Genomic DNA, 115,343 nt, shown 5'->3' with positions numbered 1-115,343 from the left:
TCAGGGATCTTTATTTTGTAGCTGGAATACAACACGGGAATAGTTTTTTGAAAGTACCAGTTCTTCAGCGTGAAAATGAAGTCGGAAGTCACCTTATACTTAAATTCTAAAATTGAACCCTCCTTTACATTAGGTAAAGTCATCTTTTTTAAGGTGTAATTCTTATCCTGTTTCTCGGAGAATTTTCCGTCGCTATTGAGTTTGTAAGGAACTATTTTGCCGTTTTCCATATTGTAGGTACAGGCTTCCAGACTACTTAAGGTACTTTCGTAACCGTTGCTATTATAGAGCTGTATTTCCAGGTCTGCGAGATCATACGCGTTTTTATTGATCACTTTATACCGGCAATGACGCTCATACACAAAGACAAAATCCTTGGTTTTCGGACTGATTTCAAACCATCCACGTCCAATATCAAAGATGGCGATTCCAGCCGCAGCAGAATCAACTCCCGTCGGCTTAATGTCAAATTCTGTAGGATTTATCTTCCCAAATTTAGGAGTTTTGATTTCTTTGCCGCTTTCCTGGGCAAAGACGTAGACTGAAGTCATGAGCAGCAGACTGCACAGTATGGACTTGATTTTATTCATGAGCGTTAATTTAATGGTGCAATATAAACACTTTTTCTCTATAGTAAAAACCATGGGCCTGTTTTTGTTTTTAGAATAAAGTAATTATCTTGTTGTTGCGCATAGCAGATGATAACTAGGCCTTTTAGCCAGGAAATTGATTTTTCCACAATTATCTAAACTATTAAATACAGATGGATTATTTGTTGATATTTGTGCCCAATTAAAATCTTTAAGCTAAATATGTCTCCGATTAAAATAGATGTGAACGACCTGACTTACAAAATAAATCCTGATTTGTCGACGATCGACTGGACTTACGTATGTGAGTTATTTGATAAGGTGGATTGGAGAACAAGGGTAGAAGCAGACATAGAAGCCGCTTTTAGAAGAAGCAGCTGGACTTTATTCATTTATAAAGATGATCAGCTGATTGCTTTTGGAAGAACCATAGACGATGGCAGGTATTATGCCATCCTTGCAGATATCATTGTGGATCCTGATTTTCAGGGAAATGGTTTGGGTAAATACCTGGTGAATACCTTAAATGAGAAGCTAGGCGACAATTACCATTTCGTAAACCTGACTGCTGCTCCAGGTAAAGGCGATTTTTATAAAAGCCTGGGTTGGAAAAAACAGTCTACCTGTTATATCTGGCCTCAAGGACCGAAACAAAAAAGACTGCATACCGAACCAGATCCGGAAGAACCTACAGCGTAATTCCCTCATCTGTGCTGAGGCTGGCAGTTTTCAGCGCTTTGAACGAAGAAGGTCTTCTTCCGGTCATCTTGAAAAAGGTGTTACTAAAGGAGGAGATACTATCGTAACCCACTTCATAAGCGATCTCACTTATCGTCAGATCGCTTTCTAATAACTTTTCCATTGCCTTAGTGATCCTGACGAGCTTCAGGTATTGAAAAAAGGAGATGTCCAGCGAAGCGAGAAAAACACGCGATAAGGTGCGTTCAGAAAAACCGGTTGCTGCGGCAATGCGCTCCAAAGTCAAATCTTCCGATAAATGCTGATGAATGTACTGTAAAGCAGGACGCAGGCGCTCATTATCTGTAGTCGGCACCACAATTGGAAGCGGATGTTTACTGATGTCCGGTAGGATGTTTTTCAGTGTATTTAAGAAATCATATTGAGGGCTGCCTGGCGCAATATTTCCATTCCAAAGTTCAGAATATTTGAGCATTTCCAATAACAAATTGTTCACCGGATAAATGCCGATACGATCAAAAAAAGGGTCCTGATTTAAACCATCAGGCGCAAAATAGATATTTCTTACTACCGCAGAGCGATAGCGGTGTTCTAAGTGGTGCGCAACACCCGCAGGAATCCATAGGTAATGACGGCCAGGTAAAAAGTACGACTTGTCGTTCGCATATAGAAAAATTACCCCGCCCTCTACATAAGTCAATTGACCTTTCAAGTGTTGGTGGTGACGAAACCGGTCTTCAAACTTGCTGTGCCATACATAAGTACTTTTTGGCTGTTCATCTATAGCCGATAAGAGGCTTTCTTTACTGTTATGATCCATGTGGCTGGTTTGAACAAATATATGTCACTTTAGATAAAATAAAGAAAGAATTCTTAGCCGAAATTTGTAGCATTAAATAATATATATGAATTTTAGCTCGTATAAAAGAACATTCCTCGGCGGAATGACCCTTCTTTTATCCTCTCTTTTTACCCATGCACAAGGGCCTGTGGATCCAGGAAATCCACTTTCAATCCGCCAGGTTTGGCAGCTTACAGACAGCAACAGCAGGAAAATACAAATGACACAGCTCGATGTGCTGGCTTCCGAAGCAGGAATTAAAGTGGCCAAATCGGAAAGGCTGCCAGAAATAGCGGCAAATGGGGTATTGGCACATATCTTTAAAATGCCCATTTATGAAAATGGTTTGTTTCATACGCCAACCCAATTTCCGGTAGAGCCGAAGTATTATAAAATATCCGGAGATGCTTACCTGAACCTTTACAATGGGGGTAAAACCAACCGTGAAATCGCCGCTTCAAAGACAGAAACTGAGCTGGCCATCGCCAAAAAGAACCTGAATAAACAGGAAATCCATTTCCTGGCTGCGGTGTATTTCTATGATGTTTACCGCAATCAGTCGTATCAGAATTTGCTGCTGCAAGACATTAAAGACAGGGAGAAACAACTGCAGGAAATCAATGTCCTGTATAAAAATGGAACCGTTCTTAAAAGCGACGTGCTGCGTGCGGAACTGCGTTTGTCAAAACAAAAAATGATGCTGACAGAAATTGAAAACAGCATCCATATTGCAGAGCAAAAGCTGAATATATTGATTGGCAGAGCTGATAATACACCTTTAATACCTATCATTTCTGATCAGGAAACTGATCCGGTTTTAATCAAAGGACTCGCCAATTACCTTGCAGCCGGACAATCGAATTCTTTTAAGCTGCAGATTTCTGAGAAAGAACAAAAGCTTGGGGAGTTGAAATTGAAACAGGTAAAATCTAATATCCTTCCTTCTGTTGGCTTGTTCGGAGAGTATATGCTGGCCTATCCGCAGATCCAGTTTTATCCTTATGCACTTGCTCCATATCGCAATGGTATGGCCGGTATCAAACTGAAAATACCTATTTCTAACCTTTATACCAATAAACATAAGGTCAAAGTGGCGGAGATTAAACTGCATCAGCAGGAAGTAGAAGACGAAGAAGTGAAAGACAATATTCGTCAGGAAGTACAGGAAAACTATATCCGTTATACGGAGTCTTTGAAACGAATAGAAGTGGCAAATGAAAACATTAAACAAGCTGCAGAAAGTTATCGAATTGTACAGAATACTTATTTCAACCAGTTGTCTTTATTGACGGATTTACTGGATGCAGAAACCCAGCTATTGCAATCCCGTTTTGAACTGACAACGGCAAAAGTGAATGCCAGAATACAATACTATCAATTAGAAAAAGCCGTAGGTAACCTATAATATGAACACGCAAACACAAAATAAAACAGATAAAAGAATTTCAGTAGTCACGACGGTCATTGCGGCTGTAGTGATGGTCGTTTTGCTGATCTGGGGAGGTAAAACGGTCTTCAGTTATTTACGTTATGAAGAAACCAATGATGCCCAGGTAGAAGAATACATTAATCCGGTAACTGCAAGGGTAAGTGGATATATCAAATCTGTTCGTTATATCGAAAATCAGGACGTTAAAAAGGGAGATACGCTGGTTGTGATTGATGACAGTGATTATACGGTGCAGCAAGAGGAAGCGGCAGCTTCACTTTCCAATGCAAAAGCACAGGTTTCCGTGTTACAGAGCAATGTGCAGACGGCCAGTACGCTCGCAAGTGCCAGTAAGTCGAAAATTGCGGCTGCTAAAGCAAAACTATGGAAGCAGCAGGCCGATTATGATCGCTATAAAAAATTATTTGAGGCGGAATCAGCGACTCGTCAGCAGTTAGAAAGCATGCAAAGTATGCTGGAGGTGGCACAAGCAGATTACAACGCTGCTCAAGAAGACTATGCTGCGGCAATTTCTAAAACCAATGATATTAAAGTGCAATCGGAAGTACTCGTTTCTGAAATCCAACGCAGAGATGCGGTGTTAAAAAGAAACCATTTGAATACTTCTTACACCGTGATTTTAGCCCCTTATAACGGTAAAATGGGTAGAAGAACGATTCAACCCGGACAACTGGTGCAAAGCGGACAAACCATTGCCTATATCGTGGATAAAGACGCAGGAAAATGGGTAATTGCGAATTTTAAAGAAACCCAGATCGGAAAGATGTATGCCGGAGAACCGGTAACTATTGAAGTAGACGCTTTTCCAGGCCAGTCCTTTGAAGGGAAAATAGAGTCTCTTTCTGCCGCAACAGGTTCCAGGTTTTCTTTATTACCTCCCGATAATGCCACGGGTAATTTTGTGAAAATTGCACAGCGTATTCCGGTAAGAATTCGTCTGGAAGGTGCTGATGCCTCCTTAACAAAATTAAACGCTGGAATGAGCGCAACCGTTCACATTAAAAAAGACCATGAGTAAATCACTGCCCATTTTTAAATCATGGGTTCCGGAATGGCTCATCAAACTGAGCATTCTATTACTGTTGTTATCTTCGGTATTGTTATTCGCCTTATCTACTGCAGATGGGGCAGCAGCAGCCGGGTATTATGGCATGGAACCTGCAGATGTGCAATTTTCCTTATTGCTATTTTATGCTGCAGTAGCTAGCTTTGCAGGGGTAGAACGTCGTTTTTTTGAACGTATCATTACCAAAGATTACCTCTTGATTTGTATTGTTCTCGAAATCCTGATCGCTTATTGCTGTTACCATACCCGGGAAATATGGCTGGTTTTTACTTTTAGATTTTTACAGGGAATTGTCAATTGCGGCATTACGAGCATTTGTCTGACGCTATTGTTTGGAAGATTAAAATCGGAGCATTCCAGAGAAGTAGGGTATACCATATTTTATGGAATGATTCTGTGCGTATCGCCAGTGACGGCATTATTTGCCGCGCCTTTGGTGGAGAATTTTGAATACAATGTTTTGTATAAAGCGATTATCTTTTGCTTTTTACCGACTGCAGCTTTGCTGTTCTCAATTTTAAACCGCCTGCACCTGATTCGTAAAAAACCTTTATATCAATTGGATTGGGCTAGTTTTTTACTGTTTGTTGTCATGCTGATCCTGATCGCTTATGTGTTAATTTACGGCCAGCAAAAAGATTGGCTGGAAGACCAGAGCATTGTTTACAGTATATTGGCCATCCTCAGCTTAGCAGTCCTGTCTGTTGTGCGACAAAAAGCTTTAAAGCGTCCTACCGTTGATCTTTCCGTATTCAAGTATCGTAATTTTAGTATTGGAATTGTTTTTTTAGTGATCTTATACCTAATCAGAGGTGCTTTTACCTTAACCAGTACTTACTTCATCACGGTATTGGGAATGGATTCCTTACACGCAAATGAACTCATGATTTTTAATATTTTAGGGATTATTGTGGGCTCCTATATTGCGATTCGTTTCTTAATTCTGCAAAAAATGCTGCGGGTATTATGGGTTGCTGGCTTTGCACTATTAGCCGTTTTTTTTACGCTGATGTGCTTTCTGTTTGCAACAGAAGCGGATGCCAGTACTTTTATCCTCCCGCTATTTTTGCAGGGTCTGGGAGTAGGCATGGTGATGTCACCAATCGTGATGTTTATCGTATCAGCGGTCCCGGTTCAAATGGGACAATCTGCAGCATCAGTAGGGGTATTGGTGCGTTTTTCGTCATTCAGCTTGAGTCTGGCCTTAATGAATTATTTTCAGTTGTATTTTAGAGGAAGCCATAATAATGACATGAGGAGCGGATTAACTGTACTTGATTTGGGTTTTGCTGATCGATTAACCGGCTATCAAAATGCATTGTCCAGTCATGGGATGTTAAAAGATGAAGCAGCAAAAGTTGCAGTCGGACTCTTAAATAAAGCGGTCCAAAAGCAAGCATTTCTCCAGTATTGTGTAAACTATTATGAAATCATTGCTGCAATTTGTTTGTTTGCTATTGTGCTGATTGCGCTTCAACCAGTAATCAGTAGAACGATCATCAATGTGAAGGGGAAAAGACCCGCTGCTGCAGGGTTTTAATTTGCAAACGGGCTTACAAATCGGCTTTTTTGAATTTTATCAAAAGATCATTCAGTACTCATCAGAAAAATCAGTATTCATCAAAAGATAAGGCTTAATTCTCTTTTGATGAATACTGGATTAGGAATCAGGAAATATCAATTGATATTTCCTGATTTTATTTCTTCATAAATTCTCGTGCTTTCCAGCACAGGAATATCCAATGCTTTTCCATAATCCATAATCGCGCCGGCAAATAATTCCAGTTCTGTATGTTCTTTTCCGGATTGAATATCCAGTTGCAATGAAGTAGGAGTGGTGTAAGGAAAAGTAGCTGCCTTTTGAAATGTATTTTCTATAATGTCACTTGGAATATCGATTTTTTTCCTGTCGGCAATTGCTTTAATTTCCTCCATAATCAAGGTCGCTCGTTCCCGCAATCCCGGGAACTCATTGATTTCTCCAATCGACTGATTGTAACGGGCAGAAACCAATCCAAAGCTGGCTATGAAGAAGAATTTTGTCCAGATGTCAGGTAAAGCATCCTGCTTATATTCAATGTCAATACCCGCAGATTTCATTAAATCTATTAGTTCCTGTGCATCATAGTCCGCGTGTTTTGGGTCATTTCCAACCACAATTTTACCCGCATTTCCTTTATGTTCTACGGTTCCTTTTTCTTTGATATGAGCAGCCACATATACACAGGCAGGAAGTACAATTCCAGTATGGATTACCTTTCTGATCCGTTCATAAATGTCTACGCCATTCATTAAAGGTAAAATTAGCGTATCTGCCTGGATCTTGTCTTTTAACTCCAGACAAACCTTTTCCAGGTCATATTCTTTGACACAAATCAAGAACACATCTGCTGCAGGGAGCACAGCAAGGTCTGAGTAGATTTCTGCTGGATGGGCGATTTGGTTTTCATGTTCTGGCGACAATAAGGTCAAACCATTTTCTTTGACGACAGTATAAGTTTCTTCTCTGGCTACAAAAGAAATCTGCGTTTCCTGCTGATTTGAATAATATTGTGCCAGTTTAAATCCAAAGTAACCGCCAACACCTCCAAGGCCAATGACAGTAATTTTTTTTGTTGTTTCCATTTATAAGGTTGTAAATAAGACGTTGCAAATTATCACAATAAATCATTGAATGCGGTTTGTTTGTGTCAAATGATTCCTATTTTTGAAAAAACAACCTATTTATGAAATACCTTTATTCCCTAATGATTTTGGGACTTTTTACGACCATTGATTCCAATGCCCAGCAGCAAAAGAAACCTGCCCGGAAAACCACTACCATCACCAGCTCAACAACAACGACTTCAACCACCAGCGAGAAAACCGAAAGCAGTCCTTTTTCTATTGGAAGGACAGATAAAATTCAATCGAACGTATTAGGCGAAAGCAGAACACTAAATGTCTACTTACCGGACGGTTACCATCCTGATTCTGCAAAAACTTATCCGGTAATTTACTTGTTGGACGGTTCTGCAAATGAAGATTTTATACATGTTGCCGGCCTGACTCAGTTTTTAAGCATGACGGAAACTATGCCTGCTGCGATTGTAGTAGGTATTGCTAACGTAGATAGAAAAAGAGATTACACTTTTCCTACTACTATTGCTGCGGACCTCAAAGATTATCCAACCACCGGCCATTCGGAAAAGTTCATCAGTTTCATCGGAAAAGAGCTGCAGCCTTATATCGAGAAAAATTATAAAACAAATTCTAGTAAAATGTTGATTGGCCAAAGTTTAGGCGGCCTATTAGCGACAGAAATATTGTTGAAATCGCCAGCATTATTCAACCAATACATGATTGTGAGCCCAAGTTTATGGTGGGACAATGAATCGCTGCTCGCTAAAGCACCTGAGCTGTTGAAATCATTGCCAGCTACAAAGACTAAAGTTTATGTTGCAGTAGGGAAAGAAGGAGCAGTAATGGAAGGTGATGCGAAAAAGCTGGCAGAAACCTTAAAGACGACTAATTTAGAAGTTCATTTTGTGTATTTCCCAGAAGGGAACCACGCCAATGTATTACACAACGCTTTGTACAAAGGTTTTGAACTTTTTAATCCTAAAAAATAACCTAAATGAAGCCGATAATTACTTCCAGTCTTATCGTAGATTCGCTGAGTATAAATGACGCTCCATTTATACTGGACTTGCTCAATACGCAAGGCTGGAAGCAGTTTATTGGCGAGCGAAATGTGCATGACCTACAGGATGCAGCACGTTACATTCACAAAATCATAAATGATCCGGCTGTCAACTATCGGGTTGTTCGTTTAAAAGGTTCAAAAATCCCAGTCGGCGTTTTGACAATCATTAAAAGAGATGACTTAGCACACCATGATATTGGCTTTGCTTTTTTGCCAGGTTACGCTGGGAAAGGCTATGCTTATGAATCTGCATCGGCCTTACTGGAAGCACCAGAAGTTCTCGCTGCCCACCCGAGATTGCTGGCCATTAGCTTAAAAGACAATGTCCGTTCTATTCGCCTTTTGGAGAAGTTAGGGATGATATTTGAGGAAGAAATCAACAGGGATTCCGAAGAGTTACTGCGTTATGGAATAGCGCTTAAAAGATCAGCGCTTTAAGTAAGCCATGCCTTTGCCATCCGCGATCAAGCTGATGTAGACCTCACAAACGGAATTTTTTTAAACCTATTTCTGCTGCCTCCAATGTTTCTTAAATTCAGATGATTCTATAATTTGAGTGTTCAAATGTAATGATTTTAGCCTGCTGGCTTAACAATTTGTTTATACTGCATCTTTAAGTTTGTAGGGTTAACGCTGTCCTATGAAATTTAAAAGCCTGTTTTCCTGTTTGGTAATGCTCCTGTTGCTGATGAGCTGTAAAAAGGATAAATCTACGCCCATCTATCCCGAAGGGAGCAATGAACAGATCAATACCTGGATCTTAGACAGCCTTCGTAAGTATTATTACTGGTCTGATGCGCTGCCTAAAACAGCAGCACTTGAACAAGCTCCACCAGCATTTTTTAATTCCATCAGGAATTCCGCAGATCGTTTCTCCTGGCTTTACCTGCCTAGTGATGCCAGTACTTTTGCTATCAGCACACGTGCTTTATACGGCTATGATTATACCATATTTGAAGAGCCTGCAAGCAAAAAGGTCCTTTGTGTCATCAAATCTGTCTTAAAGGGATCTCCGGCAGAACGATCTGGCCTGAAAAGAGGAGATTACATCCGCAAACTTAATGGGCAGGAATTTAGTAAGGACCGCATTCAGATCCTGGAAAAAGAACTGATCAGTGGGAGAAGCTGCCGATTGACTTTAGCTAAATTTCAGGACGGAGTGTTTTCCGAAGATCGAGAACTGAACATAATTGCTGGATTAACGCCTTATGCACAGCCTGCAATTTCTCAAATTCTGGAAAGCGGCGGTCAGCATATCGGGTATATTTATCTTGATGATTTTTCGGCTGGAACATTGAATGGAATACTGCCCATATTTTCTCAATTTAAAAATATAGGCCTGACGGATTTGATCATTGATCTGCGGTATAATTCTGGTGGGGAGGTGTCAGAAGCAGCGGGACTTTGCGCCATGATTCCGGCAGGAATAACCGCAGAAAGCCCATTTATTACCTACAAAGGAAATAAAAATGGAGGCAGCAGGAATGAATCTATTGGCACTGCAGCCGCTGATGTACCCATCATCGATTTTAAAGCAGTCTTGCAGCTTAATCTAGGCTTGAGCAGGGTGTTTATATTGACAACAGCTGGAACGGCCTCAGCGGCAGAATTGGTCGTCAATAACCTGAAGCCTTACCTTCAGGTTAAAGTAGTCGGTGCACAAACGCTCGGGAAAGATGAAGCCAGTTTTTTAATTGAAGATCAGCGCAGTCCAAAAAAGGTAGCCTGGGAAATGTACCCGATCATTTATAAATTATTTAATGCCAATGGACAGGGAGGCTATCAGAACGGTATTCCCCCTGATGTAGCCGTCAATGAATTGAATCAGCTGCCACTTTTGCCCTTTGGCGATGTAAACGATCCCCTGTTAAAAGCTGCGCTGGATCAGATTGGCTTCCTAAAACCTGCAGCGCTGGCCGGCAGAGGTTCCAAAACTTCCCTACTCCAACAAGAAAATGGGAGTGGACCAGGAAATGCAATGGTTTTTTCTGATACACATCAGCAAAAAGCAGAAAACAGCATCGTTTTCACACATCGGTAAATTGATGATGATAGGTATATATATTTGACTTAAGCTTAATACTGAGTTAAAATGAGTGCTGTACTTTCGAAATAGAAAAACGCATCACTCATAATTCTCAATTATTTTGAAACAGTTAGATAAGGTCCTGCTTGAAAAATTAGTTGTTTTACTCCGCGAAGGTGACACTGCTGCCTTTAACGAGTTGTATTATCGTTATAAAGGTAAAATCCATCAATTTGCTTATCGCTTTGTAAGGTGCTCCGAAACCGCCACTGAATTAACGCAGTTGGTATTCGTACGTTTATGGAAATACAAACATACGCTGGATGCAAGCAAAGACTTTGATGCGTTCTTATTAACCATCACCAGAAATTTGGTGTACAAAGAATTCCAGCGGAAAGCAAAAGCTGATACTTATCAAAATGAGCTTTCAAAACAGGAACATACCTATGATCCCGTGGCCAGTTTTATGGACCTGCAAGATTATCGCCAGCTGGCAGAAAGTGCCATCGAGAGCTTGCCTCCCCAAAGTAAAAAAGTGTTTAAGCTGAGCAGGGAAGAAGGTGCAAGTTATGAGCGGATTTCGAATGAACTCAACATTTCAAAAAATACAGTACACAGTCACATGGCAAAATCATTGAGCCATATCCGACAGTATTTTAAGATTCATACGCCAGAAACGGTATTGGTTTGGCTGCCAGTTTTGTGCACTGCGGTTATCAACTGGTAAGTGAGGAGCTGAATTTAATGATTAAATTTTTAGGGCAGATTGCGCCAATGGAAACCATCTCAGAATACTCAAATTATAAAAGATTTAAATAGAAGGACATTCTGAAATACTGAGGTTAATTTCGGATGACCTTTTTCATATTATTTCCTATATAAAGGAGTTCTCTTCAATAAATACTCCAGCGGACTGCTGTAGGATCCATCCGTATTGCTTAGGAAAGCTTTATGCGTTTGGTTATAGATGCTGGCATTATTGTCCATATAAATATGGAGACTCACTGAAACATCATATCGCTGAACAGAATTGCTGTTTGTAGTGCCATAAGTGGAAACACCTTTTACCTTATCGTTATCATTACGTTTTACATTAGTGCTGGCAACATCGCTGCTGGAACTGGTTTGATAACCCTTGTTTTGTGTGATAGAACCATCTATTACATATTCTACCCCAAGGATATCACAAATCTCTTTCATCGTAAAATTGATCATTTTGTCTTTCGTTACCCCGGCTTTATTTAACAGGGCATTGGTGGTTCTTGGATCAAGAATGGTGTATCCCGCCGAATGCTGTGATAGAAAACCGTAGGCATCTTCCTGCGCTTTATAACCGATGGCCTCAGCGCCCGGTTGATTGTCCATGAGAAAGTTAAAGGGGAGAATCGCAATCTTATTGTGATGATCTGCTGAGGAGGCCGTCATAGTTACCTGATCCTGCTGACGGTTTTGTGCAGGACTGTTTTGTTGGCTAATGTTCTCAATCCTGCCGCTCGCATGTACAATTCGGGCAATTTCCGATTTTTTGATGACGTATTCTGCAGTTTCTCCGGCATAAACAAAAGTGACATCACTGTCGGTAATTTTAATCACCTTACCTTTCATTTCCTCACCATCAATTTTTTGAACCACATCTTGTTTCGCATTATTGCCGGTTTGAGCCATTAAATTCATAGAAAATAAGGCTAAAATTAAAAAGCTATACCATCTTTTCATCGTTATCTGATTATAGTCATAAATACAAGCAGCAAGACCATGATTGTTAAGGGTTAGTGGTTAATGTCATTGTTGCTCAGTGTCTTGTGTCAATATATGAAAAATATTTCAATACCGACTAGACATTTGACTTCCAGGCGGGATATATACTATTAGACAGGCAGAGAATTTTCTGCCTTTTAATTGTAGCAAGTGAATACTAACGAAGAAATTAAGCATTTATTTAAGTTATACCTGGAAGGAAATACCAGTCCTTCGCAGGAAGAAAGATTGTTTGCCTTCCTAAGTAAAGAGGAGCTGTTAAACGATTCTTTTGAAGAAACAACCCTAGAAATGTGGACCGAAGATGTCCCACTAAGGGATGGTTCTTTGGCAGCACAGATAGAACTTCAATCGGTTTGGAATAAAATCGGAGAAGAAGAGCAAGAAAAAAAGCGTCACATCTCCTGGTTAAAATATGCAGCTTCTCTATTCCTGGTTTGTACCGTTTCGCTGGCCTGGTATGCTATGAAAACAGGAGATCATAAAGCTGCCGGAGCAACCGCTCTTTTAACTAAATCTACCAAACATGGAGAAAGACTAAAACTCGTACTTCCGGATAGCTCTGTGGTTTATTTAAATGGAGGGAGTAAATTGAGTTTTGCCGGGCATTTTGAAAAGGGCAAATTCCGCGATATTTATCTGGAAGGAGAAGCGTTTTTTGAAGTGAAAGAAGACCCTAACAGTCCTTTTATTGTACATGCCGGGACTTTACAAACGCGGGTTTTGGGCACTTCCTTTAATGTGGATGCTTATCCAGGAAAGGAGACGTTTAGCGTCAGTGTAAAGACCGGTAAAGTCGGCGTCTCTGCATCGAATGTCAATGGATTAAAACACCTGTCTTTTCTTACCTCTGGTAAGCAATTGGTCTATCAGCTGAACGCGGACAAATTTAGCTTGAATGAGCTTCTTCCAGCAGCAGTGAATGCATGGACAGACAATCGTTTTGTATTCAGAAACGAGTCCTTAAGCAACATTATTCAGCAATTGGAAAGAAGTTATCATATCAGTTTTAAGGTGAAGAACCCATCCTTGTTAAAATGCCGTTTCAACGCTACTTTTCAGCATAACACGATTAAAGAGATCGCCGGACAGCTCCAGCTGATGAGCGCTGGTAAAATACACTACCAATTTAACGATCAAAATACAACAATTACTTTATGGGGGGAGGCTTGCGAATGAGGCAGTAAAGTAACACGCTCCTGTAAAAAATAAACCGCCCTGCTGTAACAGGACGGTTCCAAAAAAATGTTTTGTAACTCTTGAAAATTAAAAAACTTTTTGAATCCATGAAGGTAATGCTATACGCTTTAATAAAAAAATACTTTAATAAAATTACGCCCTCTTTTTTGCTGCTGACGGCAGTTCTTTTGACTGCTTTGATGCAACCTGTTTTGGGAAATACCCATACACAGCAAGTTTTAAACAATAAAATCAGCATTAAGTTGTCGGATGTGGAATTGCAAAAGGCATTCCTTGCTCTGGAAGACAAGGCAGAATGTGTGATCAATTACAACCCCGCAATTTTTAAATCTGTAAAACGCATCAGTATTGATGTGAAAGATGTATCCTTCACTCAGGTGCTGAAAAAAATGTTGGAAGGCACAGGGGTGACCTATAAAATCGCTGATGCCAAAACGATTCTATTGTACAAAATACCTGATCCTGTAAAAACAGGACAATTAACAGGTAAAATTTTGGATGAAAAAGGAGAAGCTTTACCGGGCGCCGGAGTAAAAATTATAGAACTGAACAGGTCGGTGAGCACAGCAGTTGACGGGTCCTTTACTATCTCATTGGAGCCGGGAATATATACCGTAGAAGTCAGTTATGTGAGTTACCAGGGCCGGAGAATAACAGATGTAGTGATTAAATCCGGAACTGTTACACCATTAACGATTAGTATGAAACCTAGTTCAGCAACATTGGCTGGCGTAGTAATCACGGGAGGGTATAAAAAAAGCTCCACAGATGGGCTGCTGGCACGTCAGCGTAACGCGGCAGAAATCAGCAATGGCATCAGTGCAGAGCAAATTGGCAGAACTCCCGACAGCAATCTTGGGGAGGCAATAAAGCGGATCTCCGGCATTTCTACAATAGACAATAAATATGTGGTGGTGAGAGGGATGGGGGAACGTTACAATGCGGCTACCCTCGATGGTTCTGTATTGCCAAGTACAGAGGTGGGAAGAAAAGCTTTTGCCTTTGACCTGATTCCCTCCAATCTGATTGACAATGTGGTAGTCAGCAAAACCATTACTCCGGATATGAACACCAGTTTTGCCGGTGGCCTGGTACAGATCAATACCAAAGATATTCCCGATCAGAATTTCAGCAGTTTTTCCATTGGAACCGGGGTCAACGATCAGAGTATAGGGAAAGATTTTTATTCGCCAAAACGTGGAAAGTATGATTTTCTGGGCTTTGATGATGGCCGAAGGGATTTTCCAAAAGACCTGAAGTATACGCCTGCATTGGCTTCTAACCGCCCGGATCTGCAGCGAGCAGAAGATAAATTTGCGCAGAGCAGGTTGTTTACCAATGATAACCTCACCTTATACAAAACACCAGCGGCCATGGCTCAAAATTACCAATTCACTATTGGTCGGGTCAACAATACGGATAGCTCGAGTATTTTTGGTGTGCTGGGTTCCCTAAGTTATCGGAACACACAAAATATTTCAGAAATTTCTGAATTAAGGAGAGGTACTTACCACCCGGGATTCAATAACTATGGCAATGATTATAACTTCAATACCAGTCTTGGCGGTTTATTGAATGCAGGTTTGAAATTGAAAAACCATCGAATCAGTTTGAGAAATACCTATACCCGAAAGTTTGAAAGCATCACCCGTATCATGAACAATTACCTGGACAATATCGGTTCGGAAGAAATCGGGCTGATGCCTCCAAATCAAAGGATTACGGTATTGCCAAGTTTTCTTGACCTCCTGCAAAATAAGCTGAGCTTTCAGCACCAGCTAGGCAAAGTAAAACTGGACTGGGATGTGGCCCGTACCGGAATCAAAAGGAACGAGAAAGATGTGATTCGCAGAGACCTTTACCCTCGTATGATTAATGGGGAGTATGTCTTGGTGAATGCCACCAATTCTACTCAAACCGGTGAGTTTCCAAATTCAAGAAGTCATTATCTGAATAAGGAAACAGATTTTAACTGGAACATTTCAGGGTCATTGCCATTTATATTGGGCAATACCCGCAATATTTTGAAAACCGGTTATTCAGGTATTAAAAAACACCTGAAATTAAATTGGGAAGGTGCACAGCTGAACGATATTTATCAGTCCACCCCAGATAGCTTGCTATATCTGCCCATCTCAGAAAAGATCAAACCAGAGAATTTAAATCCGAAAGGATTTGTTTGGGAAGTGCATCCCTTTTTGATAGATTTTTATGAAGGTAAAAGTCAGCAGCATGCTGGATACGCCATGTTTGACAACCGTTTTTCCGAACAGTGGAGATTGGTATGGGGGCTACGTGCAGAATATTATAAATACAAAGAATTGAAGAACCCGACCAATTCAAGTGGAGGAGTGGAGGAAATAAAAGACCTGAAAGACAAAACATGGAGGTGGCTGCCCTCTGCAAATCTAACTTATAGTCCGCTGCAAGACCTGAATCTGAGAGTCGCTTATTCCAGAACGGCCATTCGTCCGGAGTTTTTGGAGCGTGCGAAGTTTATGATGTACAATCCTGACCTGGATGCACCTGTATATAGTAAAGGTTTAACCAGTACGGTAGTGGATGCGCTGGATTTTAAAGCAGAACTGTTCCCTGCGCTGGGAGAAATACTCTCTGTAGGTGCTTTTTACCGATATTTTGATAAACCAGTGGAATTAACCAGACAGCCTTCTCAGGATGCCAGGTACGATTATGTATTGACCAATGCGGTATGGGCAAAAAATTATGGACTGGAGCTGGAATTACGCAAGCGACTGGATTTTATTGCCAGCAAGACCTGGTTAACCAACATGAGTATATATGGAAACGCCACATTTATCCATTCTGAAGTCCAGACATCCAGTCAAAGTAAATCTACTGAGCCATTCGTGCTGAGCAGAAATAAAAGACCATTATATGGGCAGGCACCTTATTTGTTCAATGCCGGTGTACAGTATGACGGAAAGCATTTCGGTACTAATGTGGTGTTCAACAGATCCGGCCGTAAAATGTATATCGTGTCTAACCGCATGCCCGATAGTGAATACCAAAGACCATATAGCCAGTTGGATGCCCAGCTCAGCTATCGTTTTCTGCAGCCGCGAATTGAAATAAAATTGAATGCAGGTAACCTGTTGAATAACGCGGTAGAATACTATAATAATAGAATGAGTTACCGTCAGGCTACTCCAGAAGATGGAATTGCGATTACCGATGTAGACCAGTTTATTCTTAAGCCAGGGTATACTGATGATTTTGAAAAGGACGATATGAAAACTTTCAGACAAAAGATTGGGCGTACGTATAGCCTGCAATTGACTTATAACTTTTAATTCACCTAAGGATTCATTTATTTAAGGAAAGGAGAACTACACATTCTTTAATTTTTACTGAAGCAAGAAGCAGGGCCCTTGAGAAGCCCTGCCGATATAAATCTGTGCTCCCCTGAAGGTGCGGACAGTAAAAGGAAGATCAACAAAGCCCCCGGTATTTAAAAGCAACTGGCCAAGGGCCAGGCGTTTTAAAGCATTAGTTCGCTTAGTTACAACTGCAATTTAATCATAAAAACATACAATAGTAACATTATCATCCAAAAACCGAATACAATAATTGTTAAATTATGAAAAATCTATTATTTACTGGTTTAGCTTTAGCAGCCCTTACCTTTGCCTCTTCTTGTAAAAAAGATCAACCATCTGCTGACACTACGTTCGGACAACGTAAAACAAAAGCAAGCTATGCTTCAGCTTCAGCATTGCCAGTTCAAACTGTTAGTGGCAACATTACTACCAATACCACTTGGGATAACTCTAAAGTTTGGGAAATTAGCGGCATATTAACTGTCAAAAACGGAGCAACATTGACGATTCAACCAGGTACTTATATTAAATCTTCGGTAAACACCGCTAATGTTCCTAATGGAATTCTAGTGGTTCAGCCAGGATCTAAAATTTCCGCGGTAGGTACAGTAGACAATCCAATTGTTTTCACTAGCCGTTATAAATTAGGTGATGCGACTCATGTTCCTGCTCCAGGCGACTTTGGAGGTATTATTCTATTGGGTAATGCACATGTGAATACAGGTACTAAATACATTGAAGGATTAACAGGAACTGATTATATCTTTGGTGGTAACAATGAATCTGATAACTCGGGTACCCTTCAGTATGTACGTATTGAGTATGCAGGTTTCAACTTAACTACAGACAATGAGGTGAATGGCCTTACTTGTGGTGGTGTTGGAAATGGAACTACATTAGACCATATCGAAGTGAACTACGGCAGAGATGACTCTTTCGAATTCTTTGGTGGATCTGTAAATGCTTCTTACTTAATTTCAAAAGCAGCAGATGATGATAACTTCGATTTCGATAATGGTTACAATGGAGAGATTTCTTATGCAGTAGCAGTAGCGGATAAAAACTCTACGCACAGTCAGAGTGGAGGAAGTTCAGATTCAAATGGTATCGAATCTGATAACAACTCACCTGTAGAAGATGCAACTTTCAGCTTGTTACCTAAAACACATCCTGTATTGTCTTTCATTACTATCATTGGTACTTCAACCAGCAACTCTGGTTATAAATTCGCAATCCGTAACCGTCGTGGTGCAGAAATTGAATTGTACAACTCCTTAATCACTGGCTATCCTTCTGGATTGGTATTTAATGACGGTACTGAAGCATTCTATACGAGTGGTGTTTCTGTATTGAGCAACAATGATTTCTATGGTTTTTCTGCAGGGATTACTCCAGCAGGAACTTATGCAGGAAATACTGCCACTTTTGGTGGTTCAGTTAATGCTTTCAGCATGGTGCAGCCATTCTTTAATGATGGTACTTTAAACTTATCTGGCAATTCAGTCAAAGGTGCATTTTCATCTGATACTACCTGGGCAAATACCTGGTCAACTTTATAAGCTGTTATAATTGATAAGCGTAGTTATCGTATAAAAACGGTAACTGCGCTTGTTTTAACTCCTCCTTGATACATGAAAAAAATTATACAATATGCCGGTTTGAGCTTAGTGATGCTGTTAGTTTTTAGTTGTAAAAAACAAGAACTGGCGGTTGCTAATCCTCCGGAAATAGTGAATGTGACCATTGAAATGTCGGCGGTAAAGGATACGCTGGAGTTCCTGAAAGACGGTAAAGTCATTGCAAAATCTCCATCTGATCAGGGAAGCTTTACGCTGGAGGCGAAAGTATATGTTTCCGGAGAGCATGAAAAAATACAGATCAGAAAGAAAGGAGCTACAGAAATTCTGGCAACAAGGTCCATCCGGTCAAATGCTTATCAACAAACAATTAAGTGTTATTATGATGGGCTTAATGCTTATGGAAACTCCGTGTTGCTGAAAATTAAAGGTTATGCCAAAACTGATGTTTTGGAATTATTAATAGATGGTACTGTAGTTGGCAGCGGGACAAATAAAGAATTTCCTGCCGGACTGAGTATTGGAGTGAATGATGGGGTAGATCGTGAAATACAAATCCGTAAACAAGGCGATCCTAAAGTACTTTATCATAAAAAATTAACCAGTACTGAAGCAGTACAAAAACTAAATTTCTATTATGAACCAGGTCAGCTGCTGGATAATATTGACATTGCTTTACCTGTAAATATGGAAAATGCGTTGTTTAGCGCTTCTTTTACCAGTACCCTGGATATTTTTTCCGGACCAGCGGATCTGGTCGTGCATAAGGGGAAAGGAAACATTACTTTATTTCCTCCAACCACTATTCGAATCCAATTACCAGCGAATGGTGCTTTTAGTCAGTCCGTTGAATTACCTCCTCCAGGTGCAGGAGAATCCTATTCCTATAAATTGGTGAAGCGGGGGACGCTCATTGATTTAGCCTATAACACAAAAGATGAATTTATGCCGATGAGACCTGAAAGTGGCTTTACCACCCTTCCATTTGTGGCAGGAGGCTGTGCGATTGTGGTGATGACAGATTCAAAGGTGGTGACCAAAACAGGCCCTTCAACGGTAAAAGGAACAAGAATCAATCTGGAGGCTACAGATATTGCTCAGTACTTCAAATAACATCCCCTATATATACTACGCTCGATTCGTCATGTTGGCTTGCTGACATGACGTTATTGTGCTTTTATAAGTTTTTCCTATTTTAGCTTTATGACGTTTGACATCAACCTGGAAAGTGATTAGGTAAGCCACCTGGAATATCACCTCCCGCAAATTCTCAAATACTAGCAATTTCTTTACTGCGGTTAGGAAATGTTAATCTCTTGTAATCTTTTGGTTAAAACCGCCCATATTTGCAGACCTGTTGCGTATTTGCAATAATAATCGTATGTTTGCCCGGCAAATAGTAACTCCTAAATTATTTGCTATGCAACTCGATCCCAATAAATTTATATCTGAAGGTTTAACATACGACGACGTATTGTTAGTTCCTGCATATTCTGAAGTTCTGCCACGTGACGTGGATACCGGAAGTTTTTTAACTAAAAAAATACGTTTAAATGTGCCTGTAGTTTCTGCAGCAATGGATACCGTAACTGAAGCTGGTTTGGCAATTGCCATCGCACAGGCAGGTGGTATCGGAATGCTCCATAAAAACATGAGCATCGAACGTCAGGCTGAAGAAGTTAGAAAAGTAAAACGTTCAGAAAGTGGAATGATCCAGGATCCGGTTACTCTAAATGCAGATGCGAAAGTAGCAGATGCATTCCAGATCATGAAAGAATTCAAGATAGGTGGAATTCCTGTGATTGATGCCGACAATAAATTGGTAGGTATCATCACCAACAGAGATCTTCGTTTCCAAAAAGATATGCAACGTAAAGTATCAGAAGTGATGACCAGAGAAAATCTGATCACTGCTCCGGAAGGTACTACGCTTTTACAAGCAGAAGAAATCTTACAAGATTATAAAATTGAAAAGTTACCTGTAATTAATGCAGAAGGACACCTTGCAGGTTTAATCACTTTCAAAGACATCCAAAAATATAAAAACTACCCTAAAGCCTGTAAAGACGAACGTGGAAGACTACGTGTTGGTGCAGCTGTAGGTGTAGCGGCAGACAATATCGACCGTGTGGCGGCATTAGTAGCTGCAGGAGTAGACGTAGTAACCGTTGATACGGCACATGGTCACTCTAAAGGAGTTATTGATATGGTGAAAGCCATTAAAGCTCGTTTCCCTGATTTACAGGTGATCGCTGGAAATATCGCTACCGCAGACGCAGCAAGAGCATTGGCTGAAGCTGGTGCTGATGCAGTTAAAGTAGGTATCGGTCCAGGTTCTATCTGTACCACAAGAATCATTGCTGGTGTTGGTGTACCTCAGTTGTACGCAGTTTTCGAATGTGCACAAGCATTAATCGGTACAGGAATTCCTGTAATCGCTGATGGTGGTATCAAACAAACTGGTGATATTGTAAAAGCAATCGCCGCAGGAGCAAGCTGTATTATGGCAGGCTCATTGTTCGCAGGAGTAGAAGAATCTCCAGGTGAAACGATCATCTATGAAGGACGTAAATTTAAATCTTACCGTGGTATGGGCTCTGTAGAGGCGATGCAGCAAGGATCTAAAGACCGTTATTTCCAGGATGAAGAAGATGTAGTGACCAAATTAGTTCCGGAAGGAATCGTTGGACGCGTTCCTTACAAAGGTACTTTAGCAGAAGTAATCTATCAGTATGTTGGTGGATTGAGAGCTGGAATGCACTACTGTGGAGCGGCAACTATTGATGATCTTCAGAAAGCGAAATTTGTACGCATCACGGCTGCAGGTATGAGAGAAAGTCATCCACATGATATTTCTATCACTAAAGAATCACCAAATTATTCTAGCAGAAGCTAGTTTATTGAGCATAACAAAAAGGGGGTATCCAAGATTCGGATACCCCCTTTTGTGTTTCAAAGTAATATAGGTTATAAGAACTCGTCGGGGCTGATTTCCCAGGTCCATGGTTTCTTAAAGCTTTGAAAAGTACGTAGATTTTTAAGTGGAAAATCCTGAGTAACCGTTTTATTCACTACCCTGCTCTGACGGCCGAGTCCGGTAGTGACCATCCGCTTCCGGTTCACAAAGTCGTACTGCTTATCTGTTAGTTCTCCCGAACTTTCATTGTAATAATAGTTACTTGCTTTTTCCAGTGTCCAGTTCTTTTCCTGGTATTTGAAGTTGTATTTTAATTTCCAACGCCATTCTCCACCCCCCTGAAAGGATAAAGAAAGCTGTCCTTGTTCAATACCCATTGGACGCAACGGGTCACCCATTTGACCACCTTCTTCCGATCGTAAAATGAAGTTGTTATTTTGAGTAGCCAGCTGATAACCGTTCCTGGTTTTAAAATAGATAGCCAGGATCCTTGGTTTTTGGATTTCTGTGATGAGGTCTGTGGTATTGTCGCCATAAGCCCTGCTTTCGCGGATTTCCTGATGATATTCTAAAATAAAAGCCAGGTCATTTACCTGATCCTGATTCAGATCTCCAGATGCAGAATCCAGTACTTTCCATTTTTCAGGAACAATATCTGCCAGAGATTTTCCTTGGTTTGATAAGGTTGGAAACTTGAAGTTCTGTGCGTAAACCGCAGTCTGACAGCTCAGAAGAAATAGAATAATTTTTAGTTTCATACGTTTAATATAACGGTTCTGTCAGCAAAAAAGTGTGTTTATTGGCTTCAACATCAGAATTTCTTGTAATATTGCAGCCTCATGGATAAAAAGATTAGCCTGTTTAACTGGAGTGGTGGAAAAGATAGCTGCCTGGCATTGCACCATATCTTAGCAGCCGATACTTTCGAAGTTCGCTGTTTATTGACTACAGTAAATGAAGCTTTTAACCGGGTGAGCATGCACGGGGTAAGAGAAGCCCTGTTAATTGCCCAGGCGGAAAGCATAGGAATTCCGCTGTACCAGGTCCGATTGTCTGAAGCACCAACCATGGAGGCCTATGAAGAAAGTATGCATAAACACCTGGATGCCCTTCGTAGTAAAGGAGTGGAATATTCGATTTTCGGAGATATTTTCTTGGAAGATCTAAGGACGTATAGGGAGCAAAAATTAGCCCAGATAGGATTAAAGGCCATATTTCCTTTATGGAAACGCGATACAAAAGAATTGATCAGCGAGTTTATCTCGCTGGGATACCGGACAATTGTGGTCTGCGCCCAAAAAGGATTAGAAGATTTCTGTGGTAGAGTGATCGATGCGCATTTTATCGCCGATTTACCTGTCGGAATTGACCCTTGTGGTGAGAATGGGGAGTTTCATACTTTTGTTTTTGATGGTCCGATTTTTAAGAGCCCAATACAATTCAGTCTTGGAGAAAAAGTTTATAAAGAGTTTCCAAAACCTAATGGCGAAGAAGGAGAGGCCTCAGGATATTGGTATATTGATTTACTGCCTTAGTAAGATGAATTTATTACGTTCTCCCTCTATTGCTGTATTCCCTGATTAGAAATGCTTTACAAAACAATTAGCTTTAAAGAATCTGCTTTTACCCTGCTTTTCAACCACAATCTCAACCTATCCTGATCAGCTATTGGAATCGGCTTGTAAAAAGAAGCCACCACCATGGTCAGCGTATCCGATTTATTGGAATCCAGTCTGTTAAATACCGTATTGCTGATGCTGTAATCTTTTAAGTCTGGATAAAGTACCCGGAGTTCCGGCTTTAAATCTGGCAGCAGTAACTGTAACGGATCATTAACAGCAGCAGTAGATTCGCTATTGCTTTTAAAAACATCTTCCAGAATGCTGGCTTTAATCTGGGAAAGATCCACTTCATTTTTTGCATTCAAGCCTTGCCTGATCACTAACTTCGTTCCTTTCAACTGATAATTAGGAAGTTTTTGGTTTAAAGAATCCAATTGCAGCGGGGAAAGTTCTGCACCAAGCAGCAGCAAGTCAATTTCACTTCCTTTTCTATTGTACTTCAGGTTTTTCGAAATCACCTGTGTATTGGTATAATTTAATTGCTGACTGATAAATTTGTTTGCATTATTTTCAAAAATACTTTTACCTACAATCTGATAAGTAAGGTAAATACTTGGAGCAATGGTAATCATCACCACGATCCAGATATAACGACTTACTTTTTGTTCATCCTCTTTGTTTTCAAAAGTTTTCTTTCTGAATTTCAGGTAACGAACGATCAGAAAGGTAGACACGCAAATAAAGACACTATTGATGAAGTACAGGTAAATCGCTCCCATAAAATAATATAAATTTCCTGTGGCAATTCCAAATCCGGCTGTACATAATGGAGGCATTAAGGCAGTTGCGATGGCAACGCCTGGGATTACATTGCTTTTTTCTTTTCTGGTCGCAGCTACAATTCCCGCCAATCCACCTAAAGTGGCAATAAAAACATCCCAAATTGAAGGTGAAGTTCTGGCCAATAACTCTGAAGAAGCCTCATGAAGGGGGGTAAATGTAAAATATAGCGTGGAAGCAATAATGCTGATGATAGTGGCCAGGCTTAAGTTTCTAAGCCCCTTTTTCACCAGATCAAAGTCGTTGGTGCCAATTCCCAGGCCAATTCCCACAATAGGACCCATCAATGGGGAGATCAGCATCGCCCCAATAATGACTGCCGTAGAGTTTACATTTAGTCCTATACACGCTACAAAAATCGCGAAAATCAAAGTCCATAAATTGGCACCTTTAAAAGCAACATTCTTCTTGATAGCGGCGATGGTTTCTGCCTGCGGAGCACTGTCTTCCTGTAAGTTGAATCGATAGCTGAAAAACTTTTTGAGTACGCTGTATAGATCATTCATGGCCTGTATTTTTAAAATCATCGCAATTATTGATCCTAAAAATTACTAGTTTATTCCTAATAGATTTGCTTTGTAAATTTTACAGGGTAAAAGAAGATAATTGGTAAAAATAATTGCCTTTTTGTAACCACTCAATAGACTAAAATATATAGCTTCGATTTGCTGGTTTACTTTTGTTTAAGCCTGATTGTCAATTTATTCTATCCATTTTCCATTAAGTTTTTAACGTAAAATTATATCAGTATGAAAAGAGTATTCTTTTTTATGATGGCTTTGTTGTGCTGTGTTTTGTCAGCAAAATCCATGTACATTTCCTCTCTGTGGAAGAAATGCCAGGAGAAGGGTGGGTGCCGGCATACGCAGTATGCCCGTTTTCCAAGATATTCCGGTCAAATTGTGCAGCTTAAAGTAAAGCTGCAACACCAGCAGGTGGTTTTTACAGCTAACGGAAATGATTAAAAATGCGGCTAAACCGTCGGCAATCACATCGATTAAATTTATTGGTACGGTCATTTTTGAAAGACTATCCTCCTGAAGAGGTAAGGGATGTTTTATATCAGCTGTACAGGAGTTGGGCTTACCAGGTTTCCATTAAAACAAACCGGAAGGAAAGGATGCGCGTGCTGAACTGCTATTCAGATTTGAAGGAACTGCTGGAAAACATGGAAAAGTTAAAAGATCCTTAATGTTGGCATAAAGGCAGTTGATGTAAAATATTTAGCAGAAATTTATAGCTGAAAGCGAAACAAATGAAAGCTTTATACCAAAGCCCGAAACGGACTTTTGTTTCATTGGAAAATAGATTTAACTTGCCCAAATGAATATAGAATTCAACAAAAATGAAGATTTGAATAAGCAGTCGGTTTACGAGTTGAAGACGAAGCTTAAAAAGATATATGAAGGTGGAGGAGCAAAGAATGCAGCAAAACAAAAAGACAAAGGCAAGCTTTTAGCACGAGAGCGAATCGCTTATCTGATGGATAAAGAAAGTGAATTTCTGGAGGTCGGTGCTTTTGCTGCAGATGGCATGTATGCTGAGCAGGGGGGATGTCCTTCGGCAGGCGTAGTGGCTGGAATTGGCTATGTTTCCGGAAGGCAATGCATGATCATCGCGAACGATGCAACGGTAAAGGCCGGTGCCTGGTTTCCTATGACCGCCAAAAAGAATTTAAGGGCACAGGAAATCGCCATGGAAAACCGACTGCCAGTGATTTATCTGGTGGATAGTGCAGGAGTATACCTGCCGATGCAGGACGAAATTTTTCCTGATAAAGAACATTTTGGCCGGATGTTCAGAAATAATGCACTGATGTCTGCAGATGGAATTGTGCAGATCTCTGCAATTATGGGCTCCTGCGTTGCTGGAGGTGCTTACCTGCCGATTATGAGTGATGAAGCAATGATTGTCGATGGCACAGGATCTGTATTTCTTGCGGGCTCTTACCTGGTGAAATCAGCTATTGGTGAGGATATCGACAATGAAACTCTGGGTGGTGCAACTACTCATTGTGAGATTTCTGGTGTAACGGATTACAAGCATCCGAATGACCAGGCTTGTCTGGACAGCATTCGCAACATTATGAGTATGCTGGGTAAACCAGAAGTTGCTGGTTTTGATCGAATTAAGCCGGAAATGCCGAAATTAAACCCGGAAGATATTTATGGAATCCTGCCGGAAAGCAGAGAGAAACCTTATGATATGCTGGAAATCATTCATCGTTTAGTAGATGGTTCTAATTTTGAAGAATATAAACAACTGTATGGCCAAAGCATCATCTGTGGATTAGGCAGGGTAGATGGCTGGGCAGTAGGAATCGTGGCCAATCAGCGTAAAGTGGTGAAGTCTAAAAAAGGAGAGATGCAGTTTGGCGGCGTGATTTATTCGGATAGTGCCGATAAAGCAGCCCGGTTCATTATGAACTGCAACCAGAAGAAAATTCCCTTGGTATTTTTACAGGATGTAACTGGATTCATGGTAGGCAGCAGGTCCGAACAAGGCGGAATCATTAAAGATGGTGCCAAAATGGTAAATGCGGTGGCCAATTCTGTAGTGCCTAAATTCACGATTGTATTGGGCAATTCTTACGGCGCAGGTAACTATGCGATGTGTGGTAAAGCCTATGATCCCCGATTGATCTATGCCTGGCCGAGTGCTAAAATAGCGGTAATGGGTGGCTCACAAGCAGCAAAAGTATTGTTACAGATCCAGGAAGCCTCTTTAAAAGCAAAAGGGGAAACCATCACTCCAGAAAAGGAAGCAGAACTTTTAAAAGAAATTACAGATCGGTACAATAGTCAGACAACACCATATTATGCCGCCTCCAGGCTTTGGGTAGATGGTGTAATCGACCCGCTGGAAACGCGGAAGGTGATTTCTATGGGTATAGAGGCCGCAAATCAATCTCCAATTAAAAAAGCTTTTAATGTAGGGATCATTCAAACCTGATTTTTTTTAACAAATCATCCGGTATCATTTTATAATCGCGGCCTCATAATGCAGCCTTCTGGCACGATGGGACTTGCTAAGCGTTGTAGAAAAACGTAATTTTGTAGTATAACAGAAAAAATAATATGTCACAAGAAATAGAACACGTTAAATGTTTGATTATAGGGTCAGGCCCGGCAGGATATACTGCAGCAATTTATGCCGCTCGTGCAGAACTGAAACCAGTAATGTATACCGGTATGGAGCCGGGTGGACAATTGACACAAACCACAGACGTTGATAATTTTCCAGGTTATCCTGCTGGAGTAATGGGCCCTGAAATGATGGAAGATTTCCGTAAGCAAGCAGAACGCTTTGGAACTGACATCCGTTTTGGTTACGTAAGTTCAGTGGATTTTTCTTCAATGCCACATAAAGTAGTAGTAGATGATATTAAAACCATTACTGCAGATACGGTAATTATCTCAACAGGCGCCACCGCAAAATGGTTAGGTTTGCCTTCTGAGCAAAAATATAATGGCTTTGGTGTTTCTGCCTGTGCAGTATGCGACGGTTTCTTCTTTAAAGGACTGGATGTAGCCATCGTTGGTGCTGGTGATACTGCCGCGGAAGAAGCTACTTACCTGGCTAAACTTTGTAAAAAAGTATATATGCTGGTAAGAAGAGACGAATTCAGAGCGTCAAAAGCAATGGTAAGCAGGGTATTAAATACACCTAATATCGAAATCATTTACCATACTGAAACTCAGGAAATCCTGGGTAATGGTAAAAATGTAACTGCGGTAAGGGTATTAAACAACCAAACTGGTGTGGAATCGGAGATTCCTGTAGATGGTTTCTTCGTGGCTATTGGTCATAAACCAAATACAGACATCTTTAAAGGTTGGTTAGATATGGATGAAACCGGCTACCTTAAAACTATTCCAGGATCAACAAAAACCAATGTAGAAGGTGTTTTTGCTGCTGGTGATGTACAGGATCATTATTACCGTCAGGCGGTAACTGCCGCTGGTTCAGGGTGTATGGCTGCTTTAGATGCAGAACGCTACCTGGCTGCGAAAGAAGATGAGGTAAAAGTTTTGTTTTAATCGACAAGTATTTAGTTTGAAAAGGCGGAATTCGTAAGAATTCCGCCTTTTTTTGTATCAAAGGTTTTTTTTATCTTGTGCAGTCAGTTTCAAACTGCGCTCGATTAACCAAATTAAAAAACACAAGAAAACAAATGAAGAAATTATTTACAATTGTTCTGTTGGCATTTATTGCAATAGAAGCTTCTGCACAGCAGGATCAGAACATGGGGATCATCCCCGCTCCCGTATCTGTAAAGAAGTCCAATGGTAACTTTAAATTGGATAAAACGGTAGTTTTAGTCTCCAATGACCCGAAAAACTCCAGAATGGCAGATCTATTCAATGCTTTTGTAGCCAACAAGGCTGGATTTGCATTAAGACCTGCTAAAGCAGCAGCAGCGAATGAAAGAGCGATCATCCTGACTTCTGTAGGCGCTGATAAATTACCTGCTGAAGGTTATAAAATCAATATTACGGATAAAAATATCACTATCGTTGGTGCAGAAGCAGGTTTGTTTTATGGACTGAAATCTATGATGCAGCTGATGCCTGAAAAAGCAAACAACCAGATACTGATCTCTGCTGCAGAAATCAATGATTATCCACGTTTCAAATATAGAGGAATGCATTTGGACGTATCTCGTCACATGTACCCTGTAGCGCTGGTTAAAAAATACATCGACGTGATGTCTGACTATAAAATGAACAATTTCCACTGGCATTTAACAGATGATCAGGGTTGGAGAATTGAGATCAAAAAATACCCAAGATTAACAGAAGTTGGTGGTAAAAGAAATGGAACTATCATCGGTCATCATCCAGGTGTAGCTACAGATAATAAAGAATATAAAGGTTATTACACGCAAAATGAAGTGAAAGACGTGATCGCTTATGCTGCGGCAAGGTATATCAATGTGGTTCCTGAAATTGAACTTCCTGGTCATGCTTCAGCAGCAATTGCCGCTTATCCTGAATTGAGCTGTTTCCCGGAAAGAGATACCTTTGTAGATGCAAAAACACCATGGTCGGGCAGCAGAAAAGGAAAACAAGTTCAACAAACATTCGGTGTATTTGATGACGTATTTGTGCCTAGCGACAATACTTTCAAATTCCTTGAAAATGTATTAGATGAAGTCATCGCTTTATTCCCTTCTAAATATATCCACATCGGTGGTGATGAATGTCCTAAAGAATACTGGAAAGAAAGTGCTTTTTGCCAGAAAATGATTAAAGACCTGAACCTGAAAGATGAGCACGGATTACAGAGCTATTTCATCCAAAGAATTGAAAAACATGTGAATGCAAAAGGCCGTCAGATCATCGGATGGGATGAGATCTTAGAAGGCGGATTAGCTCCAAATGCAACGGTAATGTCCTGGAGAGGTACTGAAGGCGGTATTGCTGCAGCACAGCAAAACCATGATGTGATCATGACACCTAATGGTGGTGGTTTATATTTCGACCATAAACAATCTACTTCTGAGGACGAACCAACAAATATTGGTGGCCTTTCTAATTATGCGAAGGTTTACAACTATGATCCAATGCCAAAAGAACTGACAGCAGATCAGCAGAAATACATCATAGGTGTTCAGGCTAACTTATGGACAGAATACATCCAGACACCTGCAAAAGTGGAATACATGATTATGCCAAGAATTTTCTCTCTTGCGGAAATTGCCTGGTCACAGCCAGAACGTAAAGACTTGAAAAACTTCTCTGAAGAACGTCTTCCTGTGCATTTGGCTAGATTAGATAAAACAGGGACTAACTATTGGGTACCTACACCATTGGGATTAAATGAAAAGGTAATCAATGGCGAAACGATCAGCATTGATCTGAAAGAACCAATGCCAGGCGCTAGTATTTACTATACGCTAGATCTTACCCGTCCTTCAACAGCAGCAAATTTGTATACTAAGGGAATGAAAGTGATCGTTCCTAAAGGAGAGAAACGTGTATTGAAAACAATCGTGATCACGCCAACAGGCAAACAAAGTGTAGTTACAGAAACCATTCTGAACAATGGTGCTGCTGATGTAAAAACGAAATAGGCTGCAAAACGAAACACATTGCAAATAAATATAAAAATGAAACCAGGTAAATATTTCCTTAAGCTGCCCCTGTTATTTGCAGGGCTGCTTTTATTGGCCGCTTGCGGAAACAGTACATCTGAAAAGATGACTGCTTCACCGACTACCGCCAACACGACTGAAGCTAAAAAACCGCAGGGTCAGTTTCCTTTTTACAAGGACATTGCCATCCGACCGGGGGTTAACTTTGAAGTAGTCAGCTGGGGGAAAGGAGTGGATAGCATTGGTGGATACCTGATTCTTTTGTCAGATACGCTAAGAAATAATTATAAATCTTTTTCTAATGAACGTAAGGGAATCATTACTGATGCCTGGAACATGGACCTTGACAATGATGGTAACCCAGAAATCTATATTGAGTTGCTGAGCAAGAAAAATGTGCTGGACCTGAATGTTTATGAGTATGCTGGTGGAGAATTCAGGAAAATCAATTTCCCTCCATTGAGTGCTTCCATGAAGAAGAATTATGCTGGTGGCGACAAATTTATCATTAAAAACGGAGACCTTTTCCGTTCTTTCCCTGTAAAGGATGAGAAAGATACCACCAATAAAGCGGGAACAGTTAAAATGCTGCAATACCGTTTAAATGGGAACAGCTTTTCAACCAATGAAATAAAAGAATAGCGAAATCATTGCTGGATTAAACAAAACGGCCGTATTCCTAAAAGGATACGGCCGTTTTGTTTTGTGTTTTTAGCAAGTCATTAAACCAGCTTTTTATCTTTTGCCACCTGTATTGCCTCGGCTTTGGTATTTACATTCAGCTTCGTATAGATGTTTTTAGTATGTGTCTTTACAGTTTCCACCTCTATGAAAAGTTCTTTGGCAATTTGTCCGCGATCTTTACCGGTAGTCATCAGTTCCAGTATTTGGGTTTCCCTTTTCGTCAATGGACTGTCCGGGTTCTTTTGAAGGGAAAGAATCACCGTTTTAGCCACATCAGGACTCATTGGGCCACCACCATTTAGCACATCCTTAATGGCCTCAATTAACTTGGCTGTAGGGGTATTTTTGGTGAAATAACCAGATGCTCCATTGGCCAGTGCATCGAGTATAGTCTTCTCTGTTTCATAAACAGTCAGCATGATGATATATACTTGCGGCAGCAGTTTCTTCAATTGGGGAAGGGCATCAATGCCGTTGGTGCCAGGAAGCTGAATATCCAGAATGATCACATCTGGCTGATCTTTGCTGATTTTATGTTTTGCCGCATCGAATGAAGGATAAGTAGCCACCACCTGATAAGGAGAAGTGTGGTTAATTAAGTAAGCATACCCTTCTCTGATGGTTTGATCATCTTCAATGATCACAACTCTTGATTTTGGCTGACTATACATTTTTAAGACGCATTAAAGTGGAAAGACTAACAGTTAATTTAATCTCTGTACCAGTTGAGTCTGAATTGATGTTTAATTTTGCATTGATTCTTTTTGCTCTCACATTCATATTGTTTATCCCATGACCATCCATGGATCCTATGGGATCAAGCCCTTGTCCATCGTCTTTTACAACGATTTTCAAAGTTTCCCCATCTACTGTTGCTGAAAACACAACCATCCCCGGTTTTGCGTGTTTCAGCGCATTGTGAATCGCCTCCTTAAAAATCATGAGCAGGTTTCTGCTCACATCTAATGATAGTTTCCCATCGTATCCTCCCAGGTCAATATGAGACCGGAACGTTACATTAGTGTTGTTAAACATTTCTTTTCCAAATTCCTGGATATGCCCTAACAGCTCGGTTAACTTGTCATTTTTAGGATTTAGCGACCACAATATGTCTTTAGTACCCCTATATAATTCATTTACATTGTCGTTGATTTTTGAGATGATACTTCTCTTTTCTGTATCATGTTCATCGATCATACTGCTCAATACTTCTGATAAGACGGAGATTCGGGTCAATTTGTTACCAAGATCGTCATGAAAATCTTCAGCCGTCTGTTTTCTGACCTTAAATTGCTCTTCCAGCTTGATGGTTAACCTTAATTTTCGCTTGCGTTCATTCAAGTTCAGAATGATGTATACCATGAGTAACATCAAAAACACAATGAGCACAAAGATAAACAATCGGAATACACCTGTTTGATAATATGGGGGGGTAATCTCAAATGAAAACGAAGCCGTATTTAATGAGGCTATACCTGCTTTTGTAATGGCTCTCACCTGAAAAGTATACCTTCCTGGAGGAATGGAAGAGAAATTCATGGAAGTATTGCTGATACTTTCACTGTACTTGTTGTCTAGTCCAACTAAGCGATATTGATACACCAAGCCATCGGGATTGGCTAAAAAGATACCGGTAAAATTGATGTTCAGGTTGTTCTGCTGGTAGGGCAGAGTTGCCATATTACTCAGTTCATTCCCTTTGAATACCGTTTGCTGTTTGTTTTGCCTTCCTTTATTCTGGGCAAATGCAGTAACCGAATTGATGTAGATGAAAGGAGGAACCGAAGGTTTTAACTCGTGGTTCCGGTTGTACACTATGGCACCTTTCGTTGTACCCACCCAGATGTCATTATCCCGCTGAAGAATGGCATTTTGATTACATTCTACTAATAAATTAGGTTCATTGTTATTGCGGATTACACTAAAATCCCTGATGTTAATTTTATTGATGCCTTTACCAGTACCTGCCCATAAAATCCCCTGCTGATCCAGTAGTAAGCTATAAATATGATCGGATGCCAAACCTTGATGGGTATTTATGGATTTGGTTTTCCCGGTTTTACGATCCCAAATTAGAATCCCATTGTCAGAAGTTCCAAAGAGTAAGGTGTTTTGCCCTAATTTTTCCATGCAGAGGATGGAGGAGCCGTTGAGCTGCGGCAGGTTTAAAGGTTTGCTCTGTCCTGGAATGTTAATCGCGTAAACGCCATCCTGGGTGCCTACAAGGATTTCTCCTTCAGGAGTTTCCAAAAGGGTACTGCCAAATTGCTTACTCACCCATTCCAATTGTTTTGTCTTTTTATTCAGCAAATAGCAGCCTGCATTGGTAGACACCCAAATCTTACCTTTGCTGTCTTCTAGAATGGCATTATAGGCAATAGAATGACGGTCTAATGCCATTTGATTGATCTTTTTACCATCATAACACCAAAGTCCGCCATAAACGGTTCCGATCCAGATGTTTTTTTGACGGTCGTTATATAGAAAATTGATGTTTTTGCTATCCTCTAGCGTGGAAGGGATAGGGATTTCTTTAATTTTTCCCGATTTATATTGAAATAAACCACCATAAGTGCCGATCCATATTTCATCGGCTGCAGGACCATTCGCCAGACTCATGACGATTTTACTATTGAGCCCCTGAGATTCATCGAAAATGACGTAATCCCTGTCTACATATCTGAAAAGACCAGTTCCATCCGTTGCCAGCCAAATGTTGTTTTCTGCATCTTTAAAGATGGCATTGACCATGTTGTTGGTAAAACCATTTTTTCCGTTAAAGTGAATCAGGCTGTTGCTGCTCAGATAATAGGCCCCTGTACTATAACCGATCCATATATTGTTCTTGGCATCTTGTTCTATGGCTGTAAATTTCCCAGATACATATTGACGCATTCGCTTGGCATCCAAACCATATAAACCATCGGCTGCCAGCAGCCAGAATTTATCCCGATGCTGATGGTCTGTGAAAAAGTCAGAGATCACCAGGTCCTTTAATAGCGCATTTTGTGGATGTGGTACCCAGCGGTCTTTTTCCAGGTAAAAGATGCCTTTTTCTAAAATTGCTACTGCAATTTTTCCTTTATCGTCAACTTTTAAAGCAGTCACATTTTCCTGAGGATCTTTGCTGACATTCAGAAATGTGATTTGCTTTTCGTCGGTTTTAAAGAGCCTGGAAGAGGAGAGACCATACACTGTTCCGTTGGCGCTGGTGGTTAGTTTGCTCACCCATTCTTTGGTTTGTGCGTAATTATTGAAGCGATTGCCATTAAATTTGGAAATGCCCCGGGAAGTACCCAGCCATATTTCATCGTTTTTTCCTAAGCTGAGTGCCAGCGCAAAGTTGTTATTCAGGCCATTAGCTTTAGTGTAGCTAGTAAATTGCTTGCCATTAAAACAGCTTAAACCACCCAGTGTACTGATCCATAAACGGCGTTTGCTATCTTGAGTCACTGCGGTTACCTGCGATTGCGTTAAGCCATCTTCAATATCATACTGGCGGAAATTATACCGCTGCGCAAAGCTGTACACACTGCCTAACAGAAGGAACAGTCCAATGGAAAAAATCGTTTTGTAATACACTATCGGTGGGAATTGATGGTTTAAACCACCGTAAATATATTTATAGTTAGAGAATTAAAAAATACCCCCATAAGGGTGATTTTTTTGCAATGGGAGAAATATACCCCCTCAAGGGGGAACAGATGATGATTTTCGAAGCTTAAATTTGTTGAATAAATTATTAAAAACGAACATGCTATTTCCTATGATGACTGATGAGTTAAATTACCAGGTCATTTTTGTAAGAGACATTTCATTAGCAACTGCTTTTTTTATGGAGCAGCTGGATCTGAAAAAGGAGGAGGATTTGTTGGTTGCGGGGATAAATTGTCCAGTGCTGAAAATGTTTAATGGCCATCGTTTAATGCTGGTGAAACATTTTGAACCTGAAACTGAACCTACAGTAATTTATACAGATGATTGCCTGCGGGATTTTTGCAAGCTCAAAAGGGAAGGTATAGAGATGTTCTCCATGCCAATGTACCGGACAAAAGGACTTTCATGTGAGTTTTTTGATCCTTCAGGAAATCATATTTTGTTATTAGAGGAAAGAGATTATACAGATGCTTAAATTAAAAGGAAATGAGGTTTCAGAAAATATTGGTCGATAAGAATGAGGTCATTATGGAATCTGTTTATGAGGCAAATTCTCCGCTTACAACAGGGAAGTATGCCATTCAGATGATCTTTAATGGGGCTGCAGCGTATACAATTGCCAATCGGGAATTGAATCTTTACTCAGGAAATTTTATCTTTTTGAACCAGGATACTGCCTACTCCAGAAAAATTGATTCTTCGGTGAAAGTCGATTCTATGTCTGTACTTTTCGATCCTGATTTTGTGATTGATTTTGAGTATTCCAGAACCGCAAAGGATGGGCTTTTATTAGATGAGCCTGAAGCCAACCAACGAATCGCTCCTGTTTTTGTTGAAGCCATTTATCCACTGCAGGGAGATATGAAATTTAACCTCCTGAACCTGAAAAAGCAGGTCGAACAAGGGAATACGGATAATTTATTACTGAATACTTATCTTGAACATTGCCTGGTTAATTATTACGCCCTCTATGATGCGGAAGTCGTAAACAGAGAAGCTTCTTTGAAATTTCTAAGCCATACGACCAAATCGGAAATTCTGAGAAGGCTGAGTATCGCAAGAGATTACATCATCAGTAACTATAATAAAAATATTTGTTTAGAAGAGATCGCCAGGATTGCCTGTCTTTCGGTCAACCATTTTCTGAGAACTTTTAAACAAGCCTATCATCAATCACCGCATCAATTTCTGACCAGCATCAGGTTGCGTCAGGCCAAATATTTTCTAAAACATACTGACTATCCAGTCAATGAAATTGTAGATATCGTAGGTTTTGAATGCCCGAGTTCTTTCATTCGGCTTTTTAGAAATTCTTTCCACATCACTCCCGGTCAATATCGCTAGTTTTTCTTGCGGTTTTTATTAAAAAGTGTTTTTAGCACATTGGTAATCAGTCTATTGGGTTATTTTTAATAAAAAAAACTGCTCATGAAAAAGATTTTATTTACGTGCTTTCTGATGCTTTTTATCGGCAGCACATTCGGCTCCAGTCGCCCGCTGAATAATGATGATCGACTGCTCAAAAAAACAGTAAATAGTAAACCCCTTACAGTTGTAAATGCATTCATTGATGCAAGCACGCACATGGATGCCAAACTGCTTAATTTAATATTGAGCGATAATGCAAAAGTGTGTGTATGCCTGGGAAAAAAAATAGGAAAGCACTCCAAACAGCAATTGGTTTCATTTTATAAAAAAATTGGTAAAACAGACCTGAACTGCGAATCGGACTATGAAATTGTATCCAGCAGTAACACGCTGACTGTAGTACGCGTAGATCTTAAATTCCCCCTGTTTGTACAACGCAATTACATTACCATTGAACGTGGAGATGAAGGTCTTTGGGAAATTACACAAGTGAATAGATTTAACGAAAATAGTTAACTTGGTGATTTTCGCTTATCAGGGATTTTGATTCCTATCTATATTTGGAGTAGGAAATCCAGATATAATTTCGGATGATTTAAATTTGGGTTAGTTAATAAAAGGAAAAGTCAACTTCGTAATGGAGCTGACTTTTTTTGTGTCTTAATTTTCCTGGGATGAAGTTGATGATGTCATTTGGCACTCCTCGGTTCATGTACAGAGGTAGCAGGTTTTTAGCTGAGCTCTGGTAGGGGAGCAGGCCCTACAAGGCCCTAGCAGCCCCCTGCTAGAGCATACTTAAAGGTCTGTCAGAAATAGTGACAAGTTCAGCCAAGCTCAACTAATGTAAATGAAACAAGCTATGCTAAATTAAAAAAAAAGGAGCCATTTGAATAGCTCCTTTTTTCCTGGCTAAATTGAAGCCAGTTAAGGCTGTTCCTGAAACTGATTTCCTAAACGTTCGAACTTCTCAATTAATAAAGAAATTCTTTCTTTGTCCTTTTTAATGACTGCTTTTCTCACGAGTGTGGAACAAAACACCATCCATAGCGTAGTGAAAAGAACGATGAGTACCTGTGCCCACAGTGGCATATAAGTCACGATTTCAATGAGGTATAGTGCCGAACCAATACTCAGGGCAGCGGTATAAATCCAGTACATCTGATGGTAAAGGCTGAATCTGCTGAGCTGATACTGTTTCAATCGGTTCAGAAACTCATTCGGGTGGGTAGTGAAATCATTTTTAGAAATTAAGAGGTGACCTTTATATAACATAAATATAGAGGCGGCAATAGCCAGAAGCACCACTGCAATTCCGGCATCTGTAGTCCAGGATTGAAAATCAAAAAATACCCATAAACTTGCCACAGCAAGAAAAGAAATGCCCATACCTGCGATGTTTAAGATCGACCGTCTGCGTATGGAATTTACTTCCTTTTTTGCCTGTGCCAGCATCTCATCTGAAGATAGTTTAACTGCTACAGTATGGGATTGCCAAAGCGATTGTATCTGATCAAATTCTTGCATGCTGATTGTATAATTCTGTAAGTTTTAATTTTATGCGGTGGATTTTTACCCTCAGGTTCCCCTCGCTGATTCCTGAGATGTCCGCAATCTCATGATATGGCAATTCATCCAATACCATAGTAATGATTAAACGGTCGTTTTCTTCCAGTTGAGAGATCGATTTATAAAGTAATGCGACCTGCTCGTTCTTTTCAGATAACTCTTCTGGACGGGTCTCAATGATGTTTTCTGTGAGTTCGTCTTTTGCCTGACGCTTTTCCGACCTCAAATAGGTAAGGCAAGTGTTTACTGCAATTCTATAAATCCAGGTGGAGATCAGCGACTTATTCCGGAACTTGTCCAGGTTCTGCCAAACCTTAAGAAAAGTCTCCTGAAGCAGGTCATTTGCAGCGTCTTGATCGCCCGTATAACCGTAACAAAGATGGAATATTTTCTTGGAATTGGTGTCGAAGATTTGCTTAAATAACAGGTCTTTCTCTTTCAATATGCGTCTTTTTATTATTTGGTTAGATAAAAATATAGCTTTTTGTTACAAGTTGAATGTATAAAATTAGTTGCTTTGGTAATATTATTTAGAGAATAAAGTAATTGTTGTAGTTTTACAAACTGTATAAATACTTTAAAAGTTAGTATGTCAAAAAATAATAAGTTAACATTTTTCATTTTTCTAGCCTTGGTATTAGGTGTTGGATTAGGATATTATTTAAATGTCTCTTCATTTAAAGATTACAATGAAAACATTGCCAAATCAGAAACTCAGCTCAAAAATGTTGAAGTAAAATTGCTCAGCGTTAAAGACACAACTGTACAGCAATATGCAGAACTGAAAACGCAAAAGGTAGTCGCTACTAAAGCAAGAGCAGAAGCGGAAAAAGTGAGAGAGAAGGCATTAGAGCCACTGACTTTACTAAGTGATATCTTTTTGAGACTGATCAAAATGATCGTTGCCCCCCTTGTTTTCTCTACCCTGGTGGTTGGCGTAGCAAAAGTGGGTGACATTAAAGCGGTAGGCCGTATTGGGGGTAAAACCATGTTATGGTTCATGAGCGCGTCTTTATTATCACTGATTCTCGGAATGATCATGGTCAATATTTTTGAACCAGGGTTGGCGATGAATTTACCTTTACCTCCTGCAAATGCGGATACCGGGATTCATAAAGTCGCACTTTCCATGAAAGATTTCATCTCGCACATTGTCCCTAAAAGTATGACAGAGGCGATGGCAACCAATGAAATCCTGCAAATTGTGGTGTTCTCCCTGTTCTTCGGGGTAGCAACAGCTGCTATAGGAGAGAAAGGTCAGATCATCATTAAATTCTTCGACGCGGTCGCACATGTGATCCTTAAAGTAACCGGTTATGTGATGAATTTTGCGCCATTCGCTGTATTTGGTGCCATGGCTGCGATTGTGGCTAAGCAAGGTTTAAGTGTATTGTCTACCTACGCTATATTCATCGGAGAATTTTATGGCAGTATGTTCCTGCTATGGGTGGTCTTGATTTTGATCGGCTGGACCATTCTTAAAGGTAGGGTATTTAACCTGATGAACAGAATGAAAGAACCAGTATTGCTTGCTTTTAGTACCGCCAGCAGTGAAGCTGCCTATCCTAAAACCATGCTTCAGCTGGAACGTTTTGGCTGTAAAGATAAAATTGTAAGTTTTGTATTGCCGTTGGGTTATTCCTTTAACCTGGATGGATCAATGCTGTATATGACTTTTGCTTCTTTGTTTATTGCACAATCTTATGGCATTCATTTGTCTTTTGAGCAGCAGATTACGATGCTATTGATTCTGATGCTGACCAGTAAAGGGATAGCGGGCGTGCCTAGAGCCTCTTTGGTCGTGATTGCAGGAACAATTGCCACCTTTAACATTCCGGAAGCAGGATTGGCTTTATTGATCGGTATCGATCCATTATTGGATATGGGTAGATCTGCAACTAACGTAGTTGGAAATAGTATCGCCACAGCCGTAGTCAGCAAATGGGAAGGTGAGCTTACTGAGCCCCTCGACTAATTTATAAACACATCAATAATTACCATATATAACATGAGTACAAACGCGAAGAAAATCTTCCTATTATTCACCATTGTCGTCCCTTTCCTGGCCTATTGTGTCATCTATTATACGCCAATGTTTCGTAATGCGCCTTTTAAATCTACTGAATTCAAATCTATTGAATACAAATGGGGCGTAGGCAATAATCTGGAGAACACTTATAATTCCGAAACAGGGGATTATCAGTATGTAGATGGGAGAGACTCAGTGATCAAAACAAATGTAAAGCTTCGTCACAATGACATGCTTTATTTACACAGTAAAGCTGCGGAGATTGGTTTTTGGAATTTTCCGGATGTAATTGCCAACCAGGGAACCAACCTGGATTCTAATAAGGCATTGCGCTATGAGATTACATTCAATTACAAGAAAAAATCTAAAAAGGTGATTTACCTGACGGATTACAATGAAATCCCTAAATTAAAAGGGCTGGCAGAGCAAATGAAAACCCTTGTGTCACAGAGTATCAATGACGCAGAAGAAAGGTATGGAAAGAAAAAGTAAATCTGTTATGGATTTAAAATAATTAATTCTATATTTGCACCTCGATAAAAAAAATAAACAGTTTAAAATAATAATTATTTAACAATGTACGCAATAGTAAATATAGCAGGACAGCAATTCAAAGTTGCAAAAGACCAGCACCTTTTTGTACACCGTTTGCAAGGAGATGAAGGCGCTAGTATTGAATTTGACAATGTATTGTTGGTTGAAGAAGATGGTAAAATTCTTGTAGGTGCTCCTACTTTGAAAGGCGCTTCGGTTTCAGCTAAGATCGTGTCTCATTTAAAAGGTGATAAAGTAATCGTTTTCAAAAAGAAACGTAGAAAAGGTTACAAAAAGAAAAATGGTCACCGCCAGTACTTCACTAAAATCCAGATCTCTGGTATCAGTTTATAATTAATTGTTAAACAAAACGAGTTACCAGATCATCAGGTAGTTCATAAAATATAAATCATGGCACACAAAAAAGGAGCCGGTAGTTCGAGAAACGGACGTGAATCGCATAGTAAACGCCTTGGTATCAAAATCTTTGGTGGACAGGTAGCAATCTCTGGAAACATCATCGTACGCCAACGCGGTACAAAACACCATCCAGATAAAGGAGTAGGTATTGGTAAAGACCATACTTTATTCGCTTTAGTTGATGGTACTGTAATCTTCAAAAAGAAACAAGACAACAAATCTTATGTTTCTATCCTGCCTTTTCCAGTAGTAATTACTGAAGAAGAAGTAGTAGCACCAGTTGCTAAAGCTGAAAAAGTAGCCGCTCCTGCAACGGAAGAAGCTGCTCCAGCTAAAAAAGCACCTGCTAAGAAAGCTGCTGCAAAAGCAGAATAGTAGAACAATATTTAAAAAGGGCCATGACGTAATGTGATGGCCCTTTTTTGTTTGTTTAATGATTATTTTAGTGGACTTTCTCCTTCAGGACTTCCAATTCCTTTGCTAACTTATCTACTGTACTGCTGAATTGCTTTAAGGCCTGCTCCAGTTCCTGAATGATCTGGTTTGCTGTCTCACAGCCTGCTGCTGAATGCTCCTCCTCTTCACCATGAATTAGCCAATGGTAGGTCTTGCCATAATACCTGGCCAGTTTATGTAGCGTATGAAAGGTAGGATACTGATTTCCAAGTTCTATTTGAGAATAATTACTTCTTGATAAATTAAGAACTTCCGCAATTAATGACTGGGAATGACCGTTTTTAGCCCTCAAGTCCTTAATCCTGTCCCCAATATCCTTCTTTGATAGAATTTCTTGCATAACTAATATATATTTCGTTGATTTGCGTTGATTACAAATGAGTTAATTGTTTGATAAATAAGGCAATTATGACTCCATAATCTGTTTATGTACCCGTTTATCCTAAACAGAATTCAATTGTGTTAATGCTAAGGCTAATAAATGAAAACCAAGAGGAAAGTATTTATAGGCTGTTTATACTCATTAAGTGCGTTAAAAGACTTAAAATATGCCAATTAGAAGGATTTGCGAAGCTGCAGACTGCTCGTTTTTTACCATAGATAAAAATTACCAGCTGGTGTCTTTTAAAATGGAAGCACAGGATTACCTGGATGGCTTTCTGCTAAAATCTCCCTCAATTGGGGACTCAGCTGTGGAAATCATTACACAGAAATACAGAAAGAATTTTCAAAGTTTGCTGATCAGGTGTTTCGGCGGACAAAGTTTCAGCATTGTACAGCGATTTGGAATTGAGCATACCAACGATCTGTTTCTTCAGATTATTTTTACCCCTTTGTTTAAAGCAGGGGCGGTAGACCAGGTATTATGTACGCTGGTCAATGATAACGATCGTTCCGGTTCTTTAAAAATGCTTGGAGAATATTCTCACCTCACCTCCCATGAATTGAGGGCACCGATCACCAATATTCTTAGCCTTTCTACCCTAACCAATTACCAGCAGTTGGAGAGCTTTGAAGTTGCTAAAATCAATCAGTTGCTGAATGACATTAACCTGCAGGCCGTAAAGCTGGATGGAATCATTAAAATGCTCAATTCCATGATGCACAAACAGGAGGATGAAGACCTTTTTGCAGAGCTGACAGAAAAGACAGATACCAACCATATTGTACTCGTAGATGATGATGTAATCACCAACAGACTGCACCAAATGCTGATCCGGAAACAGTATCATGAGAAAAAAATAGCCTTATTTAACCATCCAGAAATTGCTTTAGGATACATTAAAGAGCATAAACCTGATTTGATCCTGCTGGACCTGCACATGCCGGAAATCGATGGATGGAAATTTCTGCAGATGATGGAAGAACATCAGATCTTTGTGGATGTCATTATTGTCTCTTCTTCCATAGATCCCAGAGAGCGCTTGAGAGCCAAATCTTTTATGTGCGTTAAGGATTTTTATGTAAAACCACTGACCGCAGAAAAAGTAAAGCAGCTATTGGAAGATTAATTGTTCTCCCTATAGCTGCCTTCTTTGTCTTTGTGTTGTTTTTAAGCGCCTTAGTGCTCTCTATTCATCAATTGATTAGCTAGTAGTACCAATTCTTTTTTTCGTTCCTCAGGGACCGCTAATGCGTTTAGAGCTTGGAAGGCTTTGTCGGAATAGTTTCTCATTTCCAGACTGGCCAGACCTCTGATGTCGTACTTATTGTATAAAATGGTCATGTTGGCTATTTTATCATCGAAATCAGTGTTGCTGCTTTGCTGCTCCATTTCCAGTAAGTCTGCAGGCTCAGCCAGTTCTTTTAGTTTCAGCAGGAGCATGGTCTTCTTATTGGCAATAATGTCGCCGCCAACCTGTTTTCCAAATTTCTCCGGATCACCATAAACATCCAGAATGTCGTCCTGTAATTGGAAGGCAATTCCTATGTTTTCTCCAAACTCATAGAGCTGTGCCGCATCTTCTGCGCTTGCACCCGCAACCTGAGCACCAAGTTTCATCGCGCCGCCTAATAAAACGGCTGTTTTTAAACGAATCATATTGATGTATTCTGCGATGCCTACGACTTCACGTTCTTCAAACTCCATGTCGAGCTGCTGACCTTCACAAACACCTTGCGCAGTGGTGTTAAAGGTATCCAATGCGTTTTTTAGCACATTGCTGGCTAACATAGAAAGGTGTTTGTTGGACTCTACCATCATGACATCACCACTAAGTATGGCATTGTTAACGCCCCATTTTTCATGAACACTTTGCTGACCTCTGCGCAATGGCGCATTGTCCATAATATCGTCATGAATTAAAGTGAAATTATGAAAGGTCTCGATGGCCAATGCAGCAGGGATCGCCTGCTCAATGTCGGTGTCAAATAAATCAGCAGCCATTAAAACTAAGGCTGGTCTGATTCTTTTGCCACCAAGGCTCATGATATAGCGGATCGGCTCATAAAGTTTTGCAGGATGTGCTGGGTATTCGATCTTATAAATAGCATTTTCTATAATTTCTTGTAATTGGGTAGGAGTATACATGTTTTTTGCAAAGGAATTTACCGAAGTATCTGTTTTAATATTATTGGATTAAAGAAAAATCTATTTGTCTTTTCGAGAGGTCAACTTTTTTCACTTTTACCTGTACTTCATCGCCCAGCTGATAAGTTTTCTTTTTACGCTGTCCAACAATAGAGTAGTTTTTCTCGTCAAGTACATAGAAATCGTCCGTTAGGTCTCTCAGGCGAATCATGCCCTCACATTTATTGGCCATCAGCTCAATGTACATTCCCCATTCGGTAACGCCGGAAATGATCCCTGTGTAGGTGTTTCCAATGTTATCTTCCAGGTATTCTGCTTGTTTGTATTTGATCGAAGCACGTTCTGCATCAGCAGCACGTTTTTCCATTGCAGAAGAGTGCGAAGCTGCAATTTCATATTCTTCTTCATTTGCAGATTTCTCCCCGTTCAGATAAGCGGCAAGGAGGCGGTGCACCATCACATCAGGGTATCGTCTGATCGGAGAGGTGAAGTGGGTATAATGGTCGAATGCCAAACCGTAATGGCTGGTTTTCTTGGTGGTATAAACTGCTTTTGCCATAGAACGAATGGCCAGCTGTGTCAATACGTTCTGCTCTTTTTTACCTTCCACATCTTCCATCAGGTAATTCAGTGATTTTGCAATCTCTTTATCTGATTTCGTATTGATCTTGTAACCGAAACGCGCCGCAAAAAGTGCGAAAGTGTTTAAGGTTTCCAGATTCGGGGAATCATGTGAACGGTAAATGAAAGTATATTTCTGCTTGCCTTTTCCTTTTTTGGCGATAAATTCTGCTACTTTTCTATTGGCCAGCAGCATATAATCTTCAATCAGTTTATGGGCATCTTTACGTTCTTTTACGTATACGCCAATCGGCTTGCCATGCTCATCAAGCTTGAATTTAACCTCGGTACTTTCAAAACTGATGGCACCTTCTTTAAATTTCTTTTCTCTCAGGATATAGGCCAGTTCATTCAGTTTAAGAATTTCTTCTGCGTGATCGCCTTCCTTGGTTTCGATTACTTCCTGCGCTTCTTCATAGCTGAATCGTCTGTTGGAATGGATGACCGTACGGCCAAACCATTGGGTGATGATGTTTGCTTTTTCATCCAGTTCAAACACAGCGGCAAAACACAGCTTATCTTCATTTGGACGTAAAGAGCATACGCCATTACTGAGTCGCTCCGGAAGCATTGGAATCACACGGTCTACCAGGTAAACAGAGGTTGCTCTGCCATACGCTTCTTTATCCAGCGCTGAATTTGGCCTAACATAATGAGAAACATCGGCAATGTGTACGCCGATTTCGTAATTTCCATTCTCCAGTTGTTTAAAGGAAATGGCATCATCGAAATCTTTCGCATCGGCAGGGTCAATCGTGAAAGTCACGGTATCTCTGAAATCTCTGCGGCCTTCAATTTCTGCAGCAGAAACCTGTTCAGGAATGGCATTTGCCTCTTTTTCTACTTCCGGTGGGAAGCTCAGAGGGAAGCCATACTGCGCAAGAATTGCGTTCATTTCTGTATTGTTCTCTCCTTGTTCTCCAAGAATTGTGCTGATCTTTCCGATCGGATTTTTTGCACCTTCCGGCCAGTCTGTAATACTAACCTGTACTTTTTGCCCGTTTTTTGCCCCGTTAAGGTCGCTCAAAGGAACAAAAATATCATGCAGCATTTTCTTATCGTCCACGTTTACAAAAGCGAAACGGTCGGAAATTTTGATGACACCGATGAAGTCAGTTTTTGCGCGTTGAATGATCTCGACTACTTCGCCTTCGTTCTTGCGTCCACTTTTCTTAGCGTAAATGTAAACTTTTACCTTATCGCCATGCAGGGCATTGTGAAGTTTACGGGAAGAGACGAATACATCTTTTTCAAACTCATCGTCAGGGACGATAAACGCAGCACCATCGGCAGTCATGTCGACTTTTCCAATGATAAATGTTTTCAGGTCTTTCAATCTGAACTTGCCACGTTCAGGTTCTGCGAAAATGCCTTTTTTAGCCTGTTGCTTTAATATATCGAGGATTGTTTCCTTAGCATCGGAATCTGTAATGTTTAATTTTGCAGACACCTGTTTGTAATTCAGGGCCTCTTTATTGCTTTTCTCCAGAACATCGCTGATTAATTGTATTAAAACGAGTTCTAAGTGAGATGATTTATTTTTTGCCATAGTATAGATATGAATCATTCGAAGGTAACAATTTGAAGTGGAAAAGCTGTAAAATGCCCAGTTAAATGTCTTTAATCAGGCAGTACGACCTTGTAAAAGGGCTTAAATCTGTGATAATGGATGACTGATTTTTGTATCTTTGAATAAATAAGGTTTTATTAAAGAAAATAGGTTTTGATAACTATAGACGATAAAGAGCGGGAAACAGGGAAAGAGCTGATCATGATCCTCATTAAGGCCCTGATTTGTATGGTATTGGTTTATTTTGCGATCGAGGTTCCGCAATTGTATGCAAAATCCCCTTTTCTTGGTAAATTAAACAAAGCCTGTATTTTGTTTTTAGGGCCGAGTTTGCTGGTTTCTGTCCTTCGGCAAGTAATGATTTTTTGGTACATCAAAAAGCATCGTTTAAAAAAGACGGTGAAGGACAATTTTATCCTGGGCATCAATAGGGTGGTGTCGATCTTAAACACGGCGTTTATGGCCCTGGCATTGACCACGTTGTTCAGTGTAAATCCTTTAGATCTGGTGTTTAGTGTGTCCATTGTGGCGGCAGCTTTAGCGGTAACTTTTAAAGATTACATCACCAATATGATCAATGGATTGATCATTATGTTTTCAGACCGCTTGTCTTTAGGTGACCATATTAAATTAGGAGAGTATGAAGGGAAAATTCTGGACATTACGCTGATCAATATGATTCTTCAAAATGAAGACAGTGATATGGTGATCATTCCAAACTCAGTTGCTTTTAGTTCTGTAATTGTGAATCAATCCAAGCAGAACACAAAGAAATTGAGCATAGAGTTTGACCTGTCATTGAGACATAGTTATACACCTGATTTTCTGGAGGAATATCTGGAAAAAGCGATCGAAAATGATGCTGATAATGTAATAGAAGGCGGTTTGTCGATCAAAACGATTGCCATCAATAAAGATGTGGCCGTCTTTAAAGTGATGGTGCTTTTGAAGCATTATGATAAGGTAAAAGAACGTGCCGTAAGGAGGTTACTCAATACGGCGATTATCCAGTTGGCCAGTGGTTCAGCAGATCCGGAAATTCATTAAAAAATTGATCAGGTTTTTAATCCTAATCTTTAGGAGAAAAGCCAGGTATGGCCGCAATTAGTTTTTTAGTATACTCCGCTTTTGGATGGAAATAAATCTCTTCTGGAAAACCTACTTCTTCTATTTTGCCTTTGTTCATCACAATGATCCGATCGGAGAGATGCTTTACCACAGAAAGATCGTGCGAAATGAAGATGTACGTAAGGCCAAAATCCTGCTGTAACTGCCTTAATAGGTTCAATACCTGTGCCTGAACGGATACGTCTAGTGCAGATACGGATTCATCACAAATGATAAATTTTGGTTGTAAAGCCAATGCCCTGGCAATCACAATACGCTGCCTTTGTCCACCAGAAAATTCATGAGGATATTTATTATAAGTATCCGGATTTAAGTCTACTCTTTCCAGAAGTTCCATGACATGGGCTTTTCTTTTTGTATCATTACCGAATAGCTCATGTACCTGTAAAGGTTCCATTAAAGCATTGCCAATAGTCAGTCTTGGGTTTAAAGCCGAGTAAGGATCCTGGAAGATGATCTGTAGGTCTCTTCTTATTTTCCTTAGCTCAGGTTTAGGTAATTTACAGAGTTCTTTTTCTTCGAAAATCAACTGGCCTGAAGTGGGGTTGATCAGTCTTAAAATGCTCCTGCCCAAAGTGGTTTTTCCACAGCCGGATTCTCCAACCAGGCCAAGTGTTTCTCCAGGGAAGACCTCAAAGCTTACCTGATCTACCGCTTTTACATAATCCGTAGTTTTTCCAAATAAACCTTTCCGGATTGGAAACCAGGTACATAAGTCTTTGACTTGCAGAATTGGAGATTGTCCATATAAAAACGTTCTTCTCTCGTTGATTTCCTGGGGCTGATAGGTATTGCTTGCTAAAAGATGAGCAGCTGCAAGCGCTGGATCTCCGGATAGAAAATCAGCAACTACGGGTAGTTTCTTTAACAGCTGCATCGGGTTTGGCCTGCAAGCCAGAAGGCCTTTCGTATAGGGATGTTTTGGGGCTTCAAATATGGCTTTTTTTGGGCCTTGTTCCACGATTTGGCCTTTATACATCACCGCAATCTGATCGGCAATTTCGGCGATTACCGCTAAATCATGGGAGATGAAAATCATGGCCATATCCCTTTCTTTTTTTATCCGCATGAGCAGCTGAAGGATCGTTTTTTGGACAGTCACATCCAGGGCTGTAGTGGGCTCATCGGCGATTAGAAGTTCCGGATTACAACTCAGTGCCATGGCAATCATCACCCTTTGCTTTTGTCCGCCGGAAAGTTGATGCGGATAGCTTTCAAAGATTTGTTCCGGTCGTGGCAATTGTACTTCCTCAAATAAGGCAATAGTCTTGGCTTTAGCCAATGCTTTTGAGCTGTTTTGGTGGAGCATAATCGCTTCCTGTACCTGGTAGCCACAGGTAAATACCGGATTCAAAGAAGTCATCGGTTCCTGAAAAATCATGGCAATTTTATGGCCTCTATACTTGCGGATTTCCTCGGCAGAAAGCTCTAGTAAGTCGATTCGATCAAACTCAATATCTCCGGTAATCTTTGTATTTAACGGGTCATGAAGCCGCATAATGGAAAAAGAGGTGACAGATTTTCCTGATCCCGATTCTCCAACGATTCCCAAAACTTCTCCTTTGTCTACACGGAAACTAATGTCGCTCACCGCATTGTGCCAGGATTTTTCATCTTTATTCAGGAATTCTATGTGGAGGTTGGTGACGTTTAGCATCGGAAATCAAGCTTTGTTTTGATCTTTAAATTTTTGACTCAAGATAGGCAATTTTATGGCCTGAATTCCGTCTTATTGTGTTATTTTTGCAGCATGGAAAGAGAAATTCTGGATACCAAGCGTAAAGCTTTGAAGATTAACTTAAACCCTAAGATTTACGGAACCTTTGCAGAAATTGGCGCGGGACAAGAAGTGGCCCGTAACTTTTTTACTGCGGGTGCTGCTTCTGGAACGGTTGCGAAAACCATGTCTGCATATGATATGACTTTCAGTGATGCCATTTATGGTGTAGAAGAATCAGGACGGTATGTGAGTCAATCCAGATTGTTGAAAATGTTAAGTCATGAGTTTGGCCTGCTAAATGAAAGATTGAATGGAGAGAAGTATGACGACCGTACTTTCTTTGCTTTCGCAGATACCGTAACCACCTTAAATTACAATAAATCAAATGATCCGCATGGCTGGATTGGAATTCGTTTTCAATCGGAACCAGGAGGGGAGCCTAATGAGATATTTTTCCATGTGAGGCTGCTTGATACTGATGCTGCTTTACAGCAGAATGTATTGGGTATTATTGGCGTAAATTTAGTTTACGCAGCATTTTATTATAACAACGATCCTAAAACAATGATCGAATCTTTAGCAGATAACCTGACTGTAGGTTCTGTAGAGATCGATCTTATTTCTGTGAGCGGCCCTGCTTTTGGAAAGATCAACAATATTCTTTTGAACCTTTATCTGATTGTAAAGGAATTCTCCGATGCAGCGATTTTTGATTCATTAGGAAACCCTTGTCTGCCGAAAGACTTGCTGTATAAAAAGGACATTATGATTCTCCGTACCAAGTATGCGCAGAAATCGAATCCTAACTTTAGCATGTTAAACAAGGCGGTAGACCAGTTTGTCCGCTCAGAGGGTGTCAGTAAAGAGAATTTAAGTGTACTGATTGAGGTACTTTTATCTAATGTGCTGAGTGCAGGAGATGATGAACCGGAAAGTTTCGATCTGGAAGCCGTTGCAAAACGAGCTGAAGATATGTGTAAAACAGGTAACCTTGTGATGGTGTCTAACTTTGCCAGACACAATAAACTAGCGAAATACCTGGACCGCTGCAAGCCAAAAAGTGTAGGGATTTCTACCAATATCAACAACTTGAAATTTGTATTCAACTCCAGCAATTTTGGAGAGAACTATTCTAGTCAGCTACTGAGTTATGTGAGTGATATGTTTAGCAAAAATGTGCGTTTATTTGCCTATCCTTTCCTTGATAAAAAGACCAATACGGTGATTACCAGTGCGAATATGCCGGTCACGCCAGATGCAAAGCCATTGTTCGACTTCCTGATCCTGAACGGGTATATTGCTGATATCAGAGATTACAGCGAAGGAGATGTAAAAACTGTGTAATTGATCGTTAAATATCGATATCTAAAAGTATATAAATTGTATAATATAAAGCCCATTAATGGTTCAATCTTTAATGGGCTTTGTGCTTCAATTGGCTTTTTACTATATGTTATCCAGGTAGGGGTCTTTAATGACGATAGCCATCAGCCGATCCGGGTGGTCAATCTGTTTGAATCCAAATTGTGTATATAAGCCATGGGCATCCACTGTAGCCAGCATATATCTCCTTAATCCCTGCAGATCTGGATGAAAAAGCATTAATGACATCAGCTTTTTTGCCAGGCCTTGTCCGCGGTAAATCTCTTCTACATACACATCTGCCATATAAGCAAAGGTTGCCCGATCGGTAATCCATCTTGCAAAACCAACCTGTTTTTCTTCCGTATAAATGCCAAAACATAGAGAATGTGCAATAGACTTTTTTACCGTTTCCAGCGGGATATTTTGTGCCCAATAAGATTGGGTACTTAAAAAATGATGAATGGCAATCGGATCAATTTTCTGAGGATCATCAGAATAAACAAATCCACTATCAATAATTTCCATTGGCTCGTGTTTTTGGTATACGGGTTTGAAAAAAATGAAGAGAGAAATCAACGGTCACCGCGTTGAAAATACGGGGACCGTTGGAGCAGTAATGTTTAATTACGCATGTTAATGAACTGTAATGGCTGGCCAAAATCTTCCGATTTACAAAGTGCAATGACACCCTGTAGGTCATCAATGCTCTTACTCTGTACTCGAACCTGGTCATCCATCATAGACGCCTGAACTTTTAATCCACTGGCCTTTATTTTTGCAACGATTTTTTTAGCAGTTTCTTTATCAATACCTTCTTTGATAGAAATCTCTTTTCTGATCATATTTCCAGAAGCATAGGTTTCTTTTCCAAAGTCCAAACTGTTGGAATCCAGCCCCTGTTTAACCATTCTAGAGATGATAGCATCCTGAATAGCTTTTAAACGCATATCATCTTCAGTAACAATCGTGATCTGGTTAGTTTTCTTATCGTGATCAATTGTACTTTTAGAAGTATTGAAATCATAACGATTTAGGATTTCTTTTTTGGCATTGTTCATCGCGTTATCAAATGTTTGCGCGTCAACTTTACTTACAATATCGAAAGTGGGCATGATTATAGCTTTAGAATAAAAAAAATATTAGATTTAATTGAAATTTAACCCTTAATGGGTGATCCTTACAAATATAAACATTAAACAAGGAATATGAACTGAGCAGTGTCCTATTTATCTGATCAACCTAAAAACTTATAAATAAAAGAATATGAAAGGCAAAAAATCAAGAGTAGAAAAGAAAGTTGCTAAAAGTGCAGCGAAAAAGCAATTGGAGAAAAGTCTAAGTGAGAAGTTTTTCGAAGTGGTAAAACATTTGGGACATGATGCAGAGAAAATTGGTGATGACATTGCGAAAGCCAGTAAAGTAGTCGCGAAAAAATTGTCGACGAAATTCCTTGAAGTGAAAGAAGCTGTAAATCAAAAACTGGAAGAAGCAGCGAAAGCCAATAAGCCTTTGAAAAAGAAAGCAGAGAAAAAGGCTAAAGCTTTGAAAAAAGAGCTGAATAAGGATGTAAAGAAAGCTAAGAAAGTAGTTAAGAAAGCAGTAGCGAAAGCTAAACCTGTGGTTCAAAGCGTAAAAGTTGCGGCGATTGCTACGGAAGAAAAAGCCGCTGTTGCCTTAGCTAAGCCCTTAAAAAAAGCAGTAGTTAAAGCAAAATCTATGGCTAAAACAACAGCTGAAAAAGCGGCTGTAGTAAAGAAAGACATGACTGAGGCAGTAAATGGCGCTGTTCAAAAATCTGCTGCTGGTGTTAAAACAGCTGCAAAAGCAAAACCTGCTGCAGCGAAAGCTCCAGCTAAAACGGCTGCGAAAGCACCTGCTGCGGCGAAACCTGCTGCCAGTAAAACAACTGCCGCAAAACCTGCTGCAACAAAAACACCAGCTGCAAAAGCACCTGTAACAAAATCCAGTGTAGGCAGACCTGCTAAAAAAGCGACGGTTCCTGTAGCGGCTAAAGCTCCGGAAAAAGCACCTGAATCAGGCAATGCGCCTGCTGGATCAGCGGTGGAAAAACCAGCAGCAATGGATTCAACCCCTGCAAAAGACGCCGTAGAAAGCAAATAACGGGGAGGTTAAGTTTTAATTCTATGAGGAGGTGATAATTAACACTGACTTAACAATAGAATTTGCAGTTTTGAGCATCCCTGTTTCTTACAGGGATTTTTTTATTTATACATGACACGAAAAAAGGCACCATTCCTAAATAGAGAGATTAGCTGGTTATATTTTAACGAGCGGGTTTTGCAGGAAGCGGCAGATGAAACTGTACCCTTGATAGAAAGGATCAAATTCCTTTCTATCTTTTCTTCCAATCTGGAAGAGTTTTATAGGGTGAGGGTAGCCACTATGAGCCGTTTGGCAAATCTAAATGAAAAAGCGAAGGCTTTATTGGGTTTCAACCCTAAAAAGATCCTAAATGAAATAAAGAATATTGTGGTGAGACAGGAGCGGAAATTTGAACTGCTTTTCCAAGCCACATTGATCAATGAACTGGCACAGAACAGGATTTTTATCCTCAATGAAACACAGTTGAATGTGGCTAGAGGCGAGTTTGTAAGGAACCATTTTAGAGATAAAATCCTTTCCAACCTGGTGCCCATTATGATCGATCTGGAAAAACCCTTCCCAGAGCTAAAAGACAGGTATCTTTATTTTTTCGTGCGCCTTTCAAAGGCATCTTCTAAAACAAGTGCCAGATATGCACTCATAGAATTGCCCCCAAATCTTCCCCGATTCCTTGTCTTACCAGAAACCAATGGATTAAAGTTTATCATATTGGCTGAGGATATTATTAAATACTGTCTGGACGATATTTTTTATGTATTTAATTATGATGTAATTGACGCTTTTTCTATACAACTGACCAGAGATGCAGAATTAGATATCGATAAAAGAGTCAGTGATAAATTTATCGAAGAATTAAAGAGTAGTCTGGATAAGCGAAAAAGAGGGAAACCTATGCGACTTTTATACGATACGGAAATGCCTTTCGAGATGCTGACTGTATTGTTGAATAAGATGAAGATCGAAGCGGAGAGCTTGATTCCTGGAAATAGATACCATCGTTTTGGTGATTTTATTGCCTTCCCGAATGTGGGGGGAAAAGAGCTGGAATATCCGCCAAATGTTCCTTTGAAAGTAGCTGGATTACACCGTACAGAAAGTATTTTCAATAAGCTGGCAGATAAAGATTACCTGGTAAACTTACCTTACCAATCTTATGATTATATCATTTTGTTCTTAAGGGAAGCGGCAATTGATCCAAAGGTGACAGAGATTAACATCACCCTTTATCGCCTTGCTGAAAACTCAAAAGTGGTTAACGCCTTAATCAATGCCGCTAAAAACGGTAAAAAGGTAAACTGTCTGGTAGAGTTAAAAGCAAGATTTGATGAAAAGGCGAATATTTTCTGGAGTACGAGATTAAAAGAAGAAGGGGTAAATGTCAATTATGGATTGACGGATTATAAAGTACATTCGAAAATCTGTTTAGTGAAACGAATGGAAAAAGGGAAGGCTGTTTATTATGCCAACCTGGCCACAGGTAATTTCAATGAAAAAACCGCAGGCATCTATTGTGACCATAGTATTTTCACGGCAAAAAAGGAAATTACACAGGACCTGGTGAAGCTGTTTGATGGCTTGAATAAAAAAACGGTGGTCAGCGGATTTAAGCATCTGATCGTTTCCCCGCTGGAATCACGCACCAAATTTTATCAATTGATCGACCGGGAGATTAAGATCGCCAAATCAGGAAAACCTGCTTACATGATCCTGAAAGTAAACAGTCTTGCGGATGAAGGGATCGTAGAGAAGTTGTATGAAGCCAGCAATGCAGGGGTTAAGGTAAAGATGATCGTGAGAGGAATCTGTACCTTGGTGCCGGGGGTAGCTGGTTTTAGTGAAAATATCACAGTCATCAGTATCATCGACAAATTTTTGGAGCATGCCAGGGTTTTCATTTTCGGGAATAATGGTAAAGAAGAGATGTTTCTTTCTTCTGCAGATCTGATGAGCAGGAATTTCGAACACCGTGTAGAGGTTGGTTTTCCGGTATTGGACGAAGAGGTGAAACAGGAAATTCGTGACATCATTGAATTCCAGCTTCAGGACAATGTGAAAGCCCGGGATATCACCAAAATGAACAACAATAAATACCATAAAAATCGAATTAAAACAAAGGTAAGGGCGCAGGTTCAAACCTATAATTACTTAAAAAATAAACACCAATAAAGCCAATGCTTAGATATGCTGCTATAGATATAGGGTCGAACGCCGTGAGGTTGTTAATTGCCGACATCACTAAAACTGAGGAAGGTTTTGGCTTTAAGAAAAACACATTGATCAGGGTTCCTTTGCGTTTGGGAGACGATGCTTTTTTAGATCACCACATCTCTAAGAGAAAAACGGAAGATCTACTAAAAACCATGAGTGCATTTAAAAACCTGATGGATGTATATCAGGTGTCTAAATACCTCGCTTGCGCTACTTCGGCCATGCGTGAAGCAGAAAACGGAGCAGAAATCATCAAGCAGGTAAAAGAAGTATGTAACCTTGATCTGGAAATTATCCATGGGCAAAGAGAAGCGAACATCATTTATGCCAACCATATTGAGGAAACACTCGACAATAAAAAAAGCTATTTATATATTGATGTAGGTGGAGGAAGTACGGAACTTTCCGTATTTGTAAACCGCATTCCAGTGGCTTCGAAATCTTTTGATATTGGAACGATCAGGATTTTGGACAATCAGGATAGGGAAGAGACCTGGGAAGAGATGAAATTGTGGGTCAAAGAAAACACAAAATCATTAAAAAACCTTGCCGCTATCGGTACTGGTGGAAACATCAACAAGCTTTACCGGATGTCTGATGAGAAAGAAGGGATGCCAATGTCTTTTTTGAAATTGAAGACTCTTTACAATAACCTGAACGGTCATTCTTTAAAAGAAAGGATCCAGGTATTTGGCTTAAATCCAGATCGTGCGGATGTCATTATTCCGGCTTGTGAGATTTACATCACCTTGTTAAAATGGACGGGAATCAAGCAGATATATGTGCCAAAAGTTGGACTTGCCGATGGGATTATCAATCTTTTGATTGAAGAAAACTTAAGTCAGCAGAGCTACAAATAAAACTGGCCAATTATAAATAGGCCAATGCCAGGTATCGGCCATGGTGACTCACTGTGGCCGGATCCGTATTTCTATAACTTGGATCCATGGGATTATAGCTGCTAATACTCACTTTAATAGCGGGCAAGGGGTATTGCTCTGTTGCAACAGTATGAATGAAATGCTGACTGAGCATGCTTTGCGTGAAGAACGTAATATTTTCACATTGCACGCTGCCGGTAACCCGTTCTCCTTTGATTTCCAGAGTCTGACAAATCAGTTTTAAAGGAGCAAATGCGCGCCAGTTGTTCCTCCGGGAATGAATTTTATAGGCCGATTCTTTCATGCTCCATAACAACCAAACCATTTGCGTTTGATCTTTAGCTTTCAGAATCCAATTTTGTTCTTTTGTGGAGAATAGTTTGCCCAGATATCCCTTTCTGCGCCAGTTGCTTTCCAGCATGGCCTGTCGCAAATCAACAATATCATTTCCTATCATTTTTCTTTCAATTTGTCGCTGATGATTTCCATCGCCGCACTTACATTGATCATTCTCTCCATCGACAGGTTGTCGATTTCGATATCAAATTCTTCTTCCACGTCTAAGACCACATCTACCAGGTTGGCGGAATTAATTTTAAGGTCTTTAATGAAGTCTGTGCTTTCATTGAGGTACTCTAAAGCGTCATTGTCATGGCTGTAATTGGCAACAATGACTTTTAATTTGGAGAGTAAAACGGATCTGTCCATGTTTTCTTTGTGAAATGGTATGGCTAACATATTGATGGGTCATAGATGGTGTTTCTTACAAACAGCTCAGTGGTCAATATGTTTTTTAAAAATGATACAGGCATTGACATCTCCAAAACCGAAGCTGGCTTTCGCAAGAATACGGATGGGATGAGGGATTTGTTTCTGGGGAATTTTATTGGCCGAAATCAATGCGGTGATGGCTGGGTTCAAGTCTTCACAATTGAGGTTTGGGGCGATAAAACTCTGCTCCATCTGCAATAGGGCAGCCACACATTCAATGCTGCCTGCAGCACTCAGGCAATGCCCGACCATTGATTTTAAAGAATTGATATAAGGAAAATCTTCGCCGGACCTTTCCAGTGCTTCAGACCAGTTTTGGATCTCTAAGGTATCTTTTGAGGTCGCGGTGAGGTGTCCGTTGATCAGGTCGATTTCGCTGGCCTGGATCCCTGCGTCTTGAATCGCTTTGCGGATACAGCGCTGTACTGCCATTGCATTTGGGGCAGTCATGGTACCTGTACCTCTTTGTCCGCCGGAGTTGATATTCCCACCCAGGATTTCTGCATAAATTCTAGCGCCTCTGGCCAAGGCACTATCCAGCGATTCCACAACAAATGCACCGGCCCCGCTTCCGGGCACAAATCCGCTGGCACTGGCGCTCATCGGCCGGGAACCCTTTTCCGGAGATTCATTATGCTTAAATGTACAAACTTTCATTGCATCAAATCCGGCCCAGATATAAGGCCCGCTGTCGCTTGTGCTTCCCGCAAGCATCCTAGTCGCTTGTCCGGATTTAATGCGCTCATAAGCCATTAAAATGCTTTCTGTGCCAGTTGTACAAGCCGATGAGTTACTGCTGACCTGGTTGCCTAGTCCCAGCTTTCCACCGATATAAGCACTGATGCCGCTGGCCATTGTTTGGGAAACTACATTGCTGCCTAACCTGCGGGTTTGCAGGGCATCGATTTTGTAAATGGCCTCCCGGAATTTATCTACTCCGGAAGTGCCGCTGCCAAATATTGTCCCGCTCTCCCAATCCGGTTCTGCAGAAGTTTCAATGGTTAGTCCTGCATCTTTCCAGGCGTCCATTGCTGCGATAACGCCATATAAGATACCTGAACTGTTGAAGTTTCTCAATTCAAGTTCAGAGAAATAGCTGGCAATTAAGGCCTCAGAAAGTACAGGCGTACCTGCAATCTGACAGGAAAATTCAAGGCTGGCCAATAAGGGATGGTAACTGATGCCGGAACGGCCGTTCTGTATAGCCTCAAGAAATGGAGTTAAACCAACTCCATTTGGTGCAACTACACCCATACCCGTTATGACCACTCTGTTAGGCATTCATTTTATTGGTTACCATTCCGGAAATCGTTCCTTTACAAACTACTTCTCCTGCTGCATTGGTCATTTGAACATTACAATGTAGCTTTTTGAAGCGGAAATATACTTTTTCAGTAGTTACAGTTACTTTTTCTCCCGGGAAAACTGGTTTCATGAAATCAATGGCGGTTGAGGTCAGCATCACGTGTCCTGGAAGTCCGGAAGTGGCAGTGGCAGTCAGGAAAATTCCCAGGCAAACCAGTCCGATCTGTGCCATAGTTTCCGTTAAAATTACACCTGGAGTTACCGGGTTATCTTTGAAATGTCCTTTGTAGAAATCAAGGTCTTTATCGTAGGTGTAAGTTCCAACAGAACCATTTTCATCAATAGATAATAGTTCGTCAACAAATAAAAATGGCTTGCTATAAGGTAAGTGGGTTAGGATTTCTTCTTTGTTCATGTTTGTTTCAATTATCCGGTAAAGTTACCACTTTAATAATATTCTCTGTGCAGAAAAACCCGGTCCAAAGCTGAGCATCAGACCAAAATCTCCTTTTTTCGGCTGCTTGTCCATAAAACGTTCCAGAACATATAGGACGGTCGCACTAGACATATTCCCGTATTGCCGCAATATTTCTTTGGTATCCAGGATGTTTTTTCCGGAATTTCCGAAAAGTTCTTCTACCACCTGAATGATCTTTTTTCCCCCTGGATGGAAGATCAAATGATCAATATCTTCCAGAGATAAGTCGTGTTTTTTTAGAAATGGATGAATGATTTCCGGAAAATGAGCGGCTATGTTTTCCGGAACCTCTACGTCCAGCACCATTTTTAGGCCGGTATTACTCAAATGAAAACCCATGAGCTGCTCGGAATTGTAGAAATGATACATTTCTTCTCCAATGATTTCAGGACCGGAGTCATTTTCATCCGCTGACAATAAGACACAGGCTGCACCATCGCCAAAAATAGCGGCACTGACCATATTGGCCATAGAAAAATCATTCAGCTGCAGGGTGGCTGTTGGGGATTCTACTGCTACAACAGCTGCTCGCTTTCCAGGATTTGCTTTTAAGAAGTTCTTAGCGTAAATAATGCCGGAGATGCCTGCAGCACAGCCCATCTCAGTCACCGGAAGACGCACAATGTCTTGTCGAAGGTTTAAAGCATTGATCAGATAAGCGTCTAAAGAAGGAATCATGATCCCGGTACAGCTGACGGTAATGATATAATCCAGGTCGGTAGATTTCCAATTTGCTTTGGCCAGCGCCTCCCTTAAACAGGTCGTACCAAGTTTGATGCCTTCCCTGATGTACAGGTCATTGCGTTCTTCAAAAGATGTTTTTCCAAAAACATCCTCTGGCGACATGATAGAATATCGCCGGTCCACCATGGCATTCTCAAAAACTTTCTTGACTTTTCTTTTGAAACGCTCATCCTGTCCATCCAGCCAGCTGTCAAGAAAGGGGAGAATTTCGCTGGTTGTTCGTGAAAATTCAGGAATTGCTTTTGCTACTGTTGTAATTTTTACGCTCATATGGTCGGGATAATCCATTGGTAACGGAATGCCCATTTCCAACGGATGGAGGTGTTTACTAGTTTCAATTGATTGGCGTATTGTTCCAGATCTTTTCTTTTAAATCCCCTTAAGATAGAAATCAGTCCGTCTTCTTTTGACATTTTATTGAGCCGGAAAGCGAAACATAAGGCGATAAACAGGTAATATGGAATCGTACTGCGTTGTAAATCATTAATGACAATGCCTAAACCTGCATTTTCTTTAAAAATAGATAGTAAATGCAGGAGTTCTGTGTCTTTAAAATGATGTAAAGTAAGCGTGCATAAAATAATATCATAAGGGACATTTAAGGCGGATTTGTCGAAAATGTCTATACATTCATAGCTGATGTTCTCATAAGAAGCGGAGAGCTGGCTGGCATGCTGAATGGTGAAAGCATTGGCATCTATGCCTTTGAGTTTGAATTTTAACTGATGCCTGTCGGCGTAATCCGCTAAAACACGTAGCATATCTCCATTGCCGCAACCTACATCAAGTATACTGATCGTTGTGCTGTGTGCGGTAGCTCCTGTTGCTGCTGGCTTATTTAAGGGAGACCTCGCATCATTCAGCAGTTTTTTTACCCCATCAAGCGTCACTTTGTTACCTCCCAGCAACTGGTTAATTCCTGCTATTTTGTCGAGTGCGTCTTTTAATATTTCTCCTTCCATGGAAAAGTTATCCATGATTTCCGGCAATTCGCTTCTGTAAGTGGTATCTACCATTGCTTAGGGTATTATTGGTTTGCCGTGGGTTTGCTTGATCATCATGGACAATAGAAAAGGATATTTTATTAATATACGCATGAATTTACTGGTCAGTTGTTTTTTTCTTAAAATTCCAGACATTAGTTTTCCTGCAGTGATGCGACTCAGGAAATTTTGATTCCAAAGGGTTCGGTATTGTTTTTCCAGTTTTGACCTGGATAACGATCCTCCTTCCAGATAGGCGATCACGCTGGATGCACAAAGTTTTGCACTATGAATGGCCATTGCCATTCCATTTCCACAAAAAGGATGGATCAGACCGGCGGTATCACCAATCATCAGTACATGGTTTTCTATGACTGTTTTCTTCTCAAAAGATATTTGTCCAATGGTTAAAGGTGGATCAAACAAGGGTTTCGAAGTTTCAAATATTCTTCTCAAATGAGGATTTTTATAAAGTACCTGCAAACGGTGTTCTGGGATGCTTTTATACTTTTTAAAAATAGCATAGTCAACAAGGTAGCAAATATTGATCCTGTCATTTTCAACTTTTGAAACGCCGCAGTAGCCACCTTCAAAATTGTGGAGGCCTACCAGATCATCAGGGAAGGCCCCTTCATAATGTGCCTTTATAGCGAGCCAGGGTGATTTCTTTTGAATAAAGCTGCGGGATAGTTTTTGATCCAGGCTATCCCGTTTGCCGTAAGCACCAATTACAATTTTCGCCGTAATCGGGCCATGATTTGCCATTTTCACAAGAAACAAGTCATCTTTAAAACTCAGGTCCATTACGGTATCCTGTAAGATCTGACAACCCCTGCTTACTGCAGTCTGAAAAAGAAAATGATCTAAAGCATATCTGCTTATCCCTAAACCACCCAAAGGCAAAGTAGTCGCTAACAGTTTTCCGTCATCGGTAGAAAATTGAAATTGATGAATTGGTACTGGAGACAAGAGGTTCAAATCAATCCCCAGCCATTCCAGATAAGGCAATACTTCATTTGACAAGTACTCGCCGCAAACTTTATGATGAGGATAGGTCGCTTTTTCTATCAGGGTAACGGGGAATCCCGATTTTAAAAAATGAAGCGCTGCCGTCAATCCGGATAGTCCAGCTCCTATAATAAGTACCTCTACCTTAGATTCCATTGTTTTCATCAGCTATTGCTAATAACATAAGGCATTAATGATTTGTTTTTTAACTTATTTTATAATTTTCCTCCTATTGATTTAAGAATTTCACCCCTTGGTGATCCTGCCGATTCCTACATTGGATTGCCAAATATCTAATTCATGAACGCATACTTTCCCGAAAGTATCGCCCCCTTCTATTGAAAATTTCAATGGAGAACTTCTGCTGCAATATTTGAGCACCATCCATAAAAACCAGCAACTAATCACCAAAACCAAATATATTATGATGAAAAGAATCACACTTCTTATTGCTTTTCTACAATTCTGCTGCATGATTGCATTTGCCCAGACCATACCCCTGACTGGTACGGTTAAAGATAAATCGAACAATCCGATTCCCGGTGTTTCCGTAAAACTGAAGAACTCCGGACTTGGAACATTAACCAATGCCGATGGTCAGTTTTCTATTGCGGCTAAAAACGGGGATGTGCTGATATTTACCAGTATTGGTTTCAGCACACAAAATTATACTGTTGCCGGCAGGCAGATCAATATCATTCTTGCCGAAGACAATACCGACCTGGACGAAATTGTGGTAGTCGGTTATGGCACCCAGAAGAAAAAAGACCTGACGGGTGCCGTTTCTTCCATTACGGCAAAAAGCCTGGAAAACGTGCCGATCACGCGTGTGGATCAAATGATTCAAGGACGCGCAAGTGGGGTGCAGGTTACCCAAACACAGTCTCAGCCAGGTGGAACGGTAAGTTTAAGAATTCGTGGTACCAACTCCATTAACTCTAGTAACGAGCCTTTATTTGTAATCGATGGATTTCCTGGAGCAGGGAATTTAAGCTCCATCAACCCGAATGATATTCTATCCATTGATATTTTGAAGGACGCTTCTTCTATTGCTATTTATGGCAGCAGGGGCGCAAATGGTGTTGTGATCGTGACGACCAAGAAAGGTACTGCGGGCCAGTCGGCGATCAATTTTGAAGCCTATTACGGTCTTCAAAAGGTAAGAAATCCTTACAAAATGATGGATGCAACCGAGTATGCCAACTTTTTGAATGATGCACAAAGGCTAACCAATATCGAAACTCCAGCGTCTGCAAAGGCCTTACCTTATACCGATGCGCAGCTGGCCACTTTGGGAAAAGGCACAGATTGGCAGGATGAGATCTTTAGAACTGCACCGATCAGTAATTACCAGCTTAATTTTATCGGAGGAACGACAGATACGAAATACAACCTGAGCATGAATTACTTTGACCAGGAAGGTATTATCATCAATTCCGGCTATAAAAGAGCATCTGTCCGTTTTAACCTGGATAAAAAAGTTGGGGAGAAACTGAACTTCGGATTTACTTCAAACCTTACTGCAGGCCTTGATAAACGTGCATTGGTGAATACCAGTGGTGGCTCTGGTGGCGGGGTTTTATTGGATGCCCTCCGGATTAATCCTGCGGTTCCTGTGTATACAGGAGGAGATTATACCTTTCAAAATGGCCCTACAGGTTACGCCTTTGCTTTGGGAAACCCAGTTGCTTATGCCAATAAAACAAAAAATCAATACAAGAATCTACGCGGTTTAGTCAATTTCTATGGAGAATATGAGATTATTAAAGGCTTGAAATGGAAATCAACATTCGGTACAGATTTTAATCTGCAAACCAGAGATTTTTATGTGCCTTCCGATCTGTTTGTAGGCAGCAATACACTCGGTAATGCCAGAAAAGAATATGCTGATAACATCAGCTGGGTAAATGAAAATACGTTGACCTACGACAAGCAAATTAATAAAGACCATGCGATCAATGTGATCGGTGGATTCAGTATGCAGGAATTCTATAACACAGATTTCTTTGCGGCGAGTAATAATTTTTTCACGAATGTGCTGGGTGCTGATAATATTGGCATCGGTGCAAATGTGCTGGTTCCCGGCTCTGGAAAAGTTAAAAATAATCTGGCTTCCTTCTTTGGTCGTGTTAATTATCGTTTAATGGACAAATATCTGGTGACGTTCACCATGCGTGCTGATGGTTCATCGAAATTTGGCCTGAATAATAAATGGGGTTATTTCCCTTCAGGAGCGGTGGCATGGCGTGTCATAGAAGAGGATTTTATGAAAACGATGCCATTTGTGAGCGACCTGAAACTGAGGGCCAGTTATGGTATTTCGGGTAATCAGGAGATCGATCCTTACCAATCTATTGCGCGTTATAGCGTGAATGGTGCCACATTGGGCGGAAACCGTGTGGTAGGTGTATCGCCGAATAACATCCCTAACCCCAATCTGGCCTGGGAATCTACCGCTTCATTTGATCTGGGTGTAGACCTTGCCTTTTTCAATAACAGGATTTCATTAACTGCCGATTACTACAGCAAAAAGACAAAAGATCTATTGCTTAATGTTTCTGTGCCAAGAACTGCAGGTTATGCCAGTATTTTATTGAATGCCGGTGGGGTTTCAAATAAAGGTTTTGAGTTGGCACTGAACACGGAGAATGTCAACGGAAAAAAATTCCAATGGAGTACCAATCTTAATTTCTCCATGAACAGGAATAAAGTGACCGACCTGGCCGGAGAAAAAGAACGTTTTGTTGGGGATGCCAGTAGTGCATTATTCCCTTCAGGAACAGGAGGAACCAGTATATTAAGGGTAGGTGAATCGATTGGGTCGTTTTACGGGTACCGGTTTTTGGGCATCTGGCAAACTCAGGCAGAGATCGATGCCAGTGGAATTAAAGGAGTATTACCTGGAGATCCGCGTTATGCAGACCTGACCGGAGATAAAGTAATTGATGCGAAGGATCGTGAAATTATTGGTCATGCGCAACCAGATTTCATTTATGGAATCACCAATAACTTCACTTACGGCAGGTTAAATCTGAATGTTTTTATTCAAGGAGTACAGGGCTCTGAGGTTTTAAACCTCAACAGGTATGAGATGGAATCTGGTGATTTTACCACCAATAAATTGGCCTCGGTAGTGAATAGGTGGACCGGGCCAAATACCAGTAATACCATTCCGAAAGCCAATTCCACCTTGCGTAGGAGGACAGGTGTAACCAGCGATGTGGTAGAAAACGGCAGCTTTCTAAGACTAAAAACGGTTTCAGTAGCCTACAATTTGCCAATTGGCAAAGCATTGGGTAAAACCATTAAATCTGCCAGTATTTATTTGACTGGAACCAATTTGCTGACCATCACGGATTACAGCGGTTACGATCCGGAAGTAAATTCTTTTGCACTCAGCAACGGTTTAAGTTTAAACACAGATTATAATGCTTATCCAACTACAAGAACCTATACTGCAGGAATCAGACTGGGCTTTTAATTGATCAACTGTTAAGATTTTAATCCTATTAAGAAAAGATAATGAAAAAGATAAATATACTAATCGCCGCTATAGTGGTGCTTCATTTGTTCTCCTGCAAGAAATTCCTTCAGGAAGATGCTTACGATTTTATTTCTCAGAACAAATTTTATAAAACAGAAGGGGATGCAAATGCGGCATTAAATGGCGTGGTCAGCATCATGCAAACGCAGCAATATTACGGTCGTACAGTATGGGTGGTAAATGACCTGACCGGCGATCAGATGAAAGTCGGATTGCCTCAAACGAACAGGCCTGAATTGTATAGCCAAACCTATACCTCCACCAATGGAGAGATCAGCAATTGGTGGAATAATGCTTATCTACTGATCAACCGTGCAAATGACGTGATTCAAAACGTAGAAGCGGGCCCGATTTCAGCGCCAATAAGAGACAATATTGTTGGTAATGCCAAATTCTTACGTGCCCTGGCTTACTTTGACCTGGTGAGGAGTTTTGGGGATGTGCCATTAGTGATCAAGGCAACTGAAGGTTCAGATGATTTGAAACCTTTTAGAACACCCATCAAAGACGTGTACACACAGATTTTAATAGATTTAAAATTCGCAGAAGCGAACTGTCTGAAAGAAGATAAGATCCCTGCAGCAAGTAAAGGGCGTGTTTCCAGTGGTGCTGCAAGCGCATTATTGGCAAAAGTATACCTGACCAGAGCATCGAGTACAGCAGCAGAAGCAACCGATTATCAGGATGCCCTCGCTGCTTGTAACAAAGTCATCGCAGTAAGTCCTGCTGTTTATACCTTATTGCCTTTTGCTGATGTCTTTAATCCCGATAAAAAAGTGGGTAACAAGGAAGAGATTTTTGTGGTTCAGTTTGGTCTGGCACCAAGTACAGGGACAATTACGCCAAGAATGCACCTGCCAAAATCGGTATTCCCGAATGATGGAAATGAGGCCTTTTATGTGGAAAATGCATTTGCTTTATCTTACAGCAACACTGACTTGAGAAAAGCGGCCACAATTGGTGTGGTTCCAGGCACGGCCAATTTCTACTACCTGAAGTTTACTGATCCTGCCCGACAAGGGAATAGTGCAAGAAACAACTGGGTAATTCTGCGTTATGCAGATGTATTACTGATGCAGTCTGAAGCCATGAATCAGCTGAATAGCGCCGATCCTAATAAATTTAATGGCATCAATGCGGTTAGAAATAGAGCTGGTTTATTGCCGTTAAGCAGTATAACCACTCCTTCAAAAGAAGATTTTATCACTGCTTTAGTGGAGGAAAGAGGCTGGGAGTTTGCTGCCGAAGGACAAAGGAGGTATGACTTGCTCAGATTGGGCAGGATGAAACAGCAGCAGCTGAAGTTACACAACATCACTCTGGAAGATAAATACTTGTTAATGCCTGTTCCTGAAACAGAAAGAACATTAAATGAGAATCTGACACAGAACAATGGTTTTTAATGAAAAATAACTAGAAATGAAAAATCCGGTTGCCTCAAGAAGAGGAGCCGGATTTTTTCAATCATCGAGCGCAAGTTTTATATTTTAGCGGATAATCGTGACAAATCCTTTGTAAACTTCCCAGGTATTATTGGCCATTTTAACTTTCAGCAGGTAGAAATAAGTTCCCTCCGATAGTTGAGAGCCATCCCAATCATTTTTGTAAGGCTTTTTCTCCAGCACGGCTGATCCCCAACGATTGAAAATACTCAGCTCATTTTCAGGATATCTTTCCAATCCTGGAATGGTAAACGTGTCATTTTTTCCATCCCCGTTCGGCGTAAATACATTAGGAATGATTAAATCAGTTACCGATTTCCGGTTGGTAGAAGTGTTATTAGACAGGTCAGGATCTGATTCTGTGGCGGAAACAGTCGCTGTATTTTCCAGCATACCAGGTTTTGAAGGCTTGACCCTGATTCTTAAGTTTGCTGATTCTCCATTCTCGAGTTTAGGGATTTCCCATAATACGGTCCTACTGCCTGATGTGTAATCGGCGTAGCCCAAACTAGGATGGAGTAACTGTTCCAATACCATGTTTTCCGGAAGAATGTCCTGAACTTTCACATTACTAGCTGAGCCGACACCATTGTTTTTCACTTGTAACAGGTATTCAAAAGCATCATTTACAGTGATCGACTTGTTTTCCGAACTTTTGGTGATCATCACATCTGCACTCAATACCAATACCGTCCCGCCAGTGAGGAGGAGGGGGTCTGAAATGTCGGAAGCACAACCACTTGTATTGTAAGAAATCACAGTGTAGATACCGGGATCGAAAGCGGCATATTCAATGTTAGTGGCATCAGGTATAACGATGCCGTTTTTTAACCACTGGTAACTCACTGCATTAACAGAAGCGGCCCTCAATTTTAAGGACGATCCAGCAGGAATGACTGCTGTTGCCTGGCCATTGGATTGCGCAAAGCATGCCGTTGCACTGAGCAACAGCATACCTGACACAAAACCTGTTTTTCTGTTAAACATTAATTATGAGCTAATGATTATGGTGCAATTTGGATACTTGGTTTACCTGGTTTAGGAGTTACAGTAATCGTTGTTGATGCAGCGGATTCTGCAGGACAACCTAAATCACTTGGTGATTTTAATACGCCATTTCCAGGAGCAACTACGTATTTAACCGCTGCTTTGAATATATAAGCACCATGTCCTGCAGTGTTGTTTAACGTAAAAGAATTCACATTTACAGGATTTACTGCGCCAATTGTTCCGATGGTAGTCACATCTGTTACAGCTCCAGCATCTTTTGTTGCAGTCCAGGTAAATGCATAAGTCACATCTGTAAGTACCGCATCTAATGCAGTAGCGGTAGCCGTAATTACTGAATTCTGAACAGTTGGATTAGAGTTCGCCTCGCAAAAACTAGTTTGTGAAGGAGTTCCAAGAGTAACAGCGGCAGTAGGTAATACATAAAGACTGAATGGATCAGATAAATCCCCGGAACAGTTATTTGGGTTAACCGCAATAATAAATACTTTAAAATAATGAGCGCCTACACTTAGTCCGGTTCCTACAGTAAAGGGCAATGGTGTACCATCTGTGGCTACTGTAACAGTTGAAGGGCTACCTATTGGTGTATTGCCTGCAGCATCGAATTCTTGCCACATAATTTTATCACCACTTTTTAACGTGGCATTTACAGCAGCATCAGGAATTAGTCCAGCTGTTGCCCCTCCGCATAAGTATAGGGCAAAAGAAGCTGCAGAGGAGCTGAAAGGTAAGGCAAATAAGAGGAACGTAATTGCAATTAGGCTCAGGGATTTGAATTTCGTTTTCATAATTTAAGTTTTAAGAGTGTATATAGGTTAATTTAAAGTGACATGAGGGGTAAGCGGTTTTGGATGCATAATGATCAGGACACTGCTGTCGCTAAAACAACCGTCCTTTGTATATCTTAGGTAATAGGTGGTATTGCCAAGTGAAGGGGATACCAGCGTAGAACTTAAAGGAGTTCCTCCAGCGCTAACCGCAGACCAGGAGTAGGTGCCACCTGTTGTTCCGTTTCCATCGTTTGGATTTAGGGTGTTCAGTTCAATGGACTGCCCTAGACATAAGTTTTTCTGAGTGATCGCAGGGAGGGCCGGTTGCAAATGAATTACCACGCTGGTAGTCACCACTGTGATACAGCCATTTCCATTGGTTACTGTGTAATTAATTGCAGCTGTTCCAACAGCAACACCAGTCACCAGACCAGCACTGTTGACAGTCGCAATCGTTGGGTTAGCACTGCTCCATACGCCTGAACTTGTCGTATTGGCTAGCTGAGTTGTTTTACCAATACAGGTGCTCATTGTTCCTGTAATAGCGGCAACTACTGGTAAGTCGTTGATGGTGACTGTCGCTGTTTGTGTAGCGACACAGCCGTTTGCATTGGTCACTGTGTAAGTGATGAGAGAAGTTCCGGCAGTCACGCCAGTTATTAATCCGCTGCTGTTTATGGTGGCTACAGCAGGAGTTCCGCTGCTCCAGACTCCACCAGAAGTGGTGCTGGATAATTGAGTCGTTTTACCGATACAGGCAGTTGATGTTCCTGTAATCGCAGCAACTACAGGTAAAGCGTTGACTGTAATATTTCGTGATGCAACTGTTGAGCATCCTGTTGATGTATTCGTGACCGTATAATTAATTGCTGTAGTCCCTGCACTAACTCCGGTAACTACCCCAGAAGCATTAACTGTAGCAATTGAAGTGTTTGAGCTAGACCATACCCCATCAGGAGTCGTATTAGTAAATGTAGTTGATGCATTTATGCAAATAGGGGAGCTTCCAGCAGTTGCTGCTACTACAGGTTTTCCTGTTAAAGAATAAGCATAATAAACTCTAAAATTCGATAGCGCACCAACGAGCGCTGAGGATAAGGTTAGCCTTACCCTGTCAAAATTGGTACTTGGTTTAAACCTGATTTCTCCTTGATTATCAGTCCCTAATAGTGTTAAAATACTACTATTCACTGTAACTGCATCAGGATTCGCAGCAGCGCCATTATAGGTTTGAACTGTTACGCCTCCTAATAGATTGGCGGTTAGAAGCGTGGCTCCACTACCAATTCGGATAACGATTTCATCACAACCAATATTCGGATTTACAGTAGGAAAGATTAAGGTTTGCTGAACAGATACGCCAAGTAAACCTACAGATATAACAAAACTGGAATAATCTGTTAAGCTGCTAGTATTGATAGGGTTTGTAGGATCAGTGACACCACACAAGACACATATTCCAGTAACACCATTGGTCTGAGCATTGGCATAAGTTTGTGTTTGCCCTTTTACATCGCCTCCCCAGATCACAATTAACGTAATAGTTAATAGTAACAAAAAACCATTTCTACTTAAGTTTTTTAAACTGAACAGAGACATTTTAGAGAGGTTTCGGTTGTTTTATGAGCCTCAGGCTAATAAAACAGCTAATTTTTACATTACCTCAAACATAATAGAGAATAAGGGTTTAACGGCTGTTCAAATTGTTCATTATCGTTTTAAGATTTACGTATTTTATTCCTATTGGAAGTAAAAAGGCGTAATTGACGCCTTACTTGGTTGATTTATGTGGTAAATATTTCTTTATTAGAAAAATTGATCCGCTTTTTTAGGGTTTCGCTAAAAGACAACTATAGTGCTGTCAAATTAATTTAATCCTGGAACGCGGATTATTGCTTGTAATGCAATAGTATTTGTTGTTTTCTGGGGAATGATGTGCTCAAAACACCTCAATATTTATAGATTGTAAGCCGGAACGATGGCTTAACGAAAATCATGGCGATTACAAAAAAAAGACCGGCAATCCAGCTTGGAAGCCGGTCTTTTCAACCGATTTTAAAAATATAGCTTAGTGATCTAACAATGCTGCGGCAGCATCATCTAAAAACCAGGTCACACTTCCGTCTACTGGCTTAATCAATTGTGTAGGATATAACTTTGGGTTTTTCTTTTGATCTTCGATCACATGTTTCACTGCTTTTGCTTTATTCTCACCAAATACTAAGAATGCAATATTCTTGGCTTTATTGATTAGAGGAGCAGTAAAGCTGATGCGGTAAGTAGACAGTTTTTCTACAAACACCGAGTCTACTTCTACCTCTTTATTATTCAGGATGGTAGTTCCTGGAAATAGGGAAGCTGTATGTGCATCATCACCCATACCTAACAAAATCAGGTCGAAACAAAGGTCAGCACCATCGAAATGGGCATTAATTGCTTTTGTATACTCGATTGCTGCTTTTTCAGGAGCAAGGGTAGTATCTACATAAAAAATCTGATTTGCAGGAATTTCTAGCAGGTCGAGCATCGCTCTTTTTGCCATTAAGCCGTTATAGCTTTCATGATCAGGCATCACATTTCGTTCATCGCCGAAGAAGAAATATACTTTAGTCCAGTCGATTTTATCTTTATAGGTTGTAGCCAGTGAGTGGTACAATTCTTTTGGAGAGTTGCCCCCGGTCAGTACAAAATTGAAATAGCCTTGTTCTTCAATCGCTTTGTTGGCAATTGCAACAATATAATCCACTAAATCCTGCTGTAATTCTTCCTGGGTTTTATAAATCAATAAGTTCATTCGTATCTGTTTTATTAGCTAAAAGGCTAATCCTAAATCGGTGTAGACCGTATCAGGATTAGCCTCTTGAACAATGTTTATTTTATGTTTTTAATCTTCTTTCAATGGTAAAGTGAACCAGTGGAAGCCATCTCTGGCAATCAATGCTTCTGCATCTTCCGGACCCCATGAGTCTGCATGATAATTCGGGAAGCTCAATGATTTTTTAGTGCCCCATGCATTCACGATAGGCATTAGCAATTCCCAGGCACTTTCTACCTGATCGGCACGCATAAACTGCGTTTGATCACCTGTCATGACATCCAATAACAAGGTTTCATAAGCTTCAGGAGCTTGAGAAGAATACGTTCCTTTGTAATCGAAAACCATATCTACAGGGTTTAATACCATGTCTAAACCTGGTCTTTTTGCCTGTACCTGTAAACGGATACTCATTTCTGGCTGGATGCTGATGATCAGCCTGTTTTGCTGCCAGTGTTCAGTTACCGCAGAAGGGAATACCTGGTGAGGTACATCTTTAAACTGAATCGTGATCAATGAAGAAGTCTGGAACAAGCGCTTTCCTGTACGTACATAGAAAGGAATGCCCTGCCATCTCCAGTTGTCCACGAAGAACTTAATCGCAGCAAATGTTTCGGTATTAGAATCTGGATCAACACCTGTTTCATGTCTGTATCCTGGTACTTCTTTTCCTTCAACCCATCCCTTAGAATACTGTCCGCGGACGGTACTAAACCTGATGTCCTCCGGACTAAAAGGACGCATCGCTTTCAATACATCTACTTTTTTATTTCTGATCTCATCGGCGTCAAAGTTAATTGGCGTTTCCATTCCGATCAGACAAAGCAATTGCAACAGGTGATTCTGGATCATATCCCTTAATGCACCCGCACTTTCATAGTAACCGCCTCTTTCGCCAACACCCAATTGCTCGGTTACAGAAATCTGTACGTGATCAATATAAGTACGGTTCCATAGCGGCTCCAGGAAGGAGTTCGCAAAGCGGAAAGCCATGATATTTTGTACAGTTTCTTTACCTAGATAATGGTCGATACGATAGATCTGTTTCTCGGTAAAGATGCCGGTAAGAATCTCATTCAGTTCTCTTGCAGTCTCTAAATCTCTTCCAAAAGGCTTCTCAATTACAATTCTGCAATTGTCTTCATCACCTGCCAGTTCATATTCAGAAAGACATTTCGCAATTAGTGGGAAAAGGTTTGGCGCTACTGCCAGGTAATAAAGTACCTGTGTTGTTGGTCCAAATTCCTCCTTGAACTTTTCAATATTAGCTTTTAAAACACCAAAAGTTTCCGGCGCTTCCACATCTACAGGACTATAAGAAATATGTGCTGCAAATTTGCTCCACTTCTCTTCTTTCACCTTACCGGACCTTGAAAAGCTGTTTACACCGCCCATTAGTGTTTTTCTGAAGTCATCATCCGTAAGCTTCTTTCGGGCTGTACCAATAATCTCGAATTTTGACGGCATAAAACCATCCGCATATAGATTGTAAAGTGCAGGCGCAAGTTTGCGCAAATTTAAATCACCGGTACCACCAAAAATGACGATTATGGTTGGGTTGACGTTGATGCTTGTTTTCATTTGTGAAATTGTTGTATTAGTTCACTGGGTTATTTATAGGTTATTTTCGTTCCAGTTGGCATGGAAAATACCTTCTTCGTCTGTGCGTTCAAAAGTATGTGCACCAAAAAAGTCTCTTTGTGCCTGCGTTAAGTTTAAAGGCGAATTTGCAGTTCTTAACGAGTCATAATAAGTCAGAGCGGAAGCATAACAAGGTACGGCAATACCATGTTGGATAGCAGTAATGACCACATTTCTAGTTCCTGGCAAGATATCTTTTAACTGTTTCTGAATACTTTCATCTGAGTATAAATGAGGAAGCTCAGGTTGTTTCTTATAAGCCTGATAAATATCTTCTAACAATACCGCTCTGATGATACATCCACCACGCCAGATCTGTGAGATCTCTTGTAAGTTCAGTTCATATTTATATTCAATAGAAGCTTGTGCTAATAAATGTAAGCCTTGCGCATAAGAAGTGATCATGGCAAAATAAAGCGCTTGCTCTAAATGTGCTTCAAATTCTTCAGTGTTTTCCACTTTTTGTGATGGATGAGGCAATGCTGCACCTAAAGCAACGCGTAAAGTTTTGAATTTAGAAAGATCTCTTGAACTCACCGACTCATTAATCGTTGGAATTGGCAATTGCAGATCCATAGAAACCTGTGAAGTCCATTTTCCAGTACCTTTAGATTTCGCCTGATCTTTGATCACATCAATCAGATAACCACCAGATTTCACATCTTTCACTTTGAAGATGTCTTTGGTCACCTCTAATAAGAAGGACTTCAACCTGCCGTTGTTCCATTTTTCGAAAGTAGCATAAATCTGCTCGTTGTTATAACCAAGGCTGTTTTTCAACAAGTCATAAGTTTCCGCAAGGATTTGCATTACACTATACTCAATACCGTTATGCACCATTTTCACGAAATGACCAGAAGCACCAGGGCCGATATATGCTACACAAGGATCGCCGTTTACTTTCGCAGAAACTGCTTCAAGAATTGGTTTAACCGCATTGTAAGCTTCTTTGTCACCACCAGGCATCATACTAGGACCAAATCTTGCACCTTCTTCACCACCAGAAATACCCATACCAAAGAAATGGAGTCCTTGTGCTGCAAGTTCTTCGGCTCTTCTGCTGGTATCTGTGAAATGAGAATTTCCACTGTCAATGATCAGGTCACCTTTATCCAATAATGGAACAAGCTCTTGAATTACACTGTCTACAATCGCACCTGCTGGTACCAGAAGAACGATTCTTCTTGGCAATTCTAAACTCTGTATAAAGTCTTCCAGCACGGCAAAACCTTTCAATTGATGTGCTTTTCCGTCCTCTTCCAGCTTCTTTAACATGTCAGGACTCTTGTCGTAACCGGTTACAGAATAGCCATTGTCGGCCATGTTAAGCAATAAATTGCGGCCCATCGTGCCCAGGCCAATCATTCCTAAAGTGTACTTGTTCATTATTTGTTGTTTATTTTAGGGTGAGTAGTAAATACATGAAATTTATCTTCCAGGTCCCATAACTTTGCACCACCCTTGATTCCGTCTTTATTGGAAACGAGTATGATGTTAGGGTCTAACTGAAAAGTAATTTCTTTTGAATTGCCACCACCGATATATAGGGTATCGTAATTAAATACGGTTTTATAAATTTCGATCACGCGCTGTAAGCGTTCATTCCAATCTTTCTTCCCAACTTTGTTAAAACCTCTGTCGCCGATGTAATCGTCGTAGTCTTTATTCTTGCTGATAGGAAAGTGTGCGAGTTCCAGGTGAGGAAGCAGGTCGCCGTCGTATAATAAGGCAGTGCCGAAACCGGTGCCTACTGTAAATACAATTTCAAAACCTTTTCCTGATACTACCCCTAAGGCCTGCTGATCGGCATCATTAACCAAACGCACCGGTTTGCCAAAAGTATCACTGATCTGTTGGGCAAGGTCCACATTGTTCCATTTGTTCTTTGCCAGATTAGGAGCGGTAAGTACCACACCACATTTCACATATCCAGGAAAACCGATAGAAATTTTAACAAATGACTGGTCCAGCTTTGAAGCCAGTTCCTTGATACATTTGATGACTACCTCCGGGCTAGAGTTTTTTGGAGTAGGAATTTTGGTATATTCAGAAAGGAGTTCCCCTTTAACATCTAAAATACAAGCCTTAATGCTGGTTCCACCTATGTCGATGGATAAAATGTTGCTGTTTTTCTTTGCTGCAGGCATGTGTAATTGATGTAAAGATAGCTCGGTGTATTAATAACACTCAAAATAACAAAAAATCGACCATTTAAAGATGCTAAACATCAATATAAAACAATAAAAAAACATTAGGTCTGATCCAGACCTTGTTTGATCTCTGTGAAAAGTAAGCCGCTTCCGCCTCCAAAGTGGTATACCACAGGGGTTTCTGGTCTTATTTTTTTTAATTCTCTTTCCAGTTCCTGCTCCGCTTCCGGAGCCAGGCCAGCACCCATTAATACGAGGTCAAAAGCCCGGGAACGAAAGCTGTTCAGTGCTTCTGCTGCAGTTGCCGCACCGGCAACTGCAAATTCTCCGGATTTTTCAATCAGTCGGATTAAGGTGGCTAAAATTTCCTTGTGACAGCACATCACCAATATTTCTTTCTTTTTCATGGACTTAATAATTCATGGGTACTTCCATTAAGAGTACTTCCGCATCTGTTAATATATTGATGTCCAGTTTGTCAACCTCCCAGATTCCCAAACCATCACGTTCTGCCAAATCCTGTCCGTTTACCTGGATCGATCCCTTAATCACAAAAACATACACTCCGTTCTCTTTACGTTTCAAAGTATAGTCGGTTTTTAATCCAGCATCAAATTTTCCCAGATGAAACCAGGCATCCTGATAAATCCATACGCCCGCATCGTTTTTATCAGGAGATAAAATCTGAATAAACTGGTTTGGCAATAAAGTGGTGTCGTAACGTTCCTGCTGATATCTAGGTGTTACATTCCTTTGATTTGGAAACAGCCAGATCTGTAAGAATTTGGCAGGCACATTTTCTTCCTTATTATATTCCTGATGGTAAATGCCTGTTCCGGCACTCATCACCTGAATCTCCCCTGGCTCAATAATGGCCACATTGTGCATGCTGTCTTCATGTTTCAAGCCACCTTCCAATACTATGGAAATGATCTCCATATTGTCGTGAGGATGCTCCCCAAATCCGGTGCCTCCATCAATTTTATCGTCATTTAATACCCTTAACGCTCCAAAATGAATGCGTTCCGGGTTATAATATCCTCCAAAACTGAAGGTTTGAAAACTCTTTAACCAGCCATGGTCTGCTGTGCTGCGGCTGTCTGCTTTATGTAATACGGTCTGTGCCATAATTATAATCTTAATTATTTGTGATTTGAAAAACCAAGGTTCTGGCCAATTCCAACTCTGCTTTACTAATGGTATGAACTCTTCCTGGATAAATGCTGACAGTGACCTGTGCATTCATTTCTTCCAGTATCTTTTTACTCTCATTTACCCTGGATACAGGTACATGCTGATCCGGATCTCCAGTGCTGATGAATATTGGCGTTTGTTCAAAATCTCCGGAATAATTAGATAAGTCAAGCTGTTCCCCAATTAATCCACCTGTAAAAGCCACCACACCCCCGTATCGTCCTGCATTTCTAGTCACATATTCTAAAGTCAGACATGCTCCTTGTGAAAACCCTACAAAGAAGATTTTGTTTTGAGGAATCCCTTGTGCCTCAATTTCTTCTACTAATTCTTTGACGACTGATAGCGCGGAATCAAGTGCCGGCTGATTTTCTGCAGCCGGAGCCATAAAACTATAAGGATACCAGCTATGGTTTGTAGCCTGTGGTGCAAACAATGCGGCATCATTTACTTGTAAATGTTGATTCAGGGAAAGGATGTCTGTTGCAGACGCGCCTCGGCCATGCAAAAAGATGATCGCTTTTGCTGCCGAATCCACAGGCAATCCGGCAGTACTGATATTTTTATGATGGATATACATATTAATCTAATTTTGGTAAAATACCTTCAATGATGGTACGGTTACTTTCGTATTGTGCAGGCAATTTTAAATGCGTGCCTAACTCTTCCAAAGGTTCATCAATAGTGAATCCTGGATTGTCGGTCGCTAATTCAAAAAGTACACCTCCTGGTTCGCGGAAATATAATGAATAGAAGTAATTACGATCGATTTTCTCCGTGATGTTCAAACCCAGTTTTACAATCTGATCTCTGAAATACATCAGTGTTTCTTCGTCTTTTACCCTAAAGGCAACATGGTGTACAGAGCCACCTGCCACATGACCAATCCCTTCACCTGGTGCTTCTACTAAATCCACAATAGCCGCATGTTCCACTGCATCCGTAATAAAACGGGAGCGGTTCACCTCTTTAGTCAGTAATCTGTAGCCAAAAACACCGGTCAGAATTGCTGCGGTTGCTTCTATTTTATTGCTGGTAATGGTGATGTGGTGAAATCCATGCGTCGCATGTGCTTTCGTCACTTCTTTAGTTTCCCACTGCGGCCTGCTATCTGGACTTTGCGCTTCTGTTAATTCAAATTTTAACCCATCAGGATCTAAAAAGGTCAGATACCTTTCTCCGAATTTTACCGCAGGTTTATTATAAATAACATTGTTCTCTTCTAATCTTTTTTGCCAGAAATCAAGACTTCCTGCAGGAACACTATACCCAATCTCAGTCACCTGTCTGGTTCCTCGACGGCCAGCGCCAATGCCTTCCCATGGGAAGAAGGTTAAAATACTTCCTGGAGTTCCATATTCATCACCATAATAAAAATGGTACGTGTTTGGATCATCAAAATTGACGGTTTTTTTTACCAGCCTCAAGCCTAATATGCGGGTGTAAAAATCATAATTTTTCTTTGCATTGCCTGCGATTGCAGTAATGTGGTGGATACCTAAAATTTCATTTTTCATAGCTCAATTCTTAAATTACAATACAAATTTACGGGTATGAATTTTCCTGGATCTTACCATATCGTAAGAAATACATTTTTTGATTATCTTTAAGAAAAGGAAAACATAAGTCATACCTAAAATGGATTCAGCTATTGAGGGTTAATTAATGTCATAAAAGTTTCATAACTGACTATTAGGGGGTGAATGTTCAGGATTCCTCCCTAAGTTTGGGAACTTGTAAAAATGAATTGCCATACGATGAAAAAGAATTTTATCTCCAATTCTCCGGAATCTATCAGAATGTTCAAGAGCCCGCTTTTAGAAAGTTTATCGAAGATCCCATATTTTGTGCCGCTGCTGGTATACGTTCCTGTTATTGTTTATTTTTGCTGGCAAGCGGTAGTACTTAATTCAATACTTGCTGCAATAGGTCATGTGTTATTAGGGCTTTTCATCTGGACATTTACAGAATATATATTACATCGTTTTGTGTTTCATTTCTATCCGAAATCCGAATGGGGTAGAAGGATTCATTTTATTTTCCATGGGGTACACCATGATTATCCGAATGATGCCCAGCGATTGGTGATGCCGCCATCTGCCAGCATTCCTTTGGCTGCCGCTTTCTATTTTCTTTTCCGCGCGATATTTCCTGCAAACATGCTGGACGGTTTCTTTGCGGGTTTCATCATGGGCTACCTGTTCTATGATATGACACATTATATGCTGCACCATGCTAAATTCACTAATCCTTTCTGGAAAAAATTGAAACAGCACCATATGCTGCATCATTATGATGATGCAACTAAAGGTTATGGGGTAACTTCTGATATTTGGGACAAAGTGTTTGGTTCTGAACTTACCAAAAGGTAATCAAGGATCTTAATTGCCAAAAAAGCTTAACGTTTTGACAATTAACCCAAACTTTATACCTCAAATTCCTGCTTTCTTTGAATTGTCCTACCATATGATTTAACGGTGAGACAATTTATCAACGCATACCATGAGAACAAAAGTTTTAGGGACTAAAGTACTGACTCAGATTGCCGCAGTCTTTGCTTGCGGGGTCCTTGCCGGTTTACCGCAAAAAGGAACTGCACAAATTTTCACGGATAAGAATTATGTCAAGATCAGCCCAACAGATACAGAAGCTGATATCATCAGAAAAGCAGCCAATGTAGTGCCTTCCCCAAGGCAGCTAAGGTGGCAGCAACTCGAACTGACCGCTTTTATCCATTTTGGAATCAACACATTTACCAATAAAGAATGGGGAGATGGAACAGAAGATCCTAAGATTTTCAATCCTGAAAAACTAGATACCCGCCAATGGGTAAAAGTGTGTAAAGATGCCGGTTTTAAACAGGTCATCTTAACTGCTAAACACCATGATGGCTTCTGTTTATGGCCAAGTAAATACACGGAGCATTCTGTGAAAAATAGCCCTTGGAAAAACGGAGAGGGTGATATTGTGAAAGAAATGGCAGCTGCCTGTAAAGAGTTTGGCATCGGTTTTGGCATTTATCTTTCCCCATGGGATCGCAATTCTCCGTATTTCGGAAGCATGGCCTATAACGATTATTTCATCAATCAATTAACCGAATTGCTGACTCAATATGGTCAGATTGATGAAGTCTGGTTTGATGGGGCCAATGGTGAAGGACCTTCTGGTAAAAAGCAGGTTTATGAATATAATAGATGGTATCACCTGATCCGAAAATTACAGCCAAAAGCAACCATTGCCGTTTCTGGCCCGGATGTGAGGTGGGTAGGAACAGAAACCGGTTATGGCAGAGAGACGGAATGGAGTGTGGTTCCGGCAGATCAGATGCGCACTGAAGTGATTGCTGATAATTCTCAGAAAGCAGCAGAATTTGCGCCAAGAGATATGATGGACAATGACCTGGGGGGCAGAGCGAAAATCGCAAAAGCGAAAAGCTTGGTTTGGTACCCTGCAGAAATTGATGTATCCATTCGTCCAGGTTGGTTTCATCATCCGGCAGAAAATGATAAAGTGAAAACTCCTGATAAATTAATTGACATTTATTACAGCTCTGTTGGCCGGAATGGCGTATTGCTGTTGAATATTCCACCGGATAAAGAAGGGTTGATCAACGAAAGTGATGTAAATGCACTAAAAGGTTTCAAAAAACAACTTGATGAAACCTTTGCCAATAATCTATTGAAGAATGCAAAGTTAAGCGGCAGTACTCCGAAAAAAACAGCTCTTTTATTTGATGGAAAAGATAGCTCTTACTGGAAAATGATTGGTAAATCCACACCTGACGTACTGGAATTTAAAATGGACAAACCACTGAAATTTGACGTACTTGCGGTACAGGAAAACTTGCAGCTCGGGCAGCGTGTTGAATCTTTTGTACTGGAATATAAAGAAGGGGAGACCTGGAAGAAAATCGTTGAAGGAACGACTATCGGCTATAAACGTTTACTGCGTTTTCCGGCAGTGACCGCTAATGAGGTTAGGCTGCGTATTCTTTCTTCCAGATTGACACCAGCGATTGCAGAAATCGGATTGTACCTTCGTCCTGCTGCTAAATAGCGGGTAAAGGAATAGGATGCGTTAACTAGGATAAAGCCCCTCGAGTTTTCAGGTGCTGAGATGGATTTATAGATTGCAGATTTTTACCTTTAACTAAGGTGGAAATCTAAAAAACAAATAACCAAATTAAACCGAAGATGAAAAGATTGATTTTTTCAGCCTTAAGAATTTCAGCGTATTCGCTTTTAATTTTTAATGGTGTTGGGTCAAACGCGCAAACGATCAAAAAAGATTGGTTGCTGGATAACGCTGCTTACCCCGCTAAAATATATGCGGTTCCTGAGAAAAAAGAATTGGTGCTCGACAATGGCCTGCTGAAAAGGACTTTTAAGATCAGCCCTGATGTAGCTTGTGTAGATTTCATCAATCTGATGAACGGACAGCAATTGCTCAGGGCTGTAAAACCAGAAGCGCGCTTGGTTATTGATGGTCGGAATTACAATGTTGGTGGTTTATATGGCCAAAAAGAAAATGCGTATTTATTGCCTTCCTGGGTCAATGATTTTAAGGCCGGAGACAGCAGCTTTCATTATGTTGCTCATCAGATTACCGAACTGAAACCCTTCCTGAACTGGAAAACACAAATGTGGGCCGGGAATAAAAAACAAGCAGCTGGGAAAGTGCTTTCCTTCAGCTATCAATCAGACCTGCCGGCTTTAAAAAATATCGAAGTACAAGTGAATTATGCCATCTATGATGGCCTTCCTTTAATCACCAAATGGCTTAACATAAAGAATAATTCCGGGAAATCTATCCAGCTGGACCAGGTGGTCAGTGAAGTTCTGGCGGTAGTGGAGGAAGAAAGTGCCGTGGTCGGCGCAGCAACTTTGGACAATACCACGGCGCGGGGAATGAAGGTGCCGCAAGGGATTTATCTGGAAAGCAATTTCGCTTTTAACAATGCCATGCGTTACCCGATCAGCGACCAAAGTACCCATTGGAAAGTCGATAAATCATATACCTCTCAGGTTAATTACGACTATCAAACTCCATGTTTATTGGAAGTACATCCCAGTAGGAATATAGGCATCGATCTGAAAGCAGGAACCGCATTTCAGTCGATCCGTACCAATGAATTGCTGTTGGACAGTTACGACCGGGAAAGAAGAGGATTGGCTATTCGGAAAATGTACCGTAGCACCATGCCCTGGACCACCGCAAATCCGATTTTCATGCACCTTGTGAGTAAAAACGACGAGGAGGTACTTACTGCAATTGATCAATGTGCGGCAACAGGCTATGAAGCGTTAATTCTGAGCTTCGGGAGCCATTGCAATATGGAAGATACCAGCAGTACCAATCTTCATAAATGGAAAACATTGAGTGATTATGCCCATAGCAAAGGCTTGTTCATCGGGAGCTATTCTTTATTTAGCTCACGTAAAATCAGCGATGCCGACGATGTAATTGATCCTAAAACAGGTCAGCCAGGAGGTGCGTTTTTTGGAAATGCACCTTGTTTTGGCAGTAACTGGGGATTAGGGTACCTGAAAAAGTTAAAGACCTTCATGAGTAAAACCGGATTCGATATCTTCGAAAATGATGGTCCTTATCCGGGAGATGTATGCGCCTCTACGAGTCACCCTGGCCATGAAGGATTGGAAGATTCCCAGTGGAAACAGATGGAATTGCAAAAAAGTCTGTATCACTGGTGTAATGAAAATGGGATTTATGTGAATGCACCAGATTGGTATTTCATGGATGGCACCAATAAAATTGGAATCGGTTACAGAGAAGTGAATTTCTCCCTGTCGCGTGAACAGCAGATGATCCTGAACCGTCAGAATATTTTTGATGGGACCTGGGATGAAATTCCATCTATGGTATGGGGATTTGTACCCCTTACAAAATACCAGGGTGGTGGACCAGAAGCCGTTTTGGAACCTTTAAAAGACCATTTAAAAGATTACGAACAATTGATGGTACAATATTATGGTGCTGGTATTCAGGCTTGCTACCGCGGGCCTCGATTGTATGATACTGAAGAAACCAAGAGAATGGTGCAAAAGGTAGTAGGCTGGTATAAAGAGAACCGGGAAATTCTAAATTCGGACCTCATCCATTTACGAAGGGCTGATGGAAGGGATTGGGATGGATTGATGCATGTGAATCCAAAGCTGAAAACGAAGGGAATGATATTATTATACAATCCGCTGAAAGAAGAAATCAAAAGAGAACTTAAAATTCCAATGTACTATACCGGATTAAAAAACACAGCGACATTAAGGGTTCAAAATGGAACACCTAAAAAATATACGCTGGATCGGGAGTATAACATTAAGTTTCCTGTGATCATGAAGCCTGAAAGTTATACCTGGATAAAAATTAACGAATAAATTTCGATACAAGAGATTTATGGCAAGATAAAGCAATTTGAAAGTTAAGAAAAATGGAAAGTTGCTGTTATGCCTCACGAAACAAAAGTGTTTCGGTTAAAAAAGATAATTAAAATATAAACACCTTCCTTACGACAATCGTCTGTTGACTAAACGCCCTGCTAAACGCAGGGTGTTTGATAAGCTAAAGTCAAGATAATAATCCTATAATTGAGGCTTTTGTTCTTTTTAGTTCAATAAATTTTGCAATACCCATAAATGGGTAAAATTAAAACCAGTTGATATACAGTGTTTTAGGTAAAAATATTGCAGTTTACATCAATTATTTTACTATAGTTACAATAATATTCCATTTATCTATATTAGCTTTGCTTCCGGATTGATGTTTTTTGTAAGATGTTGACCTTCCAATATGTACAAAAAAGCAAATGCCTTATTGTTCAATATTATGGTATTCAATATGTTTCCAGTAAAGAAAAAAGAACTGAAACGCTGCAAAAATAGTCATGGTCCAGAACATACTTTGCTACACTTGTGGCCAATTATTTCGGGATATCCTTAAGAATTATAATTGAATCAGACCCTTCACCTGGAAATCGGTGTCTTGGGTAAAAGCTATACTATCACGATCTAAATTAACAATACCGTAATCTCATGAATAAAACAGTTAAGCAATACGCCATGCTTATTGGGTTGCTATTTGCATTTGGTGCAAAAGCTCAGGTAGGAATAGGTACTAACGTACCGGATGCCAGTGCGCAGCTTGAAGTACTCTCTACTTCCAAAGGTTTACTTATTCCTAGACTCACCCTTATTCAACGTGAAGGGATCAATAATCCTGCCAATGGTTTATTGATCTACCAAACCAATACCCTTCCGGGCTTTTATTATTTCAATAATGGGCAATGGCAGCGATTGGTAAATAATTCGGAATTAGGTGCTGGCGGCGGAACTGGAACTAGTGGAAATACCATTTTAAGTGGTGCTTCAACGCCTTCTCCAATGATTGGTACCAATGGTGATTTTTACCTTCATTTAGGTAATAACAGCCTTTATGGGCCAAAAACAGCTGGAGCATGGCCAAATAACGGTATTTTATTAGTCGGCCCAAAAGGGGATAAAGGCGATAAAGGGGAGCAAGGTTTAAAGGGTGATCAGGGACTGAAAGGTGATCAGGGATTAACTGGTCAACAAGGTTTAAAAGGGGATCAAGGGCTTCAGGGAATTCAAGGATTAACTGGTCAACAAGGTTTAAAAGGGGATCAAGGGCTTCAGGGAATTCAAGGATTAATTGGTCCACAAGGTTTAAAAGGAGATCAGGGGCTTCAGGGAATTCAAGGATTAATTGGTCCACAAGGTTTAAAAGGAGATCAGGGACTTAAAGGAGAAAAAGGGGACCCGGGAACTCCGGGGAATTCTTTGCCTGGAACGGGGAAAGCGGTCACATCATCTGGGACTATTGCCATTGGCAACGGAAGAGAAGCAGTATTGACAGATTTAACCCTTGACCTGGCGGATAATGCGGTTACTTCTATAAAGATTGCAGATGGTTCCATTTCAAACGTTGATTTAGACAAAAGGAATATCCCCTTAAGTGGATTCGGCGCGGCGGCAAAGAATGTTTCTATGGGCGGCTTTAAATTAACAAACTTGTTAGATCCGACTAATAATCAGGATGCAGCAACTAAAAAATATGTAGACGATAAATTAGTAGCAGGTGGGGCATTACCAATGCTGAGCTTCGATGCTGGATATAACCTGTCTATTAAAGGTAGTAATACGGTGAGTTTAGCCGATTTAAACCAAAGTTTAAGCCTGGAAGGTACGGTGATCTCGATTTCTGGACCAAGAAATAGTAAAGTTGATTTACAAGGTTTACTAGGAAATGGCGGTTCGGGAGGAAAACAAGTAGCGAGTACTGTACCTGTAGATCCAAGGGGAGGGGTAACCTCCACCAACGTACAGGCTGCACTAGAAGAACTACAAGCAAAAATCACCACTGCTGCTGGCGGTGGGATGACTTCCGTAAAGCACGACGCCACCTTAACCGGCGATGGAAATGCAACACCTCTGTCTATTGCCGACAATGCGATTACGTCCGATAAAATTAAAGATGGCAGTGTAACTGACGCTAAAATAGGAACCGTAAGCGGTGGTAAAGTCACTGGAAATATTCCGGGAAACGCCACAAATGTGACCGGAATAATAGCTATTGCAAATGGTGGTACAGGTGCAGCCAATGCCGCTGATGCAAAAACAAATTTAGGCCTTGGTAATGTAGATAACGTAAGTGACATAGATAAACCCATCAGTACATTAACGCAAACGGCACTGGACGCCAAAGAAGATAAAGCGAACAAAAGCACTTCTATTCTAACAGATGCTGCTTCAGATATAAAGTATCCATCGGTAAAAGCAGTTAAATCTTATATTGACTCAAAAGGTGCTATTGTAGATGCAACAACAACTGCAAAAGGTCAGTTGATGCTTTCTAATGACCTTGGTGGTACAGCTGATGCACCGCAAGTATTAAAGGTTGGCGGCGTAACTGCGGCCGATATTAAAAAAGGGGTAGACCTTGCAAATGCAGCAACTGCTGCCAATTTGGGTGAAACCATCGTGAAGAGAGATGCCAATGGCAATATTGTAGTTGGGAAAGTTACTGGTGATTTAATTGGGAATGCTTCCACTGCGACTTCTGCAACCTCTGTTACCGGAGTGGTTCAGGTGCCAAATGGTGGTACCGGGATTGTTTCTTACACACCTGGAAATTATATCAATGCATTGGATGCAACTACGCTACAGCAAAGAACACCTGATCAGGTGAAAACAGATCTGGGTATTAATGCTAAAGAAGATGTGGCTAATAAAACGACTGATGGAACATTGGCTTCAAACTCACCTAATAAATATCCTTCAGAAAGTGCCGTACGTACTTATGTAGAAGATAAAGTAAATGCTGCTGTAATCGGAGCAGGAGGAGTGCCAAATGCAACCTCAGTATTATTAGGTAAGGTACAGCTGGCCGGAGATCTTGGAGGTATTGCAGCAGCACCTACCGTTCCTGGATTATTGTTAAAAGAACCTCTGATCACTGTTTTACCAGTTGCAAAAGGTGGAACAGGATTAGATACTTATACCACAGGAGGACTCCTGGTTGCAGAAACGCCAACAAAACTGGCACAAATTAGTAAAACACAGTTAAAATTAGACCTTGGTCTGGATAAAGTATCTAACGTTGCTGATAAGGACAAAATCATTAGTGACGCGACTAAAACAGCTTTGCTGGATAAAATCGACAGAGCTGAGAAAGCAACAGCAGGAGGTGTAGCCACCTTAGATGGCAATGGAAAAATTCCTTCCAGCCAGATCCCTGCAATTTCTTTCTCTTCAGTAAATGTAGTGACTACACAGGCAGAGATGCTGGCCATTTCAGGAGCCCAGGTGGGAAGTACAGTAATTAATACCAGCGAATCTAAAAGTTTTGTGCTGGCAGCACTTCCAGCAAGTGCTTTGAACAACTGGAAAGAAATCCTTACGCCAGGTGCAGGTGTACAATCCGTAAATACAAAGACAGGAAATGTAACCTTAACGGCTGCAGATCTTGGCTTAAACAATGTAAACAATACCAGTGATGCCAATAAGCCGGTCAGTATTGCCACTCAAGCCTTGCTAGATGATAAAGAACTGCTCGCTAATAAAAGTCTAAGTATTACCACAGATGCTTTATCTGATCAGAAATATCCAAGTGTAAAAGCAGTAAAAGCCTATGTGGATGCCTCTACTTCAGCAGGTGCACCAGATGCAAGCTTATCTGGAAAAGGTATCGTACAATTGGCTGGTGATTTAAATGGCACTGCAGCAGCCCCTAAAGTTGCTTTTGTAAGTGGAGTAACCGCTGCACAGGTAGCCAGTGGTGCAAATGCAGCGAATGCTGCAACTACCTCAGCTACCGCAAATACCATCGTTAAAAGAGATGGAACAGGGAAAATTGTTGGGGAGCTGCTAGGAAATGCCAGTTCGGCAACTACGGTTACAGGAACTGTAGGCGTCGCAAATGGCGGTACTGGGATCAATTCATATACTGCAGGAAATTATATCAAAGCAACTGGCGCAACCACCTTAGGGCAGGTGACGCCTGCAGCGCTTAAAACAGAGCTGGGCATTGATGATAAAGAGGAGGTTAGTAATAAAACCCTTAGCATTACCACAGATGCTGGATCAGATGTTAAGTACCCTACTGCAAAAGCGGTGAAAACTTATGTGGATGCTCAGGTAGGAGGTGGTTCACCAGCAACTTCTACTACAAAAGGTATCCTCAAATTGGCAGGTGATTTAGCACATGCTTCCGGAACGGCAGACCTTCCTTTGGTTGCAACTGTTGGCGGAGCAACTGCTGCAAATATTAAATCAGGGGTAGACCTTGCCAATGCCGCAACTACGGCAAGTACGGCAAATACCATTGTAAAAAGAGATGGTACTGGTAGTTTTAATGCGACAACAGCGACCAAACTAAGTACACCAAGAACCATCAATGGAGTTAATTTTGATGGCTCTGCAAACATTACGATTCCGGGAACACCTGTGCCAACAGACCTGACGTATACGGTAGGAGCGATCAATGGAACCTTGCAGTCCAGCACTGCAGCAGGAGCTGGAGCTACGATTACCGGTGCGACGACTACAGCTGCTGGTTTAATGCCAGCCACTGATAAAGTTAAATTAAATAAAATTACAAGCCCTGTTGCCGCTGATGCAGGCAAAGTACTTACTGCTAATGCTTCGGGTGATGCTACCTGGGTAACACCAGCAGCAGGTGGTGGTGCTACATATACCTTACCCGCAGCTACAGCTGCTGCGCTGGGTGGGGTAAAAACAGGAGCCGGAATTGCCATTGATGCAGCCGGAGTAATTTCTACTAAGACGGATCTTACTTATACTCCGAGTGCCACAAATGGAACTATCAATAGTTCTACAAGTAATGTCGCTGCCGTGATTCCTGCAAGTTCAACAACTGAGGCAGGTTTAATGTTGCCAGCTGAAAAAAGTAAATTGACACCATACCCGATCGTTACAGCGGGAGACAAGGACAAAGTTTTAACAGTAAATGCAGCAGGAACAGCCGCAGTCTGGGCTACTCCAGCTGCTGGTGGTAATGGTGGTGCTGCCGTTGCAATTAAGCATTATCATCCTAGCGGCTTGCCTTATGCCATGGTTAAAGCAACCGGTGATGGGATTACCATCGCTCAGGCAGAAGGTGCAATTGCTGGAATCCAGAGTAAGTTTATCGTGACAGTCCCACTTGGAGTGACACTATTGTCAGTAAAGCTAAATATCGACAATGCACTTTTTGGTAAACCAACAAGTGATCCATCACCAGTGATCTTTTTTGATATCAAAGATGCCAACATGAACAATAATAATGTGGATGATTTCTGGGGACCAACAAATGTAACTGCAATTGACAGGACATCTGGTATTCCTGCAAATTATTGGTCAATTGGTGCTACAGGAAAAGCGTTTTTCTTATCAGTGGAGAGTATCAAAGACAACACGATCAACATGAAATATATTCCAAGTATTATGAAGACATACACTATAATATTAAGTTTCTAAACCATTATTGCTGTTGATTAATTAAAATGAAGGAAAGTCTATAATGAAAAGATATTATTTCTATGTACTGGTAACTACGACTGTGCTTCTGTTTTTAAGCTTAGCAAGTAAAGCACAAACACCACTTAATGGTAGGTTTTATATTAGTGGAGCATCAGAAACACCAGCTACGCCCGGTTCTAATTATACCATTGAGGGAACTTTTACTGATCCAAATTACCTTTATACTGTTTCGGATATATTACCAGGTGATATGATTGCTGATAATACAGGTCAGACATTTAGAATTGATAAAATTGTTAGTATTGCCGGAGATAAACTAATTGTAGACGTTACTTATTTGAGAGGAGCAGTATTTGAGTCCTCTACTTATCCTAGTGCTTATGGTACGGGAACATTATTTCGACCAACATCCAATGGGTATCCGATAGGGACACATGATCCTGAAAATGTCAATGAGGCTTTAAAAATAGCCGTAATGAATGCTGCTATCCAGGATATTGATAGGGATATACGTGCCTTTAAATCAGGTACCGATGCAGAGATTCCTAAAAATCCCAAGTTCGGTGATATTTTCTATAACGTAACCGACAAAAAACTATATGCTTTTACTGAAAAAGGCTGGGTAACTCTAGCGGGTGGCGTCATCGCCAGCGGTACTAAGTCAGAGTTTCCGAATCCTGCAAAAGCAGGAGAAATGTTCTTCAATAAAGACGATAACAACACCTATATCTACAATGGGGTTTTATGGTTTAAAATCTCCACTAATGGATCTACACCTACAGGCAATACAAACCCTGATCCATTGGTGGCAAAGGTAAAAGAAGGCGACTTGTTTTATAACCAGACTGATCATAAACTGTATGTTTACAATAGCATCAGCTGGGTATCGATAGACAATGTACTGAGTGAAGGTCATATTTTTGTGGGTAATGCTTCCAATGAAGCCGTTTCTGTGCCCTTATCTGGGGATGCAACCCTAAACAGTGCGGGTAAGCTGACCATTAATAATTTAGCCGTGATCAATGAAAAACTGGATAAATCCAATATCCCATTGAGTGGTTTCGGTTTCCCGATAGCAGATATCAAGATGGGGAATGGGAGCAGTAATTTCGGGATCAAAAATCTAAAAGGCCCATCTGTAGCGAGTGATGCCGCAACCAAAGGATATGTGGATGCGCTGTTCGCGGATCCGGCAACCCTGGTATTGCCATCCAATAACTTTTTTGTAGGAAGTACCTTAAATGTGGCTACCCCAACTCCAAAAAACCTGATCCCTATTTCTGGATTTGATAAAGCCATAGATAATGTATCTATGGGAGTAAACACAGGAGCCAAATTTAAAATCATCAACCTTGGCGAACCCATAGATCCACAGGATGCAGCTACTAAAAATTATGTAGATACCAGAGCCATCAATCTTAATAAAATTACTTTGGCGAAAGGAAGCTTTTTAATTGGTAGCGACCTGAACGTGGCGAGCCCAATTCTAAAAAGCGCCATTTCCATCACAGGATTTGCTGTTCCCACTAAGGAACTTTCTATGGCTGGTTTTAAAATTATTGACCTGAAAGCACCGGAGGCTGAGTCGGATGCCGTAAATAAAAAGTATGTGGATGAACTGAAAATTTCAGGTTCCAGTTTAAACTTAACCGCAGGCAACTTTTTCGTAGGTGATGCCAATGGCAAAGCAGGAGATGTATTGAAAAATACCATCCCTTTAAGTGGGTTTGCCGCACCCACAACAAGTGTGTCTTTTGGTGGGGTGGTATTGACTGACCTTGCCGATCCTAAAATAGAAACTGACGGGGTAAATAAGAAATATGTAGATGGTCTTTTCAAAGCTCCGGAAACAGCGCTGAGCCTTCCTGAAGATAATATGTTTGTTGGAAGTGCTACAGGAAAAGCAACAGCTATTCCTAAAGTGCAAATTCCCCTAAGCGGATTTGCCAAGCCAATAGCAAATATTGAAATGGGGGATGCAGATAATTTGTTTCAGATCAATTTTATGGCTGATCCGAAACAACCTCAGGATGCTGCAACTAAAGCTTATGTAGATCTTAAGGTGGCCAACCCTGCAACGATGACCTTAGCTACAGATCACATCCTGGTTGGAAATAGTGTAAATAAGGCAGAAGCGATTAAGAAATCAGCCATTCCGCTGAGTGATTTTGCGCTTCCAAAAGCAAACATTTCTTTCGGAGATGGAACCACAAATTTTAAATTGGTTAACCTTGCTGATCCGGAAACTGATCAGGAAGCGGCGACAAAAGCCTATGTGGATTCAAAAACCGCAGGAACAGGTCTTCCTGCTTTAGCAGTAGGGAAGTTCTTTATTGGTGATGCTGCAGGTAAAGCTTCCGAAATTGATAAATCTGCCATTTCCTTAACTGGATTTGGCGTACCTACTTTGCCATTGGCAATGGCTGGTGTAAAAATAACTGGCCTTGCGGATCCAGCCGATGCACAAGATGCGGTAACCAAGAACTACCTGGATACAAAATCATTTACAGCTGATGCCATCGCGCTGAAGAAAGACTTTTTCTTAATCGGTAATACTGCAGGTAAAGCCTCAGAAATTGACAAATCAGCCATTTCCTTAACAGGATTCGGTGTGCCTACGGCGCCATTGGCAATGGCTGGTCTAAAAATAACCGGTCTTGCGGATCCAGTTGATGCACAAGATGCAGTAAATAAGCAAAGTCTGGATGCAGGACTAATTACTGCCGCTGCGGCTGGAAAAGACAACCTGGGTAACCATACCGCAACTACCAATGTGATCCTTGCTGGAAACGCCATCAGTGCTGATGGTATGGCAGGAAAAGGGGTCACTTTTGAAACGGATGGAAGTGCCATTTTCGCACAGAGCCTAACGATCCAGGCCAACTTTTACACCCCTTCCGACCGCAGGTTGAAAGACCATATTGAAACGCTAAGCTCCACACTTCAAAAGATCGATCAGATCAGAGGAGTAAGGTTCGAATATAAAGACCAGCGCAAATATGCCGCAGGGCCAAAAATCGGTGTGATCGCGCAGGAATTGCAAAAAGTATATCCTGAAATGGTGACTACAGGTAAAGATGGTTTTCTAAAAGTAGACTATACGCAGCTGACAGGAATCCTGATCCAGGCCATAAAAGAACAGCAAAAAGAGATTGAAGATCTGAAAGCGCAAATGAGTAAACAGCAGGAGCAGATTGACCAGATCCTTAAAAGATTAAAATAACAAAGAATTGAAGCTTAATGATGACCATCAATCCATTTAAAAGTGTAATCCTGATTTCGGCCTTAACGGGTATGATGTCTGTTGCCGTGCAGGCACAGGATGTCAGTTTAAAAATACATTTATCTGGGGTAGCCAAAAGCAAGATCAGCCTGCTTTCCTTAACCGGTGCTTCCATTAAAACCGTGGTAGAGCATCCTTCGATTAACAAAGGACAAACGGCAACACTGAGCATTCCAAAAGCATTGCTGCCTGCTGAATTTGTATTGCGTTTTGATTTCCAGGAACAGGAAAACAGCAACCCTTATCCTTCAGAAAAGCATATTTTTATTAGTGATCAAAATCTGGAGTTATGGGCAAAGCCAAAATCCCTGGCCAATCCAGACAGCACTTATTTCCAGAAGGACGAAAGGGAAAATACCCTGATGACCAGATTCAGCATGGAGAACTTTAAAAAGAGAGAACAGCTGGGTTTATTACAAAACTTCCTGATGAACTATGACCAGCCGAGCTCGAAGTTTTTCCAGATGGGAACCACAGAATATGACAGCAGGCGTGAGGTCTACAACAAATGGTTAGCCGCACAAACCGAACAATATAAAAACCTTTTCGTGAGCAACACTTTTGTGTTCCAGCACATCCCGCCAATCGTTTGGAATGGGACAGAAATGGACAGAATGAACAGTGCAATCGACCATTATTTTGATGGCATGAATTTCAAGAATCCGGCGATCCTGCAAACCAATGAGCTCAAGGAATGGATGAACAAATATGTGAACATTTATGGCGCGATGTCTAAAACCATCGAGCTCCGTGATTCCCTGTTTAGCCTTGCCGGAAAAAGAGCCATTGAAAAAGCAAAATTGGGCAACCCTCAGGTTTACGGATGGATGGTAGATTATTTCTATAATGGTTTTGAGAGTTTCAACCTGACTGCCGGTATTAAAATGCTGGAGCCTTACCTGAATGATCCACAATGTCTGACAAGTAAAAGAAAAGCAATTGAGCAGCGATTGAAAGGGATGGAGACCTTAACTGTAGGTTCCGTAGCGCCTAACTTCAATTGGAGTTTAGCCTCCGGTAAAACGGTTCCTTTCCACGACTTTAAAACAGAAGCCAAATATAAACTGGTGCTGTTCTGGTCGGCCGATTGCCAGCATTGCAAAGAGCTGATGGAAAAACTGCATCCCTGGTATCAGGATGCTTCAAAAAAGGAAATGATGGACGTGTTTGCCATCAGTCTGGATGAAACAGAAACGGAAATTCCAGCCTGGGAAAAGGCAAAGGTAAAGCTGGGCTCCTTCAAACATAAAAGAGCAGATCAGGGCATCAGAAGCCCGGAAGCAGCCGCCTACTTTGTGCTTTCTACACCAACCATGGTATTGGTAGAAGCCAAAACAAATAAGATTGTAGGCTTGCCGGAAACGGTTGCCCAGCTGGAAGCAGAAATGAAATAATTAGCCCGGTATAAAAGAGATTAAAACAGAAATAATGAAGAAAATAATCGCATCACTTGCCCTTAGTTTCCTGCTTTTACCAGCGGTAGCCTTGAAGGCGCAGTTAAAAGTGAGTTCGGAAAGTCTTTTTATTCAAAATGGAACGGTATTCAGCACGGAAGGGTTAACCCTGGTGCCTACTGCTGATTTGCAATTGAATAACCTGACCATCAGTAAACAGCCTTCGGTGGTGATTTTTCCAAAATACAACAGCATTCAAAGAATGTACAGGTTTAGTAAACCGATCAACTTTGAAGGGGAACTGGCCATGAGTTATGAGAATGTCGAATTGAATGGCAATGAAGCTAAAGACCTGGTGCTGACTTATGCGCCCATAACCAGCAGCAATGCCAAAGATTTTATTCAGGTAACGGAAAGTGTAGTCAATACCGATCAGCGATATATTGGCCAGCTGTTTGCCAAGGCGATCCTGCTTTCAGACGTTACTGCGGTGAGTATGGTTGCTTCGGTAGCGAAACCTTATACGGATCTGGAAGGAAATAATATGATCACCCCCAATGGTGATGGCAAGAACGATACCTGGGTGGTGAAGAATATCCAGCTTTATCCTAACAATGAGCTGAAGATTTTTGACCGCGAGGGCAGGGTCGTATTTACCATGTTTGGCTATGACAATTCCTGGGATGGGATGTTTAATGGGATTCCGCTTCAAGAGGACACCTATTATTATATCCTGACTTTAGACTCTGGGAAAGGTAAGAAAACAGGATTTATTTCTATTGTAAGAGACAAATAATCAGATAAAATTGATCATGATGAAATTAATAGTGCGGAGGATTTTAGTTAGTGGAAGTATAATGATTGGACTGTTTGCAGCAGGGCAGAATGCCATGGCACAGATCAGACCTTTGGGTGCCCAATATTATGAAAATCAATACCTCAGTAATCCTGCATTTGCAGGGATGAATGAAGGCCTAAATGTAAATATAGGTTACCGTAACCAATGGAGATCCATTCCAGGATCACCAGTCACCATGTCGCTGACCGGTGATTACCGCTACGAAAAAGTGGGATTGGGGCTTTCTGTTTATAACGACAATGCTGGACTGATCGGACGTACCCGTGTGATGGGAACTTATGCATATCACTTATCCTTAAACGGCGACAATAGAAGCCTGCATTTCGGTGTCTCCCTGGGGATGATGAAAGAAAAGCTGGACAACAACAACATCATCGCTGCACCTGATGACATCTCCGCGCAGAACTTCAATCAGCGCAAAGCATTTGTAGATGGTGATTTCGGAATTGCCTTTACCAATGAAAGGTTTACCCTCCAAGGGGCCTTGCCCAACCTAAAGAAATTCATGCAGAAGGATGATCAGAATACGGTAGACGGCTCTACTTACTTTGTAGCTGCTTCCTATAAAATCGGAACTAGTCTGGATGTGGTTTCCATTGAACCAAAGATTAGTTTCAGAGGCGCCAAAGACATTGATAACATCTGGGACATCGGAACCAATGTGAAACTGGAAAACAACATCCTTTCATTTTTAGGAATGTACCATAGCGACAAGAGTTCCAGTTTTGGTGTTGGAGTTGCCTACGACAGGTACGTGATTCAAGGTTATTACACCAGTCAGCTGGCCGGAGAACGCCAACGTACAGGTGGTGATTTTGAAATCAATATCAAGATTAAACTATTCAACGAAGGAAAATAAACCTGCCTTCATTTTATACAAATTAGCGCTCTACCATTGAAAAGAATTCTGTACGCTGTATTTCTATTTTTACTGTTTCTAGGGAATACTGCTATTGCACAGCGTTCTTTTAGCGTACTGAATGGTATCCCGCAATTAGCGGTGGTAGATCAGCACAGCATCAGCAGTCCTAAAACAGGAATGTTGATCTATAGTAGTGTACAGGCGAAACCTTTAATCTATAACGGCAGCAGCTGGGAAACCCTGTGTACGAATACCATGCAGATGGTGAGTCCGGAGGATTATTTTATGGTCAAAGACGGGGTTTCCTATTTGCCGGTATTGGCTAAAGACCCTGTAAAAAGTGTCACGCCAGGCACGATCTATTTCTCTTCCATCCAGAAGTCGGCCATGGTTTACGACGGTGCGGTATGGGTAAAAATCCAGGACCTGAGCAGAAGTATCTTCACACCAAGTACTGGCTTTATGTCAGGAACAGAAGCACAGACCTTTAAACTCCCGGTATTATCTACAGATCCGGCCATCCTTTCCGTACAAACCGGTGCATTTTACCTCAATGCAGCCAGCAGGACACTCCGTTATTTTGATGGCCTGATCTGGCAGGACATCAGGTGCATGGCCGAAGTGTTGACCCTGGAGGTGACCGATATTAAAGGAACCACCGCATTAGCGCATGGCGAAGTGATCAGCAATGCAGGATCTGACGTGACGACAAGAGGTTTTTGCTGGAGTATCGGCCCTAATCCAGACATTTCTTTAAACACAAAAACAGTTAATAATGTGAGCGGTGCTGGATTAGGCACATTCAGCAATACATTGAGCGGTCTGCTTCAAAATACGACTTATCATGTGCGTGCTTATGCTACCAATAGCCAGGGAACTGTGTATGGGGAAGACAAAATTTTTACTACGCTTTTCGACCTGGCCACGATCATTACTTTAGATTTAAACAACATCAGCAGTATTGATGCGATCAGTGGCGGCGACATTACTGATGATGGCGGCAGCCCGGTTTCGGCCCGCGGTATTCGCTGGAGCATCAAAGGCGATCCGCTGGAAGATAAAGACGCCATACTGACCAACGATGGTTCAGGAGTAGGCGTTTTCCCAAGTTCATTAGTGGGCTTACTGGGAAATACAACTTATTATGTGAGGGCTTATGCGGTAAATACGATGGGCATCGCCTATGGTAATTTACTGAGTTTTACCACGCCGCCGCCAGTGCCTCCAGCATTGAGTTCGGCAACAGTCAACGTGACCCACATTACTGATAAATCCGCCAAAGGCGAAGTCAATATATTAAACAATGGAGGAGCGCTGGTTTCTGAAAGAGGTTTTGCCTGGAGTACCGATCGCGTCACCTGGATTCATGGGACTTCAGAAACTATTAACCCAACAGATATTGGCGTTTACATTGGGAATCTAACCAATCTGGCTCCCGGAACTACTTATTTTGCCAAAGGATATGCGACCAATAGTGCCGGTACAGCTTATACAAGTGAAACCAGTTTCATCACCAATTCGCTGGCGCTGATCACCACCATTAAGCCAAACAACCTGACCGGGATCTCTGCTTATAGTGGGGGGCAGATCAGCCACAATGGTGGAGCTCAGATTACCCTGAGGGGAATTTGCTGGAGCAGCAGTCCTGAGCCAACCATAGACCTGCCTACAAAAACAGATCAGTCTTTTTCTGGGGATGGCAGCGGAGGTTACAACAGTCTGATCAAGGATTTAGTACCTGCAACTACTTATTATGTGCGTGCTTATGCGATCAATGCAGTAGGTGTAGCTTATGGTAATGAAGAAGTATTCCGTACACCTGATTATCCAGTGGTAAGTACGCTTGCCGCAGGTTCTTTCTTTAACAACACGGCCAAAGGTGGTGGAGAAGTATTGAAGGATGGCGACGCACCGATTCTTACACGTGGTGTAGTCTGGAATTTATTAGAGAACCCCACACTGAGCAACAGCTCCAGCAGCAGCAATGGCAGCGGTCTGGGAGTATTCAGCAGTACGATGACTGGCCTTGAGCCGAATGCGGTATACCATGTGCGGGCTTATGCCACCAATGTGGTGGGTACTTCGTACGGTGCCGATAAAACTTTTAGCCTGATTCCAGGAATTCCGGAGGTCAGCACGCAGCCGGTAATTGCGATTACCAATATGACCGCTACCGGTGGTGGTATCATTACCAGCAACGGCGATGCAGATATTATTGCCAAAGGGGTATATTGGAGTAAAACCAGTGATCCTGGGGACGACCTGGAAGCAGGGCAAACCAAAGATGGTCCTGGTGCAGGAACCTACCAGAGTTTCCTGGGGAACCTATATGGAAATACGACGTATTACGTCCGCGCTTATGCAGAAAATAAGTTTGGAAAAGCATATGGCGACCTGCTCAGTTTTGTAACACCAGCTCCTCAGCTCCCTACACTGGCTGCACAAAACCTAATCATTACCAATGTTAAAGATACCCAGGCACATGGTCAGGTAGCGATCCTAAACAATGGCGGTGGAAAAATCTTATCCAAAGGAATTGCCTACAGCGCAGATAAAATCACTTACCTGCAGCAGGAAGCCATAGAGCCCGGAGATGTGGGTGGATTTAATGTGCAGCTGGAAGGACTTTTACCAGGCACAGTTTACTATGCCAAAGGTTATGCAACCAATAGTGCAGGCACAGTGTATACCAGAGAAATGAGTTTCATCACCCCATTGTACATCAGTATCAATACCTTGCCGGTGACGCAAATTAGCAGTTTTACGGCCAGTAGTGGTGGACAGATTTTAAACCCTGGAAGTTCAGGGATTTCCTTCCGTGGCGTTGCTTATGGCACCAGCCCAAACCCAAGCACCTGGGGAACTGTAGTCAGCAATGGCGAAACCGGAGCACAATTTAGCAGTTACCTGACCGGACTAACCGGCAGTACCAGATATTACGCACGTGCTTACGCAGGAAATGGCGTGGCTACCGTTTACGGAAATGAAGAAACATTTATGACTGCCCCGGCAGTATTACCAGCAATTACCACGCTGAATATCGAAAATATAGGTGGGGTAACCGCCTCCGCAAGAGCAGAAATCATCAACGATGGTGGAAGCTTTGTAAGCTCAAGAGGGATTTGCTGGAACACCACAGGTGATCCTGAAATCACAGATGGCAATAAAGTAAGCGGCACAGGGAAAGGGATTTTCTCTGCAGGAATGATAGATTTACTGCCATTAACGAAGTACTATGTACGTGCTTATGCCATCAATGAAGTTGGTGTGGTTTATGGAAATGAACTGACTTTTACCACAGCAACTACCGCAACATTGACCACCTTACCAGTTACCGCGATTACCGCTAATACAGCAAGCAGCGGGGGTAACATCAGTACAGATGGAGGAACACCAGTATTACAAAGTGGACTTTGCTGGAGTACCGCAGGTTTGCCAACTACCGATGACGCCCATACCACAGGTGGGGCAGGAATTGGTAATTTTGTTCAGGGCATCAACGAACTGATCGGAAGTACCACTTATTATGTCCGTGCTTATGCCATCAATAGTGCAGGTACGGCCTATGGTAATGTGCAGCAATTTGTAACTGCGCCACCAGTGCTGGCTACCATCAGTACCACTACGGTGACCAGTGGTGAGCAAGGAGTAACTGCCATCAGTGGCGGAACGATTTTAAGCAATGGCGGGGCAGTCATCACTGAACGTGGTTTAGTCTGGAGTACGCAGAAAGGCTTCGATCCGGCAGATCCGAATACCAAAACGCTCCACTCATTTGGTGCAGGTAGTTTCGCCATGACCATGAATAACTTATTACCGGGTACTGTATATTATGTGCGTGCTTTTGCCACTAATAGTGCCGGTACTGCTTATGCAGCTAACGAAATAGAATTTACCACTTTCGGTTTCCCGGAATTGAGTACCAGCGATATCGCCGCAAACACGATCAGCAGTATGACTGCTACTTCCGGCGGAACAATTACCAGCAATGGTGGTACCCCGGTCACTTCGAGCGGTATATGCTGGAGTAGCCATCAATTGCCAACCATCAGTGATCAGCAATTCGGAAATGGGGCAGGTATGGGGAACTTTGTTTCTCCAATTGCCGGTCTGCTAGGAAATACGACTTATTATGTAAGGGCCTATGCGATGAATACCGTAGGCATCACTTATGGCGAAGAAAAAAGCTTTACCACTTTGCCGCCAATTCCGGCTACATTAAAAACCAATCCAGCTGTTGCCGCTTCTACAACTACGGCCAATGCCGGTGGAACGATATTTACCAATGGCGGAGCATTAGTGACCACCAGAGGGGTAGTCTGGAGCACAGATACCAACTTTAATCCGGATACCATTGCCCTAAATAAAACTTCAGAAACTGGCTATTTTACTGGTAGTTTTACCACCAAAATAACCGGCTTAAAACAGCATACGATTTATTATGTGCGCGCTTATGTGACCAACAGCGCGGGAATTACCTATGGCGATGTGGTTAACTTCATGACACCTCAATTGCCGGTATTGACTACTGCTTTTTCTAAAGGAACGGGCAGTACTACGGCCATTTCTGGTGGTGACATTACCGATGAAGGCGGATCTAATGTATATGCGCGTGGTGTGGTTTATAGTCCGGTACCGGTATTTAATCCGGATACGATCACGGTCAACAGAACCAGCAATGAGCGTGGAGTCGGTGCCTTTGAAAGCCCACTTAAAAACTTAAAAGCGAATACGACTTATTACGTACAGGCTTATGCGACAAATGTTGCCGGAACAACCTACGCCAACCTGCTGAATTTTAGCACAGATCCACCGGTATTGGCCCAGCTAACCACCAGAGCGGCAGTAGCGATCACCGGATCAGCAGCGACTTCCGGAGGAGATATTTTTGATGATGGTGGCGCCGCACCAACTACCAGAGGAATGGTATGGAGTACCCAGTCTGGCTTCAGACCAGATACGGTGATCCATCAGAAAACAGTTCAGGCGGGGCTCGGAAAAGGAGGCTTCCTGAGCACAATTCCAGGCTTAAAAGCTGGAACTACTTATTATATGCGTGCATATACGATCAATAGCGTAGGTACAGCTTATGGAAATGAATTGAGCTTTACCACATTGATCGTGCCTGAATTGACCACTTCAGAAGTCACCGTTTCTTCTGCAGGAATCACAGCGATCGGTGGTGGTACCATCATTTCTGATGGGGGAGCAACGGTAAACAACCAGGGAGTTGTGTGGAGTACCACACCAAATCCTATGGTAGGTACGCTAAATGAAACCAGAAATGATACTGGTCCAGGAAATACATTCCTAAGCAACCTGACTGGATTAGAACCGATCACTTTATATTATTTGCGTGCTTATGCAGTCAACAGTCAGGGTACAGCTTATGGAAATGAAGTTACTTTTACCACTTCTGCAATATTGCCAGCTTTAAGTACCAATTACGCAACTGCTGCTTCTAAATCAACAGCTACTACCGGTGGTCTGATCACTAAAGATGGCGGTGCTCCGGTAACGGAACGCGGGGTAGTGTGGAGTACCGACCGTAGCTTTAACCCGGATGCAGAGTTGATCAACAAAACAGCCGACGGTATAGGAATGGGGACATTCAGCAGTGAAATGACCGGCCTGAAACTGAGTACCGCTTATTTTGTCCGTGCTTATGCAAAGAACAGTATTGGTACTGCCTATGGCAACCAGGTTACCGTTACATTATTTCCAACAGCTCCGATTCTGAGCACCACAGCGGTGACGGAACTCGGTGGCTATACTGCCAGCAGTGGTGGACTGATTAGCAGTGATGGCGGTGCCGATGTGACCCAGAAAGGTCTGGTATGGAGCATCAGAAGCAACCCAACCATCAACGATAGTAAAACTTTAAATGGTCCGGGTCAGGAGACCTATACGGCGGTCATGATCGGTTTAATCCCGAATACTTTATACTATGTCCGCGCCTATGCACAGAATAAAATCGGAACTGCTTACGGTGTAGAAAGAACCTTCCTGACCGATGCGCTTCCTACTTTGACGGTGACTACAGCGGTTACAAATGTGATTGCAACTACCGCTACCAGTGGTGGAGACATTACCGATGATGGCAGGTCGCCAATTCTGGTGAGAGGCCTAACCTGGAATACAACCGGTGAACCTACGCTGGAAAAAGGAGCGAAAACAATTGATAAAACAACTACAGGAATCGGCAAATTTGAAGCCTTCCTGACCGGATTGTCTGGTGAGACCACTTATTATGTCCGCGCTTATGCAACCAATGCGGTAGGTACCACTTATGGCAGCCAGATTTCCTTTACCACCAAGCCGGTGATGTTGCCAACCCTGCAAACGAACAGCCCAACAGCGATCGAAAGCATCAAGGCAATTACCGGAGGAAATGTAATAGACGATGGTGGAATGCCTGTAACGCAGCGCGGCGTCTGCTGGAGTACCAGCCCGAATCCAACTACGGCTTTAACTACAAGATTGAACCATGCCACTGGGGGTACAGGAGATTTCTCCATTCCTGTAACCGGATTAATACCAGGGACTAAATATTATATCCGTGCCTTTGCGACCAACACTAAAGGGACCGCTTATGGCGAAGAAATGAGCTTTGTTAGCCTGGCCATTCCGCCAGCTGTAGGCATGGCCATCGTGTCCAATGTATTGGGCAATAGTGTAGACCTGAGCGGGACAATAACCAATAATGGTGGTGATGAAATTACCGATCGCGGTTTCTATTACAGCAAGGTATCGAAAATACCGGTGCTTCCTTTAAACCCGGACAGTTTGATTTCTGCAGGTGTAAATGGTGCTTTTGCAGGAACGTTGAACGGGTTAATCAGTGGAGGAAAATACTATATCTGGGCTTATGCCAGCAATAGTATGGGTACCGGCTTAAGTACTGCGCCAACTATGACCACCACGAAAACGATCCCTGTTTTAAGCACAACCAAGCCGTATAATATCCTTAAGACCAGCGCCAGTTCTGGTGCAGGCGCTTTCATGGACGGTGGTTCAGTGGTAACGGCAAGAGGAACGATATGGGGTACAACAAAGGAGCTAACCATAGATTTACCGACTAAAACAGCAGACGGTACAGGATCTGCTGCCTTCGTAAGTGCATTAACTGGCCTGGAGAAAAGAACGTTATATTATGTTCGTGCCTATGCTACCAATGCTATAGGAACAGGATATGGTCACCTCGACAGTTTAACGACCGTAGATATTCCTATCGTAACCACCACATTGATGACTTCGATCAAGAGTACTTCGGCAATTGGCGGTGGTGATGTATTGGATAAAGGTGGTTTACCGCTAAGTAACAATGGAATCTGCTGGAGTACCACACCGAATCCTACTTATGAAAATAGTGCCAGACTGGTGGTCGGAACTGCTGCAGGAATATTTACTGGTGAAATAAGGGGCTTAACCTTATCGACGAAATACTACTATAGGGCATTTGCAAACAATGCGCAAGGGCTGGCTTATGGTGAAGAATATAGCTTTACAACACTGGCAGAAATGCCGGTAGTATCGGTTGTGACCTTAACAAAAGCACAGTTAACCAGTGTAGATGGAGCGGCAACGATTACCAATACAGGTGGTGGTGGCATCACCGACCGCGGTTTCTATTGGAGTACTGCTGCAAAAACACCAGTATTGCCATTAAATCCAGATAGCGTTCTTTCTTTAGGGACAGAAGGGACATTTAGTGGAAACATCAAAGGCCTGAGTCCAGGCGTAAAATATAATTTCTGGGCCTATGTGACCAATGGAATTGGTACTGCATTTAGCGCCACACCAACGGTATTAAACACACCAGCACTCCCATTAGTCAGCACTACCGCAGCATCTGCCATTACGGAAACTACGGCTGCTACCGGTGGTACGGTTACCTATGCAGGGAATCTTACAGTGACCGGCAGAGGGGTAGTTTGGAGTAAAGAAAAAGATCCAACCATTGCGCTGGAAACAAAAGTATCTGGCGGATCGGGAATGCTGGGCTTCAATGTTTCCATCACCGGTTTAACCAGAGGAACTAAATATTATATCCGCGCCTATGCGACCAATGATATGGGAACTGCTTATGGCAATCTGGACAGTTTAACCACCATGAATGTGCCCTCGCTGAAAACCAGTCCGGCTACAGAAATCACCGCTGCTGCGGCAACTGCAGGAGGGGAAGTGATCAATGAAGGTGGTATGAAAGCCACCGCTCGCGGACTGGTTTGGAGTACCACAAATAACCCAACCATTGCTTTAACTACCAAAACTGTGGATGGGGCAGGGACAGGGGTGTTTGTGAGCAAGCTGACTGGTTTATTACCGGGTACGGTGTATTACTTCAGAGCTTATGCGACCAACACCTTAGGCACTGGTTATGGCCCGCTGGACAGTCTAAAAACAGCACTGACCTTGCCTTCGGTCACCAAAGTTAAAATTGATAAAACAACAGCATCTGCAGTTCATTTATCTGCTCAGGTATTGAGTTATGGTGGTGCAGAAGTGATCGAACAAGGTTTGGTATGGAGCAGTACCTCAAAAATACCAACGATCACAGATCAAAAGATCATTGCCGGATCTAACCAGGGTCCTGACCTTACTGGTATTTTAGATCAGCTGCTGGAAAACCCAACCTATTATGCACGTGCTTACGTCATCACTAGTGTGGGGATCAGCTACAGCGATGAAGTGAATAGGTTTAAATTCTGTAAGCCTTTTACCATGACCCATACCGCAGGTTCGAATGGTGCTCCGGTTTCTAAAACGGTGGATTATACGACGGTAAGTACAGATATTACAGGTACCGCACAATGCTGGATTGCACAGAATCTTGGTGCAGATCGTCAGATCACCAGTGTTACAGATTACACGGAACCTGCTACAGGCTGGTTCTGGCAGTTTAACCGCAGCCAGGGCTTTAAACAGGATGGAAGTGTAAGGACGCCAAATAATGCAGCTGCACCATGGATTGCAACCATTGATGAAAAGAGCGACTGGCTGCCGGAGAATGATCCATGTGATGTTTTACTGGGTGGCGGATGGCGTTTGCCAACAGGAACAGAATGGATCAATGCCGATGGCCCGCCTCAAAATTGGAATACCATTCAGGATACCTACAATTCTGTATTGAAACTTAATGCAACAGGTTTAACCAATGGCTCAAATATGCAGTATCAGGGTAATTATGGTTATTTCTGGAGCAGTACCGCGCAGGCTACGAATACGGCTAAAGCCATGATCAGCAGTTCCACTGCTTCGGTAATGGATATGGCAAAATCTTATGCTTTCTCTGTACGTTGTTTAAGAGATTCAATTGTGCTGGCGAAACCAAGGGTAGGCAATGTGATCGCTCCTGTTTCAGGAATGAAGGTGAATTCAGCAGATGTTAGTGCGAAGCTGATTTCAGATGCAGGCATGCCAGTTCTTGCACGTGGTTTCGTATGGAGTACAAAAAACACAGTACCTGAATTGAAAGACAATACCGTAGCCGGATCGAACCTGCAAACTTTTACAGCCACATTGACAAGCCTTACGGAAGGACCAACCATTTATGTGCGTGCCTTTGCTACCAATGCAAACGGTACCAGTTACAGTGTGGAGACGACGAGCTTTAAAATCTGTAACCCGTTTACAGTGACACATACTGCTGGATTAAACGGGGCTCCGGTGACTAAAACGGTAACTTACGGAACGATAAGTTCTTCGATGTCTGGTGCACCACGCTGCTGGACTACACAAAATCTGGGTGCGGATCGTCAGCCGACCACTATTAATGATTATGCAGAACCTGCTACAGGTTGGTTCTGGCAGTTTAACCGCAGTCAGGGATATAAAATTGAAGGAACAGTAAGAACACCGGATAATATCGTTAAACCATGGAATTCTACCATTAATGAAAACAATGATTGGCTTCCGGAGAATGACCCTTGTGACCTGTTGCTGGGTGGCGGATGGCGCTTGCCAACCGCAACAGAATGGACCAATGCTGATGGGCCGCCTCAAAACTGGAATACCGTAACAGATACTTACAATTCTCCATTGAAACTGATCAGTTCAGGTTATACCCTGGGAGCAGCGATCCAGTATCAAGGTACAAATGGGTATTTCTGGAGCAGCAATATGTCTGCAGGGGATATGGGTCGATTAATGGTAACAGGCGGAACACCTCAGGTGATGAACCTGAATAAAAATTATGCATTCTCTGTTCGTTGTATCAGAGATACGATTACATTAATGAAACCAAGGTTAGGGCTGGTAACAGTACCAGTCTCAGGTATGAAAGAGGCATCCGCAGAGGCGACAGCACAAATCACCTCAGACGGTGGATCTCTGGTAACTGCACGTGGTTTTGTATGGAGTACCACGAATATAAAGCCAGAATTGACAGACAATAAAGTACCTGCATCAGCAAACCTGGAAACTTTTATCAGTACTTTAAATGGCCTTTCCGAAGGACCTACCATTTATGTACGCGCTTATGCAACCAATGTATATGGTACTGGTTATAGCCCGGAAGCCACCGGATTTAAAATTTGTAACCCGATAACGGCGATCCATGTGGCCGGACTGAATGGCGCAGCGGTAGATAAAAACGTAACTTATAATACAGTCAGCACTTCAATATCTGGTGCGCCGCGCTGCTGGATTACCCAGAATCTGGGTGCCGATCGCCCGGCCATTTCTGAAACTGATGATGCCGAAGCTGCAGCAGGATGGTACTGGCAGTTTAACCGTAAACAAGGGTATAAATATGATGGGACTACACGCGTACCTTCGAATGCCTGGACGATATGGAATACAGCCATCAGCGAAGCGGGCGACTGGACTTCCGCGCAGGACCCTTGTGTACAGCTGCTCGGTTCAGGATGGAGAATACCTACTTTCACAGAATTGAAAACAGTGATGACTGTACCAAAAGCCTGGGGCCCCAGATCTGATGCTTATCACTCTGTCTTGAAACTGCATGCTGCTGGATCTTTCAATATCAATGGTCTTTTTACGAACCGTACCACCCTATATTACTGGTCAGGGACAAGTAATGCTGCGACAACTGGAAAGATCATCTACCAAAACGGGTCATTTAGTACCTTTGATAACAATAAATCAGAGGCCTTGCCGGTTCGCTGTATTCGTGATGAAATCACAGCAACCCTACCTTCAGTGAGCAATGTAACCGTACCGGTTTCAGGTATGACTGCTGATGCGGCAGGTACCAGTGCCACGGTGAGTGCTGCAGGAACGGCTGCGGTAACTACCCGCGGGATCGTATGGAGCACAACGAACAAAATCCCAACTATTGCAGATCAATCCCTGACCAGCGGAAGCGGAACTGGTGATTTTACAGCCGCAATGACTGGACTAACGGAAGAAGCCACCTACTATGTAAGGGCCTTTGCACAAAGCAGTGTAGGAGTGGCGTATAGCCCTGACGTGAGCAGCTTTAAAATCTGTAACCCGGTTACCGTGATCCATAGAGCTGGCTTTAATGGTGCACCAGTAGATAAAACGATTACGTATCAGGTAGTGAGCAGCAACCTGACCGGAGATTCACGCTGCTGGTTAGCCCAGAATCTGGGCGCTACACAACAAGCAACTGCCCACAATGATGTGACGCCAGAAGCTGCAGGCTGGTACTGGCAGTTCAATACGGTACAAGGATATGAGCAGAATGATACGGAACGTATTCCGGTTTCACCAACCTGGGCACCATGGCCGAAAGCGCTGACCGGAACTACAGACTGGCTCCCTGCCAACGACCCATGCCGGTTATTGCTGGGCGGTGGATGGCGCATGCCTACTGCTGCAGAATGGACGGCTGCAGATGCTCCGCCACAAAACTGGCTGAAAGATCAGGATGCTTACCAGTCTGCATTAAAATTACACAATGCCGGAGTTTTGGATGTGAATACAGGATTTAAGGGCACTACTCGTGGAGTTTCAGGACACTACTGGAGCAGCACTCAGATTTCTAACCCTGTCTATGCAATAGCCCTGCAGATTGGGGCCAATAGGAGTGATGTGAACACGTCATCGAGTTCAGAAAATGCCAGGTCATTGGGTAAATCTATACGCTGTTTACGCGATGCGTTAGAATCAACTGTTCCAGTAGTCACCTCAGCAAGCGTTCCGGTTTCCGGAATGAAAGCAAGTTCAGCAGCGGCTTCCGCTACGGTGGTAGCCAACGGAGGATCTGCCATTACTGCAAGGGGATTGGTATGGAGTACCACTAATATGACACCTGATCTGAATGACAATGTATTGCCGGTTAGCGGAAATACGACCGGAGATTTTAATACCACAATCACCGGTCTTGTAGAAAGTCCCACTTATTATGTACGTGCTTATGCCACCAATAGTAAGGGAACAGCTTTCAGTACGGAGGTCACCAGTTTTAAAATCTGTAACCCGGTTACGGCGATCCATGTGGCCGGACTGAATGGCGCAGCGGTAGATAAAAACGTAACTTATAATACAGTCAGCACTTCAATATCTGGTGCGCCGCGCTGCTGGATTACCCAGAATCTGGGTGCCGATCGCCCGGCCATTTCTGAAACTGATGATGCCGAAGCTGCAGCAGGATGGTACTGGCAGTTTAACCGTAAACAAGGGTATAAATATGATGGGACTACACGCGTACCTTCGAATGCCTGGACGATATGGAATACAGCCATCAGCGAAGCGGGCGACTGGACTTCCGCGCAGGACCCTTGTGTACAGCTGCTCGGTTCAGGATGGAGAATACCTACTTTCACAGAATTGAAAACAGTGATGACTGTACCAAAAGCCTGGGGCCCCAGATCTGATGCTTATTACTCTGTCTTGAAACTGCATGCTGCTGGATCTTTCAATATCAATGGTCTTTTTACGAACCGTACCACCCTTTATTACTGGTCAGGGACAAGTAATGCTGCGACAACTGGAAAGATCATCTACCAAAACGGGTCATTTAGTACCTTTGATAACAATAAATCAGAGGCCTTGCCGGTCCGCTGTATTCGTGATGAAATCACAGCAACCCTACCTTCAGTGAGCAATGTAACCGTACCGGTTTCAGGTATGACTGCTGATGCGGCAGGTACCAGTGCCACGGTGAGTGCTGTAGGAACATCTGCGGTAACTACCCGCGGGATCGTATGGAGCACAACGAATAAAATCCCAACTATTGCAGATCAATCCCTGACCAGCGGAAGCGGAACTGGTGATTTTACAGCCGCAATGACTGGACTAACGGAAGAAGCCACCTACTATGTAAGGGCCTTTGCACAAAGCAGTGTAGGAGTGGCGTATAGCCCTGACGTGAGCAGCTTTAAAATCTGTAACCCGGTTACCGTGATCCATAGAGCTGGCTTTAATGGTGCACCAGTAGATAAAACGATTACGTATCAGGTAGTGAGCAGCAACCTGACCGGAGATTCACGCTGCTGGTTAGCCCAGAATCTGGGCGCTACACAACAAGCAACTGCGCACAATGATGTGACGCCAGAAGCTGCGGGCTGGTATTGGCAGTTCAATATGGCACAAGGATATGAGCAGAATGATACGGAACGTATTCCGGTGTCACCTGTTTGGGCTCAATGGCCGAAAGCGCTGACCGGAACTACAGACTGGCTTCCTGCCAACGACCCATGCCGGTTATTGCTGGGCGGTGGATGGCGCATGCCTACTGCTGCAGAATGGACGGCCGCAGATGCTCCGCCACAAAACTGGTTGAAAGATCAGGATGCTTACCAATCTGCATTAAGATTACACAATGCCGGAGTTTTGGATGTGACGACAGGCCTAAAAGGCACTACTCGTGGAGTTTCCGGACATTACTGGAGCAGTACACAGATTTCTTATCCTTCTAATCCTGCCTATGCGATGGCTTTGCAGATTGGGGCCAATAGGAGTGATGTAACCACTGGCGCAGGTTCAGAAAACGCCAGGTCATTCGGTAAATCTATACGCTGTTTACGTGATGTGGTAGAATCAACTGTTCCAGTACTGACCTCAGCAAATGTTCCGATTTCCGGAATGAAATCAAGTTCAGCTGCAGTTTCTGCAACAGTCGTTTCCAATGGGGGAGCTGCCATTACTGCAAGGGGATTGGTATGGAGTACCAGTAACGCCAAGCCAGATCTGAACGACCAGGTGCTGCCGGTTAGCGGAAATGCGATAGGAGATTTTAATGCCACATTAACCGATCTTGCAGAAGGACAGGTGATCTATGTGCGTGCTTATGCCACCAATAATAATGGAACAGGTTTCAGTGCGCAGGTCAGCAGTTTTAAAATCTGTAACCCGGTAACTGCAGTTCATTTGGCCGGACTCAATGGTGCCCCCGTAGATAAAACAGTTACTTATGGCACAGTGAGCACAAGTCTGACTACCGAGCCAAGATGCTGGATTACCCAGAATCTGGGTTCCGATCGCCAGGCCATCTCTGAAACTGATGATTCGGAAGCCTCAGCAGGCTGGTATTGGCAGTTTAACCGTAAACAGGGCTATAAACATGATGGGACAACGCGTACGCCAGCTGCGCCATGGACGAACACGATCTCTGAAGGCAGTGATTGGACACCTGCACAGGACCCTTGTGCGTTGTTACTGGGCACAGGCTGGAGACTGCCTACTTTTACGGAAATGAAAACTACAATCGGTATCCCACAGATGTGGAATACCAGAGTAGAAGGTTACAATTCTATACTAAAACTCCATCCTGCGGGAACAGTTGGTAGCAACGGTAACTTTACCACACGGTATAACTTGTATTATTGGTCGGCAACCAGCAGCACGGCTACTACTGCTAAAATGCTCTATCAAAATGGTGCATTCAGTACCTCGGATAACAACAAAGCAGAGGCCTTGCCAGTACGCTGTCTGAAATAAGCAGTTGGAATTGGTGTTGCGCTTTCTACTTTTTTTTTCTGCGGTTTATACTTTTTATAAAGCGAAAAACACTCGTTTTTGGCTTTAAAGGCAGAATATCTCCAGGTTGAAGCATGGATTGTACGAATTCTTGTTAGATTTAATCAAGATCAAAAAAATATGCAATTTGGAAATGCTTTAAGGATCCAGAGAGTCATCAAAGGCTATACTCAGGAATACATGGCCGAAAGGCTTAACCTTTCTCAAAACTCCTATTCTAAGTTGGAAAGAGGCCTGACAAGTCTGACGGTAAGTCGACTTTATCAAATCGCGGAGATACTGGGGATTTCTATTCAAGACATCCTACCTGCTGAGAACTCTGGCAATGCTGAAAAAAAATCTGATAGTGCTGAAAATATTTAGCACTATCAGGACTCAGTTCTTGGCTTTTTAAAACGCTGTACTTTTATTCTTTCTAAATGTCTTCGCGTCATACCCAGGTAAGAAGCGAGAATGTCGTCTTTTACATTTTGCTGAAGGCCTGGCATCTCTTTGGTTAAACGCTGGAACCGATGCTCTGCATTTGGAATCCTCAATATCCTTTCCCTGGCGTTCGTTTGCTGTTGTTTCTCCTCCATTAACTTCAGGAATATTTTGGCGATATCATTCGAAGCCAGCAGCATCTTTAAGCAGGTTGGGTAATCAAGACTGAGCAGACTGCAGCTTTCCATACACTGTATATATTCCTGGCCAGGTTCCTGAGAAAAGAAATTGTTGGGAATGATGAACTCATTCTGTGCCGCAAACCAGGTGGTCACCTCTCGCTTTTCCCCTTTATAATAACCTCTTAACAGTCCCTTTTGGACAAAGAGAATCTTATTGGGAATTTGCGTTGCACTGTAGAACACTTCCTGTGGTGCTAAAAAGATAGATTGGAAACCACAGTTGAACAACAAAAAAGTTTCATCACTGATCGGACATAGGGAACCGATCTTTTTTCTCAGCTCCTGTCTGCCAGGTGGAACTTCTATCTGTTTTAAAAGGGAATCAACACCAATTAAATCGATCCTTGGAAATGATATTTTACCATACATCATTTCATTGAAATTGAGCGCATGTTTATTCATTAAGATTTATTTTAATTTGATGACATCAAGCTAAATATACTTTAAAATAAAACAATAACACAATAGAATAATTTTTTACTATAAAAAACTACTCTTTATTCTCGTTAATTTTTCAAAAACACCTTTTCATTGCTGGTTTTACTGCTCAAAGCGAGCACAATATGACAGACTACATCGTAATCAATTTCAGGATAGGTATCTCCAGAAGTAAATATGGCGCAGAGGTTCTTGCTGCCAGTACAAGAAGGAGTTTTTCTTTTTAGGCGATAATGGCTGGGATTCAGGCAATCTGTCCCAGTGAAGGCGTACCATGTCATAAATAAAAGGGCTTATTTACGAGCTCCAGTTATTAATAACACAGTGGGCAGAACCCACCGTGTTAAAATCCCAATTGTTTCATGTTTGCTTTTGTTCTGGAGCGTTATAAATTTATTTTATACCTACTCTTTGCAAGGTTTTCGGCGATCCCCTTTGCCGGACGTTTTAGGGTACCCGGCATCTCCCTTATTCTTACGAACAAGTTAGAGCAAAAAGGGGTTAATAATTTGGACAATTGTCACATTTTTTTGCGACAATTGTCACTTTATTATTATAAAATATATAATTATAGTATTATTTGCCAATAACTGACATCTACCCATTTATTGAATTTATAGCCGATCTGGCTCAGGTGGGCGACTTTGCTGAAGCCTAGTCGTTCGTGCATTCTGGTACTCTTTTCATTGGGCATCAAAATCCCGGCAACGATAGAATGAGTTTTCATTTCCCTTAACTCCTCCATCAATTTCTTGTAAAGTGCAGTACCAGTTCCCTGGTCTATGGCTTCCGGATCCAGGTAAATAGCAGTGCTTACCGTAAAACGATAGGCAGGATTTTCTTTCCACTCCGTAGCATAACTGAAGCCTAAAACTTGTCCTTCTTTCTCATACACGAAGCATGGATATTTGTGGATCACCGGATTCAATTTATCCGCAAATTCTTGCTCATTCAATGCTACTTCGTCAAAAGTAATTAGTGTATTTTCCACATAGTGATTGTAGATCTCCCTCATCGGGTTAAGATCTGATGGTTTAAACTGCCGGATCATTTTAAGGAAATTGTTGGTTTGATGCTGGGATCAAAGGTACATAAATTATTTTACTGCTGCCGCCTCATTGATCTGATGAATGATAAGATCCAGGTTGACAGCGCTTTGTCGGAGGTATTTTATCAGTTCCTGTTGTTCTATCGCATTTTTCTCCTCCATCAGCAATTCTGATAAGGCCAAAATAGAGGCCACAGGCTTTCGGATTTCATGTGAATTAAACCAGGAAACCGCCTTTAATTTTCGGTGCTGCTGCACAATCAGGTCTTCCCGGTGCTTGCTGTCGTCAATGTTATTCTCTACTGAAATGTAGCCCTCCAGTCCGCCATCTATATTGAACATAGGAGAGAGGTTAAACTGTGACCAATACGCTTTTCCATCTTTCGTATAATTGACCAGCTCCCCGCTGAAAAACTCTTTATTAGCGATCGCCATGGTCAGTTTTCTGACCACTTCCGCATTGGTTTTCGGGCCGTATAAAAGGTTGGAATGTGTTTTTCCCAAGGCTTCCTGCATGGTATAACCGGTAATGTTGACAAATGCCCGGTTCACCCAGGTAATTTTTCCGGAAGTATCAGACATGATGATCAGGTTATTCATCTTATCGACAATCTCTGCCATCCTTTTATTGTCTATCGCGGCAATCCTTTCCCTTTCTTTCTCAATCAGGTAGTATAGGAGAAATGCAGTAGCCAGAATATAAACAATTCCTTTTATGGAAGAGGTATACCAGGTTAGCTTAGGACTGAGTTCGGCAGTCAGGGAATTTAAAAGGTAATCGCTCCCTGTAATCCATAAAACACCAACTACGATATAAATGATAGGAATTCTATAGTTTCTTGTCTTCAAACTGCTGATGTTGCTTTAGAATAAATTAGGGTAACCCACTCAGCTGCAAATGTATTAAAAAAATGAAACTCGGGTTAAATTTATAATAATCTTATTTAATAAACCAAAGTTAAGCCGCTTGTCAACATGGAATTACCACTGGTCAATAATATTTCTCCTGGGCAGGAATCCTGACGTTATTCGCCGAAAAATATATTTATTCATTGACACAGAAAAACACTATGAAATTTCTTAATTACGGCTTAGTTCTATTTTTGGCCTTGATCAGCCTGGAAAGTAAGGCCCAGACGGAATTGTCTGGCTTCAGGCTGAAAGCCGAATACATCCCTATGTCCAGGTATATCCCAAAAAAAACTGATGTGAAAACGGAGGAGTATACTACAGCGAAAAGCGACATGAGAAGGATAGAAGGCGGCATCAGCATTCCCTTATCTGTAAAAATGGATTCCCTGGGCAGGCCAAAGGTTTGGGCAGTCACCCTGGGCGGTTCTTATGCAAAAATTAAAAATCAGGATTACCCGGAGCAGCTATTTCCTGATGAGCTGTTGAATGCGAGTGTCGGTTTGATGCACCTGAGGCCATTGAGTAAGAGTTGGAATATGTTGTTCATGGCTTCAGCGGGCGTGTATACTGACCTGAGGGGGATCTCTTCTCAAGATGTGCTGCTGATGGGCGGGGTAATTTTCATCAAGCAGTTTAACCCTAATCTGGCCCTGGGGGTCGGACCGGTAGTATCCAATACCTTTGGCGTCCCTATGGTATTGCCAGCGATCTTTTTAAACTGGAAAACCAACGGCAAGTTCCAGGTGATGCTGAACTTCCCGGAAAAGGTAGAATTGGCTTTCAAAGCCAGTCCGGCAATCAAGCTGAAAGCTGTAGCCGAAGTGAGCTCGATGACGGCGGATGTGGGCAGGCAAGACAAAGCACTGCTGTCGTACCTGCAAGTGATTTCTGGATTTCAACCAGAGTTTAAGTTGAATAAATCCCTGACCCTGCAGCTCACCGCAGGTGCTTCACTATATCGCTCAATGGAGTTTACCAGCAGGAAGTTAAAAGACTTCTTTAAGGAAAAGGATGAAAATCCACCGCATTTTGAGACCACAGCTTATGGTGCCGTAGGCCTCAAATGGAATTTCGGGAAGCGCTAACGACTGATGAGTTTATTATAAACGACTTCTTTTAACAAATCCTCCCTCCGGTGTCGGGAAATAGGCAGTTCATGCTCGCCAATAAAAATCCTTCCTCCCGACACCAAATCAATTTTAGAGATATTGACCAGATAAGATTTATGGATCCTGAAAAAATGATCGCCGGGCAATATCTCTTCTAAGGATACCAAGGTTTGATGAATGATCAGTTCCTGATCTGCAAACTTTAACCTGGCATAGTTCTGCATTCCTTCTACATATAAGATATCAGCCCACTGGATTTTTTTAAAGCTGTCTTTCTGACGCACAAATAAATAAGGATCCATCGCTGCGGGCTGCTTTTGCAGTCGCTGTAATTCATGCATCTGCCGGGCTTTTGTCGCCGCCTGATGGAAGCGCTGAAAAGTAATGGGTTTGAGCAGGTAATCTACCACCTGCAGGCGATAGCCCTCCAGCGCGTGCTCAGAATAAGCCGTCGTAAAAATAGTTAAAGGAGGATTTTCCATGGATTCGAGTAACTCCATGCCTGATAAATAAGGCATGTTGATGTCAAGAAACAATAGGTCTACCTGATTTTTATGGATAAAATCAGAAGCCTCCATTGCGGTTCCGCAGGAACCTGCAACCTGCAGGAAGTCTACCTGATCAATGAAATCTATAATTCCTGCCCGGGCAATAGGTTCGTCGTCTACTACGAGACATTGTAAGACTAAGTCTGAGTTGGGCTTAATAACCGACATAATTTGCTTTTTGATCTAAATGGATAGTTAAAACAACTTTAAAAAGGATGTTGCTTCGTGTAATCTGTAAGTCGTGCTGCTTCGGATAAAGAATCTCTAAACGTTTCTGCACATTTTCCAGGCCAAGACCACTGCTTTCGCTTTTTCTAGCAGGCTTCGGGGAATTGGAATTCTCAATGGTAAAGGTGAGGAGTTCCTCCTCCTGTTGTAGGGACAGCCTGACGAATCCTTTTTCTGATGGTAAACGGGAAACATGTTTAAAAGCATTCTCTACAAATGGAACGAGTAAAAGCGGGACAATGTCCCGCTTTCCATTCGCAATATTCCATATACAATTTACCTGCAGTTCTTCCCCCCATCGGATCTTTTCGACGGAGACCAGGTTTTTTAAATAAGTCACTTCTTTTTCCAATGGGATGGTTTCCCGGTTACATTCATACAACTGGTACCTTAGGATGTCTGAAAATTTGACCAGTAAGGTCGCGGCAAGGTCCACATCTTTCTTCATCAGAATATGCAGGTGATTCAGCACATTGAACATGAGGTGTGGATTGATCTGGTCCTGCAGGATTCTTAGCTGTGCTTCCAGATGCGCCTGCTGTAAAAGGGTATGTTTTTGAGCCATCTGGTAATGTTCCCGATAAAATTGAAAACCACAGGTCGAGCCAATGATCAGCAAAGCAGAAGGGATCGTTCTGATGAATACCACAAAATAATCAATGTTCTGCGCTAACTGTGAGGCATTGTCATACGGTGAGCCATGGATGGCCAACCAGTACGTGCCATAAAATACCCCCGCAATTGCTGCGGTTAAAATGGTAGTTGCAACCAGTGTTTGAATTACAAACAAGGTCATTTTGCCTTTTTTCAGTGCGATAGGGAGTAATACGTTACTTAACGTATGCGCAATCACGGCTGAACATAAAACCATTAATGCTGCGGTGCCAAAAGTATTGAGCAGCGGGTAATCCCTTTTCAATTGAGACCAAAGGGTAAAACCCAGTAAGATCCAAAAGCCAGAGATGAAAACAAGTGGTTTATTTAGGTGGAATTTTTTCATTACGAAGATGATAAATAAAGAGCCGGATTAAAAAATCAAGAACCCAACACTTGCCTGGAAGGACTGAGGACGCGATCCGAATGTTTTATCGATGTCCTTTAAAGCGCCTTCATAACGCAGGTCAAAAGTAAGCTTTCCTAAATCAATTCCCGCACCAGCCTGGTAACCAATATTCGATTTGCTGAATGCTTTGAATGCAGGATTGAGCTGTTTGAACACCGAAGTTTTTTCATTTAAGGTATAACTATATACGGCTCCGCCAAAAATCCTCAGGTTCATTTGCTCCGTATTCAGGATTTTATAGCCCAGCAATACCGGAACGTCTAGCGTTGACCATTTCGCTTTCTGATCGTTTACCGCGCTTCCTTCCAGTTTACCTGATTTCTTGCTGTACAATAATTCTCCCTGTACATAAGCAGAACCTAAGTCAATTCTGGTTAAAGCACCCGCAGAAAAACCGGTGGCATATTTTCCGGATACATTTGGGGCCGAAAGAGAAAGTTTGTTGTAATTGGCACCTGCTTTTAAGCCTACATGAATTGGGCTGCTGTCCTGAGATTTTGCCGTGTTCGCCAGCATCATTAAAGCAATGGCAGGCAATAGAAAATGTTTTTTCATTTGAATGATAATTAAGATTTGATGGGGAAGGACCTATTTAACCGCCTTCCTTTGTCCTGCAAAAAGGAGCATAATTAAAAAGACCAGGAAAATAATTTGATGAAGGGTAAAGCAGCGTTGACCATCGGTAAGAAATAGCGGTTTTAAATTTATTTTAGGGAGCAGAATTAGAATAGTAGATTGCAGTCTCAATTTTAAACATCGGAAGCCAGGAAAATGCTGTTTTTTGGAATTACATGCTGAAAAGTCGCGAAGAAAAAATGGCCTTTTCTGAATTTAATAAACTAGCGCTTGTGCAGGAACAACACGATGCAGCAGGCTCGGTGCCTAATGCTGCGCCGCAGTATTTCCAGGAAGATGATCAACTGAAAGAACCTATGCCTTTATATAAGAGTAGTTTTGTACGCGTATGGTATGCGGTTGCTGTAGCAGTATTGCTGGTGATGGGCCTTGCTTTATTTAATCATTTCCAGGAAAAACGCAGACTGGACCTTGCCTTTGAGAAAGAACAGCAGCAATATCAAGTGTATAAATCTCCATTCGGAGAAAGGATGAGCATTACCCTGGCCGACAATTCCAAGGTTATTCTAAATGCCAACAGTATCCTGAAAGTACCCCATGGTTACAATAAAGATAACCGGAAGGTAATTCTATTGGGTGCTGCTTGTTTTAACATCAGTCCGAATGTCAAATTGCCATTCAGTTTGGAATCCTCTGATATGAAAGCCACGGTATTGGGTACGAGTTTTTACATGCGTGCCTATCCGCATGAATCCGGACAGCAAGTGGAACTCCTCAGTGGAAAGTTAAAAGTTCAGAAAGCTTATCAATCTACCCTCGACAATCAGCCGGAAATTCTCCTTCCTGGAGATATGGTGATGCTGAACAGATCCGTAGACCTGATGGAAAAGGAAACTTTTGACATTCAGCAGCGGGAAGCCTGGGTCAAAGGCCAGCTTAAATTTAATGCTACCAGTTTTAGAGCGGTAATTGCTGCTTTAGAAGATTGGTACGGAGTGCCAATTGAGATTCATGGCGAGCAGAAATCTGCAGGTAAATTTTCCGGAACTTATGAAAATGAATCTTTAGAACGGG

General features: G+C 41.7%; 88 protein-coding genes (2 of these 88 cut by a window edge). 47 read left to right on the top strand and 41 right to left on the bottom strand.

What is annotated here, in order from left to right:
• Window positions 1–590, bottom strand: partial view of a DUF3858 domain-containing protein gene (locus tag K7X70_RS19200; protein WP_222538596.1) — the beginning only. 1,423 nt of this gene lie to the left of the window's left edge; 590 of the gene's 2,013 nt are visible here — the first part of the coding sequence; it begins with the start codon at window positions 588–590; the stop codon falls past the left edge of the window.
• A 222-nt stretch (window positions 591–812) separates the two neighbouring features.
• Here K7X70_RS19200 and K7X70_RS19195 point away from each other — a divergent pair, with 222 nt between their 5' ends.
• On the top strand, window positions 813–1,289 hold the full coding sequence (locus tag K7X70_RS19195; RefSeq protein WP_222538595.1) for a GNAT family N-acetyltransferase: 477 nt from the start codon (window positions 813–815) through the stop codon (window positions 1,287–1,289).
• On the opposite strand, the gene K7X70_RS19190 is transcribed toward K7X70_RS19195, so the two are convergent.
• The gene (locus K7X70_RS19190; protein ID WP_222538594.1) at window positions 1,279–2,109 is read right to left on the bottom strand and encodes an AraC family transcriptional regulator; all 831 of its coding nucleotides are present in this window, start codon (window positions 2,107–2,109) and stop codon (window positions 1,279–1,281) included. The genes K7X70_RS19195 and K7X70_RS19190 overlap by 11 nt on opposite strands.
• A gap of 85 nt (window positions 2,110–2,194) precedes the next feature.
• Between K7X70_RS19190 and K7X70_RS19185 the strand changes: the two genes are divergently transcribed.
• From K7X70_RS19185 to K7X70_RS19175, 3 genes are read left to right on the top strand one after another with little or no spacing between them, the layout of a single operon-like run.
• Window positions 2,195–3,535, top strand: a complete 1,341-nt coding sequence (locus K7X70_RS19185) for a TolC family protein (protein WP_222538593.1) — start codon at window positions 2,195–2,197, stop codon at window positions 3,533–3,535.
• Window position 3,536: 1 nt separating this feature from the next.
• Window positions 3,537–4,598 (top strand): HlyD family secretion protein, encoded by a 1,062-nt coding sequence (locus K7X70_RS19180; protein ID WP_222538592.1) that lies wholly within the window; start codon window positions 3,537–3,539, stop codon window positions 4,596–4,598.
• On the top strand, window positions 4,591–6,186 hold the full coding sequence (locus tag K7X70_RS19175; protein ID WP_222538591.1) for an MFS transporter: 1,596 nt from the start codon (window positions 4,591–4,593) through the stop codon (window positions 6,184–6,186). Before K7X70_RS19180 ends, K7X70_RS19175 begins: the two co-directional genes overlap by 8 nt.
• Before the next feature lie 137 nt (window positions 6,187–6,323).
• Here K7X70_RS19175 and K7X70_RS19170 read toward each other — a convergent pair whose 3' ends face one another.
• The gene (locus K7X70_RS19170) at window positions 6,324–7,271 is read right to left on the bottom strand and encodes a ketopantoate reductase family protein (protein ID WP_222538590.1); all 948 of its coding nucleotides are present in this window, start codon (window positions 7,269–7,271) and stop codon (window positions 6,324–6,326) included.
• A gap of 101 nt (window positions 7,272–7,372) precedes the next feature.
• Here K7X70_RS19170 and K7X70_RS19165 point away from each other — a divergent pair, with 101 nt between their 5' ends.
• From K7X70_RS19165 to K7X70_RS19150, 4 genes are all read left to right on the top strand, one after another.
• Window positions 7,373–8,257, top strand: a complete 885-nt coding sequence (locus K7X70_RS19165; protein ID WP_255607430.1) for an alpha/beta hydrolase — start codon at window positions 7,373–7,375, stop codon at window positions 8,255–8,257.
• A 5-nt stretch (window positions 8,258–8,262) separates the two neighbouring features.
• Complete coding sequence (locus K7X70_RS19160) at window positions 8,263–8,769, top strand: GNAT family N-acetyltransferase (RefSeq protein WP_222538589.1); 507 nt, start codon at window positions 8,263–8,265, stop codon at window positions 8,767–8,769.
• A 202-nt stretch (window positions 8,770–8,971) separates the two neighbouring features.
• Entirely contained in the window at window positions 8,972–10,372 is a 1,401-nt protein-coding gene (locus K7X70_RS19155; protein WP_222538588.1) for a S41 family peptidase, read from the top strand.
• Between the two features lie 106 nt (window positions 10,373–10,478).
• Complete coding sequence (locus K7X70_RS19150; RefSeq protein ID WP_222538587.1) at window positions 10,479–11,084, top strand: RNA polymerase sigma-70 factor; 606 nt, start codon at window positions 10,479–10,481, stop codon at window positions 11,082–11,084.
• A 140-nt stretch (window positions 11,085–11,224) separates the two neighbouring features.
• Here the strand turns inward: K7X70_RS19150 and K7X70_RS19145 are convergent, their stop codons facing one another.
• On the bottom strand, window positions 11,225–12,073 hold the full coding sequence (locus K7X70_RS19145; RefSeq protein WP_222538586.1) for a hypothetical protein: 849 nt from the start codon (window positions 12,071–12,073) through the stop codon (window positions 11,225–11,227).
• A 192-nt stretch (window positions 12,074–12,265) separates the two neighbouring features.
• On the opposite strand from K7X70_RS19145, the gene K7X70_RS19140 reads away from it, so the two are divergent.
• The 5 genes from K7X70_RS19140 (at window position 12,266) to guaB (ending at window position 21,126) form a co-directional block, all read left to right on the top strand.
• Window positions 12,266–13,294, top strand: coding sequence for a FecR family protein (locus K7X70_RS19140; RefSeq protein ID WP_222538585.1), 1,029 nt, complete (start codon window positions 12,266–12,268; stop codon window positions 13,292–13,294).
• A 107-nt stretch (window positions 13,295–13,401) separates the two neighbouring features.
• Window positions 13,402–16,626, top strand: a complete 3,225-nt coding sequence (locus K7X70_RS19135) for a TonB-dependent receptor (protein WP_222538584.1) — start codon at window positions 13,402–13,404, stop codon at window positions 16,624–16,626.
• A gap of 287 nt (window positions 16,627–16,913) precedes the next feature.
• Window positions 16,914–18,212 (top strand): beta-helix domain-containing protein, encoded by a 1,299-nt coding sequence (locus K7X70_RS19130; RefSeq protein WP_222538583.1) that lies wholly within the window; start codon window positions 16,914–16,916, stop codon window positions 18,210–18,212.
• A gap of 72 nt (window positions 18,213–18,284) precedes the next feature.
• Window positions 18,285–19,343, top strand: a complete 1,059-nt coding sequence (locus tag K7X70_RS19125) for a hypothetical protein (RefSeq protein ID WP_222538582.1) — start codon at window positions 18,285–18,287, stop codon at window positions 19,341–19,343.
• 307 nt (window positions 19,344–19,650) lie between these two features.
• Window positions 19,651–21,126 (top strand): IMP dehydrogenase, encoded by a 1,476-nt coding sequence (gene guaB / locus K7X70_RS19120; RefSeq protein ID WP_062551121.1) that lies wholly within the window; start codon window positions 19,651–19,653, stop codon window positions 21,124–21,126.
• A gap of 71 nt (window positions 21,127–21,197) precedes the next feature.
• Here guaB and K7X70_RS19115 read toward each other — a convergent pair whose 3' ends face one another.
• The gene (locus K7X70_RS19115; protein ID WP_222538581.1) at window positions 21,198–21,905 is read right to left on the bottom strand and encodes a hypothetical protein; all 708 of its coding nucleotides are present in this window, start codon (window positions 21,903–21,905) and stop codon (window positions 21,198–21,200) included.
• An 81-nt stretch (window positions 21,906–21,986) separates the two neighbouring features.
• On the opposite strand from K7X70_RS19115, the gene K7X70_RS19110 reads away from it, so the two are divergent.
• A complete protein-coding gene (locus K7X70_RS19110) occupies window positions 21,987–22,682 on the top strand; it encodes a Dph6-related ATP pyrophosphatase (protein WP_222538580.1) in 696 nt (231 codons plus the stop codon).
• Window positions 22,683–22,738: 56 nt separating this feature from the next.
• Here K7X70_RS19110 and K7X70_RS19105 read toward each other — a convergent pair whose 3' ends face one another.
• Window positions 22,739–24,055, bottom strand: coding sequence for a TIGR00341 family protein (locus K7X70_RS19105; protein ID WP_222538579.1), 1,317 nt, complete (start codon window positions 24,053–24,055; stop codon window positions 22,739–22,741).
• Window positions 24,056–24,298: 243 nt separating this feature from the next.
• Between K7X70_RS19105 and K7X70_RS19100 the strand changes: the two genes are divergently transcribed.
• The 6 genes from K7X70_RS19100 to K7X70_RS19075 all read left to right on the top strand — a co-directional run bounded on the left by K7X70_RS19100 (window position 24,299) and on the right by K7X70_RS19075 (window position 30,288).
• Window positions 24,299–24,514 carry a hypothetical protein gene (locus K7X70_RS19100; protein WP_222538578.1) on the top strand — a complete coding sequence of 72 codons (216 nt, stop codon included), beginning with the start codon at window positions 24,299–24,301 and terminating at the stop codon, window positions 24,512–24,514.
• Between the two features lie 41 nt (window positions 24,515–24,555).
• Window positions 24,556–24,741, top strand: coding sequence for a hypothetical protein (locus K7X70_RS19095; protein WP_222538577.1), 186 nt, complete (start codon window positions 24,556–24,558; stop codon window positions 24,739–24,741).
• A 131-nt stretch (window positions 24,742–24,872) separates the two neighbouring features.
• Window positions 24,873–26,501, top strand: coding sequence for an acyl-CoA carboxylase subunit beta (locus K7X70_RS19090; RefSeq protein ID WP_222538576.1), 1,629 nt, complete (start codon window positions 24,873–24,875; stop codon window positions 26,499–26,501).
• A gap of 125 nt (window positions 26,502–26,626) precedes the next feature.
• Complete coding sequence (trxB, locus tag K7X70_RS19085) at window positions 26,627–27,589, top strand: thioredoxin-disulfide reductase (RefSeq protein ID WP_222538575.1); 963 nt, start codon at window positions 26,627–26,629, stop codon at window positions 27,587–27,589.
• A 134-nt stretch (window positions 27,590–27,723) separates the two neighbouring features.
• Complete coding sequence (locus K7X70_RS19080) at window positions 27,724–29,625, top strand: beta-N-acetylhexosaminidase (protein ID WP_222538574.1); 1,902 nt, start codon at window positions 27,724–27,726, stop codon at window positions 29,623–29,625.
• A 36-nt stretch (window positions 29,626–29,661) separates the two neighbouring features.
• On the top strand, window positions 29,662–30,288 hold the full coding sequence (locus K7X70_RS19075) for a hypothetical protein (protein ID WP_222538573.1): 627 nt from the start codon (window positions 29,662–29,664) through the stop codon (window positions 30,286–30,288).
• An 80-nt stretch (window positions 30,289–30,368) separates the two neighbouring features.
• Here the strand turns inward: K7X70_RS19075 and K7X70_RS19070 are convergent, their stop codons facing one another.
• The gene (locus tag K7X70_RS19070; protein WP_222538572.1) at window positions 30,369–31,001 is read right to left on the bottom strand and encodes a response regulator transcription factor; all 633 of its coding nucleotides are present in this window, start codon (window positions 30,999–31,001) and stop codon (window positions 30,369–30,371) included.
• Complete coding sequence (locus tag K7X70_RS19065) at window positions 30,994–33,912, bottom strand: ligand-binding sensor domain-containing protein (protein WP_222538571.1); 2,919 nt, start codon at window positions 33,910–33,912, stop codon at window positions 30,994–30,996. The genes K7X70_RS19070 and K7X70_RS19065 overlap by 8 nt, the downstream gene beginning before the upstream one ends.
• A 172-nt stretch (window positions 33,913–34,084) precedes the next feature.
• Between K7X70_RS19065 and K7X70_RS19060 the strand changes: the two genes are divergently transcribed.
• From K7X70_RS19060 to K7X70_RS19050, 3 genes are all read left to right on the top strand, one after another.
• Window positions 34,085–34,462 carry a VOC family protein gene (locus K7X70_RS19060; protein ID WP_222538570.1) on the top strand — a complete coding sequence of 126 codons (378 nt, stop codon included), beginning with the start codon at window positions 34,085–34,087 and terminating at the stop codon, window positions 34,460–34,462.
• A gap of 11 nt (window positions 34,463–34,473) precedes the next feature.
• Window positions 34,474–35,331 carry a helix-turn-helix transcriptional regulator gene (locus K7X70_RS19055; RefSeq protein WP_222538569.1) on the top strand — a complete coding sequence of 286 codons (858 nt, stop codon included), beginning with the start codon at window positions 34,474–34,476 and terminating at the stop codon, window positions 35,329–35,331.
• 84 nt (window positions 35,332–35,415) lie between these two features.
• On the top strand, window positions 35,416–35,871 hold the full coding sequence (locus tag K7X70_RS19050) for a hypothetical protein (protein WP_222538568.1): 456 nt from the start codon (window positions 35,416–35,418) through the stop codon (window positions 35,869–35,871).
• Window positions 35,872–36,279: 408 nt separating this feature from the next.
• Here the strand turns inward: K7X70_RS19050 and K7X70_RS19045 are convergent, their stop codons facing one another.
• Window positions 36,280–36,879 carry a hypothetical protein gene (locus tag K7X70_RS19045; RefSeq protein ID WP_222538567.1) on the bottom strand — a complete coding sequence of 200 codons (600 nt, stop codon included), beginning with the start codon at window positions 36,877–36,879 and terminating at the stop codon, window positions 36,280–36,282.
• A complete protein-coding gene (locus K7X70_RS19040; protein ID WP_062549678.1) occupies window positions 36,866–37,363 on the bottom strand; it encodes an RNA polymerase sigma factor in 498 nt (165 codons plus the stop codon). Before K7X70_RS19040 ends, K7X70_RS19045 begins: the two co-directional genes overlap by 14 nt.
• Window positions 37,364–37,510: 147 nt before the next feature.
• Between K7X70_RS19040 and K7X70_RS19035 the strand changes: the two genes are divergently transcribed.
• From K7X70_RS19035 to rpmA, 4 genes are all read left to right on the top strand, one after another.
• Window positions 37,511–38,896: a dicarboxylate/amino acid:cation symporter gene (locus K7X70_RS19035; protein ID WP_187664579.1), complete on the top strand. Its 1,386-nt coding sequence runs from the start codon at window positions 37,511–37,513 to the stop codon at window positions 38,894–38,896.
• Between the two features lie 33 nt (window positions 38,897–38,929).
• Window positions 38,930–39,442, top strand: a complete 513-nt coding sequence (locus K7X70_RS19030) for a hypothetical protein (RefSeq protein WP_062549676.1) — start codon at window positions 38,930–38,932, stop codon at window positions 39,440–39,442.
• Window positions 39,443–39,526: 84 nt separating this feature from the next.
• The gene (rplU, locus tag K7X70_RS19025; protein ID WP_062549675.1) at window positions 39,527–39,838 is read left to right on the top strand and encodes a 50S ribosomal protein L21; all 312 of its coding nucleotides are present in this window, start codon (window positions 39,527–39,529) and stop codon (window positions 39,836–39,838) included.
• A 57-nt stretch (window positions 39,839–39,895) separates the two neighbouring features.
• The gene (gene rpmA / locus K7X70_RS19020; protein WP_222538566.1) at window positions 39,896–40,279 is read left to right on the top strand and encodes a 50S ribosomal protein L27; all 384 of its coding nucleotides are present in this window, start codon (window positions 39,896–39,898) and stop codon (window positions 40,277–40,279) included.
• 67 nt (window positions 40,280–40,346) lie between these two features.
• Here rpmA and K7X70_RS19015 read toward each other — a convergent pair whose 3' ends face one another.
• On the bottom strand, window positions 40,347–40,700 hold the full coding sequence (locus K7X70_RS19015) for a helix-turn-helix domain-containing protein (protein WP_222538565.1): 354 nt from the start codon (window positions 40,698–40,700) through the stop codon (window positions 40,347–40,349).
• Between the two features lie 208 nt (window positions 40,701–40,908).
• Here K7X70_RS19015 and K7X70_RS19010 point away from each other — a divergent pair, with 208 nt between their 5' ends.
• On the top strand, window positions 40,909–41,871 hold the full coding sequence (locus K7X70_RS19010; RefSeq protein ID WP_222538564.1) for an ATP-binding response regulator: 963 nt from the start codon (window positions 40,909–40,911) through the stop codon (window positions 41,869–41,871).
• Window positions 41,872–41,921: 50 nt separating this feature from the next.
• On the opposite strand, the gene K7X70_RS19005 is transcribed toward K7X70_RS19010, so the two are convergent.
• Both K7X70_RS19005 and rnr read right to left on the bottom strand, forming a co-directional pair.
• Window positions 41,922–42,890: a polyprenyl synthetase family protein gene (locus K7X70_RS19005; RefSeq protein ID WP_222538563.1), complete on the bottom strand. Its 969-nt coding sequence runs from the start codon at window positions 42,888–42,890 to the stop codon at window positions 41,922–41,924.
• Window positions 42,891–42,930: 40 nt separating this feature from the next.
• Window positions 42,931–45,060, bottom strand: coding sequence for a ribonuclease R (gene rnr / locus K7X70_RS19000; protein WP_222538562.1), 2,130 nt, complete (start codon window positions 45,058–45,060; stop codon window positions 42,931–42,933).
• A 174-nt stretch (window positions 45,061–45,234) separates the two neighbouring features.
• On the opposite strand from rnr, the gene K7X70_RS18995 reads away from it, so the two are divergent.
• Window positions 45,235–46,128, top strand: a complete 894-nt coding sequence (locus tag K7X70_RS18995; protein WP_255607425.1) for a mechanosensitive ion channel family protein — start codon at window positions 45,235–45,237, stop codon at window positions 46,126–46,128.
• Window positions 46,129–46,150: 22 nt separating this feature from the next.
• Here K7X70_RS18995 and K7X70_RS18990 read toward each other — a convergent pair whose 3' ends face one another.
• Complete coding sequence (locus K7X70_RS18990) at window positions 46,151–47,866, bottom strand: ABC transporter ATP-binding protein (RefSeq protein ID WP_222538561.1); 1,716 nt, start codon at window positions 47,864–47,866, stop codon at window positions 46,151–46,153.
• Between the two features lie 93 nt (window positions 47,867–47,959).
• Here K7X70_RS18990 and K7X70_RS18985 point away from each other — a divergent pair, with 93 nt between their 5' ends.
• Window positions 47,960–49,273, top strand: a complete 1,314-nt coding sequence (locus K7X70_RS18985; protein WP_222538560.1) for a nicotinamide mononucleotide adenylyltransferase — start codon at window positions 47,960–47,962, stop codon at window positions 49,271–49,273.
• Window positions 49,274–49,375: 102 nt separating this feature from the next.
• Here the strand turns inward: K7X70_RS18985 and K7X70_RS18980 are convergent, their stop codons facing one another.
• Both K7X70_RS18980 and K7X70_RS18975 read right to left on the bottom strand, forming a co-directional pair.
• A complete protein-coding gene (locus K7X70_RS18980; RefSeq protein ID WP_222538559.1) occupies window positions 49,376–49,819 on the bottom strand; it encodes a GNAT family N-acetyltransferase in 444 nt (147 codons plus the stop codon).
• Window positions 49,820–49,914: 95 nt separating this feature from the next.
• Complete coding sequence (locus K7X70_RS18975) at window positions 49,915–50,406, bottom strand: YajQ family cyclic di-GMP-binding protein (RefSeq protein WP_222538558.1); 492 nt, start codon at window positions 50,404–50,406, stop codon at window positions 49,915–49,917.
• Window positions 50,407–50,557: 151 nt separating this feature from the next.
• Between K7X70_RS18975 and K7X70_RS18970 the strand changes: the two genes are divergently transcribed.
• The 3 genes from K7X70_RS18970 (at window position 50,558) to K7X70_RS18960 (ending at window position 54,486) form a co-directional block, all read left to right on the top strand.
• Window positions 50,558–51,415 (top strand): hypothetical protein, encoded by an 858-nt coding sequence (locus tag K7X70_RS18970; RefSeq protein WP_222538557.1) that lies wholly within the window; start codon window positions 50,558–50,560, stop codon window positions 51,413–51,415.
• Window positions 51,416–51,526: 111 nt separating this feature from the next.
• On the top strand, window positions 51,527–53,584 hold the full coding sequence (ppk1, locus tag K7X70_RS18965) for a polyphosphate kinase 1 (protein WP_222538556.1): 2,058 nt from the start codon (window positions 51,527–51,529) through the stop codon (window positions 53,582–53,584).
• A 5-nt stretch (window positions 53,585–53,589) separates the two neighbouring features.
• Complete coding sequence (locus tag K7X70_RS18960; RefSeq protein WP_222538555.1) at window positions 53,590–54,486, top strand: Ppx/GppA phosphatase family protein; 897 nt, start codon at window positions 53,590–53,592, stop codon at window positions 54,484–54,486.
• Between the two features lie 10 nt (window positions 54,487–54,496).
• Here K7X70_RS18960 and K7X70_RS18955 read toward each other — a convergent pair whose 3' ends face one another.
• From K7X70_RS18955 to K7X70_RS18925, 7 genes are all read right to left on the bottom strand, one after another.
• Complete coding sequence (locus tag K7X70_RS18955) at window positions 54,497–54,964, bottom strand: 4'-phosphopantetheinyl transferase family protein (protein WP_222538554.1); 468 nt, start codon at window positions 54,962–54,964, stop codon at window positions 54,497–54,499.
• On the bottom strand, window positions 54,961–55,215 hold the full coding sequence (locus K7X70_RS18950) for an acyl carrier protein (protein ID WP_222538553.1): 255 nt from the start codon (window positions 55,213–55,215) through the stop codon (window positions 54,961–54,963). Before K7X70_RS18950 ends, K7X70_RS18955 begins: the two co-directional genes overlap by 4 nt.
• A gap of 66 nt (window positions 55,216–55,281) precedes the next feature.
• On the bottom strand, window positions 55,282–56,559 hold the full coding sequence (locus K7X70_RS18945; RefSeq protein ID WP_222538552.1) for a beta-ketoacyl-[acyl-carrier-protein] synthase family protein: 1,278 nt from the start codon (window positions 56,557–56,559) through the stop codon (window positions 55,282–55,284).
• Window positions 56,552–56,998 carry a 3-hydroxyacyl-ACP dehydratase FabZ family protein gene (locus K7X70_RS18940; protein WP_222538551.1) on the bottom strand — a complete coding sequence of 149 codons (447 nt, stop codon included), beginning with the start codon at window positions 56,996–56,998 and terminating at the stop codon, window positions 56,552–56,554. The genes K7X70_RS18945 and K7X70_RS18940 overlap by 8 nt, the downstream gene beginning before the upstream one ends.
• Before the next feature lie 24 nt (window positions 56,999–57,022).
• Window positions 57,023–58,075 (bottom strand): type III polyketide synthase, encoded by a 1,053-nt coding sequence (locus K7X70_RS18935; protein WP_222538550.1) that lies wholly within the window; start codon window positions 58,073–58,075, stop codon window positions 57,023–57,025.
• On the bottom strand, window positions 58,072–58,821 hold the full coding sequence (locus K7X70_RS18930) for a methyltransferase domain-containing protein (protein ID WP_222538549.1): 750 nt from the start codon (window positions 58,819–58,821) through the stop codon (window positions 58,072–58,074). Before K7X70_RS18930 ends, K7X70_RS18935 begins: the two co-directional genes overlap by 4 nt.
• Window positions 58,822–58,824: 3 nt before the next feature.
• Complete coding sequence (locus tag K7X70_RS18925) at window positions 58,825–59,961, bottom strand: NAD(P)/FAD-dependent oxidoreductase (protein ID WP_255607422.1); 1,137 nt, start codon at window positions 59,959–59,961, stop codon at window positions 58,825–58,827.
• A 259-nt stretch (window positions 59,962–60,220) separates the two neighbouring features.
• On the opposite strand from K7X70_RS18925, the gene K7X70_RS18920 reads away from it, so the two are divergent.
• Window positions 60,221–63,277 carry a SusC/RagA family TonB-linked outer membrane protein gene (locus K7X70_RS18920; protein WP_222538548.1) on the top strand — a complete coding sequence of 1,019 codons (3,057 nt, stop codon included), beginning with the start codon at window positions 60,221–60,223 and terminating at the stop codon, window positions 63,275–63,277.
• A gap of 41 nt (window positions 63,278–63,318) precedes the next feature.
• Window positions 63,319–64,743: a RagB/SusD family nutrient uptake outer membrane protein gene (locus K7X70_RS18915; protein ID WP_222538547.1), complete on the top strand. Its 1,425-nt coding sequence runs from the start codon at window positions 63,319–63,321 to the stop codon at window positions 64,741–64,743.
• Between the two features lie 84 nt (window positions 64,744–64,827).
• On the opposite strand, the gene K7X70_RS18910 is transcribed toward K7X70_RS18915, so the two are convergent.
• The 11 genes from K7X70_RS18910 to K7X70_RS18860 all read right to left on the bottom strand — a co-directional run bounded on the left by K7X70_RS18910 (window position 64,828) and on the right by K7X70_RS18860 (window position 75,880).
• Window positions 64,828–65,769, bottom strand: a complete 942-nt coding sequence (locus K7X70_RS18910; RefSeq protein ID WP_222538546.1) for a T9SS type B sorting domain-containing protein — start codon at window positions 65,767–65,769, stop codon at window positions 64,828–64,830.
• Window positions 65,770–65,786: 17 nt separating this feature from the next.
• Window positions 65,787–66,581 carry a hypothetical protein gene (locus K7X70_RS18905; protein WP_222538545.1) on the bottom strand — a complete coding sequence of 265 codons (795 nt, stop codon included), beginning with the start codon at window positions 66,579–66,581 and terminating at the stop codon, window positions 65,787–65,789.
• Between the two features lie 27 nt (window positions 66,582–66,608).
• Complete coding sequence (locus K7X70_RS18900) at window positions 66,609–68,120, bottom strand: Ig-like domain-containing protein (protein WP_222538544.1); 1,512 nt, start codon at window positions 68,118–68,120, stop codon at window positions 66,609–66,611.
• A gap of 511 nt (window positions 68,121–68,631) precedes the next feature.
• Window positions 68,632–69,357 (bottom strand): 6-phosphogluconolactonase, encoded by a 726-nt coding sequence (gene pgl / locus K7X70_RS18895; RefSeq protein ID WP_222538543.1) that lies wholly within the window; start codon window positions 69,355–69,357, stop codon window positions 68,632–68,634.
• 90 nt (window positions 69,358–69,447) lie between these two features.
• The gene (gene zwf / locus K7X70_RS18890) at window positions 69,448–70,959 is read right to left on the bottom strand and encodes a glucose-6-phosphate dehydrogenase (protein WP_222538542.1); all 1,512 of its coding nucleotides are present in this window, start codon (window positions 70,957–70,959) and stop codon (window positions 69,448–69,450) included.
• Between the two features lie 33 nt (window positions 70,960–70,992).
• Complete coding sequence (gene gnd / locus K7X70_RS18885) at window positions 70,993–72,405, bottom strand: NADP-dependent phosphogluconate dehydrogenase (RefSeq protein ID WP_222538541.1); 1,413 nt, start codon at window positions 72,403–72,405, stop codon at window positions 70,993–70,995.
• Window positions 72,405–73,166, bottom strand: a complete 762-nt coding sequence (locus tag K7X70_RS18880) for an ROK family protein (protein WP_222538540.1) — start codon at window positions 73,164–73,166, stop codon at window positions 72,405–72,407. The genes gnd and K7X70_RS18880 overlap by 1 nt, the downstream gene beginning before the upstream one ends.
• A 104-nt stretch (window positions 73,167–73,270) precedes the next feature.
• Window positions 73,271–73,576: a hypothetical protein gene (locus K7X70_RS18875; RefSeq protein ID WP_222538539.1), complete on the bottom strand. Its 306-nt coding sequence runs from the start codon at window positions 73,574–73,576 to the stop codon at window positions 73,271–73,273.
• A 4-nt stretch (window positions 73,577–73,580) separates the two neighbouring features.
• Complete coding sequence (locus tag K7X70_RS18870) at window positions 73,581–74,297, bottom strand: pirin family protein (protein ID WP_222538538.1); 717 nt, start codon at window positions 74,295–74,297, stop codon at window positions 73,581–73,583.
• Between the two features lie 10 nt (window positions 74,298–74,307).
• Window positions 74,308–74,943 carry an alpha/beta hydrolase gene (locus K7X70_RS18865; RefSeq protein WP_222538537.1) on the bottom strand — a complete coding sequence of 212 codons (636 nt, stop codon included), beginning with the start codon at window positions 74,941–74,943 and terminating at the stop codon, window positions 74,308–74,310.
• 1 nt (window position 74,944) lies between these two features.
• Window positions 74,945–75,880, bottom strand: coding sequence for a ring-cleaving dioxygenase (locus K7X70_RS18860; protein ID WP_222538536.1), 936 nt, complete (start codon window positions 75,878–75,880; stop codon window positions 74,945–74,947).
• A 240-nt stretch (window positions 75,881–76,120) separates the two neighbouring features.
• On the opposite strand from K7X70_RS18860, the gene K7X70_RS18855 reads away from it, so the two are divergent.
• From K7X70_RS18855 to K7X70_RS18810, 10 genes are all read left to right on the top strand, one after another.
• Window positions 76,121–76,735, top strand: a complete 615-nt coding sequence (locus tag K7X70_RS18855; protein WP_222538535.1) for a sterol desaturase family protein — start codon at window positions 76,121–76,123, stop codon at window positions 76,733–76,735.
• A 130-nt stretch (window positions 76,736–76,865) separates the two neighbouring features.
• Window positions 76,866–78,419, top strand: a complete 1,554-nt coding sequence (locus K7X70_RS18850; protein ID WP_222538534.1) for an alpha-L-fucosidase — start codon at window positions 76,866–76,868, stop codon at window positions 78,417–78,419.
• 137 nt (window positions 78,420–78,556) lie between these two features.
• Window positions 78,557–80,755: an alpha-galactosidase gene (locus tag K7X70_RS18845; protein ID WP_222538533.1), complete on the top strand. Its 2,199-nt coding sequence runs from the start codon at window positions 78,557–78,559 to the stop codon at window positions 80,753–80,755.
• A 654-nt stretch (window positions 80,756–81,409) separates the two neighbouring features.
• Entirely contained in the window at window positions 81,410–86,371 is a 4,962-nt protein-coding gene (locus K7X70_RS24490; RefSeq protein ID WP_222538532.1) for a beta strand repeat-containing protein, read from the top strand.
• A 43-nt stretch (window positions 86,372–86,414) separates the two neighbouring features.
• Window positions 86,415–89,597: a tail fiber domain-containing protein gene (locus K7X70_RS18835; protein WP_222538531.1), complete on the top strand. Its 3,183-nt coding sequence runs from the start codon at window positions 86,415–86,417 to the stop codon at window positions 89,595–89,597.
• A 17-nt stretch (window positions 89,598–89,614) separates the two neighbouring features.
• On the top strand, window positions 89,615–91,051 hold the full coding sequence (locus tag K7X70_RS18830) for a TlpA family protein disulfide reductase (protein ID WP_222538530.1): 1,437 nt from the start codon (window positions 89,615–89,617) through the stop codon (window positions 91,049–91,051).
• A 34-nt stretch (window positions 91,052–91,085) separates the two neighbouring features.
• Window positions 91,086–91,847 carry a T9SS type B sorting domain-containing protein gene (locus K7X70_RS18825; protein WP_222538529.1) on the top strand — a complete coding sequence of 254 codons (762 nt, stop codon included), beginning with the start codon at window positions 91,086–91,088 and terminating at the stop codon, window positions 91,845–91,847.
• Window positions 91,848–91,863: 16 nt separating this feature from the next.
• On the top strand, window positions 91,864–92,769 hold the full coding sequence (locus tag K7X70_RS18820; RefSeq protein WP_255607421.1) for a PorP/SprF family type IX secretion system membrane protein: 906 nt from the start codon (window positions 91,864–91,866) through the stop codon (window positions 92,767–92,769).
• A gap of 36 nt (window positions 92,770–92,805) precedes the next feature.
• Window positions 92,806–107,643 (top strand): fibrobacter succinogenes major paralogous domain-containing protein, encoded by a 14,838-nt coding sequence (locus tag K7X70_RS18815; protein WP_222538528.1) that lies wholly within the window; start codon window positions 92,806–92,808, stop codon window positions 107,641–107,643.
• A gap of 159 nt (window positions 107,644–107,802) precedes the next feature.
• A complete protein-coding gene (locus K7X70_RS18810) occupies window positions 107,803–108,045 on the top strand; it encodes a helix-turn-helix domain-containing protein (protein WP_222538527.1) in 243 nt (80 codons plus the stop codon).
• A 5-nt stretch (window positions 108,046–108,050) separates the two neighbouring features.
• Here the strand turns inward: K7X70_RS18810 and K7X70_RS18805 are convergent, their stop codons facing one another.
• From K7X70_RS18805 to K7X70_RS18790, 4 genes are all read right to left on the bottom strand, one after another.
• Window positions 108,051–108,749 (bottom strand): Crp/Fnr family transcriptional regulator, encoded by a 699-nt coding sequence (locus K7X70_RS18805; RefSeq protein WP_222538526.1) that lies wholly within the window; start codon window positions 108,747–108,749, stop codon window positions 108,051–108,053.
• 104 nt (window positions 108,750–108,853) lie between these two features.
• On the bottom strand, window positions 108,854–109,066 hold the full coding sequence (locus K7X70_RS18800; RefSeq protein ID WP_222538525.1) for a hypothetical protein: 213 nt from the start codon (window positions 109,064–109,066) through the stop codon (window positions 108,854–108,856).
• Between the two features lie 287 nt (window positions 109,067–109,353).
• On the bottom strand, window positions 109,354–109,836 hold the full coding sequence (locus K7X70_RS18795) for a GNAT family N-acetyltransferase (RefSeq protein ID WP_222538524.1): 483 nt from the start codon (window positions 109,834–109,836) through the stop codon (window positions 109,354–109,356).
• A gap of 45 nt (window positions 109,837–109,881) precedes the next feature.
• Window positions 109,882–110,682 carry a PAS domain-containing protein gene (locus K7X70_RS18790; protein WP_222538523.1) on the bottom strand — a complete coding sequence of 267 codons (801 nt, stop codon included), beginning with the start codon at window positions 110,680–110,682 and terminating at the stop codon, window positions 109,882–109,884.
• Between the two features lie 221 nt (window positions 110,683–110,903).
• Between K7X70_RS18790 and K7X70_RS18785 the strand changes: the two genes are divergently transcribed.
• Entirely contained in the window at window positions 110,904–111,830 is a 927-nt protein-coding gene (locus tag K7X70_RS18785; RefSeq protein ID WP_222538522.1) for a DUF6268 family outer membrane beta-barrel protein, read from the top strand.
• Here the strand turns inward: K7X70_RS18785 and K7X70_RS18780 are convergent.
• Genes K7X70_RS18780 through K7X70_RS18770 form a run of 3 tightly spaced genes read right to left on the bottom strand, consistent with a single transcriptional unit; the run spans window position 111,827 to window position 114,248 of the window.
• On the bottom strand, window positions 111,827–112,570 hold the full coding sequence (locus K7X70_RS18780) for a LytR/AlgR family response regulator transcription factor (protein ID WP_222538521.1): 744 nt from the start codon (window positions 112,568–112,570) through the stop codon (window positions 111,827–111,829). The genes K7X70_RS18785 and K7X70_RS18780 overlap by 4 nt on opposite strands.
• Window positions 112,557–113,630, bottom strand: a complete 1,074-nt coding sequence (locus tag K7X70_RS18775; RefSeq protein ID WP_222538520.1) for a sensor histidine kinase — start codon at window positions 113,628–113,630, stop codon at window positions 112,557–112,559. Before K7X70_RS18775 ends, K7X70_RS18780 begins: the two co-directional genes overlap by 14 nt.
• A gap of 27 nt (window positions 113,631–113,657) precedes the next feature.
• The gene (locus K7X70_RS18770; RefSeq protein WP_222538519.1) at window positions 113,658–114,248 is read right to left on the bottom strand and encodes a porin family protein; all 591 of its coding nucleotides are present in this window, start codon (window positions 114,246–114,248) and stop codon (window positions 113,658–113,660) included.
• A 236-nt stretch (window positions 114,249–114,484) separates the two neighbouring features.
• Here K7X70_RS18770 and K7X70_RS18765 point away from each other — a divergent pair, with 236 nt between their 5' ends.
• Window positions 114,485–115,343 carry the 5' portion of a FecR family protein gene (locus K7X70_RS18765; protein WP_222538518.1) on the top strand. 77 nt of this gene lie beyond the right edge of the window, so 859 of the gene's 936 nt are visible here — the first part of the coding sequence; its start codon is at window positions 114,485–114,487; the stop codon falls past the right edge of the window.

The organism is Pedobacter polysacchareus, assembly GCF_019802255.1.
Taxonomy (GTDB): Bacteria; Bacteroidota; Bacteroidia; order Sphingobacteriales; family Sphingobacteriaceae; genus Pedobacter; species Pedobacter polysacchareus.
The sequence above is the reverse complement of the archived record's forward strand: the minus strand, read 5'-3'. Positions and strand labels throughout refer to the sequence as shown.

Excerpts from the sequence above, each read along its gene's own strand:
- K7X70_RS19165 (WP_255607430.1), top strand. The coding sequence starts at position 7,373 with ATGAAATACCTTTATTCCCTAATGATTTTGGGACTTTTTACGACCATT.
- K7X70_RS18800 (WP_222538525.1), bottom strand. The coding sequence starts at position 109,066 with ATGACATGGTACGCCTTCACTGGGACAGATTGCCTGAATCCCAGCCAT.
- K7X70_RS18795 (WP_222538524.1), bottom strand. The coding sequence starts at position 109,836 with ATGATCCGGCAGTTTAAACCATCAGATCTTAACCCGATGAGGGAGATC.
- K7X70_RS19035 (WP_187664579.1), top strand. The coding sequence starts at position 37,511 with ATGTCAAAAAATAATAAGTTAACATTTTTCATTTTTCTAGCCTTGGTA.
- K7X70_RS18850 (WP_222538534.1), top strand. The coding sequence starts at position 76,866 with ATGAGAACAAAAGTTTTAGGGACTAAAGTACTGACTCAGATTGCCGCA.
- K7X70_RS18845 (WP_222538533.1), top strand. The coding sequence starts at position 78,557 with ATGAAAAGATTGATTTTTTCAGCCTTAAGAATTTCAGCGTATTCGCTT.
- K7X70_RS18985 (WP_222538560.1), top strand. The coding sequence starts at position 47,960 with ATGGAAAGAGAAATTCTGGATACCAAGCGTAAAGCTTTGAAGATTAAC.
- K7X70_RS19075 (WP_222538573.1), top strand. The coding sequence starts at position 29,662 with ATGAAACCAGGTAAATATTTCCTTAAGCTGCCCCTGTTATTTGCAGGG.
- K7X70_RS19030 (WP_062549676.1), top strand. The coding sequence starts at position 38,930 with ATGAGTACAAACGCGAAGAAAATCTTCCTATTATTCACCATTGTCGTC.
- K7X70_RS19175 (WP_222538591.1), top strand. The coding sequence starts at position 4,591 with ATGAGTAAATCACTGCCCATTTTTAAATCATGGGTTCCGGAATGGCTC.
- K7X70_RS24490 (WP_222538532.1), top strand. The coding sequence starts at position 81,410 with ATGAATAAAACAGTTAAGCAATACGCCATGCTTATTGGGTTGCTATTT.
- K7X70_RS19185 (WP_222538593.1), top strand. The coding sequence starts at position 2,195 with ATGAATTTTAGCTCGTATAAAAGAACATTCCTCGGCGGAATGACCCTT.
- K7X70_RS19180 (WP_222538592.1), top strand. The coding sequence starts at position 3,537 with ATGAACACGCAAACACAAAATAAAACAGATAAAAGAATTTCAGTAGTC.
- K7X70_RS18925 (WP_255607422.1), bottom strand. The coding sequence starts at position 59,961 with ATGAAAACAATGGAATCTAAGGTAGAGGTACTTATTATAGGAGCTGGA.
- K7X70_RS19130 (WP_222538583.1), top strand. The coding sequence starts at position 16,914 with ATGAAAAATCTATTATTTACTGGTTTAGCTTTAGCAGCCCTTACCTTT.
- K7X70_RS18950 (WP_222538553.1), bottom strand. The coding sequence starts at position 55,215 with ATGGACAGATCCGTTTTACTCTCCAAATTAAAAGTCATTGTTGCCAAT.
- K7X70_RS19155 (WP_222538588.1), top strand. The coding sequence starts at position 8,972 with ATGAAATTTAAAAGCCTGTTTTCCTGTTTGGTAATGCTCCTGTTGCTG.
- K7X70_RS19190 (WP_222538594.1), bottom strand. The coding sequence starts at position 2,109 with ATGGATCATAACAGTAAAGAAAGCCTCTTATCGGCTATAGATGAACAG.
- K7X70_RS19100 (WP_222538578.1), top strand. The coding sequence starts at position 24,299 with ATGAAAAGAGTATTCTTTTTTATGATGGCTTTGTTGTGCTGTGTTTTG.
- K7X70_RS18980 (WP_222538559.1), bottom strand. The coding sequence starts at position 49,819 with ATGGAAATTATTGATAGTGGATTTGTTTATTCTGATGATCCTCAGAAA.
- K7X70_RS18805 (WP_222538526.1), bottom strand. The coding sequence starts at position 108,749 with ATGAATAAACATGCGCTCAATTTCAATGAAATGATGTATGGTAAAATA.
- K7X70_RS18830 (WP_222538530.1), top strand. The coding sequence starts at position 89,615 with ATGATGACCATCAATCCATTTAAAAGTGTAATCCTGATTTCGGCCTTA.
- K7X70_RS18960 (WP_222538555.1), top strand. The coding sequence starts at position 53,590 with ATGCTTAGATATGCTGCTATAGATATAGGGTCGAACGCCGTGAGGTTG.
- K7X70_RS18935 (WP_222538550.1), bottom strand. The coding sequence starts at position 58,075 with ATGAGCGTAAAAATTACAACAGTAGCAAAAGCAATTCCTGAATTTTCA.
- K7X70_RS19090 (WP_222538576.1), top strand. The coding sequence starts at position 24,873 with ATGAATATAGAATTCAACAAAAATGAAGATTTGAATAAGCAGTCGGTT.
- K7X70_RS18785 (WP_222538522.1), top strand. The coding sequence starts at position 110,904 with ATGAAATTTCTTAATTACGGCTTAGTTCTATTTTTGGCCTTGATCAGC.
- K7X70_RS18975 (WP_222538558.1), bottom strand. The coding sequence starts at position 50,406 with ATGCCCACTTTCGATATTGTAAGTAAAGTTGACGCGCAAACATTTGAT.
- K7X70_RS19015 (WP_222538565.1), bottom strand. The coding sequence starts at position 40,700 with ATGCAAGAAATTCTATCAAAGAAGGATATTGGGGACAGGATTAAGGAC.
- K7X70_RS19195 (WP_222538595.1), top strand. The coding sequence starts at position 813 with ATGTCTCCGATTAAAATAGATGTGAACGACCTGACTTACAAAATAAAT.
- K7X70_RS18780 (WP_222538521.1), bottom strand. The coding sequence starts at position 112,570 with ATGTCGGTTATTAAGCCCAACTCAGACTTAGTCTTACAATGTCTCGTA.
- ppk1 (WP_222538556.1), top strand. The coding sequence starts at position 51,527 with ATGACACGAAAAAAGGCACCATTCCTAAATAGAGAGATTAGCTGGTTA.
- K7X70_RS19125 (WP_222538582.1), top strand. The coding sequence starts at position 18,285 with ATGAAAAAAATTATACAATATGCCGGTTTGAGCTTAGTGATGCTGTTA.
- K7X70_RS19055 (WP_222538569.1), top strand. The coding sequence starts at position 34,474 with ATGAGGTTTCAGAAAATATTGGTCGATAAGAATGAGGTCATTATGGAA.
- K7X70_RS19070 (WP_222538572.1), bottom strand. The coding sequence starts at position 31,001 with ATGTATAGTCAGCCAAAATCAAGAGTTGTGATCATTGAAGATGATCAA.
- K7X70_RS19010 (WP_222538564.1), top strand. The coding sequence starts at position 40,909 with ATGCCAATTAGAAGGATTTGCGAAGCTGCAGACTGCTCGTTTTTTACC.
- K7X70_RS19135 (WP_222538584.1), top strand. The coding sequence starts at position 13,402 with ATGAAGGTAATGCTATACGCTTTAATAAAAAAATACTTTAATAAAATT.
- K7X70_RS19110 (WP_222538580.1), top strand. The coding sequence starts at position 21,987 with ATGGATAAAAAGATTAGCCTGTTTAACTGGAGTGGTGGAAAAGATAGC.
- K7X70_RS18870 (WP_222538538.1), bottom strand. The coding sequence starts at position 74,297 with ATGGCACAGACCGTATTACATAAAGCAGACAGCCGCAGCACAGCAGAC.
- K7X70_RS18860 (WP_222538536.1), bottom strand. The coding sequence starts at position 75,880 with ATGAAAAATGAAATTTTAGGTATCCACCACATTACTGCAATCGCAGGC.
- rnr (WP_222538562.1), bottom strand. The coding sequence starts at position 45,060 with ATGGCAAAAAATAAATCATCTCACTTAGAACTCGTTTTAATACAATTA.
- K7X70_RS19005 (WP_222538563.1), bottom strand. The coding sequence starts at position 42,890 with ATGTATACTCCTACCCAATTACAAGAAATTATAGAAAATGCTATTTAT.
- K7X70_RS18930 (WP_222538549.1), bottom strand. The coding sequence starts at position 58,821 with ATGGTAGATACCACTTACAGAAGCGAATTGCCGGAAATCATGGATAAC.
- K7X70_RS18955 (WP_222538554.1), bottom strand. The coding sequence starts at position 54,964 with ATGATAGGAAATGATATTGTTGATTTGCGACAGGCCATGCTGGAAAGC.
- K7X70_RS18970 (WP_222538557.1), top strand. The coding sequence starts at position 50,558 with ATGAAAGGCAAAAAATCAAGAGTAGAAAAGAAAGTTGCTAAAAGTGCA.
- K7X70_RS19080 (WP_222538574.1), top strand. The coding sequence starts at position 27,724 with ATGAAGAAATTATTTACAATTGTTCTGTTGGCATTTATTGCAATAGAA.
- K7X70_RS18825 (WP_222538529.1), top strand. The coding sequence starts at position 91,086 with ATGAAGAAAATAATCGCATCACTTGCCCTTAGTTTCCTGCTTTTACCA.
- guaB (WP_062551121.1), top strand. The coding sequence starts at position 19,651 with ATGCAACTCGATCCCAATAAATTTATATCTGAAGGTTTAACATACGAC.
- K7X70_RS18990 (WP_222538561.1), bottom strand. The coding sequence starts at position 47,866 with ATGCTAAACGTCACCAACCTCCACATAGAATTCCTGAATAAAGATGAA.
- K7X70_RS18910 (WP_222538546.1), bottom strand. The coding sequence starts at position 65,769 with ATGTTTAACAGAAAAACAGGTTTTGTGTCAGGTATGCTGTTGCTCAGT.
- K7X70_RS18875 (WP_222538539.1), bottom strand. The coding sequence starts at position 73,576 with ATGAAAAAGAAAGAAATATTGGTGATGTGCTGTCACAAGGAAATTTTA.
- trxB (WP_222538575.1), top strand. The coding sequence starts at position 26,627 with ATGTCACAAGAAATAGAACACGTTAAATGTTTGATTATAGGGTCAGGC.
- rpmA (WP_222538566.1), top strand. The coding sequence starts at position 39,896 with ATGGCACACAAAAAAGGAGCCGGTAGTTCGAGAAACGGACGTGAATCG.
- K7X70_RS18855 (WP_222538535.1), top strand. The coding sequence starts at position 76,121 with ATGAAAAAGAATTTTATCTCCAATTCTCCGGAATCTATCAGAATGTTC.
- rplU (WP_062549675.1), top strand. The coding sequence starts at position 39,527 with ATGTACGCAATAGTAAATATAGCAGGACAGCAATTCAAAGTTGCAAAA.
- K7X70_RS18940 (WP_222538551.1), bottom strand. The coding sequence starts at position 56,998 with ATGAACAAAGAAGAAATCCTAACCCACTTACCTTATAGCAAGCCATTT.
- gnd (WP_222538541.1), bottom strand. The coding sequence starts at position 72,405 with ATGAACAAGTACACTTTAGGAATGATTGGCCTGGGCACGATGGGCCGC.
- K7X70_RS18820 (WP_255607421.1), top strand. The coding sequence starts at position 91,864 with ATGATGAAATTAATAGTGCGGAGGATTTTAGTTAGTGGAAGTATAATG.
- K7X70_RS18880 (WP_222538540.1), bottom strand. The coding sequence starts at position 73,166 with ATGCCTGCAGCAAAGAAAAACAGCAACATTTTATCCATCGACATAGGT.
- K7X70_RS18810 (WP_222538527.1), top strand. The coding sequence starts at position 107,803 with ATGCAATTTGGAAATGCTTTAAGGATCCAGAGAGTCATCAAAGGCTAT.
- K7X70_RS19145 (WP_222538586.1), bottom strand. The coding sequence starts at position 12,073 with ATGAAAAGATGGTATAGCTTTTTAATTTTAGCCTTATTTTCTATGAAT.
- K7X70_RS19115 (WP_222538581.1), bottom strand. The coding sequence starts at position 21,905 with ATGAAACTAAAAATTATTCTATTTCTTCTGAGCTGTCAGACTGCGGTT.
- zwf (WP_222538542.1), bottom strand. The coding sequence starts at position 70,959 with ATGAAAACAAGCATCAACGTCAACCCAACCATAATCGTCATTTTTGGT.
- K7X70_RS19105 (WP_222538579.1), bottom strand. The coding sequence starts at position 24,055 with ATGAATGATCTATACAGCGTACTCAAAAAGTTTTTCAGCTATCGATTC.
- K7X70_RS19170 (WP_222538590.1), bottom strand. The coding sequence starts at position 7,271 with ATGGAAACAACAAAAAAAATTACTGTCATTGGCCTTGGAGGTGTTGGC.
- K7X70_RS18770 (WP_222538519.1), bottom strand. The coding sequence starts at position 114,248 with ATGAAAAAACATTTTCTATTGCCTGCCATTGCTTTAATGATGCTGGCG.
- K7X70_RS18920 (WP_222538548.1), top strand. The coding sequence starts at position 60,221 with ATGATGAAAAGAATCACACTTCTTATTGCTTTTCTACAATTCTGCTGC.
- K7X70_RS19045 (WP_222538567.1), bottom strand. The coding sequence starts at position 36,879 with ATGCAAGAATTTGATCAGATACAATCGCTTTGGCAATCCCATACTGTA.
- K7X70_RS19160 (WP_222538589.1), top strand. The coding sequence starts at position 8,263 with ATGAAGCCGATAATTACTTCCAGTCTTATCGTAGATTCGCTGAGTATA.
- K7X70_RS18945 (WP_222538552.1), bottom strand. The coding sequence starts at position 56,559 with ATGCCTAACAGAGTGGTCATAACGGGTATGGGTGTAGTTGCACCAAAT.
- pgl (WP_222538543.1), bottom strand. The coding sequence starts at position 69,357 with ATGAACTTATTGATTTATAAAACCCAGGAAGAATTACAGCAGGATTTA.
- K7X70_RS19050 (WP_222538568.1), top strand. The coding sequence starts at position 35,416 with ATGAAAAAGATTTTATTTACGTGCTTTCTGATGCTTTTTATCGGCAGC.
- K7X70_RS18775 (WP_222538520.1), bottom strand. The coding sequence starts at position 113,630 with ATGAAAAAATTCCACCTAAATAAACCACTTGTTTTCATCTCTGGCTTT.
- K7X70_RS19060 (WP_222538570.1), top strand. The coding sequence starts at position 34,085 with ATGCTATTTCCTATGATGACTGATGAGTTAAATTACCAGGTCATTTTT.
- K7X70_RS18905 (WP_222538545.1), bottom strand. The coding sequence starts at position 66,581 with ATGAAAACGAAATTCAAATCCCTGAGCCTAATTGCAATTACGTTCCTC.
- K7X70_RS18865 (WP_222538537.1), bottom strand. The coding sequence starts at position 74,943 with ATGTATATCCATCATAAAAATATCAGTACTGCCGGATTGCCTGTGGAT.
- K7X70_RS18915 (WP_222538547.1), top strand. The coding sequence starts at position 63,319 with ATGAAAAAGATAAATATACTAATCGCCGCTATAGTGGTGCTTCATTTG.
- K7X70_RS18835 (WP_222538531.1), top strand. The coding sequence starts at position 86,415 with ATGAAAAGATATTATTTCTATGTACTGGTAACTACGACTGTGCTTCTG.